Consider the following 99,018-nt stretch of genomic DNA (forward strand, 5'->3'; position numbering starts at 1 on the left):
GACCGAACCGCCGACGAGCGGCCCCCAGCCCTGGTTGCGCACCACCACGGTGACATTGCCGATCTCGCCGTTGTCGAGGACGCCGTCGTTGTCGCAGGACAGCACGCTGTCGTCGAGGTTCACCGAGAGGATCACCGGCTGCGGCGCCGCCACGTAGCTCTCGGTCACGCCCACGTTGGTGGTCGTGTTGCGCGGCGGCGAGATCGCGCAGGAACCGGCGCCGCGGATGGCGAAGCCGGTCGCGAGGTCCTGGAAGTCCTCCACGTTCGACGCGACGGCCGTGGCGAGGATACCGTCGCGCTGCTCGGTGAACGTCGGGTTCACCGGGGCGAGCTGCATGCCGCCGGTCAGGTAATTGGCCATCTTGCGCTTGGCCTCGTCGAACGTGTGCCGCGGCGTCGGGGCGTATACGTCCTCGAGGATCTTCGCATACCCCTCGAGCACCATCATGGCCCAGACCTCGCCGGTGTTGTGCACCTCGGCGTTGGTGGCGCCGGCGGGCTGCGTGGGGATGCCGACCGGGAGCGGCTCGCCGTTCTGGATATGCTTGAACGTGAGCGGGTTCTTCATGAAGTTGGTCGAGTAGGGATACCGCCGAATCCCGAAATACGCGCTATCGGTGAACGTCCCCCCGGCGTAGACCGCGCTCGCATACACGCCGTTCGGATCGTCGCCCTCGCGAATGAGCATGTGCAGCGCGACGGTGTCGCCCCAGCCCTCGCCCTGACCGCGGGCCTGCACCGAGTTGAGCGCGACGAGGCGATTGTGGATGTAATGGCCCCACTCGTGCGCCACGATGCCGTTGTCGATCGTGCCGTCGCGGAACGTCGTCGAGCGGTGCATCGTCGCCGTGATCGTCCCGGCGGCGATCTGCTGCTTCAGCGTGGTGCCGACGTCCTGCGTGACGCTCAACGCGCCGATGTCGGGGTTGCTGGCCTGGTTCGGATCGGGGCCCAGCCCCGGCGGATCCGCCGCGACGGCATTGTTCGCGATGATCACGCCCACCGCCCCCGCGGCCTCCGCGTTCAGCGTCTTCACCTGGAACGAGCAAGCGCCACGATCCGCGAGGACGATCTTGCCCGCAAAATTGGCCGTCAGCACCTGGCAGGCGTCGGTGAACGTACCCGTGTTGCCGCCGTCCGAATCGGCGGTCGAGGCGTCCAGCGCGTACGCGACCTCCGCCGTGACGTTGAAGTTCAGCTCCCCGAACGAGGCGTCGCCCACCACGTATTCGGTGTTGCCCGGGTTCACCGTCAGGCCCGCGCTCAACGTCTGCGACCACAGGTACATCTGCATGCGCGGCGACGTCCCGTCCAAGGGCGTGTTCATGTTCGCGTTGTCGAGCGCCGGGAAATCGTTCAGGAACGCATCCTGCGCCTCCGCCTTGATCGGGTCGTTGCCGGCGCCGCCGCGGCCGAAGTTGTCGGTCTGCGCGTTGCCTGCCGCCTCGTTGAAGCCCGAGTCGTACCAGTAATCGTGCAGGTAGTTGTTGACGAAGAAGAGCTGCGTGATGGCAGCCTTCACCTGATCCTGCGAAACGAGCGGCTCCTGGCTCGTATCAAAGGTCCGATCGAACACGCCCGGCGCCGTCAGGTCGGCGCGATAATCGCCCGCGCTGAGGCCGTCGGGGTCCGTGTGATCGGCGTACGCGTCGACGTTGTTGCCGACCGTCTCCGTCGCGCCCGCCGGCAGCCACGGATCGAACGTGCCCTGCGGGTTCGTGTTGAACCCGTCCATCGTGACCAGGATCGGCGACGAGAACGCCGGGAACGAGCCGTCCGGAAGGCCCGTCGGGTGCGGGGCGTAGTCGACCATCGGCCCCTCCGTCGGCGTGTACTTCGGCGCGCCGTCCGACCACACGCGGTACGTGTGCGCCGCGTCTTGCGTCCGGCTCGCGCGCATGAGGAGCCGCCCGTCGTCGGCCGCGATCACGTACGCGTAGAGTTCGGACGCCCTCGTGCCCTTCTGCCCGCCCCAGATCTCGACGTAATACGCCGACACCAGCCGCTCCGGCATGGGGAAGTAGATCTTCTTGATGCGCGCCGGCTCCGTGAGCTCGATCCGCGCCGCCTTCGTCTCGGCCGTGGGCGTGAGGTCGTAGAAGTCATACCCGTGCGCGGGCTTCTTCGCGTTCTTGAAGGCCGCCGCGGGCACCTTCGTCGCGAAGAAATCGTTGAACGCGCGGGAGACGGCCGTGCCGGCGTCGAGCTTGAAGTTCTTGCCGCGCTTCATGCCGGCGGCCGCGGACGGGTGCAGGTTGCCGGCGATCGCCACGAGCTCGCGGCCCTGCGTCATCAGCACCTTGACGTCGTTCTGGAAGACCTCGATCCCGTCGACGTTCTGGCGGAACACCACGATGATGCCCCCGCCCGTCACGTCGTTCACCACCACGGGGACGGCCGCGTCGATCGCGTTCTTGCCCACGCCGTAGAGGTACGCATAGTGCTCGAGGTAGAGCCGCGCCGACGACGCGGGCGACGCCGTCGTCGCGCCCGGCGCCATCCAGCCGCCCTTCGGCGCCCAGAAGAACGTCGGCACGCCGCGCTTCTCGTCCACGCCCGTCACGCCGCCGACGGTCGCTCCGTGCAGGCTCTGCAGCGGACTCACGGACACCGCCGGGGCGTCGTCGTACGCATGGTAGTTCGGCAGATCCATGTCACCCGCGCGCGCCGTGGAGCCGGCGAGCAGCGTGATGAGAGCCGTGGCATATCGAGCAGAGCGCTTCATGATTCCTCCGCGCCAGAATCTTCGTGGTCATCGCGCTGGCAAACGCCGCGCGCGATGAGCGTTTTCGGTGATCTCGGACAAGGATTTGGCGCCCGTTGCGCCGCGAACATCCCCTGTACCCGTTTCGCGCACGGAAGGGAAGCCGTTCCACGCTCGCCGCGGCGCAGATCCTGCCGCGCCGTCACAGCGCTCGCGCGCCCAGGATCCCTCGGCTGCTAGCGTCCCAGGACGAACGCCCCGAGCACCGCTGCCACCAGCGCCGCGGCGAGCACCCCGGTCCTCCAAAGACCCTGGTTCTGCGCGGCGCGTCTCCCCTCGGACGTATCGTCCTGCCCGTCTGTGCTCGACTCTCCCACGACGAAGGTGACAATCTGGTCTCCGCGGTGATCCCCGACGCTCCGTGAACGATAGGGGGCGGCCGTTACCTCCGCGGGAATGGGCACGGCCTCGGCGCCGAGGCGCACAGCGCCAAACCCGGCGAGCCGCATCTCGGCCCCGGACACCGTCCCTGCGGGCACCACGATCCTGCGCTCACCGTCGAGCACCGGCACGTTCACGCGCCCCCCGCGCCGCGCGGTCTTCGCGTCGATCCGTACCTCGACGAACAGATTTACGCCTTCGCGGCGCAGGCGCGGGTGCTGCGCCACGATCACCTCGATCATCAAATCCCCGCGCTGCCCGACCCCCAGCGGCGCCTCGTCTCCTTGCCCTGCCAGCCGCAGGACCTGCCCGTCGTCGATCCCCGCCGGCACCTTCACCGTGAGCGTCCGTTCCTGCGAAACGCGCTGTTTGCCCTGACATCCGGGGCAATGGAAGCCGGGCAGGTCGCCTTTCAGAACGCCTCCCCCTTTGCAGTCGGCGCAAAGCGCCTCGAACGTCGCCTTGATGACCTTGCTCGCGCCCGAAGCGGCCTCCTCCAGCGACACGAGCATCGGGATACGTCGATCCCGCCCCGACCCCGCCACCGGGCGGCGGAAAAAATCATCGAAGATCGCCTGGAATTGATCCTCGATCGGCCCGAACCCCTCGGGGTCTCCCTTTCGACCGTCCTTGGCCCCCATATCGACTCACGAAGCCCTTGCGAGGCTCACGCCGTGCGGCTTCGCTGCTGGATGCATTCGCGCAGCGCGGCCTCGAACCCCGCGCGGGTATGGTGCACCCGCACGCCCGCCATCACCACGCTCGCCGCCTGGATGCCGAGCCCCACGAGCTTCGATCGCACGAGGAAATGGGCGACATCGTTCGCTTTCCCGAGGTCGCGCGCCATCTCGGTCAACTGCGCGCGAGCAGGCGACTCGTAATCGGTCATCTCCTCCCAGTCGTGAAAGCCGGAGATCCCTCCCTCCTCCGCCACGACTCGGCGCGCCATCGCCTCGATCACCTTCGCGCCTTGCTCATCGAGGCAACCCGTCACCTGCGTCACGAAAACACGCCGGACAGGCCGCCACAGCCGCACCGTCGCCCGCGCCGTCGTCGTGGTCTCGGCCTTGTCGACCGGGAGAAGCTCCATCCCGAACGACTACCGCGCGGGGCAGAACCCGTCAATTCCGCCAAAACGGCCTCCACGGCCGGAATCCTGCCACAGCGGAAAAGCCCGCGCTGGGGTCGCTTGCCACTTTGGCAGCCTGCGGCGTGCCGCGCGCCGGAATGTCCCGATCCTGGCGAACGAGGCGCGCGTTCCTTCGGCAAAACGCGCTCGTACCGGCCTGGCACCGAACTTGATATCCTTGTGCCCCATGCCGCCCGAGCCTTACCGCACCCCCTCTTGCCCCACCTGCGCTGCCCCTCACGTCGAGCAAGTGCGCATCTGCGAGCTCTGCGAGGAGCCGTTCGTCCCCGGCGTCGCAGGCGCCGGAGCCTGCGATCCGTGCCTGCGCAAAGCGAGCCGCGTCGTCGCGCGCGCGGCCGCCGAACAGCCCGCGCCGAGGCACACCAGGGCGGTCCTTCGCTGGCTCCCCGTCGCGCTCGCCGTCCTCACGGTGGGCATTCTGTCGTTCAATACGCTCGTCTTCGTCGACACGGCGCGACGCCTCACCGAGCTCCGCGCCGCGCCGCCCCCCGCCGGAAAACACCACGCGAAGTCCAAGGGCAAACCCAAGAAGCCCCCGCTGCCCAAGCCAAACGTCGCGCCGCCTGCGCCTCCTCCGCCGCGCGAAGAGGCCACGCTCGACACCACGAGCGTTCCGGCTCTCACGAGCGTCCTCGCCGCGCTAAATCCCGAGGTCCACGATCCGGACACCTTGCTTGCGCGCGTCCAGAAGCTCCGCGAGGCTGGGCTCGACATCTTCCTCGTCCGCACGAACCTCGGCAAGAACATCCTCGACGGCGGCGGCGACCTCCGCACGCGCATCAGCCCCGTGCTCCAGGGCGGAAAGACCGTCGGCGTGCGCTTCTCGCGCCTCGGCCCCGACTCGATGGACGCGCTCGCGGGCGTCCAGCCGGGTGACGTCCTCGTCTCCATCAATGGATTCGGCGTCGATAGCCCCGACCGCGCGCTGAGCGGCTACGCGTCCTCCCGGGAAAAGGGCGGCGCCGTCTTCGAAATCTTCCGCAATGGCCGCCGCGGCGTGCTCGTCGCCCACTGGCCCAAGTGATCCGCGCCGCCGGGGACGGCCACGAAAACCTGGAGTCGCCCTTCGGGTTTTGGTAGACGTTCTCCATGGCGATCTTCCGAACCTCGTCGATCGCGCCCGTGGCCCTGCTGGCGCTCGCCTGCGGCTGCGGCGGCGCGCAGACGAACCCCGAAACCCCGACCGAGGCCTCCACAGCCGAGGCGATGCCGTCCACGCCCCCCACCCCTCCGCCCCCGAAAACGGAGGAGGCTCCGAAGCCGCCTCCGGCCGACGAGGCGAAGACGGAGCCTGCCCCGGACAAACCTGCTCCGACGGAGCTCGCGGAGGCCCCGAAGGCGCCGTCGATCACGTGCGAGCCCAAGTCCGGCGCGGCCGCGGGACCGAAAAAGAAGCTCGAGATCAGCGTGGATCGATCGCGCGTCGACCTCGAAGGTCACCGGCTCGAAGTCAAGCTCACGCGATCCGCGTGCAAGGTCGAGATCCAGGTCATCGGCGAATCCGGCAAGATCCTGGCGAACGCGGCGAAGGCGTTCGAGGGCGCGGCGGCGGGCACGGTGCTCGCGGTCGACTGGAGCCCGATCCGGGCCGAGACGGTCTCGCGCATCGAGGTCTGGGGCCACGACACCGAGGGCAACTACGTCGGCGTGGCGATCACGCCGTGGAACGTGAAGATCGACCACGAGGAGGTCAATTTCGAGACCGACTCGGACAAGATCCGCGACGCCGAGGTGCCCAAGCTCGAAGCGAGCCTCGACAAGGTCAAGGACGCCCTCGCGAAGCACCAGGATCTCAAGGGCATCGCGCTCTACATCGCGGGCCATACCGACACGGTGGGCAGCCCCGAGCACAACCTGAACCTCTCGCGCAAGCGGGCGCGCGCGATCGCGGCCTGGTTCCGCGGCCGCGGCCTGAAGATTCCGGTCGCGTGGGAGGGATTCGGCGAGCACAGCCCGATCGTGAAGACGGGGGACGAGGTCGCGGAGGCGAAGAACCGCCGCGTCGATTACATCCTCGCCCTCGACCCGCCGCGCTTGCCGCAGGGCGCGGTGACGTTCGGGTGGAAGGCGCTTTAGCCTAGAGGAAGAACTGGTTGCAGCAGGTCGTCGCGAGCCCGCACTGGTATGCGCCGGGCTCGTGCAAACACTTGCCGACCTCGACCCCGTCGACGAAGCAAGTGCAAGCAGCCTGCCCTGTGCTCCATCCACAAGAGACACGAGCGGCCTTGCCGTTGCACGTACCGCTGCAAGGGCAATTGCCGCCGGACGACTCGTGACAAAAGCCATCGGTGACGCACGAGAGCGAGCCGGCTTCGCCCCCACCTTCGCCCGTTTCGGGCGACGCGACGATCGACGGCTCGCTCCCGCCTTGTGCGTCCTTTTCGCTCCAGCCGCTCACATAACTGTCGTCGCAAGCCACGAAGGATCCGAACACGAGCGCCTCGAGCACCAGCGTCTTTTGCATGGCGTCGGAGGCTAGTTCCTCGCGCGCCGTCGTCGATCATGGGCTGCCCGACACGGGTGAAGCGAATACGCACGAGCGGCGCGGGAATCAGCTCTGCGCCTCGATCTCCACGCCCCACATCTCCTTGCCGTCCCCGTCGTGCAGCGAAGCACGAAGTCGACCGGTCTTTCCGTCGATCACGAGCATCCCGAACGACTGCTTCCCGCCTGCGGGCCCGACCGGCGGATCCCCCTGCTTTCGATTCTGAAATTTTACCTCTGGCCCGAACGTCTCATCGAGCGGCGCCGGCCCGAACGTACCCGCGTGCAGCGGCCCGGCCACGAATTCCCAGAACGGATCGAACTTCGTCGTCTTCGCCCGCGAAGGATCATAATGGTGCGCAGCGGCGTAATGCACGTCCGCCGTGACCCATAGGACATTCCGGATACGTTTTTCCTGAAGGAACGACAGGATCGACGCAATCTCCAGCTCCCGCCCGAGCGGCGGCCCCTCCCCGTTCGCGAATCCGTCCTGCGCCGTGGGGCCATCCGGCACCACGAGACCGATCGGCTGGTCGCACGCGACGATCTTCCACGTCGCCGTCGACCGCACGAGCGCCTCTTTCAGCCACACGATCTGCGCTTCGCCGAAGATGATGGCCGGCTCTTTTTCCTCGCGGTTCGGCCCATTCGGCGTGCGAAAGCTCCGCGCGTCGAGCACGAAGACCTCCACGCGGGGCCCGTACGAAAGCACCCGATGAATGGGCCCTTGCCGCATCGGCGCATACTCGAACATGGCCTGCTTCGCGAACCCGGCGAGCACCGGCGCCCGCCGCTCCTTGTACCTCGGATCGCTGAGCACCTGCCCGGGAAACCAGTTGTTGCGCACCTCGTGATCGTCCCATTGCACGATCGTCGGCACGGCCGCGTGCAGCCGCCGCACGTGCTCGTCGAGGAAGTTGTACGCGAAATTGCCCCGAAAATCCTCCAGCGTCTCGGCCACCTTTGATTTCGCCGGCGTCACGAGGTTCTTCCAGACTGACCCATCGGGCAGCTCGACCTCCTCCGACAAGGGATTGTCCGCGTAGATCCGATCCCCCGAATGAAGGAACAGATCCGGCGCGAGCTCTGCGATCGACGCATACGTCTTCATCCCGCCGCGGTCCACGTCGATCCCGAACCCTTGCCCGACCGTATCGCCCGACCACACGATCTTCACATCCTCCCCCGGCCCCGGCGGCGCGCGCAGCGTCCCCGCGGCCTCCACGCTCCGCGCGCGCCCCACGTCATCCGCCTCGAAGACCACGCGATAATGGATCCGCTTCCCGACCGGCAAACCCGTCAGCTCCATGCGCACCGTGAAATCGTTCTCGGCCGTGGCAACGGGCCCCTCGAGCTTTCGCGTGTCGCTGAACCGATCATCGGTCCCCCATTCCACGAGGAGCCGCGCCGGCCGATCCGTCTTGCTCCAGAGCACGACCCTGTCGGCCGTGGGATCGCCGGTCTGCACGCCAAACGGAAGCGTCGGTCGCGCCGCCTCGGGCGTCACGACCCCCGGCGCCCCCGGCGAACCACACTGCCCGGTGCAGGACGGGAGCGCGAGCGCGGAGAGGGAACCGAGGAGGAAATGGCGGCGGGGGAGGAGAAGCGTGGACATGGAGAGCGGAAGGAGGATCGCCTGGGGCGAAGGCGATGGCAAGGGGCTCTGCGAGGAACCCCACGGGGTTCGTCCAGGAACACGTGGACAAACGTTTTTCTTGACAGAACGAGAGGCACCCGTGGTAGGAGGGCCCGGTGAGCGACCCTCTTGTCGCTGCGTCGCCCGATCCCGTGGATCCCTTCCCTGCGGAGGCTCTGCCATGGTACCCTTCGGACATGGGCAACGCGGCGCGCAACCTCGGCACCGACGATCCGACCTTCTACCCGACCCACGACGACATGGGTGAAAGCGCGCTCCAGACGCTCATCATCGAGCTGTTCCGCCCCTTGCTTGCCCGCTTCCTCGCGTCGCAGGGGGTTCGGGCATTCGTGGGGTCCGATCAGTTCATCTACTGGGTCCAGTACGCCCCGACGGTGACGGTCGCGCCCGACCTTTACGTCCTCCTGGGAGTGGATCCCGAGAGTGCGCCGAAATGCTGGAAGGTATGGGAGACCGGCATCGTCCCGAGCTTTGCGCTCGAGGTGATGGCGGAAGAGAACCAGAAAGACCAGGAACAGGCGCCGCGCCGCTACGACGAGCTCGGGGTGAAGGAGCTCGTCGTGTTCGACCCGCACGCGGACGAATTTCCCGACCGCATCCGGTTCAGCGTTTACCGGCGAAATGCACGCGGCAAGCTCGTCCAGGTCGAGGTCACGAACGCCGATCGTATCCGCTCGACGGTGCTCGGTTGTTTCGTGCGCGTGGTCGGGACCGGCGCGGCGCAACGCTTGCGGGTCGGTCTCGGGCCCAGCGGGGACGAGCTCCTCCCGACGGAGGCTGAGCTTGCCGAGCGGGAGCGCATGCGTGCCGAGCAGGAGCGTCTACGGGCCGACGCAGCAGAGGCGGAAAATGCACGTCTGCGCGTCGAGCTCGAACGGTTGCGCCGCGGCGGCGCGTAAAGAAGGGGATGGTCGTCCCGCGGTCCCGCCCCGCCCTCGCCCTCTCCCTCAGCCTGTGCGCCGCCTGCGCCAACCCTCCGCGCCCCGAGGAGCACCAAACCACCGCATCCGCATCCGCTCTCGCAACCGCTTCCGCTCCCGCTCCCGTCACCATTCCCGCCTCCGCCCCCGCAACCCCCCTCCCCACCTTCCCGCCCGACGCCGAATCCCGCCTCGACGCGGCTGTCCGCGGCGCCATCGATCGCGGCGAGGTCCCGGGCGCCGTTCTCCTCGTCGTTCGCGCGCACCACGTCGTCCTGCGCAAAGCCTATGGCCTCCGCGCAAAGGAGCCCTCTCCCTCGCCGATGGCTCTCGATACCGTCTTCGACCTCGCCAGCCTCACCAAACCCATGGCCACCGCGAGCTCGATCCTCCTCCTCGCCGAACGCCAAACCTTGCGCCTCGACGATCCCGCGCAGAAATGGCTCCCCGATTTCACCGGTGACGACCGCGCGCGCGTCACCCTCACCCACCTCCTGCTCCACACCTCCGGCCTCCCGGCCGGCGATGCGATTTCCTCGTACGCCGACGGCGAAACCCGCGCCCTCGCCCGCATTCAAAAAACCAAGCTCCTCCACCCTCCCGGCGAGGCCCACGTCTACAGCGACCTCGGGTACCTCCTCCTCGGCGAAATCGTCCGTCGCGCCTCGGGCGAGCCCCTCGACGTGTTCGCCGCGAAAAACCTCTTCGAGCCCCTCGGCATGAAGGACACCACCTTCCGCCCCGGGCCCCGGCTCGCCGCGCGCGCGGCGCCCACCGAGCGCGCCCAGGACAAACTCCTCCTCGGCGAGGTCCACGATCCGCGCGCCCGCGCCCTCGGCGGCGTGGCCGGACATGCGGGGCTCTTCTCCACCGCGGACGACGTCGGCCGCTTCGTCCGCATGCTCCTCGGCGGCGGCGAATTCGAGGGCCGCCGCATCCTCTCGAAGACCTCCGTCCGCGCAATGACCGAGCTCCTCCCCTTGCCCCTCCCCGAAGGCAGCCCCGACAAACCTTCGTCGCGGAGCCTCGCGCTCGGCTCGCTCTTCGGCGGGATCGGGCATACCGGGTTCACGGGCACCGCCTTCTGGCTCGACGTCCGCCGCGGCGACGCCGTCGTCCTGCTCGCGAGCCGCCTCCATCCCGACGGAAAAGGCGACGCCGCGCGCCTCCGTCGCGACGTCGCGAATGCCGCGGCAGCGATCCCCCCAAGCCCGCCCGCGGCCCGCGTCCGCGTGGGCCTCGACATCCTCGCCGCACGCGGGTTCGACATCCTCGCGGGCCGCAAGATCGGCCTCATCACGAACCACACGGGCAAGGACGCGCGCGGCGAGCGCACGATCGACGTCCTCGCCGCCTCGAAATCCTTCGAGCTCAAAGCCATCTTCAGCCCCGAGCACGGCCTCGGCGCCGACAAGGACGCCCTCGTCCCCAGCGGAAAAGACGCCCGCACCGGCTTGCCCGTCCATAGCCTCTACGGCGCGGATCGCCGCCCCACGGACGCCATGCTCGCCGGCCTCGACACCCTCGTCTTCGACATGCAGGACGCTGGCACCCGGTTTTACACGTACATCAGCACGATGGGATATGCCCTCGAAGAGGCCGCGAAGCGCCGCCTGCGCTTCGTCGTCCTCGATCGACCGAACCCGCTCGGCGGAATGGTGCTGGAGGGCCCCCTCCTCGATCCCGGGCGCGCTTCGTTCGTCGCGTACCATTCGATCCCCGTGCGCCACGGCATGACCGTCGGCGAGCTCGCGCGGCTCTTCGACGCGGAGAAAAAGCTCGCCGCCGATCTCCACGTCGTGCCGCTCGAAGGCTGGGATCGCTCTTCCCGATTCGACAAGACCGGCCTCCCCTGGGTGAACCCCTCCCCCAATCTGCGCAGCGTGACCGAAGCCCTCCTGTATCCCGGCGTGGGCTTGCTCGAATTGACGAACGTCAGCGTCGGGCGCGGCACGGGCAAGCCCTTCGAGCGCGTGGGCGCACCGTTCCTCGCCGGCGCGCGCCTCGCCGCCGAGCTCGCGCGTTTTGGCCTCCCCGGCGTGCGCTTCTCGCCCGTCCGCTTCACCCCCGCGTCGAGCACGCACGCCGGCGTGCCTTGCGAAGGCGTCGCGCTCGACGTCACCGATCCCGCGCAGATCGAGCCTGTCCGCGTGGGCCTCGCGATTGCGATCGTTTTGCGCAAGCTTCACCCCGAGGAATGGCAGCCCTCCGGCCTCTTGACCCTGCTCGGAAACGCACGTGTCCACGAGGCGCTCGTCCGCGGCGAGGATCTGCCGCGCCTCGTCGCGCTCTACGAGCAGGATCTCAAGGCTTTTTCGGATCGCCGCAGGCCACACCTGCTCTACCCCGCGTTCGAGCAGGACAATCGATCGGACATTGTTCATCCTCTCGATCGGTAGGACATTTTTCATCACGTCATAAGATGAAAAACCGTGACGGACGGAGGTTCCGTGTTATCATCTGGAAACGACACGGACGGCGCGCGACGGTGGATGGCCGGCGCGCCTCCGCGACCGAGGAGGAACCGATGGACAAGGTCTCGCTGACGTACTTCGTCGATTTCGTGCTGAAGTCCGGGACGCCCAAGCTCACCGGCGTGCGCGAGTACAAGGAGCGCAAAGACGAGCTCAGCACGGACTTTTATCGTCCGATCCGGGAGGCCATCGTCGAGATGCACAAGAACGGCCTGCCGGCCTCCACGCTGACCGAGGTCACGCGCGCGCAGGACGACGAGAAGCGGCAGAAGCATTATCCGCTCGTGATCGCCGGATATCGCTCGTTCCTCGCCGAGGGCCCGATGAATTTCTTCGAGCCCCCGCGCGCGGGCCTCTCGCTCGGCGCGCTCGAGATCGACGTGAACCCCGAGCTCGGGCTCGTCCTCTCGGGCAAACCGCACCTGATCAAGCTCTATTTCCGCAGCGAGCCGCTCACGCCGCGCCGCACCGCCGTGATCCTCGCGCTCCTCTCGCGCGGCCTCTGCGAAGGGCACCCCGAATACGTGCCAGCCGTGCTCGACGTGCGCAATGGCAAGCTGCACACTTACGCGAACACGAGCTCGCGCATCGACGTCCTCTTGCGCGGCGAAGCCGCTGCGTTTGCCGCGATGTACGGATCCGTTTGACCTTCAACGAACTCCGTCCGCGCGCCGGATCCACACCGGCCCTTGCGGACGGAGCTCGAGCCCATTCTTTCCTTCGCGAAGCACGAGCGCCCCGTCCGGCAGCGCCTCCCCCTTCTCGGGGCGCTCATGGACCGGGCGCATCGGAATCTTCCGCGTGTCCCACACGACGTAGGTCCACGGCAGCGTGGCCGACGAGAAGATCGCGCTCTTCTCTGCCCATACCAGCGCCGCGTTGCAGCTCTGCTCGGGCTCCACGCCCCAGCGCTCCGACGGCGCGATCGCCTGGTTTTCGCCCGCGAACACGACGCCCGAGCCAGCGACCTTGCCCCCGAACATCTCGGGCCGGAGCCGGCTCGGATCCCCGAGCACGGCTTCACAATCGAGCCGCACGATCGGCTGCCGGAGGAGCACGTGCATCTCCGGCTCGTCGGAAGGCACGTGGAGGAACACGTCCGCGAGGATCTTCGCGCGTGGCCCGGTCACGCGCACCTGATGCAGCCGCGCCACCGACGTCGCCATGCAGAACACGAGGCCCACGGCCGCCGCCACGATCTCGATCGGCCGAAGCCCACGCCGCGGTTTGTCGTCTCGAACCTCCCGCATCGAAGGCGTGAGCACCCGGTAGCCGAGCGCCACGAAAGGAAGCGCCAGCAGATCCGTCGGATCCGCCCAGGTTTGGAAAGGCAAACCGAGCGCCACGAGCGCCGCGTCCCACGCCGCGGCGAGGCCCTCCGAAAGCTCGAGCGCCGAGAACACCACGGCCGCGGCCACGTGGCAGCCGATCACGGCGCGCCGCCCTCGCGCGCGGACGAGCGTCGCGAGCAGCGCGGGCGCGAGGAACAACCCCGCCACGTCGCTCAACTTGCCCGTCACAAACCCGGGGACGAGGCCGCTGCCCTTGAGGACGTGATCATTCCCCGCGAGCACGGCGAGCGCCATCCACCACGCGGGATGCGCGAGCGCGCGCGCCGGGTGCCACGCGGCCTCGTCTTTTCGAGCGTCGTGCGTTTTCATTCGCACGACAAGATTACGCGGAATCACGACATCCGAAAACCACCCATCACGCGCCTCGACATGTGCGCCCGCTCTCTGCGAGAATGCCCACCAAGATGCGACGCGCGACCTTCTCCCCTCGCCTCCTCGGCCCCGCGGCCCTCGTGCTCCTCGCGGCCTGCAGCAAAGACGCGACGCCCCCCGCGCCTGCGACCGAGAGCGCCGCGCCCGCCGCCGCGCCCGCGCCGAGCGAGGCTACGCCTGCGCCGAGCGAGGCCGCGCCCACGCCCACGCCGGAAACGACGGCGGCGGCCGCGCCCGAAAAGCCCAAAAACATCGTCCGCTCGTCGCGCCCCACGCCCCTCGAATGGTGCCAGGCCCCGATGGCAAAGCTCGGCTGGGAGGGCTACGAGGAGGGCGAGTTCATCCAGGCGTGCAAAATGCTCGAAGTCCGCGAGTGGGTGCTGATCGGCTGCCCGACGAGCGGCCAGCGCGAATACAACAAGAGCCTCGGCGGCTACAACGGCGCCTCCCCCGGCGGCGGCAGCATGGCGACCAAGGAAGAGATCTTGGCGGCGAATTACGGCTGGGCCGACGCCGTGGTGATCTCGCTCCGCCCGGGGACGAAGGCCAAGCCCGCCTTCAACTACCGGCCCTACGAGCATCCCGAGCAGAGCAAGGACGAGACGTTCTCCTTCGAGATGCCCGAAAATGCGAGTGGCCTCGAAGATCGACTCTTCAATGGCGGCAGGTGGCCCGCGTTCAAGGAGCGCGACACCTCGCGCTGCGAAGAAATGGCCGCCACCGCGAAGGCCGAGGCCGCCGCAAAGGCCGAGGCCGATGCAAAAGCGCAAGCCCAGGAAGACGCGAAGATCCTGCCCGACGTCGAGGGCCTCGCCGCGGCGCCCGCGGACGAGGCGCTCGCCGCCGAAAAAGAGGTGCTCGTGACGGGCTCGGGCGCGGTCGGATGCAAGACGAAGATCGTCGAGAGCTGGTTCTGGATGCGCTGCGAGGGCAAGGTGAAGATCACCGCCCTCGACATCGAGAGAGGGCGCAGACAAACGCAGACGAAAGCGAGCGCGGAGGAGGGCGTGGGCAAGCTCCTCGTGCCTTACGTCGAGGGCACGGATCTTCGCGCGAAGCTCACGTTCGAGGGCGGCGAAAAATTCCTGAAGCTCCGCTGGCCCAAGGGCAAACGGCCCTTCCAGGTCGGCACGATCGGCGAGACGCGCTGAGGCTTAGAGGTAGGGCGATAGCGCCGCTTGCACCCGGTCTTTCGCGCCCGAGGCGACGACCTCGCCGTGCGCCATGATCAGCCGATCGAAATCGAGCGCGGCCACCTCGCGCAACGACGCGCGCAGCGCCGCGCGGTCCTTCGCGATCAGCGGCCACTCCCGGCCCATCGCGAGCTTTCCGTTCGTGCCGAGCGCCGCGTAGACGAGCTTCGATACGAGGCCCTCGGGCTTCTCGATGTTGAACAGGATGTCGGACACGACGAGCGTCCGGCTTGCGTGGTGCAGGAACACCACCTCGGACACCATCGGGACGCCCTCGACGAGCCGCAGATCGACGGAGCCGCCCCACGCGGCAGGCGGCTCGGCGGAGAGCACCTCGTCAATGCGGACCGAGGGGATCTTCTCCTGCACCCGCGGCGCGGCAAAGACACGCGCCTCCGGGTAACGCGCCGACGCGGCGCCGAGGAAGAGGTTGTGAAACCGGTTCGGCGCGACGAGGTACGCGACGCGCCCGAGCTTCGCGAGCGCGACGGCGAGCGTATCGTCGATCGGAATGGGCGAATGCACCCAGAGCTCATCCCCCGGGAGGCGCGCCACCGTCATCCGCGCGTTCATTCGGACAAAGCCGGCGAACCGCAGGGGGTGCTCGGCGGCCCACAGGTCTTCGGCGATGGATACGAGTTCGGTCATGAGATGGTTTCCTTGCGGCTCAAACGTACGGGCCGAGCGCCTCGCTCACGCGGGCCTTCGCGCCCGAAGCGACGACGTCACCGTGCGCCATGATCAGCCGATCGAAATCGAGAGCGAGCACCCCGCGCACCGAGGCCTTCCACGCGGCCTTGTCCTTCGTGATGAAATTCCACATCCGGCTTCGCGCGAGTTTTCCGCGCGTCCCCATCATCGTCAGCACGATCTTCGTCGCGAGGCCTTCGGGCCGCTCGATGTTGAACAGGAGATCCGAGACGACGAGCGTCTTGCTCGGGCGGTGCAGGAAAACCACCTCCTCCATCTGCGGCGCGCCCTCGACGTGGCGCTGCTCGAAGACGCCGGCCCACGCAGCGGGCGCCTCCCCGGACAGCACCTCGTCGATGCGCAGCGAGGGGATCTTCTCTTTGAGCCCCGGCGGCGCGAAGACACGCGCCTCGGGAAAACGCGCCGACGCGGGGCCGAGGTAGAGGTTGTGATACAGGTTCGGCGCGACGAGGTACGCGACGCGCCCGAGTTTCGCGAGTGCGGCGGCAAGCGTATCGTCGATCGGAATGGGCGAATGCACCCAGAGCTCATCCCCCGGGAGGCGCGCCACCGTCATCCGCGCGTTCATCCGGACAGAGCCGGCGACCCGCAGGGGGTGCTCCGCGGCCCAGAGGTCTTCGGCGAGGGATACGAGCTCGGCCATGAGGTGTTTCCTTTTTGATCACTCGTTCACGACGGCCATGAACATGTCCGTGATGTGGTCGTGGCCTGCGGGGTTCGGGTGGATGCAGGTGAGATCGAACCAGCGCGGGGTGTTCGGACCTCGATAGCACGGCGCGGCGGGGTTGTCGTTCTCGAAGCCGTGCCCGCAGAGATCTTCGAGCAGGAAGAACACTCGTCGTTGTTCGCGAAGACCACGAACACGCCGTTCGGGAAGTCGACGCCCGCGATGTCCTGGTGGTTCGTCCCCATGCAATGCGATCCGATTGTGGGATCGTATTGATCGCAATCGGGTCCATTGCTCTGCGGGTTGACGAAATCGTCGGCGAAGCACTCCGCCGCAGTGAGTTTTCCGGGACCATCCCCCGCGCCGCCTACGCCGATTCGTCCCCGGAACACCCGTGGACGGCAAACGCCGTCGTCGCTACGGTCAGGGCAAGGCACGCCGAAAGAATCGAAGCGGTTTTCATGGCGAGGCGGGAGAATAACACCTCTCGCTCCGCGCTCCGAGCCCCTCGGCGGAGACGGCGAACCCATTCGCATCCGTCTGCGACCGATCATTTTTGCGATGTTGGAATGGCGCCGCCCCATGCCCTCGTGGTAGACAACGGCCCCCATGCTGCCTGCATCCGCACCTGACCAGCTCGCCGCCGCCAAAGGCTCGGGGATCGTGCGCCCCGCGCGCCGCCCCGCCGGCTGGGTCGCTCCGGGCCCGCAGCCGCGGACGCCCGATCGCGAGGACGTCTGGCCCGGCCCCGGCGAGGACCTCTGCTACCTGGCCGGTGATTTCCGCATTCTCCAGCGCGTCGACGGCCACCGCTGGTCGGCCGACGACCTCGTCACGGCCTGGTACGCAATCGAGCAGCTCCGCCACGCGCCCCCGCGCCGCGCTGTCGATCTCGGCTGCGGCATCGGCACCGTGCTCCTGTTCGTCGCGTGGGCCTTCGCGGAGGCGCGCGTGACGGGCGTCGAGGCGCAGGACGTGAGCGCCGGCCTCGCGCGTCGATCGCTCGCCTGGAACGGCGTCGACGATCGGTGCGCCGTGCGTTTTGGGGATCTGCGCGATCCGTTGACGACCGAGGGCCTCGCAGGCGCGGAGCTCGTGACGGGCACGCCGCCGTATCTGCCGAAGGGCACGGGGATCGAGTCGAGCAAGGTGCAATGCGGCCCGTGCCGCTTCGAATGGCGCGGCGGCGTCGAGGACTACGCCCTCGCCGCGGCGCGCCTGCTCGCCGAGGACGCGCCGTTCGTGGGCTGCGCCGCCTCGCGCCAGCGCCCGCGCGTCGAGGCCGCGGCCGTGGGCGCCGGGCTCGTGCTGGAGCGGTACCGCGACGTCGTCCCGCGCGAGGGCAAGGACCCGCTGTTTTCGGTCTATGTGATGCGCCGCCCTGACGCGGCTCGCGCTCCAGAAATCGAGCCGCCTCTCGTGTTGCGCGGCAGGGATGGACGCTTCACGGCCGCGTTCGACGACGTGCGCCGGGCGATGGGAATGCCCGTCGAGCGTTAAGAAATTAGCAGCCGCCGCGCACTCCGAGAAAATCGAACTCCGAGCGGAACCACACGGGGCGAAAGCGGTTTTTCGTCCTTGATGCGTCCGGCCGAGGGTTGTAAGAATGTATTCTTCTTCGGTCCTCGGTGCGGCGCGGCGACAAGCCTCGCGCCCTGGACCGCTCGTGGAGGTCTCATGCGCAGGAACGTTTTGCTTGGGCTCGTCATTTCTTCCGGGCTTTCCGTCCTCGCGGCCGGCGCCGGTTGCGGGGATGGCGGGTCGAACACCACCGGCAGCGGCGGCACGGGCGGCAGCGGCGGCGCTTCGAGCTCGAGCTCGAGCTCGAGTTCGTCGAGCGTCGCGCAATCGGGCTCCGGCGGCTCGACGGCCGATTCGAACGTGAGTTGCGATACCGCGACGGAGCTATTCCTCGACGATCCCGGTTTGCAGGACACGCTCGATCCGATCGATGCGGACGAGGATTTCTACAAGTTCAAGGGCGCGAAGGGGCAAGCCATTCTGCTTTCGACAGACGCGAAGCCCCCGCAGGACGAATTCGACAACACGTACCCGGATCTCGTCCTCACGCTTTACAAGAAGCAAGGCGCGCAATGGGTGCAGATCGCGGAGAACGACGATCCGTTCCCGCGTTCGAGCAACGACAGCTCGCTCTACACGATTCTCCCGGCGTCGGACGACGACGAGTACTGCATGCGGGTCACCGAATGCAACGTGTGGGTGGGCGGGGCTCCGGGCTGCGCGCCTTCGGCCGACATCACCACGTACGACTATGCGATCGGCGCGGGCATCCTCGACGCGACGCTCGACAGCATCGCGGCCGAGGTGGAGCCGAACGACGCCGCCGAACAGGCCACGGCCGTCGAGTATTCGAAGAATCCGCAGAGCGGCAACTATTACCTCTCGCTCCAGTGGGGCGGCTACACGAGCGCGACGGACGTCGACGTCTGGAGTTTCAACGTCCCGGCAGACGCCGTGACGGTGATGGGCGATCGCGCCGTCTGCAACTTCGACTTCTATCCGGGCGGCGACGTGGGCAGCGGCTCGACGGCCACGTCGGGCGTGATTGCGTACGTGACGACGGCCGCGGATCCGACGAAGAAGATCGCGCAGGTCGACGTGACGACGGGCCAGACGCCCGCGCAGATCGCCGTGCCTTGCGAGCTCGGGACCGATTACCTGTTCTTCATGACGCGCAAGGCTGGCTCGACGGCCGGGGAGAACGATTTCTACTTCGTGAACCACGGCGGCTCGGGCTCGAACCCGATCGAGGCGGCGACGAACGACTCCGTCGACGCGCCCGAGGCCCTGAAGGCCACGCCGAACGGCACGACGACGAGCTACTTTGTCGACGGCGACATCGACACGGCCCCGATGGACATCGATTACTACTCGGTCGACGTGCCCGCCGGCTCCGCCACGATCAGCGTCGCCTGCGGCGGCCAGCGCTCGGGCTCGGGCCTGCGCGGCCTCAAGGTCTCGGTGCTCGGCGCGAACAACATGGCGATCGCCGGCGGCGTCGCCACGGAGACCGAGGCGAAGGACCTCTTCCTCCAGGACGTGGCCGTGCCGAGCGGCGTCACCAGCCTGAAGCTCAAGGTCGAGGCGGCCTCGCAAGACGCCGAGGTCTCGAGCACGTTCTACCGTTGCGGCGTCCACGTCGCGCCGCCGGCCGCGCCGTAGTTTTACAGGACGCACCTCCCCTCCCCGCCCCCCGGCCCGCGTGATGCGCGCGCCGGGGGGCCGTCTGCCGCGAACCCAGCAAAAATTCGACGCTTCGCGAGGAGCCGCCCTTTCGTGGGGATGGACCGCGCCGAACTTTGCGCGGATACTTGGCGCCCCATGCTTCCGGGCCAGGTGGTCGACGGACGGTTCGTCGTCGAAGGGGTCGTCGGCCAAGGCGGCATGGCACGCGTGTTTCGCGCGACGGACCACACGACGGGCGAGGTCGTCGCGATCAAGGTCCTCCTCGAAGAGGAAGCGGCGAACATCGAGCGCTTCGAACGCGAGGCGGAGATCATGGCCGCGCTCGTGCATCCCGGCATCGTGCAGTACGTCGCGCACGGCCGCGACGGGAGCTTCCCCTATATCGCGATGGAGTGGGCCTCGGGCCAGAGCCTCGACCGGCGGATCCAGCGACAAACCTTGCCGATCGACGGCGCCGTGCGGCTGCTCCGTCACCTCGCGGAGGCGCTCGCGGTCGCGCACACGCAGGGGATCGTGCACCGGGACTTGAAGCCCGGGAACGTGATCCTGCTCGACGGCGATCTGGAGCGGCCGAAGATCATCGATTTCGGGATCGCGCGCCTCGGCGGCGCCACGAAGGAGCTCACGCAGAAGGGCGTCTTGCTCGGATCGATGGGGTACATGGCGCCGGAGCAGGCGCGCGGCGCGCAGAACCTCGACGCGCGCGCGGACGTGTTCGCCCTCGGCTGCCTGATGCTGCACGCGCTCACGGGCAAACGGCTCTTCGAGGGCGGCGACGCGCTCTCGTACCTCGTGCGCGTGGTCGTCGAGGACGCGCCACGGCTGCGCACGCTCCGGCCCGATGCGCCGCCCTGGCTCGAAGCGCTCCTCGCGCGGATGCTGGCGCGTGCGGTGGACGAGCGGCCGGCGAACGCAGGCGCGCTCGCGCTGGAGATCGAGCGGGCGCTCGAAGCGGACCTCGACGAGACCACGGTCGAGGCCGTCTCGCTGCCTGGCGACGCGCTTGGGGCGCACGAGCGGCGCGTCCGCTGCGTGCTCATCGTGCGGCTGCCGGAAGGGCCGGACGCGAATTCCGAAGGAAAAACCGCGCTCGAACGTGTCGCCGCAGGATTCGGCGGGGCGGTCGACGAGCTGCTCGACGGGCACCTGCTCGTGACGTTCCACGGCTCGGGGGCGGCGACGGACGAGGCGTCGCGGGCCGCGAAATGCGCGCTCGCGTTCGGGGATCATGTCGACGGCGAGCGCGCGGCGATCGTCGCGGCCGAGAGCGCGGGCGAGGCGCCGGCTTCGGCGACGATCGAGCCCTTCCTGCCCATGCTCTCGCGCGCGCCGCGCGACGCGATCGCGGTCGACGACGTGACCGCGGGCCTGCTCGGCGCGCGCTTCGACGTGAGCGGCGACGAGCAAGGCCTCTTCCTGCTCGGCGAGCGTGACGTCGGCGAACCCGCGCGGACGCTGCTCGGCCGGCCCACGCCGTGTGTCGGTCGAGACGTCGAGCTCGGCGCGATCCAGCGCATCTTCGAGGAGGCCGAGCGCGAGCGTGCGCCGCGCGTGGTGATCGTCACGGGCGAGGCGGGGATCGGCAAATCCCGCCTGCGGCACGAGCTTCTGCGCTGGCTCGGCGAGCGAGGCCGGCCGGTGGAGATCTGGATCGGCCAGGGCGATCCGATGGCGGCGGGTTCGTCGTTTGGCCTGCTCGCGCGGGCGCTCCGGCGGGCGGCGAACGTGATGGCAGGCGAGCCGCTGGAGGTCGCGCGGCGCAAGCTGCGGGCGCGCGTCGGCCGGCACCTCGATCCGATCCGCGCCGCGTCCGTGGCGGAGTTTCTCGGGGAAGCCTCGGGTTTGCCCTTCGAGGGCGAGGGCCGCCCGGGGCTCGTCGCCGCCCGGAGCAACACGACGTTGATGGGCGACCGGATCCGCCGATCGTTCGAGGAGCTCGTCGTCGCCGAGGGCCGCGCCGGCACGCTCCTGCTCGTGCTCGAAGACCTGCATTTCGGAGATCTTCCGAGCTTGAACCTCGTCGACGCGGCGCTCGCGCAGCGCTTGCCGCTCGTGGTGCTCGCGCTCGGTCGACCGGAGCTCTCGCGGACGTTCCCGGATCTCTGGGCCGCGCGCGCGCCGCTCACGATCTCGCTCGCGCCGCTCGCGGACGGCGACAGCCAGAGGCTCGTGCGCGCGGTGCTCGGGCCGCGGGCGAAGAGCACGGTGATCACGCAGGTCGTGGAGCGCGCGGGCGGGAATGCGTTTTTCCTGGAAGAGCTCGTGCGCGCGGCCGCGCGCGGCCGCGATCGAGCGCTGCCGGAGAGCGTGATCGCGATGGTGCAAGGCACGCTCGAAGAGCTCGATCCCCGCGCGCGGCGGGCGCTCCGCGCGGCGAGCGTCTACGGCGACGTGTTCACCGAAGCCGACGTGGCGGCGCTGCTCGGCGAGGAGACGCGCGACGCCGCAACGCTGCTCGGCGAGCTCTGCACGCGCGAGCTCTTGGAGCTACGCGAGGTGAGCCTGACGCGGCACGAGAACATCGTGGAGATGTACTCGTTCCGGCACGCCTACGTGCGCGAGGCGGCCTACGCGATGCTCACCGACGAGGACCGCGTGCTCGGGCACAAGCTCGCGGCGCGCCGCCTCATGGCGGCCGGAGAGCCCGATCCGATGCGCCTCGCCGAGCACCTCTTCCGCGCGGGCCAGCTCGACACGGCGATCACGCATTTCTCCCGCGCAGCCGAGCAAGCGCTCCTCGGCGGCGATCTCGGCAAGGCCCTCTCGTGCGCCGAGCGTGGCATCCAGTGCGGCGCGCTCGGCGAGGATCTCGGCCGCCTGCTCGTGATCCAGGCCGAGGCGCACCGGTGGCGCGGCGAGAACGTCGAGGCCATGCGCAAAGCCGAGCATGCGCTCACCGTCCTGCCGCGCGGCACCGACGCCTGGTGCGCGGCCGCGAGCGAGGTCACCACGTGCGCGACCAAGCTCGGCGATCCGGGCACGCTCGATCCCGTGGCGGCAGCGCTCGCCGAGGTCGTCTCCGCGCCGAAGCCCTCGCCGCGGCCGACGCAGATCGCCGCGTGCGCGCGCGTCGCCGCGGCGTTTTACGTGCTCGGGCGGCACGAGCTCGCCGAGTCCTTGCACGAGCTCGCCGCAGGGCACGAGGAGGCGCGCCGGGAGCCCTCGTCGCGCGCGCGCCTGCACGAGGCCGACACGCTGCGGGCGCACACGATGGGGGACGCGGCGGGCGCGGTCGGCGCGGTGGAGCAGGTCATCCAGGCCTTCACGGAGATCGGCGACGTGCGCAGCGTCGCGCTCCACCGAAGCAACCAGGCCGCGCTGCTGAACGCGATCGGCGCCTACGTCGAAGCCGAGTTCGCCGCGCGCGCCGCACTCGAGACGAGCGAGGCCCAAGGGCTCTCGCAGATCGTGGGCGCGGCCCAGCAAAACCTCGGGTTTTCCCTGGCACACACGGGCCGGCTCGACGAGGCCCAGACGCTCCTCTCCCGCAGCATCCGCGAGGCCCTCCTCCAGCGCAACCGCAGGCTCGAAGCCGGCGCGCGGATCTACCTCGCGATCGCGGCGCTCTACGCCCGCAAGCTCGACATCGCGGACGCCGAGGCGAGCGCGGCCGTGGACGCGCTCGCGGGCATGCCCCTCCACGCGTACGCGCAGGGCGTGCTCGCGATGGTCGAGCTCATGCGCGGGCGCACGCGCGAGGCCCTGCACATGGCGGAGAAGGGGATCAGCGCGCTCGCGGCGCGCGGCGGCGCGGCCGAGGAGGGCGAAGGGATCGTGCGGCTCGCGTTCGCCGAGGCGCTCGCGGCGACGGGGGACACCGAGGGCGCGCGGCGCGCGCTCTCCATCGCGAAGCGGCGCATCGAGGAGCGCGCGGCTTCGCTCACGCGGCCTGCGCATCGCCGGAGCTTCGTCGAGCTCGTCCCCGAGCATCGACGGACCCTCGATCTCGCGGCGCACATGGGGGCGTAACGCGGCAGGGAGGGAGGACGAACCAGCCATGCTCGAAGGGACGAGGGGCCAAGCGCTCGGCGAAATCGACACGCCCGCGCTCATCCTGAACATTGCGGCAGCCGAGCGGAACATCCGCGCGATGGCCGATCGGCTCATCCACGGCGCGGTGCGACTGCGGCCCCACGTGAAGACGCACAAGTGCCCCCTGCTCGCGCACAAGCAGATGGCGGCGGGCGCGATCGGCGTGACGGCGGCGAAGCTCGGCGAGGCCGAGGTGATGATTCGCGCGGGCATCCCCGAGGTGCTCGTGTCGACGCCGATCGTCGGGCGCACGAAGATCGATCGTCTGCTCGCGCTCTCGCGGCACGGCATCGTCCTCACGGTCGTGGACGACGCGGGCGCGGCGCGGGCGATCTCGGACGCGGCGGCGCGGGTCGGGCTGAAGATCCCGGCGCTCGTCGACGTGGACGTGGGGCAGCGGCGCACGGGGGTTTTGCCGGGCGAACCGGCGCTCGCGCTCGCGCAGCAGGTGGCGACGATGCCGGGCCTCGTGCTCGTCGGGCTTCAGGGGTACGAGGGGCATTTGCAGCATGTGCAGGGCCGCGACGAGCGCGAAACGTATTGGCGCGCCTCGATGAAGAAGCTCACGGACACGGCGGACCTCGTCCGCGGCGCGGGTTTGCCCCTCGACATCGTCTCCACCGGCGGCACGGGCACCTCGACGTTTGCCCTCGAAGCCACGGGCATCACGGAGATCCAGCCGGGCTCGTACGTGGTGATGGACGACCATTATGGCACGGTGCAAGGTGTGGGATTCGAGCAAGCGCTCTTCGTCCTGACCACGGTCGTGAGCCGGACGCGCACGACGGACGTGATCGTGGACGCGGGAATGAAGGCGCTCTCGAACGACAGCGGCCCGCCGAGGGTGCGAGGCATCGCGGGCGCGCGGTATACGTTCGCCGGGGACGAGCACGGCCGGATCGAGCTCGACGGCGAGGGGAGCGACGTGCGGGTCGGCGACAAGGTGCTGCTCGTGCCGAGCCATTGCGACACGACGATCAACCTGCACGACCACTACCACGTGGTCGAGGACGACCGGCTCGTCGAGGTTTGGCCGATCGAGGCGCGCGGTCGCATCCAGTAGGAGGAAAACGATGAGCTACAGCGTGATGGCGTATGCGGTCAAGTTCGACAAACTGAAGCCCGTCTTCAGCAGCGGCGACGACAAGCTGCGGCGGCAGATTTGCGGCCGGTTCAAGGCGCACCTCGCCCAGCAGGCGAACTGGTTCGAATCCGAGATCGCGGACGGCGCGCCGACGCCGTTCGACGCGGTGAAGGCGTTGATCATGGGCACGGTCCCCGAGAAGGGGCACGGATTCATGTATGCCTATGCCTACGAGCGAATCGTCGAGCACTTCGGCCGGTACCTGAACAACAATGCCTTTTCCTCGATCCGGTGGTCGTTCATGGAGGCCGTCGAGCAGGACTGGAAGAAATCGGGGCTCGACGAGACGCTCCCCTTTCGCGACCTGTACATTGGCAAGGCGCTCTGCAGGTTCCCGCCCCCCGACGATTTCCCCGTGCACGGCTACTGGAGCCCGGAGCAGGTCGTGGCGGGGCACAAGCGGTTCGGGGAGGTCCAGATCCACGCGGAGACGGACGACGTGCACGATGCGATCGTGGCCGTGCAGAGCTGGGTGGGCGAAACGTCGCGGAAGGGCGAAGGGATCGTCGGGTTTTATTACTGACGATTCACTCCTTCGGCAGCCGCGCCCCTTTTCGGTAATCGCCCATCACCTTCCGGATCTCGTCTTCGAGCAGGAACGTCCCCCAATACTGCTCCACCTCGCCGTCCAGCAGGAAGCCGAGGTGCAAATGCCAGCTCCCGTTCGCCACCCCGGACGTCCCGATCCGGTCGCCTCCTTCGATCCGCGTCCTCGGCGTCTTGCCCTCGGGCTGCACGTGCGCGAGCTCGGAGAGGTGCGCGTAATAGATGTGCGTGATCTTGCGGTCCCCGTACGGGATCGGCGTATCGAGCTCGATGCGCACGCAATACGGCGTATCACGCGGACCGGTCCAGAGCGTGTGCCCCGCCTCGGCGTAATCGACATACCCGGACGCAATCGCGTACACCGGCTTCTTGATCCCCATCACGTCGAGCCCGGTATCGGCCCGGTACCCGGCGATCACCCCCTCCGGCATCGGGTTGAACAGCCCGCTCGGCAACTTGCTCGACCTCGTCCCCTCGGGCCAAGTGGGCATGGCTACAGGTTCGTCAGGACCAGGGTTCAACGTGCTCCGGGAGGCCACGTCCTCGGTGGAGGCGGGAGCCGAAACGGAGCGCAGCGAAGGGAAGGCGAGCACGCGGGAAATGTGCGGGGCTTCGGTCCGCCCGGCGCTCTCCTCGTGAACCGCGCTCTGGGCGGGCCGACCGGATCCCCGCGCCGGAACAACACAAGCCGGGAACAAAACCAACACGAAGGTTCCAAGGATCCGAGCGGAGGTGGAGAGCATGTCGGTCATGGCGCTTCGGGTGGATCATCGGGCGACGGACGCGTTTCGTGACAACGTCGATCGCGGAAGCGTCTCCGAGGTACCATCCGTCTCCCTCGCGATGACCTCGAAGGCCCCCCTTGCTGCGGACGCCGTTCCCGTCCCCGACCTCCTTTGTGACGAGGCGGAAGTCCGCGTCGACCTCGACGAGCTCCACCAGACCCTCGCCTTCGCCTTCGCGCTCGGCACCTCCCTCGACGCCTTCGAGCGTGTCCTCGCGGCCGCCGCGCTCCCGTCCTCGACGTGGGATCGCAAGGACTTCGAACGGGACATCTTCCTCGAAGACCTCGTCACCCGCGCCCTGCGCATCCGCATCGGCGGCCGGACCGTCGCGCCCTGCTTGCCCTACCTCCTCCGCGCCATCTCCGAGCCGCCAGCCGACCTCCGCGTCGTCACGTTCCGCCAGCGCATCCTCGCCGAACTCGCGGGCAGCCCCGAGCTTCGCCGCGACTTCGAGCGCATCTACCAGCGCCTCGTTGCGCTTCGGGCGGCGTTTTGCGCCGAGGGCGGGTCACGCCGCGGTGGTGATACCCATCGACGCCTCGAAATCCTGCGGATCGTGCAGGAGGTCGTCGACGACCTCGCGGGCGCCTTCGCCGGCGCCACCTCCGGCGTCGCGCGGATCCGCGCGTTTGGCATCGCCGCGAAAGAGAGCGAAGCGTACCAGCAGCTCGAAGCCCTCCTCGATCACGAGCGCCACCTCGGCACCGTCGACCTTCGCGTCCGCGTCGGCGTCGACGGCACCTTGCGCACCTTCCAGATCGTCCGCATCCGCGAGAACCAGGACAACCCCCTCCACACCTCCGCCATCGCCCGCTTCTTCTCACGGCTCCGCCTCTTCTTGCGCGGGTATCGGGTCACGCCGGGCGAGGTCACCGAGCGCCTCCTCGACGACGTCTTCAGCGGCATGGAGCGCCCCGTCGCGCTCCTCTTCCAGCTCCTCGGCGACATGGAGTTTTACCTCGCCGGCCTCGGGCTCGCGGACCTCGCACGGGACAAGGGTTTGCCCGTTTGCCTCGCCGAACTCGTGCCCCCCGGCGAGGCCGGGCTCGTGATCGATCGCCTCTACAACCCGCTGCTCCTCGCCGGCAAATCCAAGCCCGTCCCCTCGAACCTCGGAACGGCGCACGGCGACGCCGTCGTCATCGTCACGGGGCCGAACTCGGGCGGCAAGACGCGCCTGCTCCAGTCGATCGGGCTCGCGCAGCTCCTCGGCCAGGCGGGGCTCTTCGTCACGGCCGAACGCGCGGTCTTGCCGCAGCTCGCCGGCATGTTCGTCTCGCTCATCGAGGAGGCGCGCAGCGATCAGCCCGAGGGGCAGCTCGGCATGGAGCTCCTGCGGATCCGCCGGCTCTTCGAGGAGCTCGGGTTCGGCTCGCTCGTGCTGCTCGACGAACTCTGCTCCGGGACGAACCCCTCCGAGGGCGAAGAGATCGCGCGGCTCGTGATCTCGCTCCTCCCGGAGCTCAAATCACCGGTCTTCTTGACCACGCACCTCCTCACGCTGGCCACGCACCTTGAAGACGAGCCGCCTGTCCCGCACCTCGAATTTTTGCAAGTCGATCTCGACGAAAACGAGCGCCCCACGTATGGCTTCCGCCCGGGGGTCGCCAAGACTTCGCTCGCCCACAAGACGGCCGCGCGGCTCGGCGTCACGCGCGATGAGCTCGCGGCGCTCATCGCCAAGAAAAAGCGCGCCGAGAGCCTGGGGGAGCGGCCGTTACCGTCGAGCCGTCGCGTCGCGCGCCCGATCGTTCCAGAAAAGAGCGCCGGTGCTCCGGAACGGCGCAGGCTCCGCGTCACGCGCCGGTAATTCGCGGCTCTTCTCGGCTGGCACGATCCGTGTTTCCCTGGGGCCCAGCATAAGCCTTCAAAGGAAGAGCGAGGGGTCATGGAACGGACGAGCCGAAAGATACCCGTCACCGAGCGGCAATTCTTGTGGGTTCAGGACGACGACAAAGGCGAGGTCACCTTGCACGTCGGGCCCACAATGGTCTCGCCGACCGCGGCCGATCGGGTCGTCATCGACGACGGAATGGGCGGTTTCCGCGAGGACACCACGGGCAAACCCCAGAGCATGGTGGAGCTCGGGGACAACCAGTACGCGGTCCTCTTCAACCCGCTCCTGGAGAGCGACAGCGGCCCGAACGGCCGCTTCAAGAATGGCCGCAACGAGTCGCGCCCGCTCCGCAATGGCACGCGCTCGATGATCCCGGGCCCGTGCTCTTTTTACCTGCGCCCCGGCCAGCGCGCCGACGTGCGCGACGCGCACGAGCTCGCCTCGAATCAATACCTCGTCGTCAAGGTGTACGGCGAGGTCGACAACAACGCGCCTTACTACGAGGTGACAGCGCGATCGGCGGCGATCACGCGGGCCACGGCGGAGAACCTCGACGAGCAGCCGACGACCACCGTGGACGCGCTTTCCCCCGTGCCGCTCAAGCGCGGGCAGCTCATCGTGATTCGAGGCCTCGATACGCAGTTTTACATCCCGCCGACGGGCGTGGACATCGTGCCGGATACGTCGATCGACGACAGCGGCGCGGCCATCAGCGCGGCGATCGCGCGACAGGTCCTCGCGCAGAGCGGCGAGGAGACGGCCGCGCTGGAGGAATACGCGGCCGACGACGAGGCGACCGGGCTCCGGGGCCAGGCGCGCAGCAAGGTGCCGAACCAGTTCATCGATCAATCGGCGCGCATGCGCGGACGCAAGGCCGCGCCCTCCCCGCCCCCGCCGCAGGCCGCGCCCGCGCCCGCGGCGGCGATTGCGGCCGAGGCCAAGATCGGCGCCGCGGCGGTGCAGGATCTGCTCGCCTCTTCTGCGGTCCGTCGCGCGCTCGAGGCCGAGGCGCGGCAGGCGCGGCTCATTCGCCGCGCAGTCGTGCTCGGCGAAAAAGAGTATTGCGTGATCGTGGACGCCGACGGCAAGCGCGAGATCAAGGTCGGCCCCGCGCGTGTCTTCCCCGGGCCGTACGACACGTTCATGACCCTCGGCTCGCGCAACCGCGTGTACGACGCTTACGAGCTTTTGCCGCAGCGCGCGCTCTGGCTCCGCGTCATCGCGCCGATCAAGCGGGCGGAGCTCGCCGCGAAATTGCCGCGTGGCTTCGAGCTCGCGAAGGACGAGTATTTCCCCGGCGACGAGCTGCTCCTCACGGGCGTCTCGACGTTTTTCGTCCCCTTCAACGAAATTGAGTGCCTCTCGCCCGAGACCGGCCAGGCCGTCGTGGGCAACGACCAGAGCCGCGTCTTCATCGAGGCGATCGGCATCGACCAGAAGAGCGGCATTTACGTGCGTGACCTCGCGACCGGCGAGGTGCGCCTCGTGCGCGGCAAACAATCGTACCTCGTGGATCCGCGCAAGGAGGTGCAGGTCACGCGCACCGTGCCGGCGGACGACTGGAACTTGTGGATCGCCTCGAACGAGCCGCACAAGGAGACGCAGCGGGCCATCACCACGCCGTGGGCGCTCTCGATCCTCGTGCCGAACAACACGGCCGTGCTCGTGACGAGCGCGAATTCGCGCCGCGTCGTGGAGGGGCCTTGCGTGACGCTGCTCGGCTACGAGGAGTCGCTCACCTCGCTCTCGCTCTCGACGGGGACGCCGAAGAGCGACGACGAGCCGCTCCGCACGTGTTTTTTGCGCACCGTGGGCAACCGCATCTCCGACAAGATCACCGTGGAGACGGCCGATTTCGTCAGGATCTCGGTGCGCGTCTCGTATTCGGTCGAGTTCCTCGCGGACCACAAAGACAAATGGTTCAACCACGAGAACTACATCCAGTTCATCGTGGATCGCCTCCGCTCCATCGTGCGCGGCAAATGCCGCGCGATGTCGCTCTCCGCGCTCTGGCCCGAGCTTCCGGCGGTGTTTCGCGACACGCTGCTCGGCGAGCGCAAGGACGGCGCGCGGCCTGGGCGGCTCTTCACGGAGAACGGCACGTTGCTCTCGGAGGTCGAGGTGCTCGGCGCGGAGATCGAGGACCGCGAGGTCGCCGCGCTCATGCAGAAGGTGCAGACCGAGAGCGTGACGCTCGCGATCGGCGATCGAAAAGCGCAGGAGGCCCTCGCGTCGGCGAAGCTCCGCGCCGAGGTCGAGCGGCAAACGCAAGAGCTCCTCGCCGAGGCGCGCGTGCGCGCGGCGAAGCTCGAAGAGCTCTCGCGCAAGCTCGCGCATGAGGCGGCGCTCGCGAAGGCGCGCGAGGACGAGGCCGTGCACAAGGAGCGGCAATCGCTCGCGGACACGCGCGAGGCCGAGGCGCAAAAAGCTCGGCTCACGCGGGAGAACGAGGAGAAGGCGTCGATGCTCGACGGCTTCCGCAAGGACGCGGAGGCGCGCGTCGAGGCGCAGCGGATCACGCACGAGGCCGAGCTTGCCTACGTGACGCGCCTGCGTGAGCTCGAAATCAAGCTCATCGAGGTGCAATCGAGCGCGACCGTGGCCGAGCGCCAGGCCGTGCAGAAGCAGCTCGTCGAGGCCATGGTCGCGCTCGGCGACAAGCTGCTCCTCACCGAGGTCGCGGGGAACATGAACCTCGTGAGCCTCTTCAAGGGCAAAGACGTCGGGACGATCCTCTCCGAGGTGCTCGGCGGGACGAAGGTGATGCCCACGCTCCGCTCGATCATCGACACCGCTGCGACCCCGGCGAAGGGCGAGCTCGGGGCCGGCGCGGAGGCAGGCACGCGGCCCGCATAGTGTCAGGGGCGCCGATCGTGTAACGTCGGGCCTCATGTTGCTGAAGACCGGCCCGCGCAGCCGCGCGCGGGCGTGGATCCTCTCGGGGGCGCTCCTCTTCGCGCCCCCCGCCTTCGCAGGGGATCCCCCGAAAGATCCGGCCCCGAACGACCCGGCGCCGAAAGAAGAACCCCCCAAGGACGAACAACCCTACGTCCACAAAGGGTTTGTCTACCGGAGCACGACCGCGGTCCGTTACAACCCGCTCGGGCTCTCGAGTTTCTTCCGCGTCGGCTACCAGCGCCCGCTGCTCGGCCCGCAGGACAACATCCTCCTCCAGCGCACGTTCGTCGGCATCAACGCCGTCACGACGATCACGCCGGCGTTCATCCGCGGAGGGCTGCGCCTCGACGTGCAGCCGCTCGCCTTTTTGCAATTCTTGTTCGCCTACGAGGGAATGGCCCTCTTCGGGACGTACGACACGCTGCAATCGTTCAAGCGCGTCTCCGAGGATTTCGGCGACGTGAAGCAGGTCGAGCGCGGAAAGCAGGGGCTCGCTTATCGGACGACCGGGGGCATCTTCACGGCCGACGTGATCCTGCAGGCCAAGGCCGGGCCGATCCTGCTCGTGTCGGACACGCAGTTCATCCATACCGATTTCACGATCACGCCTGGCGACCGATTTTATTTCGATCTCCCGTTCAGCATGCTCGCCATGGACGACGGCTGGATGGTCTCGAACGAGACGGACCTCCTCTTCGTGACCTCGTTTGGCCTCATGGCGGGCGCGCGGCACGGGGTGTATCACACCTTCTTCCCGGCCGAGCTGATCGCCGGCGAGGAGGCGCGGGCCGAGCAGATCACGCCGATCGAGTTCGCGGGCCCGCTCGTCGGCTGGCAATTCCCCGAGCACAACGGGCCGAAACGTTTCAATGCGCCCGGCATCTTCCTGAACGTGAGCTGGTGGATCCGCAATCCCTATCGAACGGGGCAGGAGGTCGCCGCGACGGTGCCCTACATCGTGGGTGGATTCACGTTCAAGGGGACGCTCTGAACATGTGCGCCATCGTGGTAGCTCAAACGGCTGCGTCAACATTCAGGCGAATCTCGCGCTAGGACACGCCCGCAAACCCTGGCATCATGGGTGCAGGTTCCCCAAAGCCTCGGCGCCGGAAGCTCGTCTGCCCATGACAAACGAATCGACGGAACGCCTCACCATCGGCCCGCACGTCGTGACCTTCGTGCCGCCGGACCTGCTCGTCCTGGAATTCGGGGTTCCCCTCGAAGTGGACACCTTCAGCCGCGTCCTCGACTACATGTACGGGATGGGGGCCGAGCGAGGCCCGTGCAAGGTGCTGATGGACATTTCCCGCATCCGGAGCGTCCCCCGCGACATCCGCGAAGCCGTCCGCGCCCGCAAGGACGCCTCCAAGAACACGGCCGTGGCCTTCGTCGGCGCGCCGTTCAGCGTGCGCGTCGCCCTCGAGATGATCATCGCCGCCATCCGGATCCTGAAGCCCGAACGGCCGCGTTATCCCAGCGCATTCTTCGCGCACAAAGAGGAAGCGCTCGCCTGGCTGCAATCGCAGCCGAGCGCCGCCGCCTCGAACCACGCCGCTTGATGAATCGAGGCCCGGCGCGATACAAGCATCTTTCCATCATGTCGCCCGACTCCCCGCCCACGGTCCTCCGCTTTGGTGACCATTGCGTCAGATTCGTGGCGCCCGACCTGGTCATCGCGGAGTTCAAGACCTTCACCAACACCGAGGACGTCGTCGCCCTCACCGACGTGCTCCGCGCAGCAAAAAAGCGGGAGGGGCAACTCTTCACCCTGGTGGACCTGTCGGGCGTGACGACGGTGCCCCAGCGCGTACGAATGACGGGAGCCCGCATCGTGCCGGACTACGACGCCCTCGCGTTCGTGGGCGCCGGCTTCGGCCTGCGCGTGATCACCGAAATGGTCATGCGCGCGACGAAGGCGCTCTCGCCGAAGTTATCGTTCCCTTATGCATTCTTCGATGACCACGCGGCCGCGCTCGCCTGGCTCCAGACGCATCGGCGCGCCCGCGAGGCCACGACCGAGGCGACCGACCTGCGCTGAACGAGCGGCCTTTCAGGGCGCCGGCGCGCTCACGCGCTCCTCGATCGCCTTCAGCACGAAGAGCGAGCGCCGCAGCACGTCGAGCCCCACCTCGTAAGGCATTGGCTGCGGCTCTGCCATCGCCGCCTCGTAGCTCGATTCGAGCTCGGCCGTCCGGTCCGTGAGGTCGTTCGACGCGCCGCCGTACGGGCCGTGCGCGAGCGCGAGCAGCGTCTCCACGCCGACGGAGAGGCCGTGCACGAAGGCCTCGCGCCGCGGCGGCGAGCCCGGCAGGCCCGGGCCCCGCATCCCCACGGCCGCCTGTTGCATTTCCTCCGCCGCGAGGCGCGTCCCCATCGGCTCGCCTTCGGGCACTTCTTCGAGCGTGAACGCGAAGAGCCGCAGCAAACGATCCATGTCCGCGTCGCCCGGCGGCATCCCGCCGAGCTCGGTGCGACGCAGGGCGATGCTGAAGTCCGCGAGGGGCCGGGCGAAGCGCGCGAGGGCGACGTAGATGTCGGGCGGCGGGGACGCCCGCAGCGCGGCCTGCTGGATCTGGCGCACGAGAGGCAGATACGTGGGCGGCGCGTTTTCCCGCACGACGAGCACGCACCCGCCGAGCAGGAGCAGGCCTCCGCAAAGCGCCCCACGCACCATGGCTCCTCCCGCCGTCCGGGGCTGCAAACCGCGCGCCGGTGACGCCGCGCCGCCGTTCTGTTAAGCCGGAACGCATGACGCACACGCAGACGTCGCTCGCCCTCGCCGCGCTCGCCCTCGCGCTCGTGCCCCTGGCCCTCGGCTGCGAGGAGAGCACGCCTTCGCCCTCTCCGGCCGCTTCGGCCGAGCCGCTCACGGCGCCGAAGCCCATGGACGTCGTGCCTGCGAGCCCGCCCAAGGTCGACCTTGGCCCGCTGCCCGTGCCCGCCATGTCCGCCGCCGACCTGCCCCCCGATCCCGCGTCCTCGGCGGCCCCGAAACCCACCGGGACGACCCCGGCCGCAACCCAGGCCCCGGCCGCGACGGCCCCGACCGGCACGGCCAAAGGCGGCGCGGCCCCGGCCGATCTGCGCGCTCCGACCCGCACCAGCCCCGGCCCGATGGCCCCGCGCCCCACCGAGTGACCCGGACGCACGGCCCCGAGCGAGGCCATGACGATGGGGGGATCCCTCGCGCGTGAACCTGTGGCAAACTCGTTCACCGTTCGAGGGAAGGTTCATGAACGACACCGCGCGCCGCGAGCAGATCCTGCAGGCCGCCGATCGATTGCTTCGGCATTACGGGCCTCAAAAGACCACGGTGGCGGACGTGGCGCGGGAGGCCGGCGTGGGCGTGGGTACGGTGTACCTCGAATTCACGTCGAAGGAGGCGATCGTCGAGGAGCTGTCGCGGTCGCGGTACGAGGTCGTGCTCGACGCGATGCGCGCGGCGGCGGCGGCGGACGGGCGCTCGTTCGGCGAGCGGCTCGTGGGCGCGCTCGACGCGCGGCTGCGAGCGTATTTCACGCAGGCAGACGGCGGCGCGCACGCGTGTGACCTCTTCCATTGCGGCAGCCCCGCCGTGAAGAGCGCGTCCGAGCGGTTTTACCAGGAAGAGTGTGCCCTGCTCGCCGACCTGCTCCGTCGAGGGACGGAGGCCGGCGAGCTCGACGTGGTCGATCCGGATCTCACGGCGCGGGTGATCCTCCGGGCCTACAAGAGCTTCACGCCGCCGTGGATCTTCATGGAAGAGCGCGACGAGGTGGGTCGGCTCTCCGCGGCCATGCATGCGATCGTGCTTGGGGGCGTGGTCGCGCGGAAGTAGCAGATCGCCTGCCTTCAGCGCTCCCCGAGCCGCTGGAGATGGGGGCGCCCTCCGGCTTCCTCCACGACGACCCAGGGGTCCTTCGGATCGTAGGCCGTGACGCCCCAGATTGGGAACGGCGGGGCTTGGTCGATCGAGGAGAGGCCGTCGCGCAGGAGGGCACGGCCGGCGGCGGAGAGGGTGTAGCGCGCCGTCTGCCAGCCGTTCGGCGCTGTCCAAGGTTTGGCGTGCAGCGCGCCATGCTCCGCCCATTGGGCGAGGCGATTGAAGATCGTGATGTCTCCTGTCACGGAGACCCAGCGCCAGAGCTCCTGGCCCGTTTCGTTCTCGCGCCCGAGGATGCGCGCGGGTGACGAAGGCGTCCGGTTTACGCAGCCGAGCAAAAGCGTATCAAAGGTCGAGAGGCTGAGGCCGCGTGCGGTTCGCTTGGGAAAGAGTCCGGCCTGGTAGACGCCCAGGTCGAGCAGCACTTTGTTCTCCCGCGTCTCGCGGAAGGGCTTTCCAGACAGGATCGGCGAAGACGCGGTGAGCTTTTTCCACAGACGCGCCTTCTCTTGAACCTCGCGGAGCGACAGAAGGCGCGCTGTCCCCCAGGCGTTGCGTGCCATTGCGGGCTCCAGGGTCACGTATGTGATGCCAAAGCTGAGACGCGCATGCCTCTCCTCGTATTCTCCCACGACGATGAGCGAAAGATCAGGCTGCATGGGCCTGCACTGGAGTCGATAGAAGCAAAGCGCCCATAGTGCGACTCGGTCGTTCCAGGTGAGTGAGGTCCAGAGGACGACGGGCTCGTCCGCGCCGAGAGCTTTGAGGGTTCGGCGGTACGACGCCAGAAACCTCACGCGCTCTCTCCCTTGGAACTCCCAGATATCTGCCCAGAAATCCGCGCGCATGCGCCTCTGGGCATCGAGATCCCGAACGCAGGGACCCACGAGCCAGCCATCGGAAACCAAGCTCACGGGGAGACGCATCCCGCGGCGAACGACGAGACCTACTTGGTTGGATGTAGCGATGTGGAGGGTCATGGCACGCTCAAAAGCCGCACTGGACACATTGAGAGGACGGAGGGTCGCCAGATCTACATCGGTCGTGACATTCGGCGCATACGGTGGGTCCGGCTCCTGACCGACACCAATACGGGGCGTACTGCTGACACTTGACGTACTTTCTGATGCACACTCGATTGGAGCCCTCCTGCTCGCACTTTTCCTGGCAATCTCTGTAGTTCGCATGCGCCGTATCCTGACAAGCCCTCCGCTGCGCCGCGTCCTCGATCTTGCCACACTCGATCGAAGCCGCATCATACCCCGCCTGACACTCGTCATCACACGGCCCACCCGAAACGATATTGCACACCGGCCCATCCGGCTCCGGCGGAGCGCTCAGCGGCTCGAACGGCACACTCCCATACCCACCCACGCCCACGCCGGTCGGCACGATCACCCCGCCCCCCACCCCCGACGTCTCGTACAACTCCTCCCGAGGAAAACATTCCCCGTCCGTGTAGTTGCAGGCCATGAAACACAAAGTTGCGACAACCGCAATCCCCAGGATTCCTCTCGTTCCATTCACATGGACCTCCATCGAAACACGGGCCCAGCCACCAGCATCGCCACAAAGCCCCCCGGGAGCACGAGGCTCCGTCCGCCCACCCAATCCACGTTCGCGCGGACCGACACCCCGACCGGACCGGCGACGTACACGTTCACCTGCGCATGCCCCCCCGGCGAAAGCCCCACGACACGCCCGCATAACGTCGCGCCACAAGCAGGCATCGCGTAGACAGAGAACGAAGGTCCCATCCGGACATCGCCATCCTTCCACGCATACCCGAAGGCCGCGGACATCTGGTTGTACACCCCCACCCCGAGCTTGCCGGTCCCCGGCAAGATGCTGCACAGCTCATCCACGCCAAACGAGAACCCACTCTCCCGGCGCCACGAGAGCGCCGCGTGAGGGCTCACGGCAAAGCGCGGCAGCGTCCCGACGAGCATCCCTCCCAGGCTCACGCCGCCGGCGACCTCATACGCCTCTGCCGGCGTCGCGACGCTCAGAAGAAGCACGGCGCCCCCGACACGGCCCGCGAGGTGCCTCTCCCCCCGCACCCGCCCCGCCCCCTCCCTCGTACCCCTGCGTACCATCCTACGGATGTACGCAGGGTACCTGTTGACGCAAACCTCCGTCAACCGCTCTGCCCACGGCCGCGACACCACGCAGGACCAACACGAAGCGCTCCCCCGCCGCCGTACGCGCCGATCCACGTCACCCGCAAGCGCACCGCTCCCCCGTGCACGCAGCCCCCGGTCTTCTCCAACCCCGCTCCCCCACCCCTTGCAAGTGACCCGCATCAGCAACAACGGGCGGCGGCGACCCCTTGCAACCGACCCATGGCAGCCACGAGACCTGGCGCCCACGTGTCGCAGCAGATCCTGATCGACCCCAACACCGACCGTCCTGTGCCGCGAGGCGGTCCGGATCCTTCGCAACCCCCGGCACGTGCCCCTCCCCCGTGAGCCGTGTCACGTGCGTATTGACATTGCTCCCCATCGCATGCGACCGTCCTTACCCATGCGCAACCTGCACCTGGGTGATCTCGATATCGCTCTGAAGAACCTCGCGACCGAACGCAAAGCGGACCTCGACCTGTCCGCGGCGGGCAAGCTGTATGGCCCCATGCTCGCGAGGAGGCACGAATCCATCCAGAACCTCCCCGAGGTGCTCCGGAAGCGTCCCCTCGTCGCCGAGCTGGAGGCGACCGATGACCGTCACGACGGGTACGGCGGGGCCATCTTCGCGTATGTGGAGGCCATTCTCCTTTTGCCCATCGCCTCGGACGCGACACGCGCGGCAGCCCTGCGGATCCGGGAGGCCTTCGTGCCGAACAGGACCGGCCTCACGGATTCTTATGCGGAGGAAGCCGCGACGGCCATGAAGAACCGGCCCAAGCTCGCCGAGCTGGAAGCCGATCTGAAGATGTTTCCAGCGCCGGACGGCAAGACGCTCCACGATTGGGTGAGCGGCTTCCTCGATGCAGGGGACGATCTCTCGACGTTGTTGAACGAGCGATCTCTCGCCGGCGTGAGCGCCCCCGAGAACGGGACCAAGCTCCGGAGCGAGACGATCAAGCTCCTCTATCAGTTCCGCGCCACGCTCCGCACCGAAATGGAAGAAAACACGGCCCTGCCCCGGGACCTCGAAAGAAGAGTGTTCAGCTATTTCGACGAGCTGAACACTCGAAGGAAACGGAGCGGGAAGAGCAAAACGGAAGAGCCGGCCGAGGGCTCTGCGCCGACGGGGAATCCGGGCGGCTGAGTTTTTTCTTCAAGCACAATACGACCGACCGACCGCAGGTTCGAGCTCGGCGCGCCTGCGCCGCAGCCGCTCGCTCATCACATTCGGAATCTGCGACGCCGCGGCGATCGCCTTGTCGAGCTGGCGCATGGCGCACTCGCGATGGCCATGGCGCGCGGCGTGGAGGGCCCGGACCTCCAGGACCTCGATGTGCTCCTGCCCCACGCTCGCGCGCGCCGAGCGGGCTTCGAGCGCCTCCCACGCCGAATCCATGTCGGAGAAGCTGCCCTCGGCGTCTCCCGTCGCGAGCTCGATCATCGCGCAGAGCACGTCCTCCGAGGGCGACATCTCGCCCGCGCCCCCGCGCAAGGCAGAGGCAATGGCGCGCGCCGTGCGCGCATCGCCGCGGACGAGGGCGATCCGCGCGTCGAGCAACGCGAGCAGGGCCGGGCGCACGCAGCCCGCGAGCCGCGCCGCGGCGGAGCTGGCCGCGCGGACCATGGGCTCGGCAGCGTCGACGTCGTCCATCCAGTACAGGTGCTCGGCGAGGTTGTAATGGCCCGCGAGCTCCAGCGTGGGCTGGCCGAGCTCACGGCCAAGGTCGCTCGTGCGCTCGAAATCCTGGGTCATGCCCTCGCGATCGCCGCGGAAGGCCCGCACCATCGCGCGGGTGTTCCACGCGGCGCCGAGGTGCAAGAGATCGCCGCGCTCCTCGCAGCGGCGAATGACCTCGTCGAGCATGGCAGCGGCCTCGTCGACCCGGCCGAGCAAAGGCAAGTTGTAGCCGAGCAGGAGCCGCGCAATGACATACGTCTCGTAGGCCTCGTCGCCGAGGCGGCTCGCGAGCTCGGCCGCGCGCGAAAGCTCGGCCGCCGCTTCCTCCCCGCGCTCGGCCCGCAGCGCCGATCGCCCGACGCCGAGCAAGAGGCGCGCTTCGAGGAGCGCCGAGCGCTCGCACGGGCCGACGTCGGCCTCGCGCGCGGCGAGCACGCGGCGCTCGGCCTCGCGATATTCGCCCATCCAATCGAGCACCATGGCCTCGTCGAGGAGGAGATCCACGACGAGCGACGCCTCGCCGCGCCGCGAAGCGCCGTCCCGCGCCCGCGCGAGCGCGTCGAGCGCGTCGTGATACCGGCCGAGGCGCATCCGCGAGAGGCCACGGCCGCGCTGCGCGGGCGTCGGCAGCTCACCCCAGAGCGCCTCGGCCTTGCCATAACATCGCTCGGCGTCGAGGTAATCTTTGCGGGCCGCCGATTGCTCGGCCGAGGCCAGGTAAAATGAGGCCGCCCGCGCCGCCGCGCCGCCGCGCTCGAAATGTTCCGCGAGGACCAAGGCATCGGCCTCGCCCTTCTCCTCCAACCATTCAGCCGCGAGGTGATGCCCGAGCGCGCGATCCTCGTCCGTGAGCATCGCATACGCGCCCTCGCGCCAGAGCGCCTGGCGGAACGCATATTGAGGTTCGCCCGGAATGCGGCTCTCGCGCTGGCGCGTGACGATCTCGTGCGTGACGAGGACCGCGAGATCCCGCGCGACGGCCTCGTCGTCGTCGCCCGCGAGGCGCGTGACCGCGCCGCGCCAGAAGACCGCGCCGAGGATGCTCGCGGCGCGCAAGGTGCGGCGGGCGCTCGGCTCCAACCGTTCGAGGCGCGATTGCACCATGGCCACGACCGTCCCGGGCGGGGTGCCCCCGCGGCCCTCGGCCTCGGCGCGGATGAGCTCCTCCAGGAAAAACGGGTGCCCCTCGGACGACGCGACGAGGCGCTCTTCGAGCCCATGGGCCCGCTCGCCGAGCGCGTGCCGGACGAGGCGGACACACGCGCGCGGAGAGAGATGCCGGAGGCGGACGTCCTGCCGGCCGCGGCTCGACCAGAGGCCCGGGACGTGCTCGTCGATCTCGGGGCGCGCCGAGGCGACGAGGAAGATCGGCTCGAACGCGAGGCCCTCGAGCGCGGCGTCGAGCGCGAGCAACGAGGCGCGATCGCCCCAGTGCACGTCTTCGAGCAGGAGCACGAGCGGTTTGTCCGCGCACTCGGCGCGCAGGAAGTCGCGCAGGGCGCGCTGCATCTGCTCGCCGCACAGCTCGGGGTCCTGGCGCGCGGCGCGGAGCGGCAAGTCCTCGTCGTCGGGGAAAGGCACGCCCGCGAGCTCGCCGAGGAAGTGCGCGACGCGGCGGCGATCCCGCTCGGGGACGCGGCGCGCGACGCGCGTGAAGAGCAGCTCACGGCGGCGCGCGAGGGACTCGCCGCCGCGGATGCCCGAGGCGCCGCGCAGGACCTCGGCGAGCAGGCCAAAGCTCGAAGCGACGCGCAAAGGATCTCCACGGCCGAACCAGATCTCGGCGGGCTCGACCGCGGCCCGCTGGCGCTCGACGAACTCGTGGAGCAGGCGCGATTTGCCGATGCCAGCAGGGCCCGAGACGACGACGACACGCGCGGCCGGCTCGTTCTTGCAGGCGCCGAAGGTGAGGTCGAAGAGGCCAAGCTCGTGCTCACGGCCGACACAAGGCGTGGCCTTGCCGAGCAGCGGCCGGGAGACCTCGAAGCTCGCGTGCTCGCCGAGGAGCGCGAAGCCGCCGCCTTCGAGGGTCTCGACGTCGAAGCGCGCGTCGAGCAGGCCCGCCGTGGTCTCGTCGAGGGCGATCCGCGCCTCTCCGCTCCGCTCGTGGAGGAGCCGCGCCGCGCGGTCGATGGCCTCGCCGACGGGCACGCCGCGCGAGCGCTCGCCGAAGCCCGACGCGACGGCCATGGCCGCGCCGGGCGCGCGCTCCGAGAGCGCGAGCGCGCAGCGGGCGACGTGCGCCGCGACGTCCGTGGGCACGCGTGTCTTGTCGATCACGACCGCCGCCGTGCCATCCGCGAAGACCTCGAGGTGACCGCCGAAGCGCTCGGCGATCGAGCCGAGGTCACCCGTGGGCGAGGCGCAAGCGAGCGTGGTCGTCGGGACGAACGTATCGAGCGAGGCCTCCCTGCGGCCGCGGAGCACGACGCCGAGGAACCTCCGTTCGCCCTCGCCGAGCGTCGATCGGGGCGCGGAGGAGCGCGGGGCCTCCGAGATCGGGGGCTCGAGGTCCTTCTCGGCGGCGAGCGCGAGCGCGACGGCCGCGCCGTCCTGGGGCCTCCCGAGCGGCTCCTTGGCGAGCATGCGCGCGATGAGGCCGTCGAGCCACGAGGGCACGGCGGGCGCGCGCTCGCTGAGGCGAGGCGCGTCCTCGAAGATGATCTTCGCGAGGACGGCGATCGTGTGATCGGCGCGGAAGGGCGGCGCGCCGGTGATGCACTCGAAGAGCAGGCAGCCGAGCGAGAAGACGTCGGCGCTCGCCTTGACGATGCTGCCGCTGCGGACCTGCTCGGGCGCCATGTAGCTCGGCGTGCCGATGACGGTGCCGGTCTGCGTGATGCGCGAGGCGTCGCCGCAATGTGCGATGCCGAAGTCGAGGATGCGCGGCTCGTCGACGGACCCGTTCACGAGGAAGACGTTCTGGGGCTTGAGGTCGCGATGCACGATGCCGGCGTCGTGCGCGACGGCGAGGGCCTCGGCGAGGCGCTCGCCGAGCGTGACGGCTTCGCGGAGGGTGAGCGGCCCGCGGTCGAGCCTGCGCCCGAGGTCCTCGCCTTCGAGCCATTCCATCACGAGCAGCGGGCCCGACGCCGCGGACGTGTCGTACGCGACGTAGCGGACGATGCCCGGGTGGGAGAGGCGCTCCAGGATCTGCGCCTCGCGGCGGAAGCGCTCGAGGCTCTCGGCCGAGACGGCGACGAGGATCTTCGCGGCGACGACGTGACCGGTCACGAGGTCGATGGCGCGAAAGATTTCGCCCATCCCCCCTGCATTGACGCGCGCCTCGACGCGGAAGCGCCCCCCAAGCACCTCTCCCGGCCGCACGAGGGGTAGCGTAACCCTAGGATTTCCGGCGTCCAGGGACCATCGGAAAGGAAACGACAATCGCAATTCGACCGGGTCGAATCGTAATGGCGCGGCAGGACGCCTGGAACGGAGGGCGGCGGGGTCTCAGGGCAATCCGGTCGTGATCACGAACTTGGTCGTCGTCCCGCTCAGGCCGGGCCTTTCGATGCAGGACGGATAGTACTTGCCTGCGCCGTTCAAGCTCTGGCAGACGTTCGCGCAGGGGCCGACGATGTCGATGATCCCGCACGCCTCGATGCCGCCGCCTTCGAGCAGGTGTCCCACGGCGCAATCGCGCTTCCAGGCGCGCGAATTCGCGACGGTGGCGCCGTTGTAGCAGGCGTGAAGGAACGGCGTGGGCGCCCAGAGGTTGCCCCAGAACGCGCCTTCGACGTCGGGATACTGGGCGAGCTCCGGGCTCCCGGTGAGCGTCTTCAAGGGCTCGGTGAGCGACCGGATCGAAAGGGTGACGGGCACTTGATAATAATTGACCCGGGCCGCCATGCAGGCGCTCACCATGGATTGCCCCTGGGTATCGAGCCGCCCCGTGGCCCAGCAGGGCGCGACGCCGAGCTCGCCCTTGTACACCTCGTCGTGGTCGACGCCGTTGCCGTCGGTCCAGGTGAACACGAAGCTCTGCGCGGGGGTGAAGGCGCAGCCGATGGCATATTTGAGAAAGGCGCGGACGAGGGCGCCTTGGGGCCCCGGATCTTCGATCGCCGCGAGGGCCTGGGGATCGAGTGTGTTCAGGGCGAGCGCATTCAACGCGAGCGCGTTCAGGGCGAGCGCATTCAAGGCCAGCGCGTTCGACCCGAGGTGGTTCCCCTGGACGAGCGCGACCTCGGCCTCCATGACGTCATCGGAACGCTCGTCGGTGTACGCAATGCAGCCCGGGGCCAGAGCCACGAGCGCCATCCCCAACGACCAAGCTCGCATGTGCACCTCCAGGGAACGTTGCTCCCTGGGTGGTCCGTCCGCGGGCGAACCCCTTTGGACGAACACCACGGGGGCGGTCGATTGGATGCTCGTTCGTGGGAGGGCGTAGCGCGACGTCGGTGGTACGCCGCGCGAGGGGTGTCCCCGTCGGAACGACGGTCAGGGGAGCGCGGTCGTGATCACGAGCTTCGTGCTCGCGCTTCCGGTTACGTAGGGTTTTTCGACGCAGGATGGATAATATTGGCCGCCGCCGTTCAAGGCCGCGCATACGGAGCTACACGGGCCGACGATGTCGATCATGCCGCACTCCTCGATCGTGCCATCGTCGCGCAGATGGCCCGTGGCGCAGTCCCGGCTCCACGCGCGGGAGTTCGCGACGGTGGCGCTGTTGTAGCAGGTATAAATGGCCGGGGACGCGCCCCACAGGTTGCCCCAGAACGCGCCCTCGACGTCCGGAAACTCGATGAGCTCCCGGGCCCCGGTGAGGAGCCGGAGAGGAGCCTCCATCGACCGGAGGGAGAGCAACACCGGCACCTGATAATAATTGACGCGCGCGGCCACGCAGGCGCTCACCATGCGCTGGCCATTGAGATCGAGCGGCCCCGTGGCCCAGGCCGGGGCGATACCAAGCTCGCCCGGATAGGTCTCCTGATGCACGACGTTCGACGCGTCCGTCCAGGAGAACGAGATGCTCTGCGAGGTCGTGAGGGCGCACCCGACGGCGTACCGGACGAACGCGCGGGCCAGCTCGCCCTGGTTGGTCGGATCCCGGATCGCCGCGAGCGACTGTGCATCCAGCTTGTTCGGGGCGATCCCGTTCAGCGCCAGCGAGTTCAGCGCCAGCGAGTTCAGCGCGAGGGCGTTCGACGACAGCCTGTTGCCGTCCACGAGCGCGCCCTCGCCTTCGAGGACGTCCTCGGGGAGGTCGAACGCATCTCCCACGCAACCAAACAAGAAAGCCGCTGATAGTCCAATCATCCAAAGCCCGATACGCATACATTCCTCCTCTGATGTTCGTCGGCGCCATGAACGACTCACGGAAAAACACGCGTGGGTCGGATCGCCGACGGGTTCGTGCTTCGATGCGCAGCAGACGCAACGCGTTGCGCGGCCGAGCATCGAGCCAGCCGCGCGTTGTGTTGTTAAGAAGGGGGAGATGCGGGGGAGGGGTGGACGCGGGGACGGGACCGGAGGGAGGGCCCGTTCAGGGCAGCGCGGTCGTGATGATGTGCTCGGTCATCGCCGGATCCTGATCCGGCTTCCGGATGCACGACGGGTACGCGCCCGTCTCGCCGTTCACCGGCTCGCAGACCGTGTCGCAGGGCCCGACGATATCGATGATGCCGCACTCCACGACGGAGTTGTCGGGGTTCAAATGGCCCGCGGCGCAGGCGCGATACTTGGAGCGGGAGTGGGCCACCGTGGCGCTGTTGTAACAAGAATGGAGGTACGAGCCATCCTCGTCCCATAGGTTGCCCCAGAACGCGCCCTCGATGTTCGGATACGTCAGGAGCTCGTTCGGGTCGACGACCTTCAAGGGGGCCTCGGGAGACCGCATCGAGATCGTGACGTGCGTGCCATAGAAGTTGGTGAGCCCCGCCAAGCAGGCGCTCACCATGCGCTGGCCCGTCAGATCGAGCGGGCCCGTATGCCAATAGGGGGCGAGGCCGAGCACGCCCGGATAGCTCTCGGCGTGCTCGACGTCTTGCGCGTCGTGCCAGGAAAACTCGAACGTCTGGCCCGCCTGGAGCGCGCAGCTCACGGCGTACTTGACGAACTCACGGGCGAGGTCGCCGTTCGCATCGGCATTTCGGATCGCCGTAAACGAACTCGGGTCGAGCGCGTTCAGGTTGAGCGCGTTCAGGTTGAGCGCGTTCAGGTTGAGCGCGTTCAGGTTGAGCGCGTTCAGGTTGAGCGCATTGTCCTTGATGACCGCGCTCTCCGCTTCGCCGACCGCCTCCTCCCCCTCCGGACCCACTTCTGCGGTGCACCCTCCCAGAGCCGCCGCCAAAACCACGAGCTGAGCCCCTCGACCGAGAATACGCATGATTGACCTCCGTTCCTGCCGCAAGAAACCGACGGAGCCGAACGATGCAGGGATTCCGGACATTCCATTATGTCTATATGCGTTCTTAGAACGAAGCAAGCACAAAAATGGCGGAAATCGCTGTGCCGAGTTTGCTCAACATGAGCAATCCCCGCACGCGACGATAGGAAGGGTGCGTCGGCGCACGAACGCGACGCATTGGCGTACGGCAAAGGCCTGACGCGGCCCTTACGAAACGACAGGACGATCGCCGTCAGGACTTCGCAGCGGCGAGCGCACGCCGGAGCCGCGGCGTCATGACGGTCGCGACCCGTGACGCGACGTCGAGCGCGACCTCGAGTTGCCGCGCAGCGTCGTCACGGCGGCCCCGGCGCAACGCCGAGAGCGCCCGCGCTTCGAGGACCTCGATCCGCTCCTGACCCACCGACGACCGCGCCGAACGCTCTTCGAGCTCGTCCCAGCGCTCGGCCGGTGCGTCGGTCGTGGCGAGCTCGACCATCGAGCAGAGGACCTCCTCGGAGGGCACCAGAATCTCGGTCCCCTGCGCCCGCCCCTCCACCTGCTCGGCGCGAATGGCCGCGACGATGGCCGCCGCCTCCGCCTCGTCGCCGCGGTAGGCGGCGAGGCGTGCCTGGAGCAGCCGGACGATCGCGGGGTGCGCGCCGATGTTCGGCTTCTTGAACAAGGCCGCGGCGGAGCGGATGTACGGCTCGGCTGCGGGGAGGTCGTCCATCAAATAAAGATATTCCCCGAGGTTATAGTACCCCACGAGCTCGATCGCCGTTTGCCCAATCTCCCGTCCAATGGCAATGGTTTGCTCGTAATCGGCAATGAGCCCGGCCCGATCGCCGCGGCAGGCCCGGACGAGCCCCCGGTTGGCGAGCGCTGCGCCGAGGTGGAGGAGGTCGGCGCGGACCTCGCAGCCCCGAATGACCTCGTCGAGGACCGCGGCCGCCTCTTCCAGCCGCCCGAGCCCCGGCAGGATGAACCCGAGCAAAAGGAGCGCGATCGTGCGCGTCTCGTAGCCCTCCTCCCCGAGCCGAGCCGCCTTCTCCGCGGCGGCCGAGAGCTCCGAGGCCGCCTCTTCATTATGATCGGCGCGGTGCGAGGACCGCCCGAGCCCGAGCAGGAGGCGCGCGTCGACCAGCGGCGACGTGCCCTCGACGTACCGCGCCTGCGCGGCGAGGACCCGCTCCTCGGCGCGCTTCACGTCGCCCATCCAGTCGAAGACAATGCCCTCGTCGAGCAAGAGCTCGACCTGCAAGAGGACATCCCCCGCGGCCTCGGCCTGGGCCCCGGCCGCCGCGAGCTCGGTGACCGCATCCTCGTACCGACCCCGCTTGAACCGCGCGAGCCCACGCGCCCGCCGCGCTGCCGCGGTGAGCCCCGCGAGCAGCTCGTCAGCGCGGGCGAAGTACCGCTCGGCATCCTGGTAATTGCGCCGCGCGCTCGCCTGCTCGGCGCCGCGGATGTACATCGTGCCCGCCCGCTCGAGCAGGCCGCCGCGCTCGAAGTGGCCCGCGAGGACGAGCGGATCGGCCTCGCCCGCGCGTTCGAGCCACTCGCCGGCGAGCCTGTGGCCAAGCGCCCGATCGTCGTCCGTGAGCAGCGCATACGCGCCCTCACGCAGGAGCGCGTGGCGGAACGCGTACTCCTCGTCCCCGGAAAAACGGCTCTCGCGGTGCCGCAGGCAGATCTCGCCGGCGACGAGCGCGGCGAGCGGATCGCTTTCCGGATCACCCTCGCCGACCATGTGCACGACGGCGCCGCGCCAGAAGACCTCGCCGAGGATGCTCGCGGCGCGCAGGGCCCGGCGCGCGCGGGGCTCGAGCCGTTCGAGGCGCGTCTGCACCATCGCGATGATCGTGCCCGGGAGGGATTCGCCGAGCGAGCCCTCGGAGGCGGCCCGGACGAGCTCTTCCAGGAAAAACGGGTGCCCCTCGGAGAGCGCCACGAGCCGCTCGACGAGCGGAGCGTCCGCCGTCTCGCCGAGGACCTTGCGCGCGAGGCGGGCGCTCGCCTTCACGGAGAGGTGCTTGAGCCGGATCTCCTGGCGGCCACACTCGACCCATAGCTGCGGGAAGACCTGATCGACCTCGGGACGCGCAGTCGCGACGAGCAAGATGGGCTCGTCCGCGAGCTCGCGCAGCGCCGCTTCGAGCGCAGAGACGGAGGCGCGATCGCCCCAGTGCACGTCCTCGACGACGAGGAGCGCAGGGCGCTCGGCGCAAAGGGCGCGCAAGAAATCACGAAATGCGCGTCGTATCTGCTCGCCGCAGAGCTCGGGGTCCTGGCGCGCGGCGCGGAGCGGGAGGCTGTCTTCGTCGGGGAACGGGATGCCCGAGAGCTCGCCGAGGAACTCGGTCACGCGGCGCAGATCCCGCTTGGGGACGTGGCGCGCGACAAACGCCGCGAGGCGCTCGCGCCGCACCTCGATCGGCTCGCCGCCCTTCACCTCGGCCGCACGCCAGAGCACGTCCGCGAGCAGGCCAAACGTGGAGCCCGCCCGCTGCAGATCCCCACGACCCCACAAGATCTCGACGGGCGCGGCCGCGCGCTTGCGTCGCTCGATGAACTCGTGGACGAGGCGTGATTTGCCGATGCCCGCCGAGCCCGTGATCACCACGGCGAGCGCCGCCGGTTCGTCCTCGGCGCTCGCGAAGCTCTGTTCGAGCAAGGTGAGCTCGTGCTCACGACCGACGCACGGCGTGAGCTTGCCGAGCAGCGGGCGGAAGGCTTCGGCCGAGACACGCTCGCCGCGCAGCTCGAAGCCGCCGGGCGCGAGGTCGACGATCTCGAAGCGCCTGTCGAGCAGGCCCGCCGTGGTCTCGTCGATCGCGACGTGCGGCCCAAGGATCGAGCCCTCCATGTGCAGGAGCCAGAGCGCTCGTTCGATCGCCTCACCGACCGGCAGGCCGCGCCCGAGCTCGCACCAACCTGTGGTCACAGCGATGGGTACCCCCGGAAAAAACTCGCGGAGCGCGAGCGCGCAGCGAGCGACCTGCGCGGCGATGTCCGTGGGCACGCTCGTGTGATCCAGGATCACGACGGCCGTTCCGTCCGCGAGCAGCTCGAGGTGCGCGCCGAACCGCGTGACCACCGAGCGCATCGTGTCGGGCGTGGAGACCGCGAGCGTCTTCGAGGTCGACGTGATGGGCGGCGCGGACGCGGGCGGGCCGAGCAGCACGACGCCGAGGAAGCGACGCTCGCGCTTGCCGAGCGAGCGCGGCGGCACGTCGTCGGGGTCGTCGTCGTCGAGGAGCGTCTCGGCTTCGAGGGCGCGGGCGAGCACGGCGCCGTCACGCGGCCGCCGCGTGGGCTCCTTCGAGAGCATGCGCGCGACGAGCTCGTCGAGCCACGGGGGCACGACGACGCCGAGCTCGAAGAGCCGCGGCGCCTCTTCGAAGATGACCTTCGCGAGCACCGCGACGAAGTGATCTCCCTGGAACGGCGGCCTGCCCGAGAGGCACTCGAAGAGCAGGCATCCGAGGGAGAACACGTCGGCCGAGGCATCGACGATGCCGCCGCTGCGCGCCTGCTCGGGCGCGATGTAGCTCGGCGTGCCCATCATCGTGCCGGTCGCGGTGATGCGGGCGCTGCCTCCGAAAAACGCGATCCCGAAATCGAGGATCTTCGGCGACTCGATTCGTCCTCCAACGAGGAAGACATTGCCGGGCTTGAGATCGCGGTGGACGATGCTCTGCGCGTGCGCGGCGCCGAGCGCGTCGGCCACGGCCGTGGCGAGCGTGATCGTCTCGGGGACCGTGAGGTGCGTCCGCGCGAGCCGGTGCGCGAGATCCTCGCCTTCGAGCCACTCCATCACCAGGAATGGCTGTCCGTCCGGCATCACGTCGTACGCCACGTAGCGGACGATGCCGGGGTGCGAGAGCCGCGCGAGGGCCCGGCCTTCTCGCTCGAAGCGCGCCACGGTCTCGGTCGACGTGTCGTTCAGGACCTTGGCGGCCACGACCTCGCCCGTGGAGAGATCAAAGGCGCGGTAGACCTGCCCCATGCCACCGCCGCCGACCTGGGCGTCGATGCGGAATCGCTGCGCGAGGACCTGCCCGACTCTCATCCGGAAGGCGGTTGGCGAAGTCCGTGGTTCGACGACGTCGAGGTCCAGTTTGCCCGCACCGTGACCAGCATACGCGTCGCCAGCACGCGAATCATCATCTCTACGCGGTCAAGACGAACGTCGCGCGCGCAGGGCCCATGTCCGGAAGCAGCCCCACGAGCCTCCCGTACCGTCCCGTCACCTTCTTGCACGTCCCCCCGTTGACGGAGCGATGAACAGATTTATGGTTCGTTCACGCCTCGTGCCACCGGACCGGCGACGCCGACCGTGGCGAGGCGCTCTTTCCTGAAGTCCCAAGGAGTCCCACGATGACGACGCTCCGCGACGGGGCCCGCGTGCCCTCTTCTCCGTTTCCCGTGCTTCCGCTCCGCAACGGGGTGCTCTTTCCCGGCGCGGTGATCGCTCTCCCCATCGGCCGCGAGCGCTCGGTGGCGCTCGTTCGGACGCTCAGCAAAGGGGACGTGATCGGCGTCCTCACGCAAAAAGACCGCAACGTCGGCGACCCGTCCGAGGCGGATCTCTATCGCCTGGGGACGTTCGCCCGGGTCGTGGAGACGGGGAGGCTGCCGAGCGGCGACATGAAGCTCGTCATCGAGGGCGTGGGCCGCATGCGCCTCGATCGAATCGTGCGTCGCGACCCGTTCTGGCTCGCGGAGGGCGAGGTCGCCGCGGAGGGGAGCGAATCGAGCGAGGAGGCCAAGCTCTTCGCCCGCGCGCTCTTCGATCAGGTGCGTGAGCTCGGCCGCGGAATCGAGAATTCGATCGATCCCTCGCTCGCCGAGGAGGAACCGGGCCTGTTCGCGGATCGGGTCTCGGCGCTGCTCGGGCTCACGTCGGACAAGGACATGCGCGTGCTCGAAGCGCTCGACGTGGTCGAGCGGCTGCGCATCGTAGCCGGCTTCGTCATCGAGCAGAAGTCGCTTTCCGAGGTGAAGCGCAAGATCGAGCAGGACGTGCGCCGCGAGATCGGCAATCACCAGCGCGAGGCGATCCTGCGCGAGCAGCTCCGGGCGATCAAAAAGGAGCTCGGCGACGAGAGCGAAGGCGACGAGACGGGCAAGCTGCGCGAGCGGCTCGACAAGGCGAATTTGCCGGACGAGGTGCGCGCGGTGGCCGATCGCGAGCTCAAGCGGCTCGAAGCGCTCTCGCCGCAGCAGGCCGAATACAACGTGATCCGGACGTACCTCGACTGGATCGCGGAGCTGCCCTGGAGCGAGCGGGCGGACGCGAAGGACGACATCGACGCGGTCGGCAAGAAGCTCGACGAGGACCATTACGGGCTCGGCGACGTGAAGCGCCGGATCCTGGAGCACATCGCGGTCCTCAAATTGAAGGGCACGGCGAAGGGCAGCATTCTTTGCCTCGCGGGCCCGCCCGGGGTCGGCAAGACCTCGATCGGGCAATCGATCGCGGACGCGACGGGCCGGCCGTTCGTGCGCATCGCGCTCGGCGGCGTGCGCGACGAGGCGGAGATCCGCGGGCACCGGCGGACGTATGTGGCGGCTTTGCCGGGACGGATCGTCCACGGGATGAAGAAGGCGAAGGTGAAGAACCCGGTCGTGCTGCTCGACGAGATCGACAAACTCGCGGTGGGCTGGGCCGGAAACCCCGAGGCGGCGCTGCTCGAGGTGCTGGATCCCGAGCAAAACAAGACGTTCCAGGACCATTACCTGGAGCTGCCGTTCGACCTGTCCGAGGTGCTCTTCGTTTGCACGGCGAACGACCTCGGGACGCTGTCGGCGCCGCTCCGCGACCGGCTGGAGATCATCGAGGTGCCCGGATACACGCCGGACGAGAAGGCGCAGATCGCGCGGCGGCACCTGCTTCCGAAGCAGCTCGCGGCGCACGGGATTCCGGAGGGCACGTTGACGATCACGGACGACGCGCTCCGGGCCATCGTGCGCGATTACACGCGCGAGGCGGGCGTTCGTCAGCTCGAACGGGAGATCAAGAAGCTTTGCCGCGCGCTCTCGCTGGAGGTGGCGCGGGCGAAGGACGAAAAGCCGAACCTGCACGTGGAGGAGGGTGATCTCGGGAAATACCTCGGCAAGGTGAAGTTCTTCGCGGAGGTGGCGGAGCGGACGGCGTCGCCGGGTGTGGCCACTGGAATGGCGTGGACGCCGGTGGGCGGGGACATCCTGTTCATCGAGACGAGCCGGATGCCGGGTCGCGGCCGCGTGGAAATCACGGGGCAGCTCGGCGACGTGATGAAAGAATCGGCGAAGGCCGCGCTTTCGTACGTGAAGAGCCACGCGGCGGAGCTCGGCGTGGATGCGGCGAAGCTCGAAGAGGAGGACCTGCACATCCACGTGCCCGCCGGCGCCGTGCCCAAGGACGGACCGAGCGCGGGCGTGACGATGTTCACGGCGCTGACGTCGCTGCTCTCGTCGCGGCGGGTGCGCAGCGACACGGCGATGACCGGCGAATGCACGCTGCGCGGGCGCGTGCTTCCGGTCGGCGGGATCAAGTCGAAGGTGATGGCGGCGCATCGGGCCGGCATCAAGCGGGTCATCCTGCCGCAAAAGAATGCGCGCGACGTGGAGGAAGTGCCGGAGGAGGTGCGGAGCGCGCTGACGTTCGTGTTCGCCGAGGACATGAGCCAGGTCATCCACGCAGCGCTGGAAGAGCGGCCGGCCGAGGAAGAGACCGTCCCGCTCGGCAGCGACGAGGCATCGGCCGGCGGCGGCGCACAAGCGGTCCATTGAGGATCAACGCGCCGCAGCAAGGTGTAGGCGGATATCTGCCAAAATCCTGAGCTGCGGCGTGTCACCACTTCTCCAGCCATTCCACGCATGCTACGGTCCCGCCCCACGGCTTTCGCGCGGAGGAATGGCAATGATCTTATCGAAGTACGGGCGCACGCTCGCGGGGCTCTTTCTCACGGGGACGCTCGGTCTTTTGGGCTGCAAGGGGACGGTCGTGATCGGGGGCGGCGGCGATGACCCGCCCGGCCAGCCCGGCCCGGGTGGACCGGGCGGCGTCGTGAACCCCGCTCCGGTCTGCGGCTCCGAGCTGCACCTCATCGGCATCTACGAATCCCACGGCGATCACGGCGGCGGCGTCCATCCGGCCGGCGCCGCGTCGGTGCACGTCGAGCGGCAATCGAGCTCGATCCTGGTGCTCTCGTCGTACGAGCCGGTGCACTGGACCGTCACCGCGGCCGAGGGCGTCACGATCGAAAAGGTGATCCTGAACGGGTATCACGATCAAACGGCCGACGTGCCCGCGGGCGTGCCGGTCGAGATTCACGACGGGCCGGACGGCTCGCTCGGCGCGTATGCGTATGCGTGGCCGCACGCGGAGGGCGGCAGCGATACGCAGGGGCTCGTCGCGGCGGTGCAGAACGTGACGGGCCGCGCGCTGACCTCGTTCCACGGCTGCTACCAGTCCACGCAATTCACGCTGCACGACGATCTCCAGGCCGATTCGAGCTGTGCGGTCGAGCAAGGCTACACGCAGTCGAGCCACGTGGCCGAGAGCATGCTCGAATGCGACGACGAGCCGCCGGCCGCGGACCCGTGCGCCGGCAAGGACGACGTCGGGAATTACCAGTTCACGTTCTGCTCGGAAGAGCAAGGCGGCGGTGGATTCGTCCCGGGGCTCTCCTGCCAGCAGGCGCTCGAGAAGTGTTTGCTCAATACGAACCCGCCGCTCAGCAAGATCTGTCGCTTCAACGGCGAGGTCATCCACAAGACCGAGGTCGATCCCGGCGCCTGCGACGCGTATTGACGGGCATCCCATCGCTGAACCCACGATCCTTCGCCCCATCGTCGGCCAGCCTGCCGATTGATGCGCGCCGGGCTCGCCCGCCCGCAGCCCGTGGAGGCGCTTCCCGTCCACACAACCACGCGGCTCCGGGACCGACGTTCCGCGGGCGGGCTTTCATGCTGCGTCGCGGCGGTCGATGAGAAAAATCGTACGCAGCAGAGGCACATAGCCCACGCGCGGCCGCCATGGTAGAGGCCGGGCGTGAGTCCTGTCACCCCCCAGCTCCGCCGTCTCTATGCGACCACGTTGCCGTTCGGGATTGCGTGCGGCATCTCGATCGGGCTCACGGCGGTGCACCTGAACCGGGTGGGGTACTCGAAGGATTCGATCGGCTTTTTGGCCCTCTTCTTCGGCGCGGGGCTCGTGCTCTTCGCGCTCCCGGTCGGGGCGATCATTCGACGGTTTTCGGCCGAGCGCGTCCTCGCCGCGTCGCTCATCGGGTACGCGGGCTGCCTCGCCGCGTTCCCGCACGCGCATACCTTCGCCTCGGTCGCGGGCGTGCGCTTCATCGACGGCCTGTTCACGATCGGCATATGGGTCAGCTCCGAGACGGTGCTGCTCGCGCAGGCACGCAAGGAGCACAAAGCCTATCTCACGACCCTGTACGCGATATGGCTCGCGAGCGGATACGTGGCCGGCCCGCTCATGGCGACGGGCATGGACCGGTTCGTCCCCGCGACCGTCTCGTTTGGTGTGGCCGCTCTGTTCGCGCTCGGCGCCGGCCTTTACGTCGCGCTGAAGATGCCGCCGGCGCCGCCGGTCGAGGGCGCGAGCACGGATGAGGAAACGCCAGGCGAAAAGAACTCGGAGCTCTCGGCCGCCACGATCCTGTGGCGCATCAAGACCTCGTGCTTTGCGTCGTTCTCGTACGGCTACTTCCAGGCGGCGGTGGTGATTTTCCTGCCGCTCTATCTGATCGAGTCGAAGGGGATCCCCGAGAACCGCACGATCGTGCTGCCGGGGCTCTTTTGCCTCGGAATGATGATCTTCTCGAACGTGGCGGGCCGGGTCGCGGACCGCGTGGGGCACCTGCTCGCGGTCCGCGTGCTCTCGTTCATCGGGCTCCTCTGCGTGCTCGGCTTCGTGTACGCCGACAACTACTGGCTCATGCTCGCCATCGTCTTCGGATCGGGCGGGTCGTTCGCGTCGATGTCCCCCATCGCGCTGGCCCTCACGGGCGTCATCGTGGAGCCGCGCGATTACGGCCGCGCGAACTCGATTTACAACATGTTTTACGCGGCGGGCATCCTCTCGGGCCCGCTCGTGGCGAGCCAGATCTTCCAGCGCTTCGGCGGGATGGCGATGCTCTACCACCACGTGGCGATGTGGGCCGTGTTCGTGCTGTTCACGGTGGCCTTCATGTACGACGATCCGGCGGCGCGGCGGCGGCGGGACCCAAAAGACGCTGACGACGCGGACCCGACGGGGCTGCCGGGCGGGGCCGCGGGGTAGCAGCGCTTTACGAGCCCGGCGTCGCTGCGCGGGGGAGCGCGGGCGCCGGGGCCTGCGCGAGGCGCATTGACGGCAGCTTGCCGTACGTCGCGGCGCGCCACAGCCATTCGAGCGGGCCATACCGAAACCGCGCCAGCCAGAACCGGCTCCAGAAGACCTGCACGGTGAAGATGACGACCGCAAGGCCGATCCCGGCGAGCGGCCCGACCTTCCCGAACCACGCGAATCCGTAACTATAAAACAGCGTGGTCGCGATCAAGCTCTGCGTGAGGTAATTGGTCAGCGGCATACGGCCGGGGCTCGCGAGCACGAGCAGCACGCGTTTGCCGCGCTCCGTCTGGAGCAGGAGCGCAATCGCCGCGATGTAGGCGACGCAAAGCAGGGGCCGGTTCACCTTGAACAGGAGGCCCGTGAGGAAACCACGCCAGGTCGGCCCTTCCGGCGGGGGCATCGGTTGAAACGCGACGAGCAGGGAAAACCCCACCGACGCGGCGATTCCGAGGCCCATGCAGGTCCAGAGGACCTTGCGGACCCGCGGGAGGTTTCCCGCGATGTCCTCGAGCAGCCGCTTCCTGCCGGCGTAAAACCCGAGCAGCATCGTGATGCTCACCGAGAAATACCACCAGATCATCCCGTGGCCGCGCCGGATCATGCCGTAGCCGATCGCGTAATTATCGAGGCGCGCCGCGATTTGCTCGACATAGGTCCCCGTCGAAAAGATCCGCATGTGCTCGTGCGCCTGCGCGATCCAGTAGGACCTCGGGTAAGGGGGCTCCTCATGAAGGAGGAGCCCGAGCACGCCGCGCACGCTGGGCGCGACGAGGGCAAACACGATGAGCCCGAGGACGAGCCGATCGGAGGCGCGACGCAAGGCGAGCAGCAAGAGCCCGAGGATCGCATACGTGTGCAGCACGTCCCCGTTCCAGAGGAGGATCGCGTGCGCCGCGCCGATCAGGAAGAGCACGGCGACACGTCGCAGGTAGAGCGGCGTGAGCCGCGCGCCGCTCGCCTCCGCGCGCTGCATCTGGATCGTCAGCCCAAGGCCGAACAAGAACGAGAAGATCGAGTTGGCCTTGCCCGCGAACACGATGGTCGCCACGGTCTCGGCCGCCCGATCGTACAGGCGCGGGAAGTAGTGTTCGTCGAGCGCGTCGATCCCGTCGGGCAGGCCGAAGCTCGGCATGTTCATCACGAGGATGCCGAACAGCGCGAACCCGCGGAGCACGTCGAGGAGCGGGTTGCGCTCCTCCGGGGGGATGGGCGTGAAGGACGGAGCGCTCTCCGTCCGGTCTTGCTCCTCTGCCATGATGGGACCTCCACCGAGGTAGAGTCCCTCCGAGGCGCGATGTGAACCAAAAAGCGCGCCCGGTCGCGAGGAAGCGTCGGCTGGCTCTCAGCTATGCTGGAATGCGGATTGGCCGGCGAGCACACGCTCGGCCTCGGCCTCGTCAAGAAGGATGTAGCCGCCGCGGTCCTTGTCGTAGACGTGGACGTCGCCGGTCCCGACATCGAACCACCAGCCGTGCAGGGTGATCGCGCCCTCGTCCACGAGCTTGCGGACGTTCGCGTAGCTCGCGATGTGCTCGAGCTGCTGGAGGACGTTGGCCTGGGAGAGGCGATCGACGGCCGATAGCTCCGGCTTGATGAACGGCGAGCGCACGAGGCGCGCAAAGGCAGCCTCGCCATGCGCGAGCCAGGCCTTGAGGTTCGGCAAGGAGCTGTAGTGCTCGCGTCCGTTGAGGATGGCCTCGATGGCGCCGCAGCGGGAATGGCCGCAGACGACGATGTGCTTGATCTTGAGCTTGGCCAGGCTGAACTCGATGGCCGAGGCCTCGGAGACATCACCGACCGAGATGCCCTCCGCGTTCGCCGGCGCGACCAGGTTGCCGACGCTCCGGACCACAAAAAGATCCCCCGGGTCCGTGGACACCATGAGGTTCGGGACCACACGGCTGTCCGCGCACGCGAAGAAGAGGACGTCCGGCTTTTGCCCGCGTTCCGCGAGTTCCTTGAAGAGCGGAGCCAGGCCGGGGAGCTTGTTCTTACGAAAGTCGATGAGGCCGCGAATCAACTTTTCCATCACCGCCGACGATAGCCCGACCTCATTGGTGGGCAAACGAAATAGTTGGCAACGCAAACTATTTTCGTACGAGGTCGGGGGGGTGCGCCTCCTCCGCGAGGCAGGCCGCGAACCCCTCCCGGTAGGTGGGGTAATCGAGGGAAACCCCCAGGCTTTGCCGAATCTTCCCGGCGTCGACGCGGCGGTCGTTCCGGAGGGTCGGAGGGAGGTCGGCCCTCGGGACCTCGACGGGCCGCGGGACGCCGAGCCGGGCGCAGAGCCAGTCGATGACCTCGGCCTGGGGGACGGGCGCGTCGTCGGCGACCACGAAGACCTCGCCTTTCGGGGCGCGCGCGAGCGCGGCGAGGGCAAAACGCGCGAGGTCCGTCACGTGGATGCGGCTGATTACGCTCTGCCCACCTTCGGCGATCTTGTGTTCGCCCCGCGCGAGCCGGACGTGAAGGCCACGGCCGGGACCATAGATGGCCGCCGCGCGGAGGACGACGCCGCCGGCCGCGCGCACGAGCGCCTCGGCCCGGAGGCGCGCGGCGGCGCGGGGTTCGCTGGGATCCACAGGGGTCTGCTCGTCGATCCGGCCGGCTGCGCTTCCATAGACGCCGGTCGAGGAGAGGTAGACCGCGGACGCCGCGCGGGAGAGCAGAGGCAAGAGGGCAGCGTCGGTCGTGTCGTCGGGCGGGTATGTAACGAGGACGCGGGTGTCCTCGCGGAGGAGGGGCGCGACGAGGTCCACGTCGAGGCGCGGCGCGAGGCGGACGTCGACGCCGAGCCGCGATAAGGAGGCGGCCCGCTCGGGGGAGCGCGTGGTGCCGATGACGCGGCTGCCCGCGGCGAGGGCGAGCTTGGCGGCGTGCGTTCCTGTAAAACCACAGCCGAGGAGGACGAGGGTGTCGGATGCTTCCACGATTCGCTCCTATCGCAGGAACAACGCGCCCAGGAGGGCCTGCGTGACGAAACCGGCGAGCGCGGCGAGGAAGGCCGTCCGCGTGCGGAGAGGGTGCGCCCGGGAAAACCCCATCGTGCCGAGCACGAGGCAAGCGGCTGCGGCGAGGGGCGCGTAGTATCGCATGGCCTTTCCGATGGCCGTGAAGCCCAATGCGAGGTAGACGGCGATATCGGGGACGATGAAGAAGAGCGTCATCGGCACGGCATACGAGACGCCAAAGACGGCGAGGGACGCGCCCTTCCGGCTCCCCTCCCCGCCCGGCGCCGCCCCGCGCCGCGCGACGGCGTGCGCGACGCCGCCGCCGATTCGCCAGAGGACGAGGTACAGCGGCACGGCGAGGATCGCCTGGAGCAGATAATGCGAGTCCCGTCCGAGCCCCGGCACGCCAAAGCGCGGTGCATACCCCGAAACATAGAGGAGGAGGGAAAACGCTCCGTGCAAAGTACCGAGCACGAGCATGGCCGCCCGCCCTTCTCGCGGGTCCGCGCGCGCCGCGACGCCGGCCATCGCGGCACGGGGTCCGTGGAGGACGTCGAGGAATAGCGACCAGGCAGGGCGGGAATCGGGCACGACGCCCATGCGATAGCGGAAAGGGTGGGCGGGGGAAAGGGCCCGCGTCGATCAGGAGGCGAGCGCGTCGTCAGCGTCGTCCTCGGGCGGCGCGGCATGTGCGGGTCTGCGGGCCCCGGAGGCGGGCGCGAGGTCGCTCGCCAGGACAACCTGGAGCGAGCCGTCGGACGGGGCGAGGAGGTCCTCGATGCGCCGGAGGCCGAGGATGTCCCGCGCCGCGAAGAGGCCGGAGGTGGCCGCGCCCGCGACGCCGTGGCTGAGCGTGCTCGCGCCGACGCTGTAGAGCCCGGGGACGCTCGATCGAATGGGGAACGAAAAGGGGCCGAGCAGGGCGGGGATCTTCGCCGTGCCGTAACTCGCGCCGCGGTGGGTCTCGCAATAAAAATCGTTCGTGAGGGGCGTGCCCACGGCGCGGAAGGTGAGGTTCTTGCCGAGCCCCGGAATCATGCGCTCGGCCGCGGCGATCATGGCGTCGCCGAGCCGCTCCTTGAGGTCGTGGTATCCCGCGGGCCGGGCCGCAGCATGGCCAGCCCAGTCTTCGAACGGTTCGTAGGGGACGAACGTGAAGAGCTCCAGGGTATGGTGGCCGTTTGGCGCGTGGCCGGGGTCCTTCAAGGTGGTGACCGTGAGGAAGAGGCCCTCGACGATTCCGTGGGGGAGCGCGTGCTCCATTGGAAGAGCCTCCTCGATCCAAGCTTTGATGCCAGAAAGATGCAGGGCGTCGCGGGAGCGCAACATTTCGTCGGGCGATCACGCGTCGCGAGCGATAAGGAGGGCCTTCCGCGCAGGCTGCCCGGCTGGTAGGGTGCTGACGCGGAATGCCCTGCCTGCACGGGAAGGTTGAATGAGGGTCGTTCGTGCGTCGCCCGAGGTGGACGTCGACGTGGAAAGCAGCACGGTGCTCGTCGACGCGGCGCTCACGCCGACGGAGATCGGCCCACCTTCGGATCCGCGGCCCGAGCGCCGCGGCGTGCCTCCGTCCCTCGCAGAGCGGTACGAGGACATCCATTTCCTCGGCGAAGGGGGAATGGGGACGGTCTATCGTGGGCGGGATCCGCGACTCGGACGCACGGTGGCGCTGAAGCTGCTCAAAGACAGCGATCCGGACCTTTGGCGGCGTTTCCTCCAGGAGGCGCGCGCGCAGGCGAAGATCCAGCACGACAACGTCTGCCGGATCTACGAAGCCGGGGAGGCCGACGGCGAGCCCTTCATCGCGATGCAATACATCGAGGGCGAGCCGCTCTCGAAGGTGGCAGGGCGCCTGTCGCTCGAGCAACGCGTGAAGGTGATGCGGGAGGTCTCGGCCGCGGTGCACGAGGCGCACCGGCTCGGGCTCATTCATCGCGACTTGAAGCCCGGGAACATCCTGGTCGAGGTGGGCGCGGACGGGGACATCAAGCCCTACGTGATGGATTTCGGTTTGGCGCGCGAGGTCGCGGACCGCGGAGAGACGGTGACCGGCGCCGTGGTGGGGACGCCCGCGTTCATGTCGCCGGAGCAAGCGAGGGGCGATGTCCGAACGCTGGATCGACGCTCGGACGTGTATTCGCTCGGCGCGACGTTGTACGACCTCGTCGCGGATCACCCGCCCTTCGTCGCGCCTCACGCATGGAAGCTCCTGATGAGGGTGGCGTTCGAGGACGCGCCGGCGCTTGGAAAGGTGAAGAAGGGGGTGCCGGCGGACCTCGAGACGATCGTGATGAAATGCCTGGAGCGGGATCCGGGGCGGCGATACGACTCGGCGCGCGCGCTCGCGGCGGATTTGCAGCGGTTTCTCGACGGAGAGCCCATCCAGGCGCGGCGCGCGTCTTGGGGATATGTGCTCTGGAAAAAAGCGCGGAAACACAAGCTCGCGACGGCGGTGGGGGGCGTGTTGTTCGTCGCGGCCTTGGCGCTCGGCGGGGTATGGGTGAAAGCGCGCCAGCAGGCGGCTGTCGAGGCGCGGCTCGCGCAAGAGCTCGGCGAGCGGGTGAAGGAAATGGAGCTTTTCTTGCGCGCAGCTTACGAACTGCCGCTGCACGACGTGGAGCGCGAGCGGGACGTGGTGCGGCGGAAGCTCTCCGCCATCGAAGGGCGCATCAAGGACGCCGGTCCGGTCGGCGAGGGCCCGGGGCATTATGCGCTCGGGCGGGGGTATCTCGCGCTGGGGGATCCAGAAAAGGCGCGGGAGCATCTGGAGAAGGCAGTCGGCGCGGGCTATCGGTCGACGGAGCTCGAATACGCGCTGGGGCGGACGCTGGGGGAGCTTTATCGGCGGGCGCTCGCGGAGACGAAGCGGATCACGAACGAGGAGGAGCGCAAGAAGCGGGAGGCGGAGCTCGCGGCGGCGCTCCGGAATCCGGCGCTCGGGCATCTGCGGGCGGCGGGAGGGGCCGATATCGAGGCTCCGGCGTATGTGGAGGGGCTCATCGCGCTGTACGAGGGGAGGAATGAGGAGGCGCGGGCCAAGGCAAAGGAGGCGTTCGAGCAGGCGCCGTGGATGTACGAGGCGAAGAAGCTCGAAGCGGATGCGTTGTTCGCGGAGGGAAGCAAGTATCGGCACGACGCGGCGTTCGACTGGGACAAGATGATGGCGTCGTTCGGGCCGGCGGCCGAGGCATACAAGGTCGCGGCGGAGATGGCCGAGAGTGATCCGGAGGTGCATCGGGCGGCGTGTGAGCTTTGGGAGAAGATGGCGCGAGCGACGGACGCGAGCGGGAAACCGCCGTATCGGGAGCTCGATCTGGGCGACGCTGCGTGCGCGAGGGCGGTGGAGGCGAGCTCGCGCGACGGAGAGGCGCGGGTGCAGCGCGCCCATGCCATGCATTATCGGTTCTGGTTCGCCAACCAGTCAGGCGCATACTCCCATAAACTCGAGGCAGCGGCGCTCGATGCCGTCGAGAAGGCTGTTCGCATTCGGCCAAACGACAGCTTTGCCCGTTATTTGCTGGCGACGACGTTGCAGACGCAGGCGACGGGAAAATCCTTCCGTGGCGAGCAGGTCGAGACGGGAGAGACCATCCGGGCCTACGAGAAGGTGCTGGAGATCGAGCCTCGCTTCACTTGGGCGTTGAACGAACTCGGGCAGACGTATCTCCTCCAAGCGGAGTTCGATCGATTGCATGGGCTCGACCCTCGAACGTTGCTCGATGGCGCGTCGAAGCGATTCGACCAGGCCATCGCCGTGGATCCGAATTTCACCTTGCCCGTGTTCGGAAAAATCCGCGCGGCCATCTACCGAGTCGTGTACGAGACCGACCACGGGCTCGACGCTCAGGTGAGCCTGTCCTCGCTCGCCGACGCCGTCGCGCTGCTCGAACAGCGAAAGCTCGGAGGCTTCCTGCCCGTCTACTATGCGGCGAAGTCCGCGCGGGTCCGCGCGGCGTACGAGGACGCGATCGGCCTGGACCCTCGCCCAGCGATCGAGGCAGGCGTGAAGAAGATCGAGCCCTTCGCGGCGCCGGACACGAATACGGTGTATCCTCTGATGGAGCTCGCCGAGTTCCGGCTGGTCGAATTCGAGCACATGCTCTCCGCGGGGCTCGAACCTCTCCCCGACCTCCGGCCCTTGCGGGACGCCGTGAAGAGAGCCGCCGAGAAAGACGCGTCGGGGCTCGACCTTCAGGACCTCACGGCGAGGATGGACCTCCTCGTGGTCCTCGCAAAGGTCGAGAAGGACCAGGCCGACGAGCGAGCGTTCGACGACGCGGCGGCGGTCCTAGAGCCCGTGATCGCCACGGAGCGAAACGACCCACGGCCCTACCAGACCCTCGCCCGCATTCACGCAGCGAAGGCAAGATGGCTCGAGGCGCACCGGAAGGCGCCGGACACCGTCGTCGCCGTGGGGCTCGACATGGCGAAAAAAGCGCGGGCCATTCATCCACACAGCGCGAGGACGTTCTCGACGACGGGAGAGCTTCTCCTGTTGCGGGCGAAGGCTTCCCGCGGGGAGGATCGAAAAAAAGCCGCGCGCGCGGCGGGCGAGGCGTTCGCGGCAGCGATCCGGGAAAACCCGCGGCTCGCGGCGGCGCATCAGGCGAACCTTCAGGAGGCGAAGAACATGGAGTGAGCGCGTGTCCGGCGGCGCAGGGACGTCAGACGGAGCGGACGCTCACAAGCAAGTCGCGTCGCTCGCCTTCAAGTAGCTGTGAATCGCGTAGGAGCGGTTCAAGCAGCCCTCGAACGTCGGATTCAACGGATCTTTGCAGAAGGCATCGAAGGTGTCGCAGTGTCCCATGTAGCCGAAGCCGCAGGGCGTATATGTCTCGTCGCATGCCCGGAGGGTCGCCCCCTCGGCAAAGCTGCAGAACGTCACGTCGCTACAGATGTACGCATTGAACGCGTAACCGCTCTCGGTGTTGCTACCCAGGGGCACCGTAGAATCGAACATATTGCCCCACACCGTCGACTCCGGCACCGTGTAGGGGTAGGCCTCGCTGGCTCGATGGATGATCTCCGGGTGAGCGCCTCCGAGCAGGATGTTGATCGTCGCGCCGTAGCGGTTGGTGCGCGAAAGGACGCAGGCCGTGACCCACCTCTTTTCATCCGTCGTGAGCGCGCGCGTCCTCCAGTCCGGCGCAAGACCGATCTCGCCGTGGTACTGCTGGAACACGGGCACGGAGAGCCCCCCACCCGTCATGTACCCGAGAATATGTCCCGGGTCCCCCACGGTGGTCCCCTCGGCCAAGGCGCAACCGATGAGCTTCTCCAGAAACTCGACCCTGGCGCCTGCCCACTCACCCGCCGCGGTAGGCGATGGCATGTCGGGCATGCTGGGCAGGAGGCCGGAAGGGGCCAGCGCGGCATGACCGATCACACGAACGGTCCGCTGCACGCCATGATTATGGGCGACCCGATACCGTAAGCCGTTGTTGGTCCCCGGATCCCCACCCATGCCGAGTTCAGCCTCCCCGAGCTCCTCCCCCTCGGAATCCCAGCCGGGCTCCTCGGGGTCGGCCATGCAACCCAGGCCATAGAGGCTCACGGCGATAAACACGAACGGCGAAGCGCAACGAAGCAGCGTGGTTCCAAGGTTCATGGGAGAGCCTCCTGTCAAAGGTGACGATCACGGACATTGCACCCGTCATGCCAGAGGTCGTCCGGAGGTGCTTCAAGCCCGAAAGGCACACGTGAAAGCTGCGTCTACACGATCCTCGCCCGGACGCGGGCCCGGGCGAGGGTCGGCGCGCGTAACGTAGGTACGCGCGTGCGTCATCCGTGGACGCTCAGGGGCAGACGGCGTCGCATGCGCCCGAAGAGCGCACGCCGCAGGGCCTCAGTAGTTCTGTCTGACGAAGACGCCGTCATTTGCAAAGCCGACCACGTCCTGCGTTCCATCACCATTGATGTCCGCCATCATGCGCGGGTGCTGGTCCACGCGCCATCCGAAATCATAACCGAAGGCTTCCACCAGGCGGTTCGGCGCCGTGAACGAGCTCCCGGTCGAGCGCGAGATATAAACGCCGTTGCCCGCAAAGCCGACCACGTCAGCTCTCCCGTCATTGTCGACATCCGCCATCATGCGCGGGTGCTGGTTCACGCGCCATCCGACTTGATTGTACCCGTAGTTGCTGACCCAGACCTGGGGCGTCGTGAAGGAGCTTCCCGTCGAGGTAGACACGACCACGCCGTTGTCACCGAAGGCGACGACGTCCTGCTTCCCGTCGGCATTGACATCGGCCATCATCCGCGGATGCATGTCCACGCGGTAGGCGTGGTTGTAACCATAATTTCCGACCCAAAGCGATGGCGTCGAGAAGGAGGTCCCCGTCGAGAGCGCCACGTACACGCCGTCGTTGGCAAAGACGACGACGTCTTGTTTCCCATCGTTGTTGACGTCGGCCATCATGCGCGGGTGCTGGTCGATGCGATAGCCTTGATTGTAGCCGTAATTGGCGAGCCAGAGCGACGCCGCCGTGAACGAGCTTCCCGTCGAGAGCGACACGACCACGCCATTGTCCCCGAAAGCGACGACGTCCAGCTTCCCATCGTTGTTGACGTCGGCCATCATGCGCGGGTGCTTGTCCACGCGGTAGCCCTGATTCCAGCCATAATCGGCGACCCAGAGTGACGGCGCCGTGAACGAGGTTCCCGTCGAGAGCGAGACCAGCACGCCTGCGTCCCCAAAGCCGACGATGTCCTGCTTGTCATCGTTGTTGACATCCGCCATCATCCGCTCGTGATACTCGGTGCGCCAGCCGTGATCGTAATTGAATTGGTCCACCCATAGTTCCGGCGCCATGAAGCCGGTCCCGGTGGACCTGGACACGAACGTCCCCGCATCGCCGAATGCGACGACATCCTGCTTCCCATCATCGTTGACGTCCGCCATCAACCGCGGGTGCTTGTCCACACGCCATCCGTGAACATAGCCGTACTGCGTTATCCATCGCGGAATGCCGTACATCGCGATCGCGCCGGCGATGTCGCTCTGGCTGAGCTCGCCGTCGTTGTTCCACAACAGATTGCAGTAATTCATGATCGAATCCGCATCCCACGGGTTTACCGTAAGGTCACCGTCGGGCCCCTGCCTCTTTTTGCAGTCCGACGGGGTGTCGGGCCGATTCTGCTCGTGAGCGAATCCGAGCGCGTGCCCAAACTCGTGCACCCCGATTGCTTCGATGCAGAACTGGCGCGTGCTCTGACACTCCGTGCCCCAGTTCTGGAAGGTGAAGTTCAATACCATGCCATTCACCATGCCGTCGAGATCGGTGCCGAGGACCTCTGTGTGTGGGGCGTCGGCTTCATCGGCGATTCGAATGCGAATTCCATTCGATGAGCTGGTGCATGTACCCCAGCCATTCAAATCCAGCCACGTGTGGGCATCCCACGTCCTGAGGACGGCTTGTCTGACCCAGTCTCTCTCGGCTTGAGGCGCCGCGCTGGGGTTTTCCCAGCAGACCTGGACGGTCTGCGTGCTCCACAACTTCGTCGAGGCCACATAGAGCGGGCCCACATCCGTCTGAACGTTTTCCTCGGCGGAGGGTTCGGCCGGGCCAGAGCAGCCGGTCGACGCGTAGGAAATGGCAAGGACCGACGCGATGGCAAGCGTCATGGAATGATAACGTTTCATGGGTGTCGAAGCTCCAGCGGGATACGATGTCGGGCCGCGTTGCTCGCGGTGCGGAGAGCCGCAGAGCAACCCGCATGCCGACACGCGAGAGACACGGTCGCCGGGGCCCTCTCCCCAGGAGACGCAGGGCAAACTCCCCTGCGTGCACACGGGCCTCGCCCGAACGCGGGGCCCGAGCGGGGATCGGCGCGCGTAACGTAGGTACGCGCGTGCGTCGTCCGTGGACGCTGGCCCCGGGCGCTCAGGCCTCGTCGTCCCCCAGCTCCCGAAAGGGCGCCCCCTCCTCCCCGAGCGCCTTGCAAAGCGCCTCGACCTTCTCCATCTCGCGCCGCAGCATCTTGTGGTGATTGCGCGCTTGCACCTGCGCGCCCTTCCCAAAAAGCCGGAACGCCGCGTCCTTGCTGCCGAGCCGCTCCACCGCCGTGCCGAGCACGAGGCCGCGGAATGCGTCCGAGAGATCCAGATCGAGCACGAGGCCCTTGCCCTGCTGCCGCTCGGCCTCCTCCACCACCGCGACGGCCGCGGCGCGCACGTCGTCCAGCGTCGACCTTCGCTCGCTCCCCCGCTCGTAGCTCAACGCGCGCGCGAAATGCTTTTCCTCCAGCAAGATCTCCGGTCCTGCATCGCCGTGCGTCATGAGCGCGAGCGCATACGCCCGGCGGACCACATTGTCGAGCTGCCGCAAATTGCCCGGCCACGTGTGCTCGACGAGGAGCCGCTCCACGCCGGCCGCGATCCGCGCCTCCCCGCCCGGGACCGATTCTCGATGGCGCCGCAATGCCATGAACCGCGCCCATTCTGCGATCTCGTCCCGGCGCTCGTCGAGCGGGGGCAGCTTCACCGGGAGCACGTTGATCCGATAGTAAAGATCCTCCCGGAATCGGCCGGCCTTCACCTGGTCGTACAGGTCGACGTTGCTCCCCACGATGAAACGCACGTTCGCCTGCTGCTCACGCGCCCCGTCCCCGATCGGGCGATACGTGCGCGATTCGAGGAGCTGGAGCAAACCAGCCTGCGCCTTCAGCGAGAGCTTGTCGATCTCGTCGATGAACAAGGTCCCCTTGAAGGCGCGCGTGATGCATCCGGGCGTGTCACGCACGGCGCCCGTGAATGCGCCCTTTTTCCAGCCGAAGAGCTCCGCCATTTGCAGCTCCTCGGGCACGGCGATGAGGTCGAGCACCTCGAAAGGGGCCCCGCGCCGGACCGATCGCGCGTGGCACCAGCGCGCGAGGCGCGATTTGCCAGCACCCGTGGGGCCGCCGATGAGCAGGGTCTCCTCCTGCAGCGCGAAGACACGGAGCATGTCGATCAAGCCCGCCATGCTCTGGCCAAGGACGGGCAAGAGGTCGTCGGTCACGCCGGCCGCCGCAGGCCGGGGCGGGAGGGTCGCGAGGTAAGGCGCCGCGAGCTCGGCGAGGAGCTCCAGCGATTCTTGAAGGGCGGGGAAGATGAAATCCTCGCCGACGGCCCGCGGGCAGCCCGCCTCGACCGTGGCCATTCCCTCGACGGCGCCGTGCAAGGCGCGCAGCGGAATCGCGTAGAGGTGGCTCGTGTCGCGGCTCGTCAGCCGGAGGACGCTGTCCTGACCAGAGAATCCGCCCTCCTTCAGCACCTTCGCGGCGTCGTTTTGCCACGTCCAGACGCGGCCGAGCGGCACATCGATCGCAATGGGACCTTCGCGCGTGACGACCCAGCGCCATGCGCTCGCGGAGGGCAGATGATGGATCGCCGGCTCCCCGCTGCGCTGGGTATCGTCGAGGAGGACCAAGCGCCGATACCCGTCACTGGGCCGCCAATGGGCCATGCCGCGGAGGATGCGGCCTCGGCCGGAAAAGCCGCTCTCCGCGAGCGCCGCCTGCGCCGCGTCGAGCATCTCGCGCAGCATGGTGAGCGCGGCGTCCTCGAAGGTCCTCGCCTTCCGGAGCCGATCGATGAACGCCAGGATGTGCCGTTGGTTCATGCGCCTTCTCAGCGTCCGAGAATCACCAAGGCCGCCGCGACGGCCATCACCACGAAAACGGCGCCCCCGATCCTCACAAGCCATCGCCGGGGGCGCGACGCGTCCGCCGTCTTCGCCGGCGCACGTTCCTCGGCCGCCGCGCGCTCGGCCATGACGCGTGGATCGCTCTCCACGTGGGTCATTACGACCTCGCGGGGCGCGTCCCCTCGTCCGACGAGCATGTCCTCCCGCAGCGCCGTGCCTCCCGGCAAAAGGGGCGTCATCGCTTCGAGCATCGCCGTCGCGCTTCCAAACCGCTCTTCCCGTTCGAGCCGCGACGCCCGTTCGAGGAGCGCCTCCACCAAGGGACCGACCTCCGCCGCGACCTCGCGGACCTTGGGCATCGGCTTCGACGCGATATGGCTGAGGAGCAAAGGAAATGATTTGACGTCCGCGTGCGGCGGTTTTCCGGCGAGCATTGCGAACAACGTCACCGCCAGCGAAAACAGGTCGCTGCGGGCGTCGACGCCCTTCGCGCCGTCGAGCTGCTCGGGCGACATGTAAAGCGGCGAGCCGAGGAGCTGCCCCGTCTCGGTCATCGATTGCTGCGGCGCCGAGAGGGCCGAAGACGCAGCGCTCGTCGACCCGTCCGGCGGGAGGCGCCGTATCTTGGCGAGGCCGAAATCGAGGATCTTGACCACGATCTCGCCGCCCTCGCGCCGGGCGAGGAAGACATTGCCGGGCTTGACGTCCCGATGCACCACGCCCGCCGCGTGCGCCGCTGCGAGCCCCGCGCAAGCCTGCGCCGCGATCCGCAGCGCCACGTCGACCGGCAAGGGACCGACCCGATCGAGGAGGGATTGCAGGTCCTCCCCGCGGAGCAGCTCCATCACGAGGAACGGGATGTCCGTGGCCGGATCACGCTCGATGTCGAGGACCTGGGCGATGTGCTCCGACTCGAGCGAGCCCGCGATGCGCGCCTCCTGCTCGAAACGCAGGAGTTCGGGATTCCCCGGATCGAGGATGCTCCCGACCCGCAGCGACTTGATCGCGACGCGCCGGCCGGTTCGCAGGTTCTTCGCGGCGTAGACCGTGCCCGTCGTCCCTTCCCCGAGGACGGCCGACAGCGCGTATTTCTCGCCGATGTTCCCCTGAACCCTGGTCGCCAAGGCCCGAAGGGTACGCGCCATCGCGCGCGACGGACAAGGACTGTCGCGCGCGCAGAGGTAAGGAAGGGAAACGGGGCGTTATCTCCTGGCCTTCGCCTCGAGCCCGGCGGCCCAGGAATGCGTGTTCCGGCGCGCGATTGCACGCCCCCGCCCCCGCGCGGCAACCCCCTCCCCCACGGATGCATCCCCCCACCCCGCCAAGGCACGCCCTCCACGTGGGACGGCACACCGTCTCCCCGCAAAGGCACACTCGTCCCCCCCCAAGGCAGGCCCTCGACGTGTGACGGCACACGTCGCCCCCATGGAGGCACGCGCCGACCGCAGGAATGCAGCGCGCCGACGTGAAAATGCACACACTCGCTCCGCCGCGGCAGACGTCGCCGTCACGAAGGCACAAGGCCGGCCCGTGAATGCACAGTGCAGGCGCGGCGCTGGGGCGTTGCCCCAGACCCCAGCAGGGGCTGTCCGCCCCCTGCACCCCGGACCAGCGAGGCGCTGGACCCAAGCTCGATGAGCTGCGCGGAGCGCCGTTCATCGAACAGGCCCGATCAAGACCGGCAACGGCGTTGCCTACCAAGGCAGCCGCGTGGCTGGTTCACTACGGCGTTGGCCTACCCGTATAGAACGACCGCCCGATTTTGAAGGGGAGGTCATCACAATCGAGGAGGTCGCCTGACTTTGCTGGACCCTCCAGCGCCGCCCACGCCCTGCTCGGTGATCCGGGACCTGGGGCCAATGGCAGTCTTTCGGCCGAACGGCGCTCGGCCGAAAGACCATCACGATTTCGGACGTGATAGCGCGGGCCGCTGGAGCAGTCGGGCGCCGTTTTCGGGAGACGAGCAGCCGCGCGTCATGCCTGGGATCTTTCCCGCAGAGGGGAACGAGGTGACACGGCCACGTTCCGGGGACGAACCGCGCCCGAGCCGCGCGATCCGCGGCTGGATGCTCGTCTTTCCCGGCGGAGTGGTGTACGCTCGTTGGGCCCAGGGGAGACAGCCATGAAACGACGCGGACCGTACATCGCCATCGCCGTCGCTGCCGTCGCGCTGGTCACCGTGGGGCTGGGGGCGTATCGGGGGGAGCCCAGGGGCACGGGCCAAACCCGTGAAGAGATTTGCGAGGACCTCGCAGAGCTGTCCGAGGGATACTGCAAGCACGTGGAGTGTCCTACCGTCACCGACGAGTACACGGACGCGTGCCAGGCGAGTTGCGTCCTGGAGTTCTGCCCGGAGAAGGTGCCTTGCACGGGGCTCGACCCGATCTGGTGCGCCTCCTGTGAAGACCTGCAGGGGGCTCGCTTCTGGCTCGACATCGGTACTGCCTCGACTCGGTGCCAGGATTCGCTGCGACAAAAACACCAGACGCTGAACATCGACCAGGAGGAATTCCTGGCTTGTTTTCGCACCAAGACGGAGTCGCTTTGCCCCGCGCTGAAGGGCACGGATTGGTACACCGAGTGGCAGGAGGCTACGGGGCAATCGCCTCCCTCAGGCTCGTCCGGCGCCACCTCTGAACAGTGATCAGTCTCCGCCGTGTCCGGCCTGCCCGGCTTCTTCGCTGGACCCTCCAGCGCCGCCCGCCCCCTGCTCCGTGATCCAGGAGTCTCCGCTACCCGCTCCAACGCCGACCGTGACCAGGGTCCCCCCGGTCGGTATGGGACCCGGCGCGCCTGAACCACCGTCCACGTCGAGGCAAATGATCTCCGGGAAGGCCTCGACCGTGCACTCCTTGTTGAACCACTCCTTCTGCATCACCAGTTTCTTGCACTGGTTCGCATTCCAGGAATCGCGGTGCTGGTCGATGGTGGCGGGATCATCGCCTCCCTGAAGCGCAAACCTGTTGTCCGGGCGCCCGCCATGACCGGGGCAGGTCACGACCGCGTTGCACTTGATCGCATCCCCATCCGTCCAGATGCCTTTGATACGGTCCGCTCCCTTCGCCGGATTCTTGCACTTGTCCTCCGTGCACCCAGGCGCAGGCAGAGCGATCGAAACGAGCAGCACCCCGATGACGATCCGTTTCATGCGCACCCTCCCACGCCCAACGCCCCAAGGACATCCACCCGCGAGCCCATGAGGCGCTCGCATCCCCACGATACAGCAGCGCCGCGCCAAACACCTCATTCGAAGCATACCCGATTGGCTCCGCCCTCCGGAGACACAGAGGCCGGTCGGGTGGCCCGGGGCGTGTGGGACGCCGCCCCGCGCAGGGCCGAAGCGGGAGGCAAAGGCCGTTTCGTTCGAAAACAGCGGGCGGACGCGTGAACCGGGACGATTTCGACGAATCGAACTCGCTCAGCCCCCGCCGTCCACCGTCGTCGGCCGCGCCCCCAAGAGCGCCCCCGGACACACCACCGGCTGCCTCCGCTCCGTGCTCCCCTCCCGCATGCACGATTTCCCCATGACACGAATGCGCTCGCCGACATGCAAATCCGGCGGGCACGGGGTCCGCGTCGCCGGGGAGACGGCGTCCCGGTCGACCGAATACACCTCGCATCGCTCCGCCGTACGCGCGAGGTAATGGCGGGTCGTCGGGCGGCGCGGCGGGGCCGCGGAGGGCGCGGCAGACGGCGGGGTCTCGGGCGGCGGCGCCGCCGCGTCGGTCGATTCGCCGCCACGGCAGGCCGGGAGCAAAGCCGCGAGGAGGAGCAGCGTGGAGCGGCCGGGCGTCATCCGAAGACCTCGCGGGCGACCGTATACGTCCCGACGTGCGCGTCGAGGGTCGCGTCGATGGGATCGGCATATCCGCCGCCCAGGGTGAGCGCGATCGGAATGCCGCGCCGGCGCGCCTCGCCGAGGACACGCGCGTCCCTCCGGCGCATGCCCGCCGCCGTCATGCCGAGCCGGCCCAGTTTGTCCGCTGCGAGGGCATCCACGCCGCCCTGGAAAAAGACCAAATCAGGGTTCGATTCGGCGAAGGCACGGGCGAGAAAGGTTTCCAGCGCGGCGAGGTATTCGTCGTCGCCCGTCTGGTCCGGGAGCGCGAGGTCGAGGTCGCTCCGCTGCTTGTGGAAAGGGAAGTTCTTTTCGCCGTGGATCGAGGCCGTATACACGCGGGGGTCGTTCTCGAAAATGGAGGCCGTGCCGTCGCCCTGGTGGACGTCGAGGTCGAGGACGAGCACGCGGCGGACGTCGCCCGCGTCGAGCAAGGTGCGGCAGGCGACGGCGATGTCGTTGTAGACACAGAATCCAGCGCCGCGATCCGCGAAAGCGTGGTGCGTGCCGCCGGCGAGGTTTCCCGAAATGCCGTCTTCCAGGGCCGCGCGGCCCGCGCAGATCGTGCCCGAGACGCTGGCGCGGGACCGGCGCACGAGGGCGTCGGACCAGGGAAACCCAATGGCGCGCAGGACGCGGGGGTCGAGCGCGCCCGAGAGCAGGCCTTCGAGGTAGTGCGGCGCGTGGACACGCGCGAGGTCGGCGATCGAGGCAGGCGTGGAAGGCAGGAGGTCGGTCGGATCGAGCAGGCGCGCCTCCAGCAAGCGCTCGCGCAGGCGTGCGTACTTCGCCATCGGGAAACGATGCCCAGGCGGAAGCGGGACCTCCACGTGATCGCAGAAGAACACGCGCACGGTCCTCTCCTTGCCACAAGTTTTGTCGTGGCGGGTCTTTCGCGTTGGGGTAATGCATCGGTCCCCCTCATGGCCGAGCTTCGCCCCTCGCAGCGCTCCGGAACGGACGGGATCCCCATCGACTGGGGTAGCCTCGCGCCGCTGCGCCTGCGGGCCCGGACGCTGGCCGAGGGCGTGTACGCAGGCGGGCACCGGAGCGTACGCAAAGGCCCCGGCGTGGAGTTCGGCGGGCATAGGCCTTACGTGCCCGGCGACGATCTCCGGTTCTTCGACCGGCGCGCGCTGCTCCGGCACGACCGGATGATGGTGCGCGAGTTCGAGACGGAGACGGATCGCGCGCTCTGGCTCTGCGTGGATGCGACGGCGTCGATGGCCTACCGGAGCAGCCGGGCCCCGGGCGCGAAGCTCGCCTACGGGGCGCTCGTGGCCGCGGCGCTGGCGCGCGTGGCGCTGTCGACGGGTGATCCCGTGGGGCTCGCGTGGATCGGCGGGCGGGGGACGATGCCGCTGCCAGCGTCGAGCGGGCGCGAGGCGTTCGACCGGGTCGCAGGGGCGCTCGAAGGGGCCGCGGCCGCAGGCGACGCGAGCGCGGACGAGGCAGCCATGGAGCGCGCCCTCGCCCCCGTGGCGCGGCGCGCGCGGCGCGGCGCGGTGATCGTGCTGGTGAGCGATTTCGTGGACCTGCCGGAGCGGGCGCTCTCGGCGTTCACGGCGCTCGGGGCCGGCGGGCGCTCGCTCGTCGCGCTGCGGGTGCTCGATCCCAACGAGGCAGATCTCGGGTTCTCCGGGCACGTGCGGCTCCGCGCGAGCGAGGGCGACGTGGTCGTGGAGACGGACGCCGAGGAGGTGCGCGCCGTGTATCGCGAGCGGATCGCGGGGATCGCCGAGCGCTGGTCGAAGGAGCTGTCCGCGCGGGGCGGTCGCTGGGTCGAGGCCACGACGGACAAGTCTCCCGCCGACGTGGTGCGCGAGGTGGTGCGCGCCGTGGCCGAGGCGCGCGCATGAGCTTCGCCACGATCGCCGCGCTGCTCGTGGCGCTGCTCGTCGGCGCGCCGGTCGCGGCGCACCTGCTCCGGCGAAGGAAAGCCGAGGAGCAACCCTTCCCGCCCGCGAAGCTCGTGCCACCGACGAAGCCCATGGCCCGGCGGCGGAGCATGCTGGAGGATCGCTCGCTCTTCGCGGTGCGGGCGCTCAGCGTGCTCTTGCTCGCGTTGCTCGGCGCGACGCCGTTCGTGCGGTGCGCGCGGCTCGGGCTGGCTCGGAAGGACGGAGCGTCGGTGGCGCTCGCGATCGTGATCGACGACTCGCTGAGCATGCGCGCGCCGCTGGAAGGCGGGGCGGGCGCGCCAGGGAAGCGGACGAAGTTCGAGCGGGCCCTCGCGTCGGCGCGCGAGCTCGCGACAGGCCTGCGCAGCGGCGACGCGGTGGCCGTGGTCCTCGGGGGCGCGCCCGCGCGCGTGGCGCTCGCGTCGACGACGAACATGGCGGCCGTGACGGGCGCGCTCGACGGGATCGAGCCGTCCGATCGCGCGACCGATCTGGAAGGCGCTCTTTCCCTGGCGCGGGAGCTTCTGCGCAGCGTGCCGCACACCGATCGGCGCGTGGTGCTGCTGAGCGACCTCGCGGACGGGGCGCCGAACGCGTTGCCCCTCGGCGGCGGCTCGGACACGACGCTTTGGGCGCCGCTGCCGGAGCTCGTCGCCTCGGGCAACGATTGCGCGGTGACACGTGCAGATCTACGCGCGGGAAAGGTGCGGGCGCGTGTCGTGTGCAGCCCCGACGCGCGGGCGTCGGGCGAGGGCGCGGCGGTGGTCTCGGCCTCGGCAGGTCGAGCGGTGGAGCTGCGCGCCGGGGGCAAGGTGCTCGCGTCGGCGCCGCTCGGGGCCGCGGTCCGCGCCGAAGAGGTCGCGCTCGACGTGCCGGAAGGCGCGCCGGAGGAGCTGACGGTCGGGCTCACGCCAGGCGACACGATCCTGGAGGACGACGAGGCGCCGGTCGTGCCGGCCGGCGGAGCGCTGCCAATCGCGGTCGTGGTGGACGTGGCCTCGACGCACGTGGCCACGGGGGGTCCGCCGCCGATCGAGCAGGCGCTCGCGGCGATGCACCTCGACGCGGAGGTGCGTCCCCTGCCCGCCGTGCCAGACCACGCGGACGAGCTCGCCGCGTTCGCGGGGCTCATCGTGGACGACGTGCCGGGCTTCACGCCAGAAGGGCGGCGTTCGCTCGCCGCGTGGGTCGAGCGTGGGGGCGTGCTGCTCTTGACGTTCGGGCCGCGCGCGGCGACGGCCCCGCTCGGCGCGGGGTTCGACCCGCTCATGCCGGGCGTGGTGCGCTGGGGGCCGAGCCCGTCCCCGGGCGCCGATGCGACGAGCGCGGTGTTTTTCGGCCCGAGCGCGGAAGGCCTTGGGAAGCTCTCGCCCGACGGGCGCGCGTCCTTCGACCCGGCCGCCGCGACGAACGCGGACGTGCTCGCGCGCTGGAGCGACGGCGCGCCGCTGCTCTTGCGCCGTTCGCTCGGCCGGGGCGCCGTCTTCGCGCTGTCCCTGCCGCTCACCGTGGACGAGAGCGACTTCGTCCTCCGGCCGGCCTTCCTGGCGCTGCTCGACCGGTTCGTGGGCACGGCGCGGGCGCGGGGCGGGGCGCGGCAGATCGACGTCGGCGACGCGTTCACGTTCGACGGGTTCAAGGACGTGGCGATCGAGCGATTGCCGGTGCGCACGGGCGAGGCGCGGCGGCCGATCCCGGTCGTGGAGCAGGACGGACGCCGCCGCGCCGTGGCGCCGCTCCAGGGCCGGTACGAGGTGCGGCTCGACGGCGAGCGCGCGGTGCGGGTCGCGACGGTGCCCGAGCGCGAGATCGATCTCCGTCCGCGGCGCGTGATCGATGCGGCGCGCGCCGAGGAGCTCGGCGGGGTCGTGCCCTCGATTGACGCGTCGCCCTACGTGGCGCTCGGGCTGCTCGGCCTCGTCGTGCTGGAGTTGTTCCTGCGCGCGGTGGGGCAAAAGCGCGAGGGTTCCGCGTCCACGTCGGCCTGAACCGCGGTAGCATCGTGCTCCTTGCTTCGGAGGAGTGAGGCTATGCGATTCACATGCTTGCTCGCGATCGCCGCGCTCGCCGCGGCTGGGTGTACCGCCGACGGCAGGGACCTCTTCGGCTCGCCAAACAATCCCGGCGCGGGTGGTGAAGGCGGCGCCGGAGGAAGCGGCGGCATGGGCGGCATGAATGCGTCGTCCTCGTCCGGGAGCGCTTCGTCTTCCTCGTCGAGCGCATCGAGCTCCAGCGCGTCGTCGTCTGCGTCGTCGTCGTCTGCGTCATCCTCGTCCGCCTCCTCGTCCTCGTCCGGCGGCGGCGATAGCTGCCAGCACGCCGTCTGCACCGTCGGCAATCCGCTCGTGGCGGGCTGCAATGCCTGCGTCACGCAGGTCTGCGCGTCGCAGAACGGCGCCGGGTGTTGCGAGAATTTCTGGGGCGACAACTGCGTGCAGCTCGCCGATCAGCTCTGCAACGCGGGCTGTTGCGGCAACGGCGAGTGCAACGGCGAGACGTGCAGCTCGTGCCCGAACGACTGCGGCGAATGCTTCTGTGGCGACGGCGTGTGCAACAGCGGGGACAACTGCACGACGTGCCCCCAGGATTGCGGGCCCTGCGCGGAGTGCCCGCACTCGGTCTGCGGCACGGGCGCGGCCCTCGATCCGGAGGTCTGCCGCGGCTCGTGCGTGGACGAGGTGTGCATGCAGGACGCGAACTGCTGCGGCATGAACTCGGGGTCGCCGTGGAACGGAGCCTGCGCCTACCTCGCGGATACGCTCTGCGGCGCGGATCCGTGCATCACGTCGGTGTGCATGGATCAGCCGGCGTGCTGCACGACGGGCTGGAACGAGGCCTGCGTGGCCGCAGCCACGATGAAGTGCGGCGTGAGCTGCAACTGCGCGCACTCGATCTGCCAGTCGGGCCCCAAGCTGGATCCGACGTGCAACCCGTGCGCCGCGGCCGTCTGCAAGGCCGATCCTTATTGCTGCGAGCAAAACTGGGACGGGATCTGCGTGGGCGAGGTCGGCCTGGTCTGCGGCATCAACTGCAATTGACGCCGGACGCGCGGGGCGGGCGCTCGGGCCCGCCCTCGCCGCGAAACCTCAATGCGTCTGCCAGTGCGGAGGGATCTCCTCCAACACCGCCGCCGTAGGCTCGGCCGGCGGCGTGATGCGACGCGGGCCGTTCGGCTTGAAGCTGTGCTCGGCGCCGGGGAACGTGCGCGCTTGCACCTCGTCCACGTACGCCCGCGTCGCCGCCATGATCTGCTCGCCCACCTCGGAGAAACGCTTCGCGAAGCGCGGGCGCAGATCCGGGTACATGCCGAGCATGTCGTAACAGACGAGCACCTGCCCATCACACCCCGCGCCCGCGCCGATGCCGATCGTCGGGACCGACACGGCCGCCGTGATTTCCTCCGCGAGATCCGGCGGGATCGCTTCGAGCACGATCGCATACGCGCCGGCCTCGTCGAGCGCCTGCGCGTCGCGCACGAGCCGCGCCGCGTTCTCTTCGCCCTTGCCCTGCACCTTGAAGCCGCCCATCGCGTGCACGGACTGCGGCGTGAGCCCGATGTGCGCGCACACCGGGATGCCCGCCGCGACGATACGGCGCACGTGCTCGGCGATCTCCTCGCCGCCTTCGAGCTTCACGCTTTCGAACGCGCCGTCCTTCATCAGCCGGCCCGCGTTCTCCAGCGCCTGCATGGGCGAGACCTGGAAGCTCATGAACGGCATGTCCCCGACCACGTGCGCCCGCCGCGCCCCGCGCGCGACCGCGCGGCCGTGGTAGCAGATCTCCTCGACCGTCACCGGCAGCGTCGTCGGGTGCCCTTGCACGACCATGCCGAGCGAATCACCGACGAGCAGCATGTCCGCGCCGCCCTCGTCGAGGAGGCGCGCCATCGTGAAGTCGTAAGCCGTCACCATCGCGATCGGCGGCCCATTTGCCTTCCGCGCGCGGATGTCCGGAACGGTGACTTTCTTCGGGGCTGCAGGCGGACGTCCAGCGCCGCTGCTCTGACCTTTGGGACCGTACATGTTTCCTCCGGGTCGCGGCCGCTGGGTCGCGGTCCACGCCTGCGAATGAGGCTAGGGCGACCCGAACGAAACGGCAAGACGCGCGATCTGCGAAAAAATCGCGCGGGCCGCGAGATCTCACGGCCCCGGAAAAACTCCACGCGCGGTGCAATTTACCGGCGGCGACGGCGACGTGCGACCGAGAGGAGCATCGCGCCGCCGAGGAGCCCGAGCGCCGCAGGCATGCTCGCTGCGCCGCCGACGGCGCAGCCCCCGCTGCTGTTGCCCAGGTTCGGGTCGTCGTTGCCCACGCCGAAGCCGTTGTCCCAGGGGTTCAGGTCGGGATCGGTGCCCGGCTCGGTGCCCGGATCGACGCACCAGTCCGGCGGCGGCGGGCACGCGGGCGGCGTGCCGACGGCGTTCGAGACCTGGAGCCATCGCTCGACGTACGACTGATCGTTCGAGGCGCCCAGCATGAGGTCGGCCGCGAGCGCCGCCCGCGAGAGCTCGGAATGGATGCGGGTCACCCACAGGCTGTTCTCGGGGATCGAGCCGAAGAGCGCGTCGAGATCCTCGATGCACTCGTCGAGCGCGCTCGGGCCCATCGGATCGCCGCCGTAGCCGCTGTTCTCCGGGTCGAACTCGGCCGTGTACTTGAGGCTGTCCTCGAGCCAGTACCGCGACAGCGGCTCGCCCGCCTCGACGAGCCACGCCTTGCCGCCCGACGCGTCGAAGCTCTGCTGCTTGATGTCCTTGTAGTTGCTCGACTGCGTGTCCCAGTTCCACACGAGATCCGCGGCCTTGATCTGGAAGCTCGGGAAGTTCGTCGGCTCGTAGCGGCCCTCGGCGAGGACCCACAACGTGATCGGCGTGATCGCGCCCGTGCCCGCGGCGACCATGCGCAGCGGCAGGACCGGGACCGCGCCCAGCGAGGTAATACGCACGGGGCGCATCGAGTTGATGCCCTGGCCGGGCACGAGCTTGAGGGCCAGGAAGTCGAAGCCCTCGTTCACGTACGCGTCGACGATCGGCTTGATGTCGGGCGGGATGTTGTAGCCGTTCGTGAGCAGCCAGTTCGCGAGCGCATTCGGATCCTGCGAGGAGAGCTGCACGGTGGCGTACGGGCCCACGACCTCCTCGGCGATGACCTCGACGCCCCCGGTCGTGCCGCCGGAGCCGTTGCTGTCGTCCCCGCCGGCGCTCGGCGCGCCCACGCAGTCCGACGGGAGGCAGTTGATCGAGGGCGAGACGACCGAGACCTGCGTGCCCTGTTCGAGCGCGTTGAAGACGGCGTCGGACGAGAGCCCAACGTCGACCTGCCCCTTGATCGGCAAAAGCCAGGCGAACGAGGAGGGATCCCCCGCGTAGGTAATTTGATCCCAAAGGGTCGTGCGATCGTTCGAGATCGAAAGGACCATGCGGTGGCCCGTGACCTGCGTGGTCTCTTGCTGGCTGATGAAACACCCGCCGCACGCGTTCGAATCGGTCGCGTACAGGGCAGGCACCACGAGGAAAGGCAACGACAAGGCGAGGGCGCGAAGGAGCTTCATCGCGGTTCTCCGAGGGCAAGTGCCCGGCAGCGCCGAGCGAGGACGCTTCGCCACGCGCGACCCCATGAAAGCGCGTGGTTCCTCGGATTCTACGTGTCTCCAAGCGCCCGGATCGGGCGAGGGCGGGAGAACACGAAAAGAGCTCGGACGTGGAACGACCGCTACGGAGCGTGGAGCATGCCCTCGTCGAGGCGGCGCATGCCTTCGAGCAAGAGCGCCTCGGGCGAGACGGCGATCGTGCGGCCCGAGGGCTCGACGCCCGGTTCGAGTCGGAACTCACCCTCGAGCAACGCGAGCATCCGGTAGAAGGCCTCTTCGCCGACGACCTGCTCCCAGCGCGCGTCCACGATCTGCCCTTCGGCGAAGTGGATCTCGCCCGTGCTCTTGCCCGTCTGGATGCGGAGCGCGCACGTCTTGCGGCCATGCCAGAGGACCTGGACCATGTCCGGAATGCTCATCTCCGCGAGCGATCCCGCCACGCCACGCCCGCCGCCGCGCGCGACGCGGCGCTCCACGAGCTGACGGAGCTTCGCAGCAAAGATGTCCGCGGACGTCGGCTTCGCGACAAAATCGTCGACGCCAAGATCAAAGGCCTTCTGCGCACTGTGGCGGTCGTTCTTGCGCGTGAGGATCACCCACGTGATCTCGCGTCCCCACGACTCCTTCTGCGCGTCGGCACGAAGCGCGAGGCCCATCTCCGGCTCTTCGAGGTCGATCTCGCTGACGACGGCCGCGATCTCGCCGCCCTCGAGCTCACGCCACGCCTGCGCGACGGTCCGCGCGACGCGCACCTCGAAGCCCTGCTCGATGAGCCGAAGCTCGAGCACCGTGGTCTCCTCGGGATCCGGATCGATGACGAGCACCGTGTATCGCTCGGACAAAAGCCGCGCGCGCATGTCGTCGCCCGTGACCTCGTGCCGGAAGAGGTCGACGATGTTCGGATCAAAGACGGTGCCGCGATACCCGGCGAGCACGTCACACGCCTCGGCCGGACGGAGGATCTTGCGGAACGGGTTGCGCGGGTTCTGCGTGAGGTCGGCGTAGGTGTCCGCGACCGCGAGGATCCGCGCGCCGAGCGGGATCTCCTTGCCCGCGAGTCCCTGCGGCAAGCCACGGCCGTCGTAGCGCTCGTACATGGCCTGAAGCGCAGCCACGGTCTCGGCGGGCAAGCCGACCGAACCCATGAGCTGCGCCGGGAGCGCGACAGCCTTGAGGCCCGCGACGCGGTGGCCCTCGTACTCCGCGACGTTCAGCGCGGTGAGGTGATACGCGCCCATCTTGCCGAGATCGTGGAGGTAGGCCGCGACGACGAACGCCGCGACATGTGCAGGCGCGAGGCCGATGCGCTCGCACGTGCGGCGGCAGAGGCGCGCGACGACAGCCGAGTGGCCGCGGAGATCCTGGCGGTTCGCTTCGAGCAAGCTCACGAGGACGTTGAGCGTCTCGATGTACTCGTGGGTCTCGATCGGCGTGAGGACCGGGACCGGCGGAGGCAGCGGCGTGGGCGAAGGCGTGGTCGCCGTCAGCGGGCGCGCCTGCGCGGGAGGCGGGAGTCCTCCCGTCGGTGACGTCTGCGCGTTCGCCGCGATCGGCGCCTGTCCGCCGTTCGCCGAGGGCTGCGTGCTCCCCGCGTTCGGCGAAGGCTGTGTCTGCTCGCGCACGCCGGACGGGCTGGTTTGTCCTGTCGCCGAGGGAGACGTCGGCATCGGCCCGCGCGGCGGCGGCGCTTGCACGGCCGCGTTGCGCGGCGACGCAGCAGGCGTTGGGATGGGCCCCGTCGCAGGTCGCGCGGGCGACGGGCCGAGGTCGATGTCGATGAAATCGCCGGTCGTGACGTTTGTCGCGACCGGACGGAGGAGCGCCTCGAAGGCCGACGCTTCCTTGAAGTAGTGCCGCGCGATCGCGGCGCGCACCGCCGCCGGCCGTGCCACGAGCGCGCGCACTTCGCGCACGCCCGCCGCGAGCTTCACCTCGTGGATCGCGGCGTCGTTGTCGGGATCTGCGGTGACGACCGAGAGCACGGACTTCGCCTCGTCGAGCAGCACCGGGAAGACGCCGTGCATCTTCGCGGTCTTCGGCAGCACGCGCCCGAGCACGCGCGGCTCGATCGCGGCCTTCGCGAGCTTTTCGGTCGAGACGAACCGCGTGTTGTGCAGCGTCGCGACGTACTTGAGGAGATCTCCCTCAGGCATGATGTCGAGCTCGACGAGCGAGTCCTCGATCCGGCCGCGCTGACGGCTCGCGTGCTCCACGGCGCGCCGATGCTCCTCGGCCCCGATCCGGCCCTCGGAGAGCAGGCGATCAGCGACACGCTGGTTGGTGCCGTGCACGGACATCGCGAGTGCAGAGATAGTACATGTCCGCAAGGACGGGGGATCCCAAGACCCGCCGAAACAGCAGTCATCCGGCGGATCAGCACGGGACGGCGCGTGCCTGGCCGAACAAAAGCCACACGCCCGCGCCTGAAGTCAGGGCGGGCGTGCGTCGAAGGGGTCGGGAGGCCGTCGGCGACGACGACCCCCCTCCCCTCACCTCACTCCTCGTTGACGGCCGTGAGCGTCTCCTCGGGGCGAGGACGCGGCGGCGCCATGGCCGGCGCCGGGGGCTCGGCCGCCGGCGCGCGCTCGCGCACCGGCTGCTCGCCCTCGACGATGACCTGCAGCCGCTTGTAGGCGGGCAGGCCCGTCCCGGCCGGGATCAGGCGGCCCATGATGACGTTCTCCTTGAGACCACGGAGATCGTCCACCTTGCCGCTGATCGCCGCCTCGGTGAGCACCTTGGTCGTCTCCTGGAACGACGAGGCGCTGATGAACGACTCGGTCGAGAGGCTCGCCTTGGTGATGCCGAGGAGCAGCGGCTCGGCGATGGCGGGACGTCCGCCACGCTCGAGCACCCGCTCGTTCTCGCGCTCGAACAGGTGCTTCTCGACCTGCTCGTCCACGAGGAAGTTCGTGTCGCCGACGTCCTTGACGCGAACGCGTCGGAGCATCTGCCGCACGATGACCTCGATGTGCTTGTCGTTGATACCGACACCCTGCAGGCGGTAGACCTGCTGGATCTCGTTCACGAGCCAGGCCGCGAGCTCCTTCTCGCCCTTCACGCGCAAGATGTCGTGCGGGTTCGGCGGGCCGTCCTGGAGCGGGTCGCCCGCGCGCACGCGATCGCCCGGCTGCACCTGGATGTGCTTGCCCTTGGGGATCAGGTACTCGCGCGCCTGATCCGGGAGCGGGTGCCCGTCCGCGCCGAACGGCGTGATGATCACCTTGCGCTTGCCCTTCGTGTCCTTGCCGAAGGAGACCTCGCCGTCGATCTCGCTGATGATGGCGTGATCCTTCGGCTTGCGGGCCTCGAAGAGCTCGGCGACGCGGGGCAGACCACCGGTGATGTCCTGCACCTTCGTCGTGTCGCGCGGGATCTTGGCGATGATGTCACCGGCCTCGATCATGTCGTCCTGCTGGGCGACGATGTGCGCGCCGACCGGCAGGAGGTAACGCGCCTCGAGCTCGCTGTTCGGGAGCTTCAAGGTGGCGCTCGAGTTCGGGTCCTTCAGCGAGATCCGCGGGCGGAGATCGGCCGCCTTGGACTCGATGACGACCTTGCGCGACAGGCCCGTGACCTCGTCGACGCGCTCCTGGACGCTGACGCCCTCGACGAGATCGCCGTACTTCACGATGCCGGAGACCTCGGTGAGGATCGGCGTCGCGAACTGGTCCCACTCGGCGAGCAGCTCGCCCGGCTTCACGCGCTGGCCGTCGGCGACCTTCATGTTGGCGCCGTAGACCAGGCGGTGATGCTCGCGCTCGCGGCCCGTCTCGTCGACGACGACGAGCTCACCGTGGCGGTTCATGACCACCATGGTGCCGTCCTTCTTGCGCTGCACGTTCGCGCGACGCAGGCGGACGGTGCCCTCGGTCCGGGCCTCGAGGTAGCTCGCCTCGATCTTGCCGCGGGCCGCCGTACCACCGATGTGGAACGTGCGCATCGTGAGCTGCGTGCCGGGCTCGCCGATCGACTGGGCGGCGATGATGCCGACCGCCTCGCCGATGTTGACGCGGTAGCCACGCGCGAGGTCGCGGCCGTAGCAGAGCGCGCAAACGCCCCGCCGCGTCTGGCAGGTGAGCACCGAGCGGATCATGACCTCCTCGATGCCCGCGTCCTCGATCCGCTTGACGGAAGCCTCGTCGAGCTCGGTGTTGGCCGTGATGAGGACCTCGCCGGTGAGCGGGTCGATCACGTCCTCGAGCACGACGCGGCCGAGGATGCGGTCGCCGAGGGGCTGGATCACCTCGCCGGCCTCCTCGAGCTTCGTCACGCGGATGCCGTCGATCGTGGCGCAATCGTACTCGGAGATGACCGCGTCCTGCGCGACGTCGACGAGGCGCCGGGTGAGGTAACCCGAGTTCGCCGTCTTGAGCGCGGTATCCGCGAGGCCCTTGCGCGCGCCGTGCGTCGAGATGAAGTACTGCAGCACGGTGAGGCCTTCACGGAAGTTCGCCGTGATGGGCGTCTCGATGATCTCGCCGGAGGGCTTGGCCATGAGGCCACGCATCGCGGCGAGCTGGCGGATCTGCTGGGTCGAACCGCGCGCGCCCGAGTCCGCCATGATGTAGATCGGGTTGAAGCTCGGCTCGATGCTTTCTTTGCCCGTCTCCGGATCGGTGACGCGCTCCTTGCCGATCCCATCCATCATCTTGGCCGTGACGGCGTCCGCCACGCCGGCCCAGATGTCGACGATCTTGTTGTAGCGCTCGCCGTCCGTGATCAGACCTTCCTGGTACTGCTCGACGACGCGCTCGACCTCGCGCTGCGCCTCCTCGAGGAGGTCCTTCTTCGCCGGCGGGATCACCATGTGATCCATGCAGATCGAGATACCGGCGCGCATCGCGTGGTCGAAGCCGAGCGTGCGGAGCCGGTCCGCGAGGAGGACGGTCTCCTTGTTGCGGTGGACGCGGTAGCAGACGTCGATGAGGGCCGAGAGCGCCTTCTTGTCGAGCGTCTTGTTCGCGTAGTCGAAGCTCACGCCCTTCGGCAGGACCTCGGAGATGAGCACACGACCCACCGTCGTCTGGACGATGCGGCGCTTGATCTGGCCGTGCTCGTTGCGGACGGGGTTACCGTCCTCGTCGATGTGCGGCACGCGCACGCGGATGCCCGCGTGCAACACGACCTCGCCCGCGTCGTACGCCATGCGTACCTCTTCGGGAGACGCGTAGACGCCGCGCAGATACCCCTCGGCCGTCGAGCCCTCCGCGCCCTGGCCGTCGGCGCCGAAGCGCAGGCTGCCCTCACGGAAGCTGCCCTTCGCGAACTTGCGCTCGCGCGTGGCGTAGTAGAGCCCGAGCACGATGTCCTGCGTCGGGTTGATGATGGGCTTGCCGTTCGCGGGCGAGAGGATGTTGTTCGTGCTCATCATGAGCACGCGCGCCTCCATCTGCGCCTCGATCGAGAGCGGCACGTGCACTGCCATCTGGTCGCCGTCGAAGTCGGCGTTGAACGCCGCGCAGACGAGCGGATGGAGCTGGATCGCCTTGCCCTCGATGAGCACCGGCTCGAACGCCTGGATGCCCAGGCGGTGGAGCGTCGGCGCGCGGTTCAGGAGCACCGGATGCTCGCTGATGACCTCTTCGAGGATGTCCCAAACCTCGGGACGCTCCTTCTCCACCATCTTCTTCGCGCTCTTGATGGTGTTGACGTACCCGCGCTCTTCCAGCTTGTTGTAGATGAACGGCTTGAAGAGCTCGAGCGCCATCTTCTTCGGCAGGCCGCACTGGTGCAGGCGCAGCGTCGGGCCGACGACGATGACCGAGCGGCCCGAGTAGTCGACGCGCTTGCCGAGCAGGTTCTGCCGGAAGCGACCCTGCTTGCCCTTCAGCATGTCGCTGAGGCTCTTCAGCGGCCGCTTGTTCGGGCCCGTGATCGTCTTGCCGCGGCGGCCGTTGTCGAAGAGCGCGTCGACCGCCTCCTGGAGCATGCGCCGCTCGTTGCGGATGATGATCTCGGGCGCGTTGAGCTCGAGCAGCCGCTTCAGGCGGTTGTTGCGGTTGATGACGCGGCGGTAGAGGTCGTTCAGATCGCTCGTCGCGAACCGACCACCGTCGAGCGGCACGAGCGGACGCAGGTCGGGCGGCAGCACGGGGATGACCGTGAGCATCATCCACTCGGGCCGGTTGCCACTCTCCCGGAACGCCTCGACGACCTTCAGGCGCTTCGCGAGCTTCTTGCGCTTCGCCTCGCTCGTCGCCTTGCGCATCTCCTCGCGGAGCAGCTCGGCGAGCGCGTGCACGTCGACCTGCTTCAGCATCTCGAGCACGGCCTCGCCGCCCATGCCCGCCGCGATCTTGTCGTCGCCGTACTCGTCGATGATCTGCAGGTAGCGCTCCTCGCTGAGGAGGTCGCCGCGCTGCAGACCCGTCTCCTTCGGGTCGATGACGATGTACGCCTCGCAATAAAGGACCTTTTCCAGATCCTTCAGCGTGATGTCGAGCATGTTGCCGATGCGCGACGGCAGGCTCTTCAGGAACCAGATGTGCGCGACCGGCGTCGCGAGCGAGATGTGCCCGAGGCGCTCACGTCGAACCTTCGACTGGATGACCTCGACGCCGCACTTCTCGCACACGATCCCACGGTGCTTCATGCGCTTGTACTTGCCGCAGTTGCACTCGTAGTCCTTCACAGGCCCGAAGATCTTCGCGCAGAAGAGACCATCCCGCTCCGGCTTGAACGTGCGGTAGTTGATGGTCTCCGGCTTCTTCACCTCGCCGTGCGACCATTCCCGGATCTTCTCCGGGCTCGCGAGCGAGATCCGAATGGCGCTGAACGACAGCGGATCTTTGGGCTTCTCGAAGAAGCTGAAGATGTCACGCATTCGGCATCACTCCTCTTCCGCGGCCGAGGCCTCGAGGCCCGTCTCGACCAGCTCGACGTTCAGACACAACGATTGCAGCTCTTTGATGAGCACGTTGAAGCTCTCCGGCAGACCGGCCTCCAGCGTGTACTCGCCCTTGACGATCGCCTCGTACATCCGCGTACGACCCATGACGTCGTCCGATTTCACCGTGAGGAACTCCTGCAGCGCGTAGGCCGCGCCGTAGGCCTCCATCGCCCACACCTCCATCTCGCCGAGGCGCTGACCGCCGAACTGAGCCTTTCCGCCCAGCGGCTGCTGCGTGACGAGCGAGTAGGGGCCGATCGACCGGGCGTGGATCTTGTCGTCCACGAGGTGGTGAAGCTTCAGCATGTACATGATGCCCACCGTGACGTTCTGATCGAACGCCTCGCCCGTGCGACCATCGAACAGGATCGCCTGGCCCGAGCTCGGCAGACCCGCGAGCGCGAGCGCGCCCTTGATGTCCTCCTCGCTCGCACCGTCGAACACCGGCGACGCGACGAACACGCCTTGACGAACCTTGCGCCCGGCACGCACGGCGTCACCCTCGTCCATCAACGCGACGATCGCCGAGTTCTCCTCGTCTCCCGCGTAGACCTCCGCCAAACGATTGCGGATCTCGGCGCCCGCCTTTTGAGTCTCGATCATCTGCTGGAGCTGCCGGCCGAGCTCGTAGGCGCCCCAGCCGAGGTGGATCTCCAGGATCTGACCGACGTTCATGCGGCTCGGCACGCCGAGCGGGTTCAGCACGATGTCCACCGGCCGGCCGTCCTGCAGGTAGGGCATGTCCTCCTCCGGAAGAATCCGGCTGATGACGCCCTTGTTGCCGTGGCGGCCTGCCATCTTGTCGCCGACCTGGAGCTTGCGCTTGATGGCGATGTAGACCTTCACCATCTTGATCACGCCCGGCGGCAGCTCGTCGCCCTTCGACAGGCGCTCGATCTTGTCGCGGAAGTGCTCCTCGCGCGTACGGACGAGGTCCTCCAGATCCCGCAGGATGTTCTGGATCCGGTCCGTCTCCTCCACCGGGATCTCGCCCCAGTAACGGCGCGGGATCTCGGCGAGGGCCGCCTCGGTGATCTCGTCGCCCTTCTGGAGCAGGACCTTGCCCTTGTCGTCGACGAGCTTCCCGTTCGTCGTCTTGCCGACCAGGATCTCGCGGACCCGGCGGTAGAACGAATCGCGCAGGATCTTGATCTCCTCGTCGCGCGTCCGCTCGATCCGCGCGCGCTCCTGATCCTCGATGTCCCGCGCGCGGTCGTCCTTCTCCGTGCCCTTGCGCGAGAAGACGCGCGCGTTGATCACGATGCCGCTCACGCCCGGCGGGACCTTGAGCGAGCTGTCGCGCACGTCGCCGGCCTTCTCACCGAAGATCGCGCGGAGCAGCTTCTCCTCGGGAGAAAGCTGCGTCTCGCCCTTCGGCGTGATCTTGCCGACGAGGATGTCGCCCGGACGAACCTCGGCGCCGATCCGCACGATGCCCGAGTCGTCGAGGTCCTTCAGGGCCTCCTCGCCGACGTTCGGGATGTCACGCGTGATCTCCTCCTTGCCGAGCTTCGTATCGCGCGCGACGCACTCGAACTCCTCGATGTGGATCGAGGTGAACACGTCGTCCTTCGCGATGCGCTCCGAGACCAGGATCGAGTCCTCGAAGTTGTAGCCCTGCCACGGCATGAACGCGACGACCACGTTCTGCCCCAGCGCGAGCTCGCCCATGTCCGTCGACGGGCCGTCCGCGAGCACGTCGCCCGCCTTCACCATGTCGCCCGTGCGCACGATCGGCTTCTGCGTGTAGCAGGTCGACTGGTTCGAGCGCTGGTACTTCATGAGGTGGTAGATGTCCGGCACCTCGGCGCCCTCGCCCGCAGCGCGCACCACGATGCGCGTCGCGTCGACGCTCTCCACGATGCCCGGACGACGCGCCACGACGCAAACGCCCGAGTCACGCGCGAGCCGGTTCTCCATGCCCGTACCGACAAGCGGCGCCTCGCTTCGGATGAGCGGCACCGCCTGACGCTGCATGTTCGCGCCCATGAGCGCGCGGTTCGCGTCGTCGTGCTCGAGGAAGGGCACGAGCGCGGCCGCGACGCTCACCATCTGGTTCGGCGCGATGTCCATGAGCTCGATCATGTCCGACGCGACGATCTTGAAATCGCCGTTGAGACGCGCCGACACGACGTTCTCGCGGAACTTGCGACCCTCATCGAGCGCGGCCGTCGCCTGCGCGATGTACTTGCCCTCTTCCTCGAGCGCGCTGAGCCAGGTCACCTCGTCGGTCACCGTGCTCTCCGTCACCTTGCGGTAAGGCGTCTCGACGAAGCCGAACTCGTTCACGCGGGCGAACGTCGAGAGCGACGCGATGAGGCCGATGTTCGGGCCTTCCGGCGTCTCAATCGGGCAAATGCGGCCGTAGTGCGTGGCGTGGACGTCGCGCACCTCGAAGCCCGCGCGCTCGCGCGTGAGGCCGCCCGGACCGAGGGCGGACAAACGCCGCTTGTGCGTGACCTCGGAGAGCGGGTTCGTCTGGTCCATGAACTGCGAGAGCTGCGAGCTCCCGAAGTACTCCTTGACCACCGCGGAGACGGGCTTCGCGTTGATCAGGTCGTGCGGCATGAGCGTGTCGATCTCCTGCGACATGCTCATGCGCTCCTTGATCGCGCGCTCCATGCGGACCAGGCCGATGCGGTACTGGTTCTCCATGAGCTCGCCGACCGCGCGCACGCGGCGGTTGCCGAGGTGGTCGATGTCGTCGACCGAGCCGCGGCCGTTCTTGAGCTCGATGAGGTGCCGGACCGTCTCCAGGATGTCCTGCGGCGTGAGCACCGTGAGATCGAGGTTCGGACGCTGGCCCTCCGGCAGATCCCGGTAGAACTTGTAGTTGAGCTTCAGCCGGCCGACCTTCGAGAGGTCGTATCGCTCCGGGTTGAAGAACAGGTTGTGGAACAACGTCTTCGCCGTCTCGAGCGTGGGCGGATCGCCCGGGCGGAGACGACGGTAGATCTCGAGGATCGAGTCCTCCTGCGTCTTCACCTTGTCGGCGAGCAGCGTGTCGCGGAGGTACGAGCCGACGTTGAGGCCGTCGATGAAGAGGATGCGGAAGCTCTCGAGCTTCGCCTCGCGGATGCGCTCGAGCTTGGCGTCCGTGAGCTCCTCGTTCACCTCGACGATGACCTCGCCCGTCTCCGGGTCGACGACGTCGTGCGCCGCGACCTTGCCGACGAGCTCCTCGGTCTCGACCTGCATGCGCTCGAGCTTCGCCTCCTTCATCTTGCGAATCGCGGCGCGCGTGAACTTCGTGTTCTTCTTGACGATGACATCTTCCTTGATCTTGATGTCACGCGTCGCGCGCTGACCCGCGAGGAGGTCGTACTCGATGCTCTTCGCGTACTTGCCGCCCTTCTCGAGGTAGACGGTCTCCGTCGAGTAGAAGTAGTTCAGGAGGTCCTGCGTCGAGTAGCCGAGCGCGCGCAGGAGGACGGTCGCGTGCATCTTCCGGCGACGGTCGATGCGCACGTAGATGATGTCCTTCGGATCGAACTCGAAATCGAGCCACGAGCCGCGGTACGGGATGACGCGCGCTGAGTAGAGCAGCTTGCCGCTCGAGTGCGTCTTGCCCTTGTCGTGATCGAAGAACACGCCGGGCGAGCGGTGGAGCTGGCTGACGACGACGCGCTCGGTGCCGTTGATGATGAACGTGCCCGTCTCGGTCATCAGCGGCAGCTCGCCGAAGTACACCTCCTGCTCCTTGATGTCCCGGACGATGCGCTCGCCGCCGTCACGGGTGTCGTAGATCATGAGCTGGTTGGTGACTTTGATCGGCGCCGCGTAGGTCATGCCTCGCTGGCGGCACTCCTCGACGTCGTACTTCGGCGGCTCGAGGTTGTACGAAACGAAGACGAGCTCGCTCGTCCCGTTGAAGTCCTTGATGGGGAACACCGAGCGGAATACCGCCTGGAGCCCGACTTCCTCCCGCTCGTGCGGCGGGACGTTCATCTGGAGGAACTTGTCGTAGCTGGACTTCTGGATGTCGATCAGGTTCGGAACGTCGATGATGCGACGAACGCGCCCCAGATTCTTACGGATGCGGAAGTTGGATTGGACGACCGACGGCATCGATATTCCTCCGGCTCCTACGGGTGCACAGGGCTCGATCCCCGCGCGCTCCACGAACCGAGCATCAGCCTCGAAGCTACGAAACAGCCATCAAAGGTCCCGGCGACGGACAAACTCGGCTGCGCTACCGCGACCTGGAAGACGCGCTCGAATCACGCGACAGACGCAGCAGCAAACCCCCCAAAGACAAAACTCGACGCGCGGCAGGGACGTTCGCCCCTGCCGCCGTCGCATGGCGGATCGCGCTGTCCCTGAACGGGAAGCTCGGATCCTTACTTGAGCTCGACCGTCGCACCTGCCTCGGTGAGCTTCTTCTTCATCTCCTCGGCGTCGGCCTTGGAGACCGCTTCCTTCACGTTCTTGGGCGCGCCCTCGACCAGGTCCTTCGCCTCCTTGAGGCCAAGGCCCGTGATCTCACGGACCGCCTTGATGACCGCGATCTTGTTGCCACCGGCGTTCGCCAGGACAACGTCGAACTCGGTCTTCTCCTCGGCCTTCGGCGCCTCGGCCGCAGCCGCCGGGCCAGCAGCAACCGCCACCGCCGCCGGCGCAGCCTTCACGCCCCACTTGTTCTCGAGCTCCTTGATGAGCTCGGCGATCTGGATGACCGGCAGGTTGGAAAGGTAATCGACGACCTGCTCCCGCGTGATCTCAGCCATGACGAGACTCCTTCAAACCGTCTGCGCGCCGCGGTGGGATGAGTACCCCGGGGCGCGTCTCTAGATCAAAACCCGAAGGGCGCAATGCCCTTTCTCACTGGTCGAGCGTTTGGCGCGCCGGATCGCCTCCGGCTCCCCTCGCCCCGACCACGATCGGACCCGGTACCAGGGCTCCTCAGCCGGCCCCGCCCGCCGCGTCCTCCTTGGCCTTCAACAGGTACGCGAAGTTCTGAAGAGGCGCATTGAGCTGCTGCAAGAACTGCTGGAGAGGCGCCTGCAACGTGGCAAGCAGCGTCGCCCTGAGCTCGTCCTTGCCGGGCATCGTCGCGAGCTGGTTCTCCACGCCCTCGGCGTCGAGAACCTGGCCCTCGATGAGGCCCGCCTTGATCTTCAGCTTCTCGTGTTCCTTGTCCTTGCGGAACGCCTTGACGACCTTCGCGGCCGCGCTGGGATCCTCGTAGCACCAGGCGATCCCGGTCATCCCGACCAGCGTATCGTCGAGCTTCTTCGACCACGCGTGATGCTTGATCGCGTGGCGAACGAGCGTGTTTTTCACGACTCGATACTCGACGCCCGCCTTCCGGAACTCGTCGCGCAGCTTCGTGACGACCGCGACGTTGAGCCCCGTGAAGTCGAGGAAGACCGCCGAGGTCATGCGATCGAATCGCTGCTTGACCTCGCCGACCAGAGCCTCTTTCTCCGTGCGCTCCATGATCAGCCCTCCTCACCCTTGTCGCTGAGGTGCACAGGGTCGATCCGGACGCCCGGCCCCATCGTCGAAGACATCGTGATGCTCCGGAGATAAATCCCCTTCGCCGTCGACGGCTTCGCGCGAATGAGAGCCTGGATCAAGGCCTCCGCGTTCTTGACGAGCGCGTCCTCCTTGAAGGAGGCCTTGCCGATCCGAGCGTGCACAATGCCCGCCTTCTCGACGCGGTACTCCACCTTGCCGGCCTTCGCTTCGGACACCGCCGTCTTCACATCAACGGTGACGGTGCCGACCTTCGGGTTCGGCATGAGGCCTCGCGGACCGAGGATACGACCGAGCTTACCGACCAGGCCCATCATGTCGGGCGTAGCGATCACGCGGTCGAAGTCCATGAAGCCTTCCTGGATCTTGTTCACCAGGTCGGCCTCACCGACGAAATCGGCACCGGCCGCTTCCGCTTCCTTCGCCTTTTCGCCCTTGGCGAAGACGAGGACGCGGACCGACTGGCCCGTTCCGGCCGGCATGACCACGGCGCCGCGAACCATCTGGTCCGCGTGACGCGGGTTCACGCCCAGCCGCACAGCGATATCGACGGTCTCGTCGAACTTCGCCGATGCGGCCTGTTTTACAAGCGCACACGCCTCTTGCAGCGTGTACTTGCGCGTGCTGTCCACCATGGCCTGGGCCGCAGCGCGTTTCTTGGCGACTTTCGGCATCTGCCCTCCTGTTTTATCGGCTTACGCCTCCCACGGTGCGCCGTTTTAACCGTGGTGCTCTCCTCCCAACGTGGGGGGGGTGCTCTTGTAGAGCCGCGTTTTCACGCGGCCGCGCGCTCGCCGCCGGCTTCTCCGCCAAACGGAGATGCAGCAGAGCGCGCTGTGGACGACTCAGTCGACGATCGAAATGCCCATCGAGCGGGCCGTGCCCGCCATGCTGCGCATCGCCGACTCGAGGTTCGTCGTGTTCATGTCCTGCATCTTCATCTGCGCAAGCTCCTGCAGTTGCTTGCGCGTCACCTGGCCGACCTTCGTCTTGTTCGGCTCCTTCGAACCCGAGCCAGGCTTCTTCTTGGTCTCCAGCCCCGCGGCCTTCTTGAGAAGGACCGACGCGGGCGGCGTCTTCAAGATGAACGTGAACGACCGGTCCGAATAGACCGTGATCACCACCGGGATGATCATGTCGCCCTGCGAGGCCGTCCGCGAGTTGAAGTCCTTGCAGAACGCCATGATGTTCACGCCGTGCTGGCCGAGCGCAGGACCGACCGGCGGCGAGGGGTTGGCCTTCCCCGCAGGGAGCTGAAGCTTGACGTACCCGGTGACCTTCTTCGCCATTGCTTTACCCGTTCTGTGCTGCGTCTACCTTGTTCGTTCCGACCCGGAACGTCGCTCAGCGCTTTTCTACCGCCGAAAAATCGAGCTCCACGCTGGTCGGACGGCCGAAGATCGACACCTTGACCTTCAGCTTCTGCTTATCCATCTTCACGTCGTCCACGGTCCCGGTGAAGTTGGCGAACGCGCCGTCGAGCACGCGAACTTCCTCGCCGACCTCGAACGTGAGCTTGGGCTTCGGCTTGACCGCGCCCTCCACGATGCCTCGACGCAGACTCTCGATCTGCGGGGCCGGGACTTCCTGCGGCGTCTGGTTGCCGATGAAGCCCGTCACCTTCGGCGTGTCCTTCACGAGGTGCCACACCGTCTCGCTCATCTCCATCTCGGCGAAGATGTAGCCAGGCAAGCTGAGCTTCTGACGAACTCGTTGCTTCCCCCCCGGGCGGTTCTCCGTGACCGTTTCACTCGGGATCAGGATCTCGCCAATCTTGTCCTCGAGGCTGTGCTGCTTCGCGCGTTGCTGAAGTGCATCGCGCACCTTCGCCTCGTAGCCCGAGTAGGTATGAATGACGTACCACTTCTTCGCCATGGCGCGTGGCTCCCGAACGGCCCTAGCTCCCAGTGCCGTAGACGATGCCCGTCACGAACGACCACAACCGGTCGAGCAGCGCGAGATAGAGGGTGGCCACAGCGCTCGCCGCAATGACCACCATGGTTGAGTTCGTGACGTCCTTCTTGGTCGGCCACTTGACCTTGATCAGCTCCGAAGCGACCTCGTCCGTCCACTCCCGCACGTCGGGACGACGGTAGGTCCGCAGCGTGACGATGACCGCGACGACGCCCGCGATGACGGTCGCGTACGTCGCTTTGTCCTCGTCCACGACCGCCGCGAGCGCAGGCACCGCACGGCTGAACCAGTCCCGGTTCGAGAGGTTGCCCCAGATCCCGTGGATGGCCTTGCCAAGCACGTACGCGCCGAGGATCGCCGCCCCGAAGAACCCCGCCATCACGTAGCGGTCGCTCCCGAGTGGCCGCGCCGCCGCAGCCTCGGCGTCTTCGCCGGCCCCTTCGTCCTGCGCTTGCCCTTCCGGGCCCTCCGCAGCAGCGTCGTCGTGCTCGTCGCCGGCTTCGTCTGCGCTCGGCGCCACGTCGAGATCGCTCCCCTTGCGCACCGCAAGTGAGGCGTCCGCCCCCGAATCCGGGGCAGACTCCGGCGCAGAGCCCTTTTTCTGGGCCTTCCGTGCCTCGTCTTTCTCTCGTCGTGTCGCCATCGCCGTTTGTCCCAGACGTGTCGGATCCCGCTTCGAGCAGCGTCATCGACATTTACGCCTCGCTCGCTCGTTTTTACGAGATCGAGCGAGGCGTTTCGTGCGGCCCCTACCTGATGCTGAACGGGCAGCGAGAGGAGGAGCCCTTGTGGGCAGGGGCAGAGAGGCTCGAACTCCCGACCTGCGGATTTGGAATCCGCTGCTCTACCAACTGAGCTATACCCCTTCAACCTGCTCGACCCGGGACTGATGCCACGAGCCGAGCAGTTCGTCTACTTCGGATCCGACTACTTCGTCTCCCGGTGCAGCGTGTGCTTCTTGCACTGCTTGCAGAACTTCTTCAGTTCCACGTAGTCGCCGGGAGATTTGGTCGTCTTGTAGTTCCTCGCCGTACACTCGGTGCAGGCCAGCGAGATCGGGATACGTGTCCCTCGTTCTCCCGTGGCCCCACCGCTGCCACCGGACCCGCCGCCCTGCACCGACATCACGCCTCGTTACTTGAGAATCTTCGTCACGATGCCCGCGCCGACGGTCTTGCCGCCCTCGCGGATCGCGAACCGCATCTGCTCCTCGAGCGCGACCGGCGCGATGAGCTCGATGTTCATCGTGATGTTGTCGCCCGGCATCACCATCTTCACCCCCTCGGGGAGGTTGACGGTGCCCGTCACGTCCGTCGTCCGGATGTAGAACTGCGGGCGGTAGTTCGTGAAGAACGGCGTGTGACGGCCGCCCTCCTCCTTCTTGAGAACGTACACCTCACCCATGAAGTGGGTGTGCGGCGTGATCGAGCCCGGCTTCGCGAGGACCTGGCCACGCTCGATGTCGTCCTTCTCGACACCGCGCAGGAGGCAACCGACGTTGTCACCGGCGATGCCCTGATCGAGCAGCTTCCGGAACATCTCGACGCCCGTGACCACGGTCTTGCGCGTGTCCTTGAAGCCGATGATCTCGACCTCTTCGCCGACCTTGACCACGCCACGCTCGATGCGGCCCGTGGCCACCGTGCCGCGGCCCTTGATCGAGAACACGTCCTCGATCGCCATCAGGAACGGCTTGTCGATCGCGCGCTCCGGCTCCGGGATGTACGTGTCGAGCGCCTCGAGCAGCTCTCCGATCTTCGCCTCCCACTTGGGATCGCCCTGGAGCGCAGGCAACGAAGCACCACGGACAACCGGCGCGTTGTCGCCGTTGAAGTTGTACTTGTTGAGGAGCTCGCGGACCTCCATCTCGACGAGGTCCAGCATCTCCGGGTCGTCCACCGCGTCACACTTGTTGAGGAAGACGACGAGGTAGTTCAGGCCGACCTGACGCGCGAGGAGCACGTGCTCGCGGGTCTGCGGCATGACGCTGTCGAGCGCGCTGACCACGAGGATCGCGCCGTCCATCTGCGCGGCGCCCGTGATCATGTTCTTGATGTAGTCGGCGTGGCCGGGGCAGTCGACGTGCGCGTAGTGGCGCTTCGGCGACTCGTACTCCACGTGCGCCGCCGCGATCGTCACCGTCTTCGTCTCGTCACGGACGGTGCCGCCCTTGGCGATGTCGGCGTACTTGATCTCTTTCGCAAGCTTCTGCTTGGACTGGACCTTGACGATGGCCGCCGTGAGCGTCGTCTTGCCGTGATCGATGTGACCGATCGTGCCGACGTTCACGTGGGGCTTGGTTCGACTGAATTTCTCCTTGGCCATCGTTCTTGCTCCTGACGGTTGCCGACCGAGACGGTCGCGCTCGCTGTCCTTTCCTGGCGCTTGCTGGAGCCCACCATCGGGATTGAACCGACGACCTCGTCCTTACCAAGGACGTGCTCTACCAACTGAGCTAGGTGGGCATGGAGCCGGTCCGGCGGAGCGGGCGACCGGGTTCGAACCGGCGACGTTCAGCTTGGAAGGCTGACGCTCTACCAACTGAGCTACGCCCGCAGATAGAGATCGGGGAAGAGTCCCCCCGGGCTCGTCTACGTGTACGTACCGGATATCCGGCTCCGCGGGTCGAGGCGCCTTATCGGCGTCTCGGTGGAGGGTGATGGATTCGAACCATCGAAGGCAATTGCCGGCAGATTTACAGTCTGCTCCCTTTGGCCACTCGGGCAACCCTCCAGATTTTCAACGTCTCGCGAGATCCAAGGGCTCGCGGGTCCCCTCTGTACTCTGTTTCGGTCGGTTCGTCTCCTGAGATTTTTGATCTCGTTCGTCCGAGCCTTCCGCCTCTGACGTCCGGTGGAGCTGACGAGGGGACTTGAACCCCTAACCCCCTGCTTACAAGGCAGGTGCTCTACCGGTTGAGCTACGCCAGCGAGTTCCTCCCTCGAAGACAGACGTGTCCCGTCAAAGGGGAGCAGGCTCTTAGCCCCTTGCTTTTGACATGTCAAGCCGGATGGAAGGTTTTGTGTTTGGAGCAGGACCCCGGCCGCGCTCGCAAGGCCGGAATCCACGGGAGACCCGGCAGGGTCACCTCCCCCGGCACGCTGGATCGCGAACCCGCGTGCCAGCAGACAGGCGAGGCACGATCCTCGCGACGCGTCCTGCCGCAACTTCTTGCACCACACGCGCGCCTCTTGCGATGCTCCCGCCGCGTCATGGAGTGTCCCGCCTGTCAACACGCGAACATCGATGGAGCGCGCTTCTGCGCCAAATGCGGAGCGCCGCTGCCCTCGGCACCTTCCGAAGAAGACCCGTTGATCGGGTCGATCGTGGGCGGTCGCTACCGCATCACGGGCGTGCTCGGTGAAGGCGGCATGGGCCGCGTCTACACCGCCGAGCAGCAGATGGGCACGACGGTCCGAAAGGCCGCGGTCAAGACGCTCCTCGCGCAGTACGCGAAGGATCCGCAAGTGCTCGCGCGCTTCAACCGCGAGTGCGGCACCGTCGCAGAGCTCAAGCACCCGAACACGATCCAGGTCTGGGACTTCGGGCAAACGAACACCGGCGAGCTCTACATCGCGATGGAGTTGCTCGAAGGAAGTCCACTCGAAGACGAGCTCGTGAAGAAGGGGCCGATGCCGCCCGAGCGCGTCGACAAGATCATCGGACAGGCCGCAGGCTCGCTCCAAGAGGCGCACAGCAAGGGGATCGTGCATCGTGATCTCAAGCCCGCGAACCTCTTCCTCACGAAGATCGACGGTGACGATTTCGTGAAGGTGCTCGACTTCGGCATCGCCAAGCGCGGCGAGCGGCCCGACTCGAAGGAGCAGAAGCTCACGCAACAAGGCACGGTGCTCGGCACCCCGCCGTACATGAGCCCCGAGCAGTTCCGCGGGCAGGAGCTCGACGCGCGCAGCGACGTCTACTCGCTCGCGATCGTCGCCTACGAGATGCTCACCGGACGTCTGCCCTTCGATGCAGACACGCCGTGGGCCTGGGCCACGCAGCATCTCACGGCGCAACCCTCGCCCTTCGAGGTGACGCCGCTCGGCGCGCAAGTGCCGCCGAAGATGAAGGCCGCGATCATGCGCGCGCTCGAGAAGGACAAGAACAGGCGCCAGTCGTCCGTGCGCGAGTTTTACGACGAGCTCTCGATCGGAGCCGGGCGCGCGTCGATGGTTGGTGGTGCGACGGGTCAGCAGCAAGTCGCGGGCACCGCAGCGATGCCAGGCATGCCGAGTGGACAGTATGGGATGCCGAGCGGGCAGTACGGGATGCCGAGCGGGCAGTACGGGATGCCGAGCGGGCAGATGCAAGGCATGCCGAGCGGCCCGATGCCCGCACGTCCCGGCGGGACGCAGATCGGCGAGCCGCTCTTCGCGCAAGGAGCGCCGAGCGCGCCGGGCGGTCGAACGATGGTCGATACGGGGCCGAGCGCGGCCGCGGTGACGCCGGGCCCGATGCCGGTCGTGTCGATGCCGCCGCAGCACGGCCACGCGCCCGTGCCGATGGGCGGACCGGCCTACGCGCCGCCGCCTCCGCCGATGGGCGGAAGGCAGCAGCAAAAGAGCAGCCCGATGCCGATCATCGCAGGCATCGGCGTGCTCGTCGTGGTCGGGATCGGGATTGCGATCTTCGCGTCCCGAAGCAAGAGCAGCGGCGGCGACGGCGACGTCATCCTCATGCCGTCTGCGGCGCCCACGACCGTCGTGGTCGCCTCCGATCCCACGGCGAATCCGGCGGACAGCGCAGGCGCCGCAGGGACGGCCTCTTCTGCGGGTGGCTCGGCGCAGTCCGGACAAACCACGGGCTCGAACACCGGATCCAACGCGGGCTCGGGTTCCGGCTCCGCGGCGACGACGGCCTCAGGCTCGGGCGGCGGTACGAAGGTCGACGCCGCGGGCGACAAGGCCTGCGACGCGGCGATCACGTATGCGTACGGTGGCAACACGACGATGGCGATCAGCCAGTACCGCTCGTGCACCGGGCCCAAGCGGAGCAAGGCGCTCTCGGCGATCGACGCCTCGGCTGCGCGTGAGGTGAAGGCCAAGGGGTGCGCGGGCAAGCCCATCGCGGACGCGGCCGCGTCGATCGGGGCCAGCAGTGGAAAGGCCGCCCTTCCTCCGCGTTGCAAGTAACGCACCGCATCCCCTCGACAGGGTCGTCCGGCGACCCTAGATGGGAATTCTCCTGTGTGTCACCGCGTTTTGACGCGCTTGACGCCCGTTCGACGCGGGTGCTAGATGGATCTTGCGAGCGATGACGCTCGTTCGCAGAAGCCTCTGTTCGACGGTTCGGCGCAGCGTGTCAAAGCCGACGAGCTGCACTTCGCAGCCCACGTCGGCGCCGATGCCGGAGATGACAGAGGAGAAGGTCGTTCACGGGCAATGGGCAGTAGACGCCGCGGAGCCATCCGGATGACGTGGCTCGATATGTGCCGCTCCGACGAGTATCGGGGGCGGTGGGTCGCACTCGACAACATCGATTACGAGGACGGGTCGTCCCAACCTCAGCAGGCCGATGTCGTCGACAGCGACGAGGATCTCGGAGAGTTATGCAGCAGGATGCGCGAGTCCGACAGGACGGCGTGCGCGATCCTGTACTGCGAGGATGATTCGTTCGCGCCGCCCGTCGCCAAGCGGGCCGCCATGCCGACGCGAGGTGCCGCGCACCGCTAGCTAGCTCAGCGCAGCGCAGCTCCCGCCTCGTCCTGCCCTTTCTTCCCCACCCACCAAGCCGCCACGAAGGACACGAGCCCAGCCGGGCCCGAGCCGATGCTTTGAGCTCCTAGCAAAATGCTTTGAGCTCTTCGAGCATCGACGGGTTCGATGCTCGGAAGCTCGCGAAGCGATCCTCCCTCGGGGGGTGAATCGTCTGGGCTTTGCCGGGACGAAAGAGGGACGCGAGGCGTCCCCTCGGGACAAAAGAGCTAGAACATCGAGTGGTTGCAAACCGATCGATGTTCTAGCGAAGGATCGGCTTGAGCGTGGGTTTGCCGTCCTTCATCACCACGTTGTAGTCGACCGTCTTTTGCGGATGAGAAGCCTTGAGCTTCTCGGCCTGCTGGCGGAGCTGCTTGGCGAGCGCCTCGTACGTGACGCCCGCGGTCGACTCCTTCGCGGCGCGCTTGGCCTCGACGTACTGCGCGTAAATCTGCCGGATCCGCGCGTCCGAGAGGTCCTCGGACGAACCCTGTGACGGGCGAGGTCGCGCAGGCGCGGGGCGTGGTCCAAGCTGCGGGCGCGGCTCGGGGGCGGACGTATCCGTGTCCGGAGGAGGCGGCGGCGCTTCGGGCGGAGGATCGGGCGGTGGCGGCGCGACGACCGCGCGCATGCTGCGGCTGCTCTTCCGTCGCGAGGACGGCGCCGGCACGCTCGGCACGGGCTCGTCGGACACGGTCGGGACGTGGACCGCGGCCCGCGTGCGTGTGCTCGAAGGCTTGCGTCGCGAGGGCGGCCCTTGCTTCGACGTGTCGAGGTCGAGGTCGAGGTCCAGCGGGCGCGCCGAAGCAGGGCCGCTCGGGCCCGCTTTGCCTTGTTTCGCCTGGGCCGCGAGCTCGGCGACGCGACGCTTGCCGAGGTCGGGCGAGGAAGCCTGCGGGCGTCGCGCGGCCGGCGCGTCGGCCGGCGGAGGCGCCTCGGCAGCCTTCGTTTCCGCAGGCTTCGGCTCCGCGGCTTTGGATGCGATCGACGCTTCGGGCCGGCGCATCATCATCATCAGCGGTACGGGCTCGGGCTTTTTCGTCGGCTCCGGCTTGGCGGGCGGCGCGGGCTCGGCCGGCTTCGCCGCGGGCGGAGGCTCGGGCGGCGGCGCAGGCGGAGGCTCGGGCGGCGGCGCGGAAGGACGATCGAGCGGCGTCGAGGCGAGCGGCGGGCGCGGAGGCGGCGGGGCCTTCGCGGCGAGCGGAGGCGCAGG

73 protein-coding genes and 5 tRNA genes (1 of these 78 cut by a window edge) are annotated in these 99,018 nt (G+C 68.1%); 29 read left to right on the top strand and 49 right to left on the bottom strand.

Going from position 1 to position 99,018, the window contains the following annotated elements; all coding sequences use genetic code 11:
- From QHF89_RS25440 to QHF89_RS25450, 3 genes are all read right to left on the bottom strand, one after another.
- Window positions 1-2,727 carry the 5' portion of a M36 family metallopeptidase gene (locus QHF89_RS25440; RefSeq protein WP_136969137.1) on the bottom strand. The gene continues 1,773 nt to the left of window position 1, outside the view, so the window shows 2,727 of its 4,500 coding nt (coding positions 1-2,727); its start codon is at window positions 2,725-2,727; the stop codon falls past the left edge of the window.
- Between the two features lie 215 nt (window positions 2,728-2,942).
- Window positions 2,943-3,788 carry a DnaJ C-terminal domain-containing protein gene (locus QHF89_RS25445; protein ID WP_136969138.1) on the bottom strand — a complete coding sequence of 282 codons (846 nt, stop codon included), beginning with the start codon at window positions 3,786-3,788 and terminating at the stop codon, window positions 2,943-2,945.
- A 26-nt stretch (window positions 3,789-3,814) separates the two neighbouring features.
- Window positions 3,815-4,237, bottom strand: a complete 423-nt coding sequence (locus QHF89_RS25450) for a hypothetical protein (RefSeq protein ID WP_136969139.1) — start codon at window positions 4,235-4,237, stop codon at window positions 3,815-3,817.
- Window positions 4,238-4,463: 226 nt separating this feature from the next.
- Between QHF89_RS25450 and QHF89_RS25455 the strand changes: the two genes are divergently transcribed.
- On the top strand, window positions 4,464-5,321 hold the full coding sequence (locus tag QHF89_RS25455; RefSeq protein WP_136969140.1) for a hypothetical protein: 858 nt from the start codon (window positions 4,464-4,466) through the stop codon (window positions 5,319-5,321).
- Between the two features lie 65 nt (window positions 5,322-5,386).
- Window positions 5,387-6,373, top strand: a complete 987-nt coding sequence (locus tag QHF89_RS25460) for an OmpA family protein (RefSeq protein WP_284720924.1) — start codon at window positions 5,387-5,389, stop codon at window positions 6,371-6,373.
- Between the two features lies 1 nt (window position 6,374).
- Here the strand turns inward: QHF89_RS25460 and QHF89_RS25465 are convergent, their stop codons facing one another.
- Window positions 6,375-6,761 (bottom strand): hypothetical protein, encoded by a 387-nt coding sequence (locus tag QHF89_RS25465; RefSeq protein WP_136969141.1) that lies wholly within the window; start codon window positions 6,759-6,761, stop codon window positions 6,375-6,377.
- An 87-nt stretch (window positions 6,762-6,848) separates the two neighbouring features.
- Window positions 6,849-8,396 (bottom strand): alkaline phosphatase D family protein, encoded by a 1,548-nt coding sequence (locus tag QHF89_RS25470; RefSeq protein ID WP_136969142.1) that lies wholly within the window; start codon window positions 8,394-8,396, stop codon window positions 6,849-6,851.
- Between the two features lie 137 nt (window positions 8,397-8,533).
- On the opposite strand from QHF89_RS25470, the gene QHF89_RS25475 reads away from it, so the two are divergent.
- From QHF89_RS25475 to QHF89_RS25485, 3 genes are all read left to right on the top strand, one after another.
- A complete protein-coding gene (locus QHF89_RS25475) occupies window positions 8,534-9,337 on the top strand; it encodes a Uma2 family endonuclease (protein ID WP_136969143.1) in 804 nt (267 codons plus the stop codon).
- A gap of 8 nt (window positions 9,338-9,345) precedes the next feature.
- On the top strand, window positions 9,346-11,757 hold the full coding sequence (locus tag QHF89_RS25480; protein ID WP_136969144.1) for an exo-beta-N-acetylmuramidase NamZ domain-containing protein: 2,412 nt from the start codon (window positions 9,346-9,348) through the stop codon (window positions 11,755-11,757).
- Window positions 11,758-11,885: 128 nt separating this feature from the next.
- Window positions 11,886-12,479, top strand: a complete 594-nt coding sequence (locus tag QHF89_RS25485; protein WP_136932049.1) for a hypothetical protein — start codon at window positions 11,886-11,888, stop codon at window positions 12,477-12,479.
- Window positions 12,480-12,482: 3 nt separating this feature from the next.
- Here QHF89_RS25485 and QHF89_RS25490 read toward each other — a convergent pair whose 3' ends face one another.
- The gene (locus QHF89_RS25490; protein ID WP_136969145.1) at window positions 12,483-13,493 is read right to left on the bottom strand and encodes a hypothetical protein; all 1,011 of its coding nucleotides are present in this window, start codon (window positions 13,491-13,493) and stop codon (window positions 12,483-12,485) included.
- A gap of 95 nt (window positions 13,494-13,588) precedes the next feature.
- On the opposite strand from QHF89_RS25490, the gene QHF89_RS25495 reads away from it, so the two are divergent.
- Window positions 13,589-14,707, top strand: coding sequence for a hypothetical protein (locus QHF89_RS25495; RefSeq protein WP_136969146.1), 1,119 nt, complete (start codon window positions 13,589-13,591; stop codon window positions 14,705-14,707).
- 3 nt (window positions 14,708-14,710) lie between these two features.
- On the opposite strand, the gene QHF89_RS25500 is transcribed toward QHF89_RS25495, so the two are convergent.
- The 3 genes from QHF89_RS25500 to QHF89_RS25510 are packed head-to-tail and all read right to left on the bottom strand — an operon-like array spanning window position 14,711 to window position 16,295.
- Window positions 14,711-15,397, bottom strand: coding sequence for a DUF4336 domain-containing protein (locus QHF89_RS25500; RefSeq protein WP_136969147.1), 687 nt, complete (start codon window positions 15,395-15,397; stop codon window positions 14,711-14,713).
- Window positions 15,398-15,416: 19 nt separating this feature from the next.
- Window positions 15,417-16,103: a DUF4336 domain-containing protein gene (locus QHF89_RS25505; protein WP_136969148.1), complete on the bottom strand. Its 687-nt coding sequence runs from the start codon at window positions 16,101-16,103 to the stop codon at window positions 15,417-15,419.
- A gap of 18 nt (window positions 16,104-16,121) precedes the next feature.
- Window positions 16,122-16,295 carry a hypothetical protein gene (locus tag QHF89_RS25510; protein WP_170229412.1) on the bottom strand — a complete coding sequence of 58 codons (174 nt, stop codon included), beginning with the start codon at window positions 16,293-16,295 and terminating at the stop codon, window positions 16,122-16,124.
- 441 nt (window positions 16,296-16,736) lie between these two features.
- On the opposite strand from QHF89_RS25510, the gene QHF89_RS25515 reads away from it, so the two are divergent.
- The 5 genes from QHF89_RS25515 (at window position 16,737) to QHF89_RS25535 (ending at window position 25,033) form a co-directional block, all read left to right on the top strand.
- Window positions 16,737-17,627 (top strand): tRNA1(Val) (adenine(37)-N6)-methyltransferase, encoded by an 891-nt coding sequence (locus tag QHF89_RS25515; RefSeq protein WP_136969149.1) that lies wholly within the window; start codon window positions 16,737-16,739, stop codon window positions 17,625-17,627.
- 177 nt (window positions 17,628-17,804) lie between these two features.
- A complete protein-coding gene (locus QHF89_RS25520) occupies window positions 17,805-19,310 on the top strand; it encodes a hypothetical protein (RefSeq protein ID WP_136969150.1) in 1,506 nt (501 codons plus the stop codon).
- 159 nt (window positions 19,311-19,469) lie between these two features.
- Window positions 19,470-23,303: a protein kinase domain-containing protein gene (locus tag QHF89_RS25525; protein ID WP_284720925.1), complete on the top strand. Its 3,834-nt coding sequence runs from the start codon at window positions 19,470-19,472 to the stop codon at window positions 23,301-23,303.
- Between the two features lie 28 nt (window positions 23,304-23,331).
- Complete coding sequence (locus tag QHF89_RS25530; protein WP_136969152.1) at window positions 23,332-24,429, top strand: DSD1 family PLP-dependent enzyme; 1,098 nt, start codon at window positions 23,332-23,334, stop codon at window positions 24,427-24,429.
- A gap of 10 nt (window positions 24,430-24,439) precedes the next feature.
- Window positions 24,440-25,033, top strand: a complete 594-nt coding sequence (locus QHF89_RS25535) for a DUF7691 family protein (protein WP_136969153.1) — start codon at window positions 24,440-24,442, stop codon at window positions 25,031-25,033.
- A gap of 4 nt (window positions 25,034-25,037) precedes the next feature.
- Here the strand turns inward: QHF89_RS25535 and QHF89_RS25540 are convergent, their stop codons facing one another.
- Window positions 25,038-25,547 (bottom strand): M23 family metallopeptidase, encoded by a 510-nt coding sequence (locus QHF89_RS25540; protein WP_136969154.1) that lies wholly within the window; start codon window positions 25,545-25,547, stop codon window positions 25,038-25,040.
- A gap of 259 nt (window positions 25,548-25,806) precedes the next feature.
- Here QHF89_RS25540 and QHF89_RS25545 point away from each other — a divergent pair, with 259 nt between their 5' ends.
- The 5 genes from QHF89_RS25545 (at window position 25,807) to QHF89_RS25565 (ending at window position 32,614) form a co-directional block, all read left to right on the top strand.
- A complete protein-coding gene (locus QHF89_RS25545) occupies window positions 25,807-27,651 on the top strand; it encodes a MutS-related protein (RefSeq protein ID WP_284720926.1) in 1,845 nt (614 codons plus the stop codon).
- Window positions 27,652-27,729: 78 nt separating this feature from the next.
- A complete protein-coding gene (locus QHF89_RS25550) occupies window positions 27,730-30,534 on the top strand; it encodes a hypothetical protein (RefSeq protein WP_136969155.1) in 2,805 nt (934 codons plus the stop codon).
- A gap of 34 nt (window positions 30,535-30,568) precedes the next feature.
- Window positions 30,569-31,567, top strand: a complete 999-nt coding sequence (locus tag QHF89_RS25555) for a hypothetical protein (RefSeq protein WP_136969156.1) — start codon at window positions 30,569-30,571, stop codon at window positions 31,565-31,567.
- A 133-nt stretch (window positions 31,568-31,700) separates the two neighbouring features.
- Window positions 31,701-32,135 (top strand): DUF7793 family protein, encoded by a 435-nt coding sequence (locus tag QHF89_RS25560; protein ID WP_136969157.1) that lies wholly within the window; start codon window positions 31,701-31,703, stop codon window positions 32,133-32,135.
- A 38-nt stretch (window positions 32,136-32,173) separates the two neighbouring features.
- Complete coding sequence (locus tag QHF89_RS25565; RefSeq protein ID WP_284720927.1) at window positions 32,174-32,614, top strand: SpoIIAA family protein; 441 nt, start codon at window positions 32,174-32,176, stop codon at window positions 32,612-32,614.
- A 12-nt stretch (window positions 32,615-32,626) separates the two neighbouring features.
- Here QHF89_RS25565 and QHF89_RS25570 read toward each other — a convergent pair whose 3' ends face one another.
- Window positions 32,627-33,250, bottom strand: a complete 624-nt coding sequence (locus QHF89_RS25570; protein ID WP_136969159.1) for a hypothetical protein — start codon at window positions 33,248-33,250, stop codon at window positions 32,627-32,629.
- A 74-nt stretch (window positions 33,251-33,324) separates the two neighbouring features.
- On the opposite strand from QHF89_RS25570, the gene QHF89_RS25575 reads away from it, so the two are divergent.
- Both QHF89_RS25575 and QHF89_RS25580 read left to right on the top strand, forming a co-directional pair.
- A complete protein-coding gene (locus QHF89_RS25575) occupies window positions 33,325-33,714 on the top strand; it encodes a hypothetical protein (RefSeq protein ID WP_136969160.1) in 390 nt (129 codons plus the stop codon).
- 94 nt (window positions 33,715-33,808) lie between these two features.
- Window positions 33,809-34,393 carry a TetR/AcrR family transcriptional regulator gene (locus QHF89_RS25580; RefSeq protein WP_136969161.1) on the top strand — a complete coding sequence of 195 codons (585 nt, stop codon included), beginning with the start codon at window positions 33,809-33,811 and terminating at the stop codon, window positions 34,391-34,393.
- Between the two features lie 14 nt (window positions 34,394-34,407).
- Here the strand turns inward: QHF89_RS25580 and QHF89_RS25585 are convergent, their stop codons facing one another.
- Both QHF89_RS25585 and QHF89_RS25590 read right to left on the bottom strand, forming a co-directional pair.
- Window positions 34,408-35,235, bottom strand: a complete 828-nt coding sequence (locus QHF89_RS25585) for a hypothetical protein (protein WP_284720928.1) — start codon at window positions 35,233-35,235, stop codon at window positions 34,408-34,410.
- Window positions 35,236-35,961: 726 nt separating this feature from the next.
- On the bottom strand, window positions 35,962-36,456 hold the full coding sequence (locus QHF89_RS25590) for a hypothetical protein (RefSeq protein ID WP_284720929.1): 495 nt from the start codon (window positions 36,454-36,456) through the stop codon (window positions 35,962-35,964).
- Window positions 36,457-36,961: 505 nt separating this feature from the next.
- On the opposite strand from QHF89_RS25590, the gene QHF89_RS25595 reads away from it, so the two are divergent.
- Complete coding sequence (locus QHF89_RS25595) at window positions 36,962-37,705, top strand: hypothetical protein (protein WP_136969163.1); 744 nt, start codon at window positions 36,962-36,964, stop codon at window positions 37,703-37,705.
- Between the two features lie 9 nt (window positions 37,706-37,714).
- On the opposite strand, the gene QHF89_RS25600 is transcribed toward QHF89_RS25595, so the two are convergent.
- The 5 genes from QHF89_RS25600 to QHF89_RS25620 all read right to left on the bottom strand — a co-directional run bounded on the left by QHF89_RS25600 (window position 37,715) and on the right by QHF89_RS25620 (window position 48,645).
- Window positions 37,715-41,566 carry a serine/threonine-protein kinase gene (locus QHF89_RS25600; protein ID WP_136969164.1) on the bottom strand — a complete coding sequence of 1,284 codons (3,852 nt, stop codon included), beginning with the start codon at window positions 41,564-41,566 and terminating at the stop codon, window positions 37,715-37,717.
- Window positions 41,567-41,692: 126 nt separating this feature from the next.
- Window positions 41,693-42,523, bottom strand: a complete 831-nt coding sequence (locus QHF89_RS25605; protein WP_284720930.1) for a hypothetical protein — start codon at window positions 42,521-42,523, stop codon at window positions 41,693-41,695.
- A 159-nt stretch (window positions 42,524-42,682) separates the two neighbouring features.
- Window positions 42,683-43,519, bottom strand: coding sequence for a hypothetical protein (locus QHF89_RS25610; protein ID WP_284720931.1), 837 nt, complete (start codon window positions 43,517-43,519; stop codon window positions 42,683-42,685).
- Window positions 43,520-43,727: 208 nt separating this feature from the next.
- Complete coding sequence (locus tag QHF89_RS25615) at window positions 43,728-44,501, bottom strand: hypothetical protein (RefSeq protein ID WP_284720932.1); 774 nt, start codon at window positions 44,499-44,501, stop codon at window positions 43,728-43,730.
- A 322-nt stretch (window positions 44,502-44,823) separates the two neighbouring features.
- Window positions 44,824-48,645, bottom strand: coding sequence for a serine/threonine-protein kinase (locus QHF89_RS25620; RefSeq protein WP_136969165.1), 3,822 nt, complete (start codon window positions 48,643-48,645; stop codon window positions 44,824-44,826).
- A 308-nt stretch (window positions 48,646-48,953) separates the two neighbouring features.
- Here QHF89_RS25620 and lon point away from each other — a divergent pair, with 308 nt between their 5' ends.
- The 3 genes from lon (at window position 48,954) to QHF89_RS25635 (ending at window position 53,865) form a co-directional block, all read left to right on the top strand.
- Window positions 48,954-51,350, top strand: coding sequence for an endopeptidase La (gene lon, locus QHF89_RS25625; protein ID WP_136969166.1), 2,397 nt, complete (start codon window positions 48,954-48,956; stop codon window positions 51,348-51,350).
- Window positions 51,351-51,480: 130 nt separating this feature from the next.
- Window positions 51,481-52,374, top strand: a complete 894-nt coding sequence (locus tag QHF89_RS25630) for a hypothetical protein (protein ID WP_136969167.1) — start codon at window positions 51,481-51,483, stop codon at window positions 52,372-52,374.
- A 240-nt stretch (window positions 52,375-52,614) separates the two neighbouring features.
- Entirely contained in the window at window positions 52,615-53,865 is a 1,251-nt protein-coding gene (locus tag QHF89_RS25635; protein WP_136969168.1) for an MFS transporter, read from the top strand.
- A 7-nt stretch (window positions 53,866-53,872) separates the two neighbouring features.
- Here QHF89_RS25635 and QHF89_RS25640 read toward each other — a convergent pair whose 3' ends face one another.
- The 5 genes from QHF89_RS25640 to QHF89_RS25660 all read right to left on the bottom strand — a co-directional run bounded on the left by QHF89_RS25640 (window position 53,873) and on the right by QHF89_RS25660 (window position 58,130).
- Window positions 53,873-55,171, bottom strand: a complete 1,299-nt coding sequence (locus QHF89_RS25640) for a DUF418 domain-containing protein (protein ID WP_136969169.1) — start codon at window positions 55,169-55,171, stop codon at window positions 53,873-53,875.
- Window positions 55,172-55,258: 87 nt separating this feature from the next.
- On the bottom strand, window positions 55,259-55,945 hold the full coding sequence (locus QHF89_RS25645) for a carbonic anhydrase (RefSeq protein ID WP_136969170.1): 687 nt from the start codon (window positions 55,943-55,945) through the stop codon (window positions 55,259-55,261).
- 58 nt (window positions 55,946-56,003) lie between these two features.
- The gene (locus QHF89_RS25650; RefSeq protein ID WP_284720933.1) at window positions 56,004-56,846 is read right to left on the bottom strand and encodes an NAD-dependent epimerase/dehydratase family protein; all 843 of its coding nucleotides are present in this window, start codon (window positions 56,844-56,846) and stop codon (window positions 56,004-56,006) included.
- 9 nt (window positions 56,847-56,855) lie between these two features.
- Window positions 56,856-57,458, bottom strand: coding sequence for a YIP1 family protein (locus QHF89_RS25655; protein WP_136969172.1), 603 nt, complete (start codon window positions 57,456-57,458; stop codon window positions 56,856-56,858).
- 51 nt (window positions 57,459-57,509) lie between these two features.
- On the bottom strand, window positions 57,510-58,130 hold the full coding sequence (locus QHF89_RS25660; RefSeq protein ID WP_136969173.1) for a phytoene desaturase family protein: 621 nt from the start codon (window positions 58,128-58,130) through the stop codon (window positions 57,510-57,512).
- A gap of 172 nt (window positions 58,131-58,302) precedes the next feature.
- On the opposite strand from QHF89_RS25660, the gene QHF89_RS25665 reads away from it, so the two are divergent.
- Complete coding sequence (locus QHF89_RS25665; RefSeq protein WP_136969174.1) at window positions 58,303-61,506, top strand: protein kinase domain-containing protein; 3,204 nt, start codon at window positions 58,303-58,305, stop codon at window positions 61,504-61,506.
- Window positions 61,507-61,548: 42 nt separating this feature from the next.
- Here QHF89_RS25665 and QHF89_RS25670 read toward each other — a convergent pair whose 3' ends face one another.
- The 4 genes from QHF89_RS25670 to QHF89_RS25685 form a co-directional block, all read right to left on the bottom strand.
- Window positions 61,549-62,475, bottom strand: a complete 927-nt coding sequence (locus QHF89_RS25670; RefSeq protein ID WP_136969175.1) for a hypothetical protein — start codon at window positions 62,473-62,475, stop codon at window positions 61,549-61,551.
- Window positions 62,476-62,712: 237 nt separating this feature from the next.
- Window positions 62,713-64,509, bottom strand: a complete 1,797-nt coding sequence (locus QHF89_RS25675; protein ID WP_136969176.1) for an FG-GAP-like repeat-containing protein — start codon at window positions 64,507-64,509, stop codon at window positions 62,713-62,715.
- A gap of 241 nt (window positions 64,510-64,750) precedes the next feature.
- Window positions 64,751-66,469, bottom strand: a complete 1,719-nt coding sequence (locus QHF89_RS25680; RefSeq protein WP_136969177.1) for a sigma-54-dependent transcriptional regulator — start codon at window positions 66,467-66,469, stop codon at window positions 64,751-64,753.
- A gap of 8 nt (window positions 66,470-66,477) precedes the next feature.
- Window positions 66,478-67,617, bottom strand: coding sequence for a serine/threonine-protein kinase (locus QHF89_RS25685; protein ID WP_284720934.1), 1,140 nt, complete (start codon window positions 67,615-67,617; stop codon window positions 66,478-66,480).
- A 998-nt stretch (window positions 67,618-68,615) separates the two neighbouring features.
- Here QHF89_RS25685 and QHF89_RS25690 point away from each other — a divergent pair.
- Complete coding sequence (locus QHF89_RS25690) at window positions 68,616-69,137, top strand: hypothetical protein (protein ID WP_136969179.1); 522 nt, start codon at window positions 68,616-68,618, stop codon at window positions 69,135-69,137.
- On the opposite strand, the gene QHF89_RS25695 is transcribed toward QHF89_RS25690, so the two are convergent.
- From QHF89_RS25695 to QHF89_RS25705, 3 genes are all read right to left on the bottom strand, one after another.
- The gene (locus QHF89_RS25695; protein WP_136969180.1) at window positions 69,138-69,641 is read right to left on the bottom strand and encodes a hypothetical protein; all 504 of its coding nucleotides are present in this window, start codon (window positions 69,639-69,641) and stop codon (window positions 69,138-69,140) included.
- A 270-nt stretch (window positions 69,642-69,911) separates the two neighbouring features.
- Entirely contained in the window at window positions 69,912-70,289 is a 378-nt protein-coding gene (locus tag QHF89_RS25700; protein WP_284720935.1) for a hypothetical protein, read from the bottom strand.
- Complete coding sequence (locus QHF89_RS25705) at window positions 70,286-71,185, bottom strand: arginase family protein (protein WP_136969181.1); 900 nt, start codon at window positions 71,183-71,185, stop codon at window positions 70,286-70,288. The genes QHF89_RS25700 and QHF89_RS25705 overlap by 4 nt, the downstream gene beginning before the upstream one ends.
- A 69-nt stretch (window positions 71,186-71,254) precedes the next feature.
- Here QHF89_RS25705 and QHF89_RS25710 point away from each other — a divergent pair, with 69 nt between their 5' ends.
- From QHF89_RS25710 to QHF89_RS25720, 3 genes are read left to right on the top strand one after another with little or no spacing between them, the layout of a single operon-like run.
- Window positions 71,255-72,190 carry a DUF58 domain-containing protein gene (locus QHF89_RS25710; RefSeq protein ID WP_136969182.1) on the top strand — a complete coding sequence of 312 codons (936 nt, stop codon included), beginning with the start codon at window positions 71,255-71,257 and terminating at the stop codon, window positions 72,188-72,190.
- Window positions 72,187-74,220: a VWA domain-containing protein gene (locus tag QHF89_RS25715; RefSeq protein WP_136969183.1), complete on the top strand. Its 2,034-nt coding sequence runs from the start codon at window positions 72,187-72,189 to the stop codon at window positions 74,218-74,220. The genes QHF89_RS25710 and QHF89_RS25715 overlap by 4 nt, the downstream gene beginning before the upstream one ends.
- Before the next feature lie 42 nt (window positions 74,221-74,262).
- Window positions 74,263-75,270 carry a hypothetical protein gene (locus QHF89_RS25720; RefSeq protein WP_136969184.1) on the top strand — a complete coding sequence of 336 codons (1,008 nt, stop codon included), beginning with the start codon at window positions 74,263-74,265 and terminating at the stop codon, window positions 75,268-75,270.
- A gap of 48 nt (window positions 75,271-75,318) precedes the next feature.
- Here QHF89_RS25720 and panB read toward each other — a convergent pair whose 3' ends face one another.
- The 18 genes from panB to QHF89_RS25810 form a co-directional block, all read right to left on the bottom strand.
- Entirely contained in the window at window positions 75,319-76,254 is a 936-nt protein-coding gene (panB, locus tag QHF89_RS25725) for a 3-methyl-2-oxobutanoate hydroxymethyltransferase (protein WP_136969185.1), read from the bottom strand.
- A gap of 152 nt (window positions 76,255-76,406) precedes the next feature.
- Entirely contained in the window at window positions 76,407-77,783 is a 1,377-nt protein-coding gene (locus QHF89_RS25730; protein WP_284720937.1) for a DUF2330 domain-containing protein, read from the bottom strand.
- A gap of 161 nt (window positions 77,784-77,944) precedes the next feature.
- A complete protein-coding gene (locus tag QHF89_RS25735; RefSeq protein WP_136969187.1) occupies window positions 77,945-80,119 on the bottom strand; it encodes a DUF4388 domain-containing protein in 2,175 nt (724 codons plus the stop codon).
- A gap of 197 nt (window positions 80,120-80,316) precedes the next feature.
- Window positions 80,317-84,648: a DNA-directed RNA polymerase subunit beta' gene (gene rpoC / locus QHF89_RS25740; RefSeq protein WP_136932091.1), complete on the bottom strand. Its 4,332-nt coding sequence runs from the start codon at window positions 84,646-84,648 to the stop codon at window positions 80,317-80,319.
- Between the two features lie 6 nt (window positions 84,649-84,654).
- A complete protein-coding gene (gene rpoB, locus QHF89_RS25745; protein WP_136969188.1) occupies window positions 84,655-88,782 on the bottom strand; it encodes a DNA-directed RNA polymerase subunit beta in 4,128 nt (1,375 codons plus the stop codon).
- A gap of 272 nt (window positions 88,783-89,054) precedes the next feature.
- A complete protein-coding gene (gene rplL, locus QHF89_RS25750; protein ID WP_136969189.1) occupies window positions 89,055-89,441 on the bottom strand; it encodes a 50S ribosomal protein L7/L12 in 387 nt (128 codons plus the stop codon).
- Between the two features lie 175 nt (window positions 89,442-89,616).
- Window positions 89,617-90,153 (bottom strand): 50S ribosomal protein L10, encoded by a 537-nt coding sequence (rplJ, locus tag QHF89_RS25755; protein WP_136932094.1) that lies wholly within the window; start codon window positions 90,151-90,153, stop codon window positions 89,617-89,619.
- Window positions 90,154-90,155: 2 nt separating this feature from the next.
- Window positions 90,156-90,866: a 50S ribosomal protein L1 gene (gene rplA / locus QHF89_RS25760; protein WP_136969190.1), complete on the bottom strand. Its 711-nt coding sequence runs from the start codon at window positions 90,864-90,866 to the stop codon at window positions 90,156-90,158.
- A 171-nt stretch (window positions 90,867-91,037) separates the two neighbouring features.
- Window positions 91,038-91,481 carry a 50S ribosomal protein L11 gene (gene rplK / locus QHF89_RS25765; protein WP_136932096.1) on the bottom strand — a complete coding sequence of 148 codons (444 nt, stop codon included), beginning with the start codon at window positions 91,479-91,481 and terminating at the stop codon, window positions 91,038-91,040.
- Window positions 91,482-91,536: 55 nt separating this feature from the next.
- Entirely contained in the window at window positions 91,537-92,067 is a 531-nt protein-coding gene (gene nusG / locus QHF89_RS25770) for a transcription termination/antitermination protein NusG (protein WP_136969191.1), read from the bottom strand.
- A gap of 22 nt (window positions 92,068-92,089) precedes the next feature.
- Window positions 92,090-92,749 (bottom strand): preprotein translocase subunit SecE, encoded by a 660-nt coding sequence (gene secE, locus QHF89_RS25775; protein WP_284720938.1) that lies wholly within the window; start codon window positions 92,747-92,749, stop codon window positions 92,090-92,092.
- 150 nt (window positions 92,750-92,899) lie between these two features.
- Window positions 92,900-92,972 (bottom strand) — tRNA-Trp (locus tag QHF89_RS25780).
- Between the two features lie 61 nt (window positions 92,973-93,033).
- Window positions 93,034-93,231, bottom strand: coding sequence for a 50S ribosomal protein L33 (rpmG, locus tag QHF89_RS25785; protein ID WP_136932098.1), 198 nt, complete (start codon window positions 93,229-93,231; stop codon window positions 93,034-93,036).
- A gap of 9 nt (window positions 93,232-93,240) precedes the next feature.
- Window positions 93,241-94,431, bottom strand: coding sequence for an elongation factor Tu (gene tuf, locus QHF89_RS25790; RefSeq protein ID WP_136968310.1), 1,191 nt, complete (start codon window positions 94,429-94,431; stop codon window positions 93,241-93,243).
- 64 nt (window positions 94,432-94,495) lie between these two features.
- Window positions 94,496-94,571, bottom strand: a tRNA-Thr gene (locus tag QHF89_RS25795).
- An 18-nt stretch (window positions 94,572-94,589) separates the two neighbouring features.
- Window positions 94,590-94,662 (bottom strand) — tRNA-Gly (locus QHF89_RS25800).
- Window positions 94,663-94,756: 94 nt separating this feature from the next.
- Window positions 94,757-94,839, bottom strand: a tRNA-Tyr gene (locus QHF89_RS25805).
- Window positions 94,840-94,960: 121 nt separating this feature from the next.
- Window positions 94,961-95,036: transfer RNA gene (locus tag QHF89_RS25810), tRNA-Thr, on the bottom strand.
- 282 nt (window positions 95,037-95,318) lie between these two features.
- Between QHF89_RS25810 and QHF89_RS25815 the strand changes: the two genes are divergently transcribed.
- The gene (locus tag QHF89_RS25815; RefSeq protein ID WP_136969192.1) at window positions 95,319-97,241 is read left to right on the top strand and encodes a protein kinase domain-containing protein; all 1,923 of its coding nucleotides are present in this window, start codon (window positions 95,319-95,321) and stop codon (window positions 97,239-97,241) included.
- A 105-nt stretch (window positions 97,242-97,346) separates the two neighbouring features.
- Window positions 97,347-97,781: a hypothetical protein gene (locus QHF89_RS25820; RefSeq protein ID WP_136935304.1), complete on the top strand. Its 435-nt coding sequence runs from the start codon at window positions 97,347-97,349 to the stop codon at window positions 97,779-97,781.
- A gap of 286 nt (window positions 97,782-98,067) precedes the next feature.
- Here QHF89_RS25820 and QHF89_RS25825 read toward each other — a convergent pair.
- On the bottom strand, window positions 98,068-99,018 hold a 951-nt coding region (locus QHF89_RS25825; protein ID WP_284720940.1), incomplete at its 5' end, for an MXAN_5187 C-terminal domain-containing protein.

Origin of the sequence: Polyangium sorediatum, assembly GCF_029946465.1 — a bacterium.
In the GTDB taxonomy this organism is placed as follows: Bacteria; Myxococcota_A; Polyangia; order Polyangiales; family Polyangiaceae; genus Polyangium; species Polyangium fumosum.

What these genes read in the sequence shown, in the direction of transcription:
- QHF89_RS25455 (WP_136969140.1), top strand. Translation starts at nt 4,464, where the DNA reads ATGCCGCCCGAGCCTTACCGCACCCCCTCTTGCCCCACCTGCGCTGCC.
- QHF89_RS25620 (WP_136969165.1), bottom strand. Translation starts at nt 48,645, where the DNA reads ATGAGAGTCGGGCAGGTCCTCGCGCAGCGATTCCGCATCGACGCCCAG.
- rplA (WP_136969190.1), bottom strand. Translation starts at nt 90,866, where the DNA reads ATGCCGAAAGTCGCCAAGAAACGCGCTGCGGCCCAGGCCATGGTGGAC.
- QHF89_RS25605 (WP_284720930.1), bottom strand. Translation starts at nt 42,523, where the DNA reads ATGCGAGCTTGGTCGTTGGGGATGGCGCTCGTGGCTCTGGCCCCGGGC.
- QHF89_RS25630 (WP_136969167.1), top strand. Translation starts at nt 51,481, where the DNA reads ATGATCTTATCGAAGTACGGGCGCACGCTCGCGGGGCTCTTTCTCACG.
- QHF89_RS25530 (WP_136969152.1), top strand. Translation starts at nt 23,332, where the DNA reads ATGCTCGAAGGGACGAGGGGCCAAGCGCTCGGCGAAATCGACACGCCC.
- QHF89_RS25470 (WP_136969142.1), bottom strand. Translation starts at nt 8,396, where the DNA reads ATGTCCACGCTTCTCCTCCCCCGCCGCCATTTCCTCCTCGGTTCCCTC.
- lon (WP_136969166.1), top strand. Translation starts at nt 48,954, where the DNA reads ATGACGACGCTCCGCGACGGGGCCCGCGTGCCCTCTTCTCCGTTTCCC.
- QHF89_RS25690 (WP_136969179.1), top strand. Translation starts at nt 68,616, where the DNA reads ATGAAACGACGCGGACCGTACATCGCCATCGCCGTCGCTGCCGTCGCG.
- QHF89_RS25700 (WP_284720935.1), bottom strand. Translation starts at nt 70,289, where the DNA reads ATGACGCCCGGCCGCTCCACGCTGCTCCTCCTCGCGGCTTTGCTCCCG.
- QHF89_RS25695 (WP_136969180.1), bottom strand. Translation starts at nt 69,641, where the DNA reads ATGAAACGGATCGTCATCGGGGTGCTGCTCGTTTCGATCGCTCTGCCT.
- QHF89_RS25460 (WP_284720924.1), top strand. Translation starts at nt 5,387, where the DNA reads ATGGCGATCTTCCGAACCTCGTCGATCGCGCCCGTGGCCCTGCTGGCG.
- QHF89_RS25575 (WP_136969160.1), top strand. Translation starts at nt 33,325, where the DNA reads ATGACGCACACGCAGACGTCGCTCGCCCTCGCCGCGCTCGCCCTCGCG.
- QHF89_RS25715 (WP_136969183.1), top strand. Translation starts at nt 72,187, where the DNA reads ATGAGCTTCGCCACGATCGCCGCGCTGCTCGTGGCGCTGCTCGTCGGC.
- secE (WP_284720938.1), bottom strand. Translation starts at nt 92,749, where the DNA reads ATGGCGACACGACGAGAGAAAGACGAGGCACGGAAGGCCCAGAAAAAG.
- rplK (WP_136932096.1), bottom strand. Translation starts at nt 91,481, where the DNA reads ATGGCGAAGAAGGTCACCGGGTACGTCAAGCTTCAGCTCCCTGCGGGG.
- rpoC (WP_136932091.1), bottom strand. Translation starts at nt 84,648, where the DNA reads ATGCGTGACATCTTCAGCTTCTTCGAGAAGCCCAAAGATCCGCTGTCG.
- rplL (WP_136969189.1), bottom strand. Translation starts at nt 89,441, where the DNA reads ATGGCTGAGATCACGCGGGAGCAGGTCGTCGATTACCTTTCCAACCTG.
- QHF89_RS25450 (WP_136969139.1), bottom strand. Translation starts at nt 4,237, where the DNA reads ATGGAGCTTCTCCCGGTCGACAAGGCCGAGACCACGACGACGGCGCGG.
- QHF89_RS25515 (WP_136969149.1), top strand. Translation starts at nt 16,737, where the DNA reads ATGCTGCCTGCATCCGCACCTGACCAGCTCGCCGCCGCCAAAGGCTCG.
- QHF89_RS25505 (WP_136969148.1), bottom strand. Translation starts at nt 16,103, where the DNA reads ATGGCCGAGCTCGTATCCCTCGCCGAAGACCTCTGGGCCGCGGAGCAC.
- QHF89_RS25525 (WP_284720925.1), top strand. Translation starts at nt 19,470, where the DNA reads ATGCTTCCGGGCCAGGTGGTCGACGGACGGTTCGTCGTCGAAGGGGTC.
- QHF89_RS25595 (WP_136969163.1), top strand. Translation starts at nt 36,962, where the DNA reads ATGCGCAACCTGCACCTGGGTGATCTCGATATCGCTCTGAAGAACCTC.
- QHF89_RS25565 (WP_284720927.1), top strand. Translation starts at nt 32,174, where the DNA reads ATGTCGCCCGACTCCCCGCCCACGGTCCTCCGCTTTGGTGACCATTGC.
- rplJ (WP_136932094.1), bottom strand. Translation starts at nt 90,153, where the DNA reads ATGGAGCGCACGGAGAAAGAGGCTCTGGTCGGCGAGGTCAAGCAGCGA.
- QHF89_RS25485 (WP_136932049.1), top strand. Translation starts at nt 11,886, where the DNA reads ATGGACAAGGTCTCGCTGACGTACTTCGTCGATTTCGTGCTGAAGTCC.
- rpmG (WP_136932098.1), bottom strand. Translation starts at nt 93,231, where the DNA reads ATGTCGGTGCAGGGCGGCGGGTCCGGTGGCAGCGGTGGGGCCACGGGA.
- QHF89_RS25480 (WP_136969144.1), top strand. Translation starts at nt 9,346, where the DNA reads ATGGTCGTCCCGCGGTCCCGCCCCGCCCTCGCCCTCTCCCTCAGCCTG.
- QHF89_RS25560 (WP_136969157.1), top strand. Translation starts at nt 31,701, where the DNA reads ATGACAAACGAATCGACGGAACGCCTCACCATCGGCCCGCACGTCGTG.
- tuf (WP_136968310.1), bottom strand. Translation starts at nt 94,431, where the DNA reads ATGGCCAAGGAGAAATTCAGTCGAACCAAGCCCCACGTGAACGTCGGC.
- QHF89_RS25545 (WP_284720926.1), top strand. Translation starts at nt 25,807, where the DNA reads ATGGCGCTTCGGGTGGATCATCGGGCGACGGACGCGTTTCGTGACAAC.
- QHF89_RS25465 (WP_136969141.1), bottom strand. Translation starts at nt 6,761, where the DNA reads ATGCAAAAGACGCTGGTGCTCGAGGCGCTCGTGTTCGGATCCTTCGTG.
- QHF89_RS25570 (WP_136969159.1), bottom strand. Translation starts at nt 33,250, where the DNA reads ATGGTGCGTGGGGCGCTTTGCGGAGGCCTGCTCCTGCTCGGCGGGTGC.
- QHF89_RS25665 (WP_136969174.1), top strand. Translation starts at nt 58,303, where the DNA reads ATGAGGGTCGTTCGTGCGTCGCCCGAGGTGGACGTCGACGTGGAAAGC.
- QHF89_RS25550 (WP_136969155.1), top strand. Translation starts at nt 27,730, where the DNA reads ATGGAACGGACGAGCCGAAAGATACCCGTCACCGAGCGGCAATTCTTG.
- QHF89_RS25680 (WP_136969177.1), bottom strand. Translation starts at nt 66,469, where the DNA reads ATGAACCAACGGCACATCCTGGCGTTCATCGATCGGCTCCGGAAGGCG.
- QHF89_RS25675 (WP_136969176.1), bottom strand. Translation starts at nt 64,509, where the DNA reads ATGAAACGTTATCATTCCATGACGCTTGCCATCGCGTCGGTCCTTGCC.
- QHF89_RS25610 (WP_284720931.1), bottom strand. Translation starts at nt 43,519, where the DNA reads ATGCGTATCGGGCTTTGGATGATTGGACTATCAGCGGCTTTCTTGTTT.
- QHF89_RS25735 (WP_136969187.1), bottom strand. Translation starts at nt 80,119, where the DNA reads ATGTCCGTGCACGGCACCAACCAGCGTGTCGCTGATCGCCTGCTCTCC.
- nusG (WP_136969191.1), bottom strand. Translation starts at nt 92,067, where the DNA reads ATGGCGAAGAAGTGGTACGTCATTCATACCTACTCGGGCTACGAGGCG.
- QHF89_RS25535 (WP_136969153.1), top strand. Translation starts at nt 24,440, where the DNA reads ATGAGCTACAGCGTGATGGCGTATGCGGTCAAGTTCGACAAACTGAAG.
- QHF89_RS25520 (WP_136969150.1), top strand. Translation starts at nt 17,805, where the DNA reads ATGCGCAGGAACGTTTTGCTTGGGCTCGTCATTTCTTCCGGGCTTTCC.
- panB (WP_136969185.1), bottom strand. Translation starts at nt 76,254, where the DNA reads ATGTACGGTCCCAAAGGTCAGAGCAGCGGCGCTGGACGTCCGCCTGCA.
- QHF89_RS25710 (WP_136969182.1), top strand. Translation starts at nt 71,255, where the DNA reads ATGGCCGAGCTTCGCCCCTCGCAGCGCTCCGGAACGGACGGGATCCCC.
- QHF89_RS25720 (WP_136969184.1), top strand. Translation starts at nt 74,263, where the DNA reads ATGCGATTCACATGCTTGCTCGCGATCGCCGCGCTCGCCGCGGCTGGG.
- QHF89_RS25645 (WP_136969170.1), bottom strand. Translation starts at nt 55,945, where the DNA reads ATGGAAAAGTTGATTCGCGGCCTCATCGACTTTCGTAAGAACAAGCTC.
- QHF89_RS25670 (WP_136969175.1), bottom strand. Translation starts at nt 62,475, where the DNA reads ATGAACCTTGGAACCACGCTGCTTCGTTGCGCTTCGCCGTTCGTGTTT.
- QHF89_RS25555 (WP_136969156.1), top strand. Translation starts at nt 30,569, where the DNA reads ATGTTGCTGAAGACCGGCCCGCGCAGCCGCGCGCGGGCGTGGATCCTC.
- QHF89_RS25445 (WP_136969138.1), bottom strand. Translation starts at nt 3,788, where the DNA reads ATGGGGGCCAAGGACGGTCGAAAGGGAGACCCCGAGGGGTTCGGGCCG.
- QHF89_RS25640 (WP_136969169.1), bottom strand. Translation starts at nt 55,171, where the DNA reads ATGGCAGAGGAGCAAGACCGGACGGAGAGCGCTCCGTCCTTCACGCCC.
- QHF89_RS25540 (WP_136969154.1), bottom strand. Translation starts at nt 25,547, where the DNA reads ATGCCCACTTGGCCCGAGGGGACGAGGTCGAGCAAGTTGCCGAGCGGG.
- QHF89_RS25490 (WP_136969145.1), bottom strand. Translation starts at nt 13,493, where the DNA reads ATGAAAACGCACGACGCTCGAAAAGACGAGGCCGCGTGGCACCCGGCG.
- QHF89_RS25730 (WP_284720937.1), bottom strand. Translation starts at nt 77,783, where the DNA reads ATGAAGCTCCTTCGCGCCCTCGCCTTGTCGTTGCCTTTCCTCGTGGTG.
- QHF89_RS25500 (WP_136969147.1), bottom strand. Translation starts at nt 15,397, where the DNA reads ATGACCGAACTCGTATCCATCGCCGAAGACCTGTGGGCCGCCGAGCAC.
- rpoB (WP_136969188.1), bottom strand. Translation starts at nt 88,782, where the DNA reads ATGCCGTCGGTCGTCCAATCCAACTTCCGCATCCGTAAGAATCTGGGG.
- QHF89_RS25495 (WP_136969146.1), top strand. Translation starts at nt 13,589, where the DNA reads ATGCGACGCGCGACCTTCTCCCCTCGCCTCCTCGGCCCCGCGGCCCTC.
- QHF89_RS25815 (WP_136969192.1), top strand. Translation starts at nt 95,319, where the DNA reads ATGGAGTGTCCCGCCTGTCAACACGCGAACATCGATGGAGCGCGCTTC.
- QHF89_RS25580 (WP_136969161.1), top strand. Translation starts at nt 33,809, where the DNA reads ATGAACGACACCGCGCGCCGCGAGCAGATCCTGCAGGCCGCCGATCGA.
- QHF89_RS25660 (WP_136969173.1), bottom strand. Translation starts at nt 58,130, where the DNA reads ATGGAGCACGCGCTCCCCCACGGAATCGTCGAGGGCCTCTTCCTCACG.
- QHF89_RS25820 (WP_136935304.1), top strand. Translation starts at nt 97,347, where the DNA reads ATGGATCTTGCGAGCGATGACGCTCGTTCGCAGAAGCCTCTGTTCGAC.